96 protein-coding genes and 1 tRNA gene (2 of these 97 only partly in view) are annotated in these 115,343 nt (G+C 33.5%); 58 read left to right on the forward strand and 39 right to left on the reverse strand.

Features of this window, described 5'->3' with window-relative positions:
- On the forward strand, positions 1-775 hold the end of the coding sequence (locus DK508_RS14985; protein ID WP_109301603.1) for an efflux RND transporter permease subunit. 2,726 nt of this gene lie to the left of the window's left edge; only the last 775 of its 3,501 coding nucleotides appear in the window; the start codon falls outside the window, past its left edge; its stop codon occupies positions 773-775.
- A 122-nt stretch (positions 776-897) separates the two neighbouring features.
- Here the strand turns inward: DK508_RS14985 and DK508_RS14990 are convergent, their stop codons facing one another.
- Together DK508_RS14990 and DK508_RS14995 are read right to left on the reverse strand one after the other, a co-directional pair.
- On the reverse strand, positions 898-2,229 hold the full coding sequence (locus DK508_RS14990) for a RagB/SusD family nutrient uptake outer membrane protein (RefSeq protein ID WP_109301604.1): 1,332 nt from the start codon (positions 2,227-2,229) through the stop codon (positions 898-900).
- Between the two features lie 19 nt (positions 2,230-2,248).
- Positions 2,249-5,230, reverse strand: a complete 2,982-nt coding sequence (locus tag DK508_RS14995) for a SusC/RagA family TonB-linked outer membrane protein (protein ID WP_109301605.1) — start codon at positions 5,228-5,230, stop codon at positions 2,249-2,251.
- Positions 5,231-5,488: 258 nt separating this feature from the next.
- Here DK508_RS14995 and aspS point away from each other — a divergent pair, with 258 nt between their 5' ends.
- The 6 genes from aspS (at position 5,489) to DK508_RS15025 (ending at position 11,002) form a co-directional block, all read left to right on the forward strand.
- Positions 5,489-7,237 (forward strand): aspartate--tRNA ligase, encoded by a 1,749-nt coding sequence (aspS, locus tag DK508_RS15000; protein WP_109301606.1) that lies wholly within the window; start codon positions 5,489-5,491, stop codon positions 7,235-7,237.
- A gap of 44 nt (positions 7,238-7,281) precedes the next feature.
- Positions 7,282-7,827 (forward strand): hypothetical protein, encoded by a 546-nt coding sequence (locus DK508_RS15005; RefSeq protein ID WP_109301607.1) that lies wholly within the window; start codon positions 7,282-7,284, stop codon positions 7,825-7,827.
- On the forward strand, positions 7,799-8,638 hold the full coding sequence (locus tag DK508_RS15010) for a tetratricopeptide repeat protein (protein ID WP_109301608.1): 840 nt from the start codon (positions 7,799-7,801) through the stop codon (positions 8,636-8,638). Before DK508_RS15005 ends, DK508_RS15010 begins: the two co-directional genes overlap by 29 nt.
- 25 nt (positions 8,639-8,663) lie before the next feature.
- Positions 8,664-10,448, forward strand: a complete 1,785-nt coding sequence (locus DK508_RS15015) for a chloride channel protein (RefSeq protein WP_109301609.1) — start codon at positions 8,664-8,666, stop codon at positions 10,446-10,448.
- Positions 10,449-10,459: 11 nt separating this feature from the next.
- A complete protein-coding gene (locus tag DK508_RS15020; RefSeq protein ID WP_109301610.1) occupies positions 10,460-10,717 on the forward strand; it encodes a hypothetical protein in 258 nt (85 codons plus the stop codon).
- Positions 10,718-10,804: 87 nt separating this feature from the next.
- Positions 10,805-11,002, forward strand: a complete 198-nt coding sequence (locus DK508_RS15025; protein ID WP_109301611.1) for a cold-shock protein — start codon at positions 10,805-10,807, stop codon at positions 11,000-11,002.
- Positions 11,003-11,048: 46 nt separating this feature from the next.
- On the opposite strand, the gene DK508_RS15030 is transcribed toward DK508_RS15025, so the two are convergent.
- Together DK508_RS15030 and DK508_RS15035 are read right to left on the reverse strand one after the other, a co-directional pair.
- Positions 11,049-11,825 (reverse strand): carboxypeptidase-like regulatory domain-containing protein, encoded by a 777-nt coding sequence (locus tag DK508_RS15030; RefSeq protein ID WP_109301612.1) that lies wholly within the window; start codon positions 11,823-11,825, stop codon positions 11,049-11,051.
- Between the two features lie 133 nt (positions 11,826-11,958).
- Entirely contained in the window at positions 11,959-12,408 is a 450-nt protein-coding gene (locus DK508_RS15035; RefSeq protein ID WP_109301613.1) for a nucleoside deaminase, read from the reverse strand.
- Between the two features lie 99 nt (positions 12,409-12,507).
- Here DK508_RS15035 and DK508_RS15040 point away from each other — a divergent pair, with 99 nt between their 5' ends.
- The gene (locus DK508_RS15040; protein ID WP_109301614.1) at positions 12,508-14,283 is read left to right on the forward strand and encodes a 1-deoxy-D-xylulose-5-phosphate synthase; all 1,776 of its coding nucleotides are present in this window, start codon (positions 12,508-12,510) and stop codon (positions 14,281-14,283) included.
- Here the strand turns inward: DK508_RS15040 and DK508_RS15045 are convergent.
- Entirely contained in the window at positions 14,276-16,936 is a 2,661-nt protein-coding gene (locus tag DK508_RS15045; RefSeq protein ID WP_109301615.1) for a T9SS-dependent M36 family metallopeptidase, read from the reverse strand. The two genes, DK508_RS15040 and DK508_RS15045, sit on opposite strands and share 8 nt — an antisense overlap.
- 421 nt (positions 16,937-17,357) lie before the next feature.
- On the opposite strand from DK508_RS15045, the gene DK508_RS15050 reads away from it, so the two are divergent.
- Positions 17,358-17,801 (forward strand): lipocalin family protein, encoded by a 444-nt coding sequence (locus DK508_RS15050; protein ID WP_160114730.1) that lies wholly within the window; start codon positions 17,358-17,360, stop codon positions 17,799-17,801.
- Between the two features lie 53 nt (positions 17,802-17,854).
- On the opposite strand, the gene dgt is transcribed toward DK508_RS15050, so the two are convergent.
- The 4 genes from dgt to DK508_RS15070 all read right to left on the reverse strand — a co-directional run bounded on the left by dgt (position 17,855) and on the right by DK508_RS15070 (position 24,009).
- Complete coding sequence (dgt, locus tag DK508_RS15055) at positions 17,855-19,201, reverse strand: dGTP triphosphohydrolase (RefSeq protein ID WP_109301617.1); 1,347 nt, start codon at positions 19,199-19,201, stop codon at positions 17,855-17,857.
- Positions 19,202-19,281: 80 nt separating this feature from the next.
- Complete coding sequence (locus DK508_RS15060) at positions 19,282-21,756, reverse strand: ribonucleoside-diphosphate reductase subunit alpha (RefSeq protein WP_109301618.1); 2,475 nt, start codon at positions 21,754-21,756, stop codon at positions 19,282-19,284.
- 312 nt (positions 21,757-22,068) lie between these two features.
- A complete protein-coding gene (locus tag DK508_RS15065) occupies positions 22,069-23,046 on the reverse strand; it encodes a ribonucleotide-diphosphate reductase subunit beta (RefSeq protein WP_109301619.1) in 978 nt (325 codons plus the stop codon).
- 393 nt (positions 23,047-23,439) lie between these two features.
- On the reverse strand, positions 23,440-24,009 hold the full coding sequence (locus tag DK508_RS15070; protein ID WP_109301620.1) for a DUF3109 family protein: 570 nt from the start codon (positions 24,007-24,009) through the stop codon (positions 23,440-23,442).
- A gap of 114 nt (positions 24,010-24,123) precedes the next feature.
- Here DK508_RS15070 and DK508_RS15075 point away from each other — a divergent pair, with 114 nt between their 5' ends.
- Together DK508_RS15075 and DK508_RS15080 are read left to right on the forward strand one after the other, a co-directional pair.
- Complete coding sequence (locus tag DK508_RS15075; protein ID WP_109301621.1) at positions 24,124-24,696, forward strand: MarC family protein; 573 nt, start codon at positions 24,124-24,126, stop codon at positions 24,694-24,696.
- Positions 24,697-24,728: 32 nt separating this feature from the next.
- Entirely contained in the window at positions 24,729-24,929 is a 201-nt protein-coding gene (locus tag DK508_RS15080) for a hypothetical protein (RefSeq protein WP_109301622.1), read from the forward strand.
- 10 nt (positions 24,930-24,939) lie between these two features.
- Here DK508_RS15080 and DK508_RS15085 read toward each other — a convergent pair whose 3' ends face one another.
- From DK508_RS15085 to DK508_RS15100, 4 genes are all read right to left on the reverse strand, one after another.
- Positions 24,940-25,245 (reverse strand): hypothetical protein, encoded by a 306-nt coding sequence (locus DK508_RS15085; RefSeq protein WP_109301623.1) that lies wholly within the window; start codon positions 25,243-25,245, stop codon positions 24,940-24,942.
- A 16-nt stretch (positions 25,246-25,261) separates the two neighbouring features.
- The gene (locus DK508_RS15090; RefSeq protein WP_109301624.1) at positions 25,262-26,845 is read right to left on the reverse strand and encodes a S41 family peptidase; all 1,584 of its coding nucleotides are present in this window, start codon (positions 26,843-26,845) and stop codon (positions 25,262-25,264) included.
- Entirely contained in the window at positions 26,845-27,276 is a 432-nt protein-coding gene (locus tag DK508_RS15095; protein WP_109301625.1) for a dCMP deaminase family protein, read from the reverse strand. Before DK508_RS15095 ends, DK508_RS15090 begins: the two co-directional genes overlap by 1 nt.
- Positions 27,277-27,362: 86 nt before the next feature.
- Positions 27,363-27,944 carry a HupE/UreJ family protein gene (locus tag DK508_RS15100; protein WP_109301626.1) on the reverse strand — a complete coding sequence of 194 codons (582 nt, stop codon included), beginning with the start codon at positions 27,942-27,944 and terminating at the stop codon, positions 27,363-27,365.
- A 318-nt stretch (positions 27,945-28,262) separates the two neighbouring features.
- Here DK508_RS15100 and DK508_RS15105 point away from each other — a divergent pair, with 318 nt between their 5' ends.
- From DK508_RS15105 to DK508_RS15175, 15 genes are all read left to right on the forward strand, one after another.
- Complete coding sequence (locus DK508_RS15105) at positions 28,263-28,670, forward strand: prepilin-type N-terminal cleavage/methylation domain-containing protein (protein WP_109301627.1); 408 nt, start codon at positions 28,263-28,265, stop codon at positions 28,668-28,670.
- Position 28,671: 1 nt separating this feature from the next.
- Positions 28,672-29,154 carry a hypothetical protein gene (locus DK508_RS15110; RefSeq protein WP_109301628.1) on the forward strand — a complete coding sequence of 161 codons (483 nt, stop codon included), beginning with the start codon at positions 28,672-28,674 and terminating at the stop codon, positions 29,152-29,154.
- Entirely contained in the window at positions 29,154-30,566 is a 1,413-nt protein-coding gene (locus DK508_RS15115; RefSeq protein WP_109301629.1) for a GspE/PulE family protein, read from the forward strand. Before DK508_RS15110 ends, DK508_RS15115 begins: the two co-directional genes overlap by 1 nt.
- 33 nt (positions 30,567-30,599) lie before the next feature.
- A complete protein-coding gene (locus DK508_RS15120; protein ID WP_109302732.1) occupies positions 30,600-32,819 on the forward strand; it encodes a type II secretion system protein GspD in 2,220 nt (739 codons plus the stop codon).
- Complete coding sequence (locus DK508_RS15125) at positions 32,819-34,030, forward strand: hypothetical protein (RefSeq protein ID WP_109301630.1); 1,212 nt, start codon at positions 32,819-32,821, stop codon at positions 34,028-34,030. Before DK508_RS15120 ends, DK508_RS15125 begins: the two co-directional genes overlap by 1 nt.
- Entirely contained in the window at positions 34,014-34,532 is a 519-nt protein-coding gene (locus DK508_RS21375) for a hypothetical protein (protein ID WP_200831877.1), read from the forward strand. Before DK508_RS15125 ends, DK508_RS21375 begins: the two co-directional genes overlap by 17 nt.
- A 34-nt stretch (positions 34,533-34,566) precedes the next feature.
- Positions 34,567-35,301 (forward strand): hypothetical protein, encoded by a 735-nt coding sequence (locus tag DK508_RS15135; protein WP_160114731.1) that lies wholly within the window; start codon positions 34,567-34,569, stop codon positions 35,299-35,301.
- Between the two features lie 13 nt (positions 35,302-35,314).
- Positions 35,315-36,244 (forward strand): hypothetical protein, encoded by a 930-nt coding sequence (locus tag DK508_RS15140; protein WP_109301633.1) that lies wholly within the window; start codon positions 35,315-35,317, stop codon positions 36,242-36,244.
- A 5-nt stretch (positions 36,245-36,249) separates the two neighbouring features.
- The gene (locus DK508_RS15145; protein WP_109301634.1) at positions 36,250-36,711 is read left to right on the forward strand and encodes a hypothetical protein; all 462 of its coding nucleotides are present in this window, start codon (positions 36,250-36,252) and stop codon (positions 36,709-36,711) included.
- Positions 36,708-37,976 (forward strand): hypothetical protein, encoded by a 1,269-nt coding sequence (locus DK508_RS15150; RefSeq protein WP_109301635.1) that lies wholly within the window; start codon positions 36,708-36,710, stop codon positions 37,974-37,976. The genes DK508_RS15145 and DK508_RS15150 overlap by 4 nt, the downstream gene beginning before the upstream one ends.
- Positions 37,964-38,281, forward strand: a complete 318-nt coding sequence (locus DK508_RS15155) for a hypothetical protein (protein WP_109301636.1) — start codon at positions 37,964-37,966, stop codon at positions 38,279-38,281. The genes DK508_RS15150 and DK508_RS15155 overlap by 13 nt, the downstream gene beginning before the upstream one ends.
- On the forward strand, positions 38,274-38,738 hold the full coding sequence (locus DK508_RS15160) for a prepilin-type N-terminal cleavage/methylation domain-containing protein (protein ID WP_109301637.1): 465 nt from the start codon (positions 38,274-38,276) through the stop codon (positions 38,736-38,738). Before DK508_RS15155 ends, DK508_RS15160 begins: the two co-directional genes overlap by 8 nt.
- A 2-nt stretch (positions 38,739-38,740) precedes the next feature.
- Positions 38,741-39,871, forward strand: coding sequence for a type II secretion system F family protein (locus tag DK508_RS15165; RefSeq protein WP_109301638.1), 1,131 nt, complete (start codon positions 38,741-38,743; stop codon positions 39,869-39,871).
- A 146-nt stretch (positions 39,872-40,017) separates the two neighbouring features.
- On the forward strand, positions 40,018-40,404 hold the full coding sequence (locus DK508_RS15170) for a hypothetical protein (RefSeq protein WP_109301639.1): 387 nt from the start codon (positions 40,018-40,020) through the stop codon (positions 40,402-40,404).
- A gap of 52 nt (positions 40,405-40,456) precedes the next feature.
- Positions 40,457-40,999 carry a hypothetical protein gene (locus DK508_RS15175; protein WP_109301640.1) on the forward strand — a complete coding sequence of 181 codons (543 nt, stop codon included), beginning with the start codon at positions 40,457-40,459 and terminating at the stop codon, positions 40,997-40,999.
- A 140-nt stretch (positions 41,000-41,139) separates the two neighbouring features.
- On the opposite strand, the gene DK508_RS15180 is transcribed toward DK508_RS15175, so the two are convergent.
- The 6 genes from DK508_RS15180 to DK508_RS15205 all read right to left on the reverse strand — a co-directional run bounded on the left by DK508_RS15180 (position 41,140) and on the right by DK508_RS15205 (position 47,780).
- Complete coding sequence (locus tag DK508_RS15180; protein ID WP_109301641.1) at positions 41,140-42,513, reverse strand: cytochrome-c peroxidase; 1,374 nt, start codon at positions 42,511-42,513, stop codon at positions 41,140-41,142.
- Between the two features lie 128 nt (positions 42,514-42,641).
- On the reverse strand, positions 42,642-43,547 hold the full coding sequence (locus tag DK508_RS15185; RefSeq protein ID WP_109301642.1) for a hypothetical protein: 906 nt from the start codon (positions 43,545-43,547) through the stop codon (positions 42,642-42,644).
- Between the two features lie 186 nt (positions 43,548-43,733).
- Entirely contained in the window at positions 43,734-44,489 is a 756-nt protein-coding gene (locus tag DK508_RS15190; protein ID WP_160114732.1) for a DUF547 domain-containing protein, read from the reverse strand.
- Positions 44,490-45,079: 590 nt separating this feature from the next.
- On the reverse strand, positions 45,080-45,490 hold the full coding sequence (locus DK508_RS15195; protein WP_109301644.1) for a response regulator: 411 nt from the start codon (positions 45,488-45,490) through the stop codon (positions 45,080-45,082).
- The gene (locus DK508_RS15200; RefSeq protein WP_160114733.1) at positions 45,477-47,402 is read right to left on the reverse strand and encodes a PAS domain-containing sensor histidine kinase; all 1,926 of its coding nucleotides are present in this window, start codon (positions 47,400-47,402) and stop codon (positions 45,477-45,479) included. The genes DK508_RS15195 and DK508_RS15200 overlap by 14 nt, the downstream gene beginning before the upstream one ends.
- A 296-nt stretch (positions 47,403-47,698) precedes the next feature.
- A tRNA-Leu gene (locus DK508_RS15205) sits at positions 47,699-47,780 on the reverse strand.
- 156 nt (positions 47,781-47,936) lie between these two features.
- On the opposite strand from DK508_RS15205, the gene DK508_RS15210 reads away from it, so the two are divergent.
- The 5 genes from DK508_RS15210 (at position 47,937) to DK508_RS15230 (ending at position 52,589) form a co-directional block, all read left to right on the forward strand.
- Positions 47,937-48,878 carry a ribose-phosphate pyrophosphokinase gene (locus tag DK508_RS15210; protein WP_109301646.1) on the forward strand — a complete coding sequence of 314 codons (942 nt, stop codon included), beginning with the start codon at positions 47,937-47,939 and terminating at the stop codon, positions 48,876-48,878.
- Between the two features lie 23 nt (positions 48,879-48,901).
- On the forward strand, positions 48,902-49,537 hold the full coding sequence (locus DK508_RS15215) for a 50S ribosomal protein L25/general stress protein Ctc (protein WP_109301647.1): 636 nt from the start codon (positions 48,902-48,904) through the stop codon (positions 49,535-49,537).
- Between the two features lie 113 nt (positions 49,538-49,650).
- Positions 49,651-50,277, forward strand: a complete 627-nt coding sequence (pth, locus tag DK508_RS15220) for an aminoacyl-tRNA hydrolase (RefSeq protein WP_109301648.1) — start codon at positions 49,651-49,653, stop codon at positions 50,275-50,277.
- A 51-nt stretch (positions 50,278-50,328) separates the two neighbouring features.
- Positions 50,329-51,261, forward strand: a complete 933-nt coding sequence (locus DK508_RS15225; protein ID WP_109301649.1) for a bifunctional riboflavin kinase/FAD synthetase — start codon at positions 50,329-50,331, stop codon at positions 51,259-51,261.
- Positions 51,258-52,589, forward strand: a complete 1,332-nt coding sequence (locus DK508_RS15230; RefSeq protein ID WP_109301650.1) for an HTTM domain-containing protein — start codon at positions 51,258-51,260, stop codon at positions 52,587-52,589. Before DK508_RS15225 ends, DK508_RS15230 begins: the two co-directional genes overlap by 4 nt.
- A 25-nt stretch (positions 52,590-52,614) precedes the next feature.
- Here the strand turns inward: DK508_RS15230 and DK508_RS15235 are convergent, their stop codons facing one another.
- Complete coding sequence (locus tag DK508_RS15235; protein ID WP_109301651.1) at positions 52,615-53,202, reverse strand: M23 family metallopeptidase; 588 nt, start codon at positions 53,200-53,202, stop codon at positions 52,615-52,617.
- A gap of 333 nt (positions 53,203-53,535) precedes the next feature.
- Here DK508_RS15235 and DK508_RS15240 point away from each other — a divergent pair, with 333 nt between their 5' ends.
- Positions 53,536-55,677, forward strand: coding sequence for an Ig-like domain-containing protein (locus DK508_RS15240; RefSeq protein ID WP_109301652.1), 2,142 nt, complete (start codon positions 53,536-53,538; stop codon positions 55,675-55,677).
- 127 nt (positions 55,678-55,804) lie between these two features.
- Here the strand turns inward: DK508_RS15240 and DK508_RS15245 are convergent, their stop codons facing one another.
- Entirely contained in the window at positions 55,805-57,058 is a 1,254-nt protein-coding gene (locus tag DK508_RS15245; RefSeq protein WP_109301653.1) for a tRNA modification GTPase, read from the reverse strand.
- A 202-nt stretch (positions 57,059-57,260) separates the two neighbouring features.
- On the reverse strand, positions 57,261-57,443 hold the full coding sequence (locus DK508_RS15250) for a hypothetical protein (RefSeq protein WP_160114734.1): 183 nt from the start codon (positions 57,441-57,443) through the stop codon (positions 57,261-57,263).
- A 681-nt stretch (positions 57,444-58,124) separates the two neighbouring features.
- Between DK508_RS15250 and serS the strand changes: the two genes are divergently transcribed.
- The 8 genes from serS to DK508_RS15295 all read left to right on the forward strand — a co-directional run bounded on the left by serS (position 58,125) and on the right by DK508_RS15295 (position 65,946).
- A complete protein-coding gene (gene serS, locus DK508_RS15260; protein ID WP_109301656.1) occupies positions 58,125-59,396 on the forward strand; it encodes a serine--tRNA ligase in 1,272 nt (423 codons plus the stop codon).
- A 58-nt stretch (positions 59,397-59,454) separates the two neighbouring features.
- The gene (locus DK508_RS15265; RefSeq protein ID WP_109301657.1) at positions 59,455-61,242 is read left to right on the forward strand and encodes a tetratricopeptide repeat protein; all 1,788 of its coding nucleotides are present in this window, start codon (positions 59,455-59,457) and stop codon (positions 61,240-61,242) included.
- Positions 61,243-61,310: 68 nt separating this feature from the next.
- Entirely contained in the window at positions 61,311-61,622 is a 312-nt protein-coding gene (locus tag DK508_RS15270; RefSeq protein WP_109301658.1) for a DUF4286 family protein, read from the forward strand.
- The gene (rsmA, locus tag DK508_RS15275; RefSeq protein WP_109301659.1) at positions 61,615-62,478 is read left to right on the forward strand and encodes a 16S rRNA (adenine(1518)-N(6)/adenine(1519)-N(6))-dimethyltransferase RsmA; all 864 of its coding nucleotides are present in this window, start codon (positions 61,615-61,617) and stop codon (positions 62,476-62,478) included. The genes DK508_RS15270 and rsmA overlap by 8 nt, the downstream gene beginning before the upstream one ends.
- Positions 62,479-62,564: 86 nt before the next feature.
- Entirely contained in the window at positions 62,565-63,914 is a 1,350-nt protein-coding gene (gene mgtE / locus DK508_RS15280) for a magnesium transporter (RefSeq protein ID WP_109301660.1), read from the forward strand.
- Positions 63,915-63,998: 84 nt separating this feature from the next.
- Positions 63,999-64,394 carry a thioesterase family protein gene (locus DK508_RS15285; RefSeq protein ID WP_109301661.1) on the forward strand — a complete coding sequence of 132 codons (396 nt, stop codon included), beginning with the start codon at positions 63,999-64,001 and terminating at the stop codon, positions 64,392-64,394.
- 14 nt (positions 64,395-64,408) lie between these two features.
- Positions 64,409-64,774 (forward strand): cupin domain-containing protein, encoded by a 366-nt coding sequence (locus DK508_RS15290; protein WP_109301662.1) that lies wholly within the window; start codon positions 64,409-64,411, stop codon positions 64,772-64,774.
- A gap of 86 nt (positions 64,775-64,860) precedes the next feature.
- Positions 64,861-65,946 (forward strand): Gfo/Idh/MocA family protein, encoded by a 1,086-nt coding sequence (locus tag DK508_RS15295; RefSeq protein ID WP_109301663.1) that lies wholly within the window; start codon positions 64,861-64,863, stop codon positions 65,944-65,946.
- Positions 65,947-66,000: 54 nt separating this feature from the next.
- Here DK508_RS15295 and DK508_RS15300 read toward each other — a convergent pair whose 3' ends face one another.
- The 9 genes from DK508_RS15300 to DK508_RS15340 all read right to left on the reverse strand — a co-directional run bounded on the left by DK508_RS15300 (position 66,001) and on the right by DK508_RS15340 (position 91,501).
- Entirely contained in the window at positions 66,001-66,696 is a 696-nt protein-coding gene (locus tag DK508_RS15300) for a hypothetical protein (RefSeq protein WP_109301664.1), read from the reverse strand.
- Positions 66,693-72,998: an immunoglobulin-like domain-containing protein gene (locus tag DK508_RS15305; protein WP_160114735.1), complete on the reverse strand. Its 6,306-nt coding sequence runs from the start codon at positions 72,996-72,998 to the stop codon at positions 66,693-66,695. Before DK508_RS15305 ends, DK508_RS15300 begins: the two co-directional genes overlap by 4 nt.
- Before the next feature lie 259 nt (positions 72,999-73,257).
- Positions 73,258-75,888, reverse strand: a complete 2,631-nt coding sequence (locus DK508_RS15310; RefSeq protein ID WP_109301666.1) for a T9SS type A sorting domain-containing protein — start codon at positions 75,886-75,888, stop codon at positions 73,258-73,260.
- Positions 75,889-76,079: 191 nt separating this feature from the next.
- Entirely contained in the window at positions 76,080-76,700 is a 621-nt protein-coding gene (locus DK508_RS15315; RefSeq protein ID WP_109301667.1) for a hypothetical protein, read from the reverse strand.
- Between the two features lie 94 nt (positions 76,701-76,794).
- Complete coding sequence (locus DK508_RS15320; RefSeq protein ID WP_160114736.1) at positions 76,795-78,417, reverse strand: tetratricopeptide repeat protein; 1,623 nt, start codon at positions 78,415-78,417, stop codon at positions 76,795-76,797.
- Between the two features lie 210 nt (positions 78,418-78,627).
- Entirely contained in the window at positions 78,628-79,320 is a 693-nt protein-coding gene (locus DK508_RS15325; RefSeq protein ID WP_109301669.1) for a hypothetical protein, read from the reverse strand.
- Positions 79,321-79,333: 13 nt separating this feature from the next.
- Positions 79,334-85,960 carry an immunoglobulin-like domain-containing protein gene (locus DK508_RS15330; RefSeq protein ID WP_109301670.1) on the reverse strand — a complete coding sequence of 2,209 codons (6,627 nt, stop codon included), beginning with the start codon at positions 85,958-85,960 and terminating at the stop codon, positions 79,334-79,336.
- 182 nt (positions 85,961-86,142) lie between these two features.
- On the reverse strand, positions 86,143-89,664 hold the full coding sequence (locus DK508_RS15335) for a T9SS type A sorting domain-containing protein (RefSeq protein WP_109301671.1): 3,522 nt from the start codon (positions 89,662-89,664) through the stop codon (positions 86,143-86,145).
- 166 nt (positions 89,665-89,830) lie between these two features.
- On the reverse strand, positions 89,831-91,501 hold the full coding sequence (locus tag DK508_RS15340; protein ID WP_109301672.1) for a tetratricopeptide repeat protein: 1,671 nt from the start codon (positions 91,499-91,501) through the stop codon (positions 89,831-89,833).
- Positions 91,502-91,850: 349 nt separating this feature from the next.
- On the opposite strand from DK508_RS15340, the gene DK508_RS15345 reads away from it, so the two are divergent.
- The 10 genes from DK508_RS15345 (at position 91,851) to DK508_RS15390 (ending at position 97,022) form a co-directional block, all read left to right on the forward strand.
- Entirely contained in the window at positions 91,851-92,792 is a 942-nt protein-coding gene (locus DK508_RS15345) for a 2-hydroxyacid dehydrogenase (protein ID WP_109301673.1), read from the forward strand.
- Between the two features lie 9 nt (positions 92,793-92,801).
- On the forward strand, positions 92,802-93,218 hold the full coding sequence (locus DK508_RS21560; RefSeq protein WP_109301674.1) for a response regulator transcription factor: 417 nt from the start codon (positions 92,802-92,804) through the stop codon (positions 93,216-93,218).
- Between the two features lie 100 nt (positions 93,219-93,318).
- The gene (locus DK508_RS15355; protein WP_109301675.1) at positions 93,319-93,837 is read left to right on the forward strand and encodes a DUF4199 domain-containing protein; all 519 of its coding nucleotides are present in this window, start codon (positions 93,319-93,321) and stop codon (positions 93,835-93,837) included.
- A gap of 15 nt (positions 93,838-93,852) precedes the next feature.
- Complete coding sequence (locus DK508_RS15360) at positions 93,853-94,308, forward strand: DUF1801 domain-containing protein (protein ID WP_109301676.1); 456 nt, start codon at positions 93,853-93,855, stop codon at positions 94,306-94,308.
- A 6-nt stretch (positions 94,309-94,314) separates the two neighbouring features.
- Complete coding sequence (locus tag DK508_RS15365; RefSeq protein ID WP_109301677.1) at positions 94,315-94,701, forward strand: VOC family protein; 387 nt, start codon at positions 94,315-94,317, stop codon at positions 94,699-94,701.
- Between the two features lie 64 nt (positions 94,702-94,765).
- Positions 94,766-95,152, forward strand: a complete 387-nt coding sequence (locus DK508_RS15370) for a TM2 domain-containing protein (RefSeq protein ID WP_109301678.1) — start codon at positions 94,766-94,768, stop codon at positions 95,150-95,152.
- A gap of 79 nt (positions 95,153-95,231) precedes the next feature.
- Entirely contained in the window at positions 95,232-95,555 is a 324-nt protein-coding gene (locus DK508_RS15375; protein WP_109301679.1) for a helix-turn-helix transcriptional regulator, read from the forward strand.
- A 32-nt stretch (positions 95,556-95,587) separates the two neighbouring features.
- Positions 95,588-96,073: a DUF6428 family protein gene (locus DK508_RS15380; RefSeq protein ID WP_109301680.1), complete on the forward strand. Its 486-nt coding sequence runs from the start codon at positions 95,588-95,590 to the stop codon at positions 96,071-96,073.
- Between the two features lie 6 nt (positions 96,074-96,079).
- A complete protein-coding gene (locus DK508_RS15385) occupies positions 96,080-96,577 on the forward strand; it encodes a GNAT family N-acetyltransferase (protein ID WP_109301681.1) in 498 nt (165 codons plus the stop codon).
- Between the two features lie 19 nt (positions 96,578-96,596).
- Complete coding sequence (locus DK508_RS15390) at positions 96,597-97,022, forward strand: arsenate reductase ArsC (protein WP_109301682.1); 426 nt, start codon at positions 96,597-96,599, stop codon at positions 97,020-97,022.
- A 76-nt stretch (positions 97,023-97,098) separates the two neighbouring features.
- Here DK508_RS15390 and DK508_RS15395 read toward each other — a convergent pair whose 3' ends face one another.
- The 6 genes from DK508_RS15395 to DK508_RS15420 all read right to left on the reverse strand — a co-directional run bounded on the left by DK508_RS15395 (position 97,099) and on the right by DK508_RS15420 (position 103,953).
- Positions 97,099-97,914, reverse strand: coding sequence for a mechanosensitive ion channel family protein (locus tag DK508_RS15395; protein WP_109301683.1), 816 nt, complete (start codon positions 97,912-97,914; stop codon positions 97,099-97,101).
- A gap of 79 nt (positions 97,915-97,993) precedes the next feature.
- On the reverse strand, positions 97,994-99,208 hold the full coding sequence (locus tag DK508_RS15400) for a mechanosensitive ion channel family protein (protein WP_160114737.1): 1,215 nt from the start codon (positions 99,206-99,208) through the stop codon (positions 97,994-97,996).
- Positions 99,209-99,332: 124 nt separating this feature from the next.
- Positions 99,333-100,352: a carboxypeptidase-like regulatory domain-containing protein gene (locus DK508_RS15405; RefSeq protein WP_109301685.1), complete on the reverse strand. Its 1,020-nt coding sequence runs from the start codon at positions 100,350-100,352 to the stop codon at positions 99,333-99,335.
- Entirely contained in the window at positions 100,339-102,147 is a 1,809-nt protein-coding gene (locus tag DK508_RS15410) for a lysophospholipid acyltransferase family protein (RefSeq protein ID WP_109301686.1), read from the reverse strand. Before DK508_RS15410 ends, DK508_RS15405 begins: the two co-directional genes overlap by 14 nt.
- A gap of 53 nt (positions 102,148-102,200) precedes the next feature.
- Positions 102,201-103,454: an aspartate kinase gene (locus DK508_RS15415; protein ID WP_109301687.1), complete on the reverse strand. Its 1,254-nt coding sequence runs from the start codon at positions 103,452-103,454 to the stop codon at positions 102,201-102,203.
- Positions 103,455-103,473: 19 nt separating this feature from the next.
- On the reverse strand, positions 103,474-103,953 hold the full coding sequence (locus tag DK508_RS15420; protein WP_109301688.1) for a GNAT family N-acetyltransferase: 480 nt from the start codon (positions 103,951-103,953) through the stop codon (positions 103,474-103,476).
- Between the two features lie 213 nt (positions 103,954-104,166).
- On the opposite strand from DK508_RS15420, the gene fbp reads away from it, so the two are divergent.
- The 5 genes from fbp to DK508_RS15445 all read left to right on the forward strand — a co-directional run bounded on the left by fbp (position 104,167) and on the right by DK508_RS15445 (position 108,629).
- Complete coding sequence (gene fbp / locus DK508_RS15425) at positions 104,167-105,168, forward strand: class 1 fructose-bisphosphatase (RefSeq protein WP_109301689.1); 1,002 nt, start codon at positions 104,167-104,169, stop codon at positions 105,166-105,168.
- Between the two features lie 239 nt (positions 105,169-105,407).
- On the forward strand, positions 105,408-105,761 hold the full coding sequence (locus DK508_RS15430) for a fructose 1,6-bisphosphatase (protein WP_109302733.1): 354 nt from the start codon (positions 105,408-105,410) through the stop codon (positions 105,759-105,761).
- Positions 105,762-105,779: 18 nt separating this feature from the next.
- Positions 105,780-106,604 carry a cell envelope biogenesis protein OmpA gene (locus tag DK508_RS15435; RefSeq protein WP_109301690.1) on the forward strand — a complete coding sequence of 275 codons (825 nt, stop codon included), beginning with the start codon at positions 105,780-105,782 and terminating at the stop codon, positions 106,602-106,604.
- On the forward strand, positions 106,591-107,085 hold the full coding sequence (locus DK508_RS15440) for a Rab family GTPase (protein WP_109301691.1): 495 nt from the start codon (positions 106,591-106,593) through the stop codon (positions 107,083-107,085). Before DK508_RS15435 ends, DK508_RS15440 begins: the two co-directional genes overlap by 14 nt.
- Positions 107,086-107,090: 5 nt before the next feature.
- Positions 107,091-108,629 (forward strand): ATP-binding protein, encoded by a 1,539-nt coding sequence (locus tag DK508_RS15445; RefSeq protein WP_109301692.1) that lies wholly within the window; start codon positions 107,091-107,093, stop codon positions 108,627-108,629.
- 36 nt (positions 108,630-108,665) lie between these two features.
- Here DK508_RS15445 and DK508_RS15450 read toward each other — a convergent pair whose 3' ends face one another.
- Positions 108,666-109,097, reverse strand: a complete 432-nt coding sequence (locus DK508_RS15450; protein ID WP_109301693.1) for a fructose 1,6-bisphosphatase — start codon at positions 109,095-109,097, stop codon at positions 108,666-108,668.
- 503 nt (positions 109,098-109,600) lie between these two features.
- Positions 109,601-110,056, reverse strand: a complete 456-nt coding sequence (locus tag DK508_RS15455) for a hypothetical protein (protein WP_109301694.1) — start codon at positions 110,054-110,056, stop codon at positions 109,601-109,603.
- 263 nt (positions 110,057-110,319) lie between these two features.
- On the opposite strand from DK508_RS15455, the gene DK508_RS15460 reads away from it, so the two are divergent.
- The 3 genes from DK508_RS15460 to DK508_RS15470 all read left to right on the forward strand — a co-directional run.
- A complete protein-coding gene (locus tag DK508_RS15460) occupies positions 110,320-111,399 on the forward strand; it encodes an aminotransferase class V-fold PLP-dependent enzyme (RefSeq protein WP_235016419.1) in 1,080 nt (359 codons plus the stop codon).
- Positions 111,400-111,462: 63 nt separating this feature from the next.
- The gene (gene mfd / locus DK508_RS15465) at positions 111,463-114,810 is read left to right on the forward strand and encodes a transcription-repair coupling factor (protein ID WP_109301696.1); all 3,348 of its coding nucleotides are present in this window, start codon (positions 111,463-111,465) and stop codon (positions 114,808-114,810) included.
- A 249-nt stretch (positions 114,811-115,059) separates the two neighbouring features.
- A protein-coding gene (locus DK508_RS15470; RefSeq protein WP_109301697.1) for a hypothetical protein crosses the window boundary here: on the forward strand, positions 115,060-115,343 show its 5' portion. It continues 25 nt past the right edge of the window; 284 of the gene's 309 nt are visible here — the first part of the coding sequence; it begins with the start codon at positions 115,060-115,062; its stop codon lies off the right edge, out of view.

Here is a 115,343-nt window from a genome sequence, read left to right on the forward strand (position 1 = left end):
ACAACCTGGATTTACAGATGCGGGAGCAATTGTTTCTCAAATACAAACCGAAATGGCAAGTTTTCAAAAACTACCACGAGGTGTAAAAATTGATTATACAGGTCAAATTGAAGAACAAGGAAAACAAATGGCTTTCTTAATGGGTGCTTTTTTCACTGGATTAGGACTTATTATGTTAATTCTCGTTTTTCAGTTCAGCTCTATTTCTAAACCAACTATCATCATGATCGCTATCTTTTTGAGTTTTATAGGAGTATTTGGTGGTATTCTAGTTACTGGATCTTCTTTTGTTATTATGATGACTATGATGGGGATTATTTCACTAGCTGGTATTGTAGTAAACAATGGTGTGGTTCTTCTGGATTATACACAATTACTTATTGATCGTAAAAAAGCAGAGCTTAATATGCCCGAAAATAAGTTACTACCAAATGAAGAAGTAATGCAAATAATCATTAAAGGAGGGAAAGCTCGTTTAAGGCCTGTATTATTAACTGCAATTACAACAGTATTAGGATTAATACCTTTGGCAATTGGTTTTAACTTAGATTTCTTCTCTTTATTTAATACCGGTGATCCTAAAATATATTTGGGTGGAGATAATGTAATTTTCTGGGGACCATTAGCATGGACCGTAATTTACGGATTAATTATAGCTACGTTCCTAACACTTATTATTGTACCCTGCTTATTTTTTATAGTAAGTAAGTTTAAAGTGTGGTTAAAAAGAAAAAGAAACGCAAAGGCAGAAGTTGCTGTTCCAGCTACAGCCTAAGTGTAATACTATGTAAAATTGATAAAGAAAATGCCACACTCACGTGTGGCATTTTTAATTACTGTTAGTACCAAAAAAACGCCGCAAATTGCGGCGTTTCTATAATTTAAATACTTCTAGTATTACCTATTCTCATTTGCCGGAGTAGGAAATTGCTCAAAAGTAGCGTCTCCTGCTCTATCCAATGGTTCTAGATCACTTAATCTATTAAATCTTCTTAGATCAATCCATCTATGACCACCTTCAGCATACAAAGAGTATCTTCTCTGATTTAAAATTTCAGTAACTAATTCTGCTGGAGTAGTTCCTCCTGTATAAGCAGGTAAACCTGCAGCAGTTCTAATCACATCAATTGCAGCTACAGCCGCTGGTGGGTCAGTAATATGATTAGCTTCAGCAGAAAGTAAGATCAATTCTTCATTTCTCATAATTCCAACAGGAGCTATGTTACTGGTATAAATAAATACATCATGAGTACCTGTTAAACCATCCGAAGTCAATGAAGCATCTCTTAAAGTAGCTTTACCCAATCTTGTATCTCCTGCTTCTGCATCGGTTATAAATGATGGATGTGCTATTCTTGCATTTGCAACGGTAGAATTCTGCGCAAAAAACAAAGGATTAGCAATATCAGCACCTGTAAGAGAAAATGTAAAATACGCTCCCGTTGCAAGGCTTCCTCCCATATCCATAAAAGAGTTTCCTAACAATGTAATAACAGATGCATAATTACCTCTATATGCTTCAACCCTTGCTGCTAAACCATTAGTAAATGTCGCAAAATCCGCAGGAGTAATATCCTCTGCAGCATCAGCTTTTAAACCATCAAAACCTGCAGGTACAGTAAAAGGAAAAGCAGTACCTCCATTAGATAAATCTGTTGTTGCCGCAGTTAACATATCAAAAATAGCTGTTAATCCTTCATCAAAACTAACAAAAGGACCTAGGTTATCTGGATCATTAACATCTAAACGTATTCCATTTTGAAATTGCTGATTCAACACCATCAATAACTCATGTGCTTTGATCGTATTTGCAAAACCTCTGGTTGCCGCTTTCTCTGCTTCCGAAAAATCAGCTGACGAGTTTTCTAGCCCTGCTAAAATCAAGTTAATATCCTTAACTGTAGCATATCGAGCTGCAAAAGGACCTGTTGTATAAAACGTGTTATTATCTAATGTTCCTGTCAATAAATCTGCAGTCCATCTTGGGTCAGAACTCTGAAATCTCCAGTATTCACGACCAGCAACTGCATTTGCATCTATTTGAGTTCCTAATCTCCCTCTCATATCTGCAAGTGCTCCGGCCATTGTTTGTATTAATTCTGCTCTAGACAAATCTTCCGACGCCGAATCGGTAGTAGGTCCGTTTAAGTTTGTTGCATCTTCAATTTCGCAAGAAATTACTGCCAACGAAAACAAACCTAATATTAAAATATTCTTTAGTATCTTCATTTTCTTATAATTTTTTTATTTAAAAGTCAACAGCTAAGTGAAATAAATATCTCTTTGAAGAAGGGAATGGTGTTACCTCAACTCCTGTAGATAATCCATTAGAACCAAAATTTGAAACCTCTGGGTCATAACTATTATAATCAAAAACATTGATTAGATTATTTCCTGAAAATCCTACCTTAAGATTCGAAACATATTTTCCAAAAATCTGCTCACGTATCTTGCTTGATAAGTTGTAATATAAACCTATTTCTCTTAATCTAAGGTAAGATGCGTCTTCTACAAACGGAGTTGCATTTCCTGCTCTAAATGCTCCAATTCTAAAAGGACCATTTGCAGTTGCTCCAGCTGGATCTACATCAAAACCATCAAAATCAGGACTTGTTCCTCCAAAATCTGTTAATAGATTTGTTAAGTTAATATTATCACCTCCTTGTTTCCAATGCCATAAGAAAGATAAAGTAAAGTCTTTATAGTTTAGGTTATTACTCCATGTCATTTGAAAATCTGGTGCAGCATCTCCTAGAACTACTAAATTACCATTGGCATCATTACCAACAATTTGCGTAGCACTTTTTCCTTCTTCAATTCTAAAAGTTCCTAGACCAGCACCAAAACCTCCAAGGTTAAAAGCAGCAACATCTAGTTGTGTAATCTCTGAATCATTCGTAAAGAATATTAAATTAGTACTCCAATTAAAATTATCTTTCTCGATTACATTAGCGTTTAAAGAAATCTCTATACCTCTGTTCTCTAGGTTACCTGCATTTGCAAATCTAGTTCCAAAACCAGAAGATGGCTCTGCATTAGCTCTTAAAATAAGATCATCAACCGTTTTATTATAGTATGAAAATTCTAATCCAATTCTACTATCAAAGAAACTCGCATCAAAACCAATTTCAAATTCTTTTTGTCTTTCAGGAGTAATATTTGGATCTCCAAGAGTAAGTGGAACGATAATACCAACATTACCATCTATTAATGAATTCGTATATGCAGTAAACAGTGCTCCATTAGGTGCAAAGTTTCCGGCTTCACCATATGCAGCTCTCACCTTAAATTGATTCATTACAGGAACTTTCCAAAAATCAAAATTGTGTAAGTTTACAGCTGCTGATGCTTTTGGATAGTAAAATAACTCATTAGCATCTCCATTATTACTAGATTTATCACCTCTTACCCCAAGTGTTCCAATAATTTTATCTTGATAATTTAATTCTTCCTGAACAAAAAATCCTTGATCTTCTTGTTCTTGTCTAAACTGAGTAACACTTGTATTTGCTCCTTGATCTAAGTTTGTTTGAGAAGCAATCAAATCTGTAGTTGTAGTTCTTACTGTATTTCTAGAAAAAGTTTGTTTTGTAAGACCTCCTTGAGTAGTAAAACTAAGATCATTTGCCGTTGTATAATTATGAACTAAAAAAGCAGAGTAGTTAGCATCTTTATTTTCAGTTGTTCCTAACGCACTAAGACCATTCAAACCTCCATTAGAGGGTTTTTGAAATTGTAATGTTTCAGGAAAGATTGCTGTAGTTATTAATTCGTAGTAATCAACCCCACCTCTTAAAACTAATTTCAAATTAGAATTATCGTTCTCAAAAATCTTAACATCAAGAGAACTACCTATTATAAATCTATTTACATCTTCTCTATTGGTAATCAAATCTCTGGTTTGTAATGGATTTGAAGAACCAAATGGATTATCTGGATAATTACCATTAGCATCAGGAAATAACTGTGCCCATGGTGGTGTAGAAGAAAGTGCTACTCCAATAGTAGTACCTGTATTATCATTGTTAAAAAACCCTCTGTCTGATTGCGAATCAACATAATTCGTAGTCAAAGAAAGTTTAGCTCTTCTATCAAAGAAATCATGATCTAAGTTAAAACGGATTGATTTTCTATTATATCCTGTATTATCTACAATACCATCTTCTTCATTATTAGAAAAAGCAGCATAAAACAGTGTATTATCAGATCCACCAGAAATATTTACGCTCGTATTATTAATAAATCCTTTCTCTCCATAGATTTCATCTTCAAAATCTACAAGTGTTCCGTTATTTTGAGCAGCTGTAAATAAAGCTCCATTACCAGCACCTAATGCTTCAGCAGTGGCAGCAGTAAAGTTTCTTTGTCCTCTTGCTCTAAGAATAGTATTAAATCCTACATCTTGAGAAAAAGATATTTTTGTTTGTCCTCGTTTACCTTTTTTAGTTGTTATAATAACAACCCCTGCAGCAGCTCTCGCTCCATAAATTGCAGCAGCCGAAGCTCCTTTTAGAATCTCTACACTTTCAATATCATCTGGATTTATATCTGCGATCCTGTTAGAAGGATTATCCTGATTAGATGCATTACCACCCCCAGAAGCTCCAGATACTGCATTTAAACCTGCAGCCGAGATACTATTGTTATTTACATAAACACCATCTACTATATATAAAGGTTGTGAATTACCATTAATAGAAGTTACCCCTCTTAATTTAACAGCTATACCTCCACCTGGTGCTCCAGAACTTTTTGTAATTAAAGCTCCTGCAAACTTACCAGCTAAAGCTCCATCAAGTGTTTGTGGTGGCGTTAATCCAGCCAAATCTTCAGCAGAGACAGAAGCTACAGCATTGGCTGCATTACTTCTTTTTACAGAAGTTGCTAAACCTGTTACAACAACTTCTTCAAGTGCTTCAGATGATTCGGCTATTTCTATAGTGATATCTCCAGCGGCTTGCACGGTTACAGTTGTATCTGTAAATCCAAGTGCCGTAGCTCTAAGTGTTACTGGCACAGCACTAACGGTGATAGAGAAGTTACCATCTATATCTGTGGCTGTTCCGTTATTTGTCCCATCCTCGATAATATTAACAAATGCCCCAGGTTCCCCCGAACCCTGGATGACCACTTTACCAGTGATCGTCTCCTGTGCAAAAAGTATGACAGGAAAAAATAGCAGTAATAGTAGCAAAATTTTCATTTTGCCAAAATGAGTTTGTTTTTTCATAATGATTTGTTTAAATGTTTGGTTAAATCTATTAAAAGATATTTATAAAAAAATGTTAAAACTAACAATTGTTCGTACGAAATCTTTTAATCAGATATAAAATAAGCACTTAAACTATCAAAATATTAAATTATTAACATTTTCTGTTCTCCTGTTTATTATTTAACAATTTGTTTACACATGCATTTTCTTATGATCCGTACATAATTACCTTAAAACTTTCTTATTTTTGCAGCCTTATAATAAGATATCACTATTATGTATAGAAGTCACTCTTGCGGCGAATTACGTGCCACAGATATTAACAAAGAAATTACCCTTTCTGGTTGGGTTCAGAAAACGAGAGACAAAGGGTTTATGATATGGGTAGATCTAAGAGATCGCTATGGGATTACACAATTAATATTTGATGAGCAACGTACTCCAAAGGAAGTTGTGGAGAAGGCAAAAAACCTAGGTCGTGAATTTGTAATTCAGGTTACTGGAACGGTAATCGAACGTGAATCTAAAAACAAAAATATCCCTACAGGAGAAATTGAAATTTTAGTGAGCGAATTCAACATTCTTAACGAAGCCTTGGTTCCTCCATTTACTATAGAAGATGAAACCGATGGTGGTGAGGATATTCGAATGAAATACAGGTATCTCGATATACGTCGAAACCCTGTAAAGAACAGTTTGATGTTTAGACATCAAGTAGCGATGAAAGTTCGTAACTACTTATCGAAAGAAGATTTCGTTGAAGTAGAAACACCTTATTTGATTAAATCTACACCCGAAGGTGCTCGAGATTTTGTAGTTCCTTCTAGAATGAATGAAGGTCAATTTTATGCATTACCTCAATCTCCGCAAACATTTAAGCAACTGCTTATGGTTGGTGGAATGGATAAATATTTTCAAATCGTAAAATGTTTCAGAGATGAGGATCTTAGAGCAGATCGACAGCCAGAATTTACACAAATAGATTGTGAAATGGCTTTTGTTGAACAAGAAGATATACTTACTATTTTCGAAGGGTTAACACGTCATTTATTAAAGGAAATCAAAAATGTCGAAATTGCAGATTTCCCAAGAATGACTTATGCCGAAGCGATGAAAACTTATGGTAATGACAAACCAGATATTCGTTTTGGAATGAAATTTGGCGAACTCAATAGTGTAGCTCAACATAAAGATTTTAAAGTATTTAATGATGCCGAATTAGTAGTTGGTATAGCCGTTCCGGGAGGAGCTTCATATACCAGAAAAGAGATCGACAAACTTATTGATTGGGTAAGACGCCCACAAGTTGGTGCCTTAGGAATGGTATATGTAAAATGTAACGAAGATGGAACCTTTAAATCATCTGTAGATAAGTTTTACGATCAGGAAGATTTGGCAAATTGGGCAAAAACTACTGGAGCAAATGCTGGCGATTTAATTTGTGTATTATCAGGTCAAATCAATAAAGTGAGAGCACAACTAAGTGCATTACGTATGGAACTGGCAGAGCGACTTGGATTAAGAAATCCAGAAGAATTTGCTCCGTTATGGGTAGTTGACTTCCCATTATTAGAATGGGATGAAGACACCGAGCGTTACCACGCTATGCACCATCCTTTTACCTCACCAAAACCAGAAGACATTGCACTTTTAGATTCTAAACCAGGTGATGTCCGTGCCAACGCATATGACTTAGTATTAAATGGAAATGAAATAGGCGGAGGTTCTATTCGTATTCATGATAAAGAAACCCAAGCATTAATGTTTGATCATTTAGGCTTTACACCTGAAGAAGCCAAAGCACAATTTGGTTTTTTAATGGATGCTTTCCAATATGGGGCTCCTCCTCACGGAGGAATTGCTTTTGGATTTGATAGATTAGTTGCTATTCTTGGAGGCCAGGAAACTATTAGGGATTATATTGCTTTCCCAAAAAACAATAGTGGCCGTGATGTAATGATCGATGCTCCTGCAAATATCGATCAAGAACAGCTCAAAGAACTTAATATAAAACTTGATTTGTAATCATATTTATCCCGCTATTAAGCGGGATTTTTTACTTTTAGGCCATGAAAATACTGAAAGTAGTACTCATAATTTTTGTTTCAATAGCTCTGATTACCATAACCGTTGTTCTAGGGTATTATTATCTACATGTGGGAAAGCATACTATTAATACAGAAAAGTACCCGCACTACATTGGATATCTTGATCCGCAAAAAACTGTTTCAAGTACTAATTTTGAAATATGTAGTGAAGAGCGCATTTTTAAAACTCATCACGGAGCTCCCAAAATTGCTTATGCTATAAACAAAGGTGTTTTTAAAAACAACATATTATCAGCATATACAAACTCTCAATTTACAGATTCTGGTTATCTCAATTTTAGGTTTATCATAAATTGCAAAGGCGAACCTGGTCGATTTGAGGTTATCCAAATGGATCTTAACTTAGAGGAAACCAAATTACATAAAAAGTTAGTAGATCAATTTTTTGAGTTAACCGCTCAATCCCGTCACTGGAATATTTTTACGTATAAAGAAGAAGCTAGAGATTATTATATGTATGTATCTTATAAAATAGAAAATGGAGAGATCAGTGAAATACTTCCTTAGCATTTTAATTATCATCATCTCGTCTTGTAGTACTACAAAAACGAAAGAAGAACAAAAAGCTGAAGCTGATCGTATGATCAACGGAGGAACAATTCTTCTTACACCTAATTTTCAAGGTTCTCCAAAAATGATGACTTTTGTCGAAAAAGCGATCGCTATAGATCCGGAAAACTCTGATGCATGGAGAGAATTATCTATTCCATATTTAAAAAGAGGAATGCCCACAAAATGGAAACCTTTATTTGATAAGGCTGTAGCATTAGAGCCCGAAGAATGGCAAGGATGGCGAGGTTATTTATATCTATATTTCTACAGAAATTATAAAAAAGCAATAGAAGATTTTGATGCTACAGATATCTTAACTCCAAATTTTGATGACACACCGCAAGGACAAAGTGTGAACTACATGCGAGGTGTAGCATACCTTGGACTAGAAGAATACGCTGCATCAAGATCGTATTTTGACATATATATAAATGACCAAATCAAAACTTCAGGAGAAGACTACGCCGATGTAACTGCTTTTTTATATCGCGGTATTGGCTTTTATGCACAAAAGGATTACCAAAATGCCATGCACGATTTTCAAAAGGTCCTAAAATACTCTGGGGGTCATTATGCAGATGCACATTACTACCTCTCAAAATGTTTTCTTTGGCAAGAGAATAAAGTAAAAGCTTTAGAACATATACAAAAAGCAATAGACGATTTTAATAATGGATATTTTCATACTAGAGGATATGTAGAGGTATTGTATCAAATTTACATCCAAGATTTAGAAGAAGTCCAGAACCTAATAGAAAATAGTTAACTTTATAGTACCGAAGTAATTTTCTATGTCGTCCTCAAAAAAAACCTGGTTATATAAAATTCTTAAATGGCGTTATCGCAATATCTCTAATAAGAACTTTATATTGCTCTTGAGTATCCTTGTTGGTTTCGCCACAGGATTAATATCATTACTCTTAAAAAATCTTACTCACTTAATTCAAGTAGTTTTGCAAAGTGATATCATATCTTGGCAGACTTCGTTTTATTTTATTATACCAGTTATAGGTCTTTTAATCGTTTATATCTTCACTAAATATATCATCAAAAGAAATGTAAGATCTGCAATCCCATTAATCCTGCACTCCTTATCAAAGAAGAGCGGAATCATTAAACCTATACATGGTTACCTCCCTCTTATATTAGCGCCAATTACGGTAGGATTTGGAGGATCTGTAGGACTCTTAGGTCCGGCAATTGGATCTGGATCGACATTAAGTTCTGATATTTGTAATCTATTCAAAGTAAGTGATAAAACTCGGTTTTTATTGATTGGCTGTGCTGCCGCCGGAGCAATATCGTCTGTTTTTAAATCTCCTCTAGCAGGACTAGTTTTTGCCGTAGAAGTATTTAGTTTAGATCTAACGCTTACATCTCTATTACCTTTACTTTTTGCATCTGTTTCATCAATTATTACTTCGTATTTCTTTTTAGGAGACGAGGTTCTATTTCGATTCGATGTTCTCGAAAAATTTGACATCTACGATACTCCTTTTTATATTATTCTAGGAGTTGGTACCGCTGTTGCTTCAATTTATTTCACCAAAATGTATTTTGGTATTCTACATTTTTTTGATCGCTTTTCTAAGAAAATTTATCGATTATTAATTGGAGGACTTGCAATAGGGATCATGTTATATTTTATTCCGCCCCTTTATGGTGAAGGTTTAGGTTTTATTAATGACTTATTAAATGGAGATCATTATACCGCAATAGGAAAAACACCTTTTGACAGTATCACTGATAACATTTGGATTGTTATCGCTTTATTAACAGGAATTACAATTTTTAAAGCAGTGGCGATGACCGCTACTTTTGCAGCGGGAGGATCGGGAGGTATATTTATTCCTACTATGGTTATGGGTAGTTCTTTGGGTAATGTCGTATCCAAAGTGATTAACAATCTAGGGTTAGGATTTGAAGTTTCTGAAGCAAATTTCACCCTCCTTGGAATGGCGGGTCTTATTGCAGGAGTACTTCATGCTCCTCTCACATCTATATTCTTGATTGCCGAAATAACATCTAGTTATGAGTTATTCGTACCGTTAATGATTACCACATCAATTTCCTTTATAATCTCTAAAAATAGAATAGAACATAATATATACAATCGTGAACTTGCCGAACAAGGTAACCTAATTACTCATGACAAAGATCAAACGGTACTCACATTAATGAATTTAGAAGATTGTATTGAAACCAATTTCATTACAGTTAAACCCAACTTTACACTAAAACAATTACTAAGTGAAGCTGTTGCAAAGTCTAATCGAAATTTATTTCCAGTTACAGACGAAGATGATATCTTAGTAGGAATTGTTTCTTTAGATAACATAAGAGATATAATGTTTGACATTACATTATATCACAAAATAAAAGTGGATACATTAATGTCTCCATCATCAACAATAATTTTATATGAAGAAGACAATGCAAAAACGGTAATGAAAAAATTTCAAGATACTGGTGTTTGGAATCTTCCAGTAATCAAAAATGGTAAGTACTTTGGATTCATATCAAAATCAAAACTTCTTACCTCTTACCGTCAAAAGTTGATTAATTTTACTGGATAATATACTTTAATATGAAATACATTATTAGAATCCTTTTCATAACTGTAATTGCACTCGTTTGTATTGGGTATTACTTTAAAAATTCTGGAGATCATACCTCGGGCGATAAATTTGTAGGGGTAGGAATCTTAGTCGCATCATTTATTTTAATGCCTATTTTTATCTATCACAGATGGAAAAACAAAAAAGTAAAGGATTACATGCTAACCGATGAAAACCTTAGAAAAATGAGGGAGTACCAAGGAAAAAAAGAAAACAAACGGACATGATTATTTAAAATATTCACATTTTCATAACGAATCATAAAATATTTAAGATTAACTTTAGAACTCAATATTTATTTTATTTTTACTACAATGGAAGGAACAGTTAAATTTTTTAATGAATCAAAAGGTTACGGATTTATTACCAACGACGAAACAGGAAAAGACATCTTTGTTCACGCCACAGGAATTGATGGCGATGCATTAAACGAAGGTGACAAAGTAGAGTATCAGGAAGAAGAAGGACGAAATGGAGTTATCGCAGCAAATGTTCGCGTAATTCATGGATAAGATATAAAATACCCAGTTTCAATAGCGCTACATAGTAGCGCTATTTTTATTTTTTAATATCATATGTCTCAAAAAAAACATCTCTTTGTACTATCAAAAATTCAAGGATTTGTAGCTTATCATCAGATCTAAGTACAATAGCTGTCTCAGGTTGCTCATGTACAAAATCAATAAAGTTGTAGTATTCCGTTTCGGGAACTTCTAATTCATTAACAACAAACTTTTCTTCATAAAAGTCTGCTATCTTATAGTTAGCCGAAATCCATTTTCTTTTACCTCTAAAAGCCTCGCTAATTGCCTTACCTAAATCAGACAAATTGATCGTAGTTGCACTCGTTCCGTCTTCTAGTATTGTATTGGTTACTGGGGATTGAGCATCATTAAAACCAGAGACCCCCATTCGTTTCAACTCTGCAGCACTCCAAAATGGAAGATTCTCGGTATAGGTTGGTATATTTAAAATATCTTTTTCTAGTTTCCCTGTTAATGTATGCTGAGAAACGACAACCTCATCTAATGTATTTACGGATTGCTCTAATTTTATTTTAAAGGTTTCGTTTTCTAAATCAGATTCATCTACAACATGCTGTTTCAAAGCGTATTGAATGGAGGAAAAAATTATGGTATCACCTGGATTAGCTTTTATTCTGAAATTTCCAGAGTTATTGCTTATCGTACCCAATTGTAATGTTTGGTTAATAACATGTACATCATCTAGGGATAAAAGAGCATTGACCACAATTTTTCCTCGAAGTCTAGTATGATCTTGTGAATATCCAGCAAAGGCTAGACACACAATAAGTACGAAAGTAATTTTTTGCATCCTGCGTTTTTACAACTAAAAAGACTCTAATAACTTTTTGCAGTTGCAAAACTCTACTCAATTAAAGGCTAAGGAATGTACATTTTAACCAAATAAGGATTACAGTTTAAACTCTGGAAGTGTGTTTAAAAATTCAATTCAAATTTCGTTTTTCAATAAAAAACCGTTTCAATAATTCGCCACATTCTTCTTCTAATACACCTCCTATAATTTCGGTTTTTGGGTGCAACGTTGTTCCCATAACAGAACATCCTCTTTTTTCATCAACGGCACCATATACTATCCTACCTATTTGACTCCAATATAATGCTCCAGCACACATTTGACATGGCTCTAGGGTTACATACAGAGTGCACTCATTTAAGTATTTTCCTCCCAAAAAATTAGAAGCAGCAGTAATCGCCTGCATTTCTGCATGCGCCGTAACATCATTTAGCAATTCGGTAAGATTATGTGCTCGAGCAATAATACGGTTTGCAACTACAATAACAGCTCCAACAGGAACTTCATCCTTTTCATAAGCAACTTCGGCTTCCTGAAGTGCTTTTTTCATAAAATGCGCATCGTCTAAAGGGTCTAGCATAGTATAGAAATTTAATAGGTAAAACTAAATAAAAATTATTTGTATTTGTACTCGAACAAAAGATTATAAAGTACCAGTACAAAATATTACTTTTGTTGGATGTCAGAATCATTACTTTCAAATATAAAGTACCCATCAGATCTACGTACACTCTCCAAAGATCAATTACCGCTATTGGCAAAAGAATTACGTGATTTTGTAATTAATATTGTCGCTACTAAAGAGGGTCACCTTGGAGCGAGTTTGGGAGTAATAGAACTCACAATTGCATTACATTATATTTTTAACACACCAGATGATGCATTGGTATGGGATGTTGGCCACCAAGCTTATCCCCACAAAATTTTAACCGGAAGAAAAGATATATTTTATACCAATCGCCAATTAGGTGGAATTAGTGGTTTCCCTAAACGAAGTGAAAGCGATTATGACACATTTGGTGTAGGTCATAGCTCTACTTCGATTTCGGCTACCTTAGGTATGGCTATTGCATCAAAACTAAAGGGAGATCACACAAAACAACATATCGCAGTAATCGGAGATGCCTCGATTGCTAGTGGGATGGCTTTTGAAGGACTTAATCATGGGGGTGTCACAGATACAAACATGTTAGTTATCCTTAACGATAACGCCATCGGAATTGATCCAAGCGTGGGTGCATTAAAAGAATACCTAACCAAAGCAAAAGTAGGTGTAAAACCGAGGAACAACAATATCATCGAAGCATTAAACTTCGATTATTTTGGCCCTATTGACGGACATGATTTACCTAAATTACTTACAACATTAGAAGAGCTAAAAACGGTTCAAGGTCCAAAACTTCTTCATATTATTACCACCAAAGGAAAAGGGTTAAAACAAGCCGAAGAAAATCAAGTCACCTATCATGCTCCAGGCAAATTTGATGCTTCTACAGGAAATTTAATTCCGAAAAACGATGCAGGGCTCCCTCCAAAATTTCAAGATGTTTTTGGACATACCTTATTAGAGTTAGCCAGAGGAAATAAAAAAATTGTGGGAATTACTCCAGCAATGCCCACCGGTAGTTCTTTAAAGTATATGATGGAAGAAATGCCAGATCGAGCATTTGACGTGGGAATTGCAGAACAACATGCCGTAACATTAGCGGCAGGGATGGCAACCCAGGGCATGATTCCTTTTTGTGCAATATATTCTACCTTTTTACAGCGAGCATACGACCAAGTTATTCATGATGTTGCTCTACAAAATCTTCCGGTAATTTTTTGTATAGATAGAGCCGGCCTAGTAGGGCAAGATGGTGCTACCCATCATGGCGTATTTGATATCGCATATCTAAATTGTATCCCTAATATGATTATAGCGGCTCCGGCTAACGAAATTGAATTAAGAAACCTGTTATATACTGCATCTACGGGATTAGATAATCCTATTGCTATTCGCTACCCAAGAGGAAGAGGTCATATAACCAATTGGAAACAACCGATGACACCCGTAGAAATCGGGAAAGCAAATTGCCTTCAACAAGGAGAAGAAATTGCAATCATTTCTACAGGTACGATAGCATCAAATGTAATTGAAGCTATAGAAAACATTGATAAAAAAGTATCTCATTATCATTTCGGTTTCGTAAAACCTTTAGATTCAACCTTGTTGAAAGAAATATTAAAAACTCACAAAGTTATTTTCACCATCGAAGATGGCGTTAAATCTGGAGGTTTTGGTAGTTTAGTTATCAATTTTGCCAATCAACACAATTTTAAAAACAAAATCATCAATTTAGGTATTCCAGATCAATTTATTCATCACGGTACAGTAGACGAACTACAAGAGCTTTCTGGAATTTCTAAAAAGGCAATTGTCAAAACTATTCTAAAATATCAATCTATTACTTAATTGCAATTTTCGAAACAAATGTAGCTGATCCATCTTCGGCTTCGATTCTAAGAATATACAATCCAGCTCTAAGTGCAACATCTACAGGATGCACATCTTCTAGTAAAGCTTGTTCTTTATACACAAAGCGCCCATTTACATCGTATATACTAATTGTACTACTGCCTATACTTTGAGGTACTCTAATATTAAAAATACCATTTGATGGATTAGGTTCTATAATAAACATCCCGGTATTAATATCTGGTTCATCTACAGCATCGGTACAATTTAACTCTGATACTGGTGGTAAATCGAAAGCTTCAGTTTGATCTATTCTAGATTGATTATCTCCTTGATCTGCGCTCCACCCTACTCCACGTCTAGCAAAAATTTCCCAAATCAAACATGTATTCGCACCTTCATTAGCGATTTCATCAGCTCGTAAGATTCCTTCTCTTCCGTCAATAAATCCCGGGTTACACGTTTGTAATTTTAATCCATCAATAATCAATTGCATTGCCAAGTTATTTCCTCCAGTACCGTTATAAAGATCAGGATCAAAGCCATCTCGTTCTATAAGCGCCCAATTAAGATCCCATAAGATTGACGCCCATACAGATCCTACTCCGTGAGGTGCAGAAAAATTTGTTTCATCATTTGTATCTGCATAAGTAACTGGATTAACATTTAAATCTGTACTATAAGGAAAAGGTCTTATTCCGCCGCCTGTTACTGGTTCTCCAGTTGAAAAAGTACCAATACCTCTTGCATCGGCTCCAGTATCTCCAGATTCTATAGTCATCATTAAGGCAAACCAATCTGACCATCCTTCTCCCATTTGTTCCGTATCTTGAATACAATTACCATCATCATCAAATTCTACACATGCAATCAAGCAACTAGAATTATTCGCCCCGCCAGTCAAACGAGTAGAAATACCATGACCATATTCATGTATTATAATTCCGTTATCAAAAGAGCTATCATTTGCTAGTATATTTAAACCTGCATCAGACAATGTTATGTTTACAGTATTGGTAGCCATTTCTGTTATAATAGCCTCACCGTCATTCATACCTATCATCACAGCTGGTATATTTATTTGACCATTATCACCGCCCATAACTATTGGGTCTCCATCCTGATTATTAACTACTATTACCGCTATAGCACCTGCTTCTTGGCATCTAAATACTTTATCGTCAAAATTACATTCTCCTCGTCGCACCACAGCTATTTTTCCATCAATATCTACAGCATTAACAAGATCACTACAAGCATCACTTTCATTTGCGGCCGGATCGTCGTCTATTGCCAAAACTAAATCGGAAGTAATCCCATCAGGGACCTCGGGTGCATCTACATGACCAGGATCAAAATTATTATCAACTATACTATAAGAACCTGCAGCCGTTGTATTATTAACTACAAACACCTGAATATCTGGGCTTGCTTCTGGATTCCATAAAAACATTTGCATACGAGGATTAGCTCCATCGGGAGGGGTTGCAAAATTGGCATTATTAAACCCTGAACCATCTATAGCATCAGCAAATACTTCATCATTACTAAACCCTCCTCGTCCGTAATTATTAGATTGAAAATTTCCTGATGCCTCATTAAAACCATAATGATACCATACATCATGAATTACATTATTTGCGTAAAACAAATTAGTGATTGAAGCATCTTGATTATTAACTACAAGAGTGTTAGGGTCAAAAGAGTAATCGAATAAAAGATTGGCTCCCCCATCGGGTTGAGCACCAAATCCATTATTACCATTAATATCCTCTGAAGCTGTCACATTATTACCACTAGTAGTAGTTGACTCTGCTCCAGCAACTCCATTAGTGTCATGCCATCCAAATGGTGAAGCCAATTCATCTTCTTGACCAGATATTAGCTGTCTACCTCCATGATTAGGACTCTCTACCGAAGGAATCGGATAAACATTATACGTTGGATCCATAAAAGATGTCGAAACCTTTAATTCTGGTTTAAACAAAGAAAAACTCTTTACTTCTTTTTTATTGTGCCTATGATTATCAAAAGAGCAGTGCACCACCCAATCATTTTTACTCATTAGTTTGCCTGTAACTGCATCTACTCTTGCACTATACCAATGTTCTCCATCCTTAGTATGTATACTTAAATCCCAGCATAACACTAATTTATCTTCTTTTTGCTCAAATACTAATGCTACAGGAATATTATCCGCAGATATATTTCCTTTAGAAAGAAGAAAGGAATTTTTGGCTGTTTTCGTTTTATGAAGCACTTTGATATCACTTGCGATACCAACCCCTAAAGATACTGATGCTTTTTTTACAGCGTTTTCGGGCGAAATAGAAGTAGTTATGCCGCTAATTTTAGAAGATATATTATTTACAAAATTACCTGTAAAAGAAACAACTTCTCCATTCTTAACCGCAAAACTCCCTATCGCATTTTGTATAGCTATTCCTTTATATTCTTGGATAACATAGGTAGTGGTAGCTTGTAAACTTTTTGAGAATGATTCTCTTTGGATTTTTAACCCTACGAGGTCCTTGGAAGACATTCCTTCTTTTAACAAATACTCCTTTATCAACGCTAAGTTTGATGATTGAGCACTAATAGAACTCAAGCCAATACAGGCCAAAAAAAATACAACGTAAAATTGTCTCATAACTATACCAATATTTCCAAAACTAAGCCCCAAAAAGTTATAAATACAATTTTATCAATTGTGTAAGAGATATTTAAATATACAATAAAATCTATAACTTCTTAAATCTATGAGTTTTCAACAAATTCTATTTTCGCATCGAACGGATGGCGAATTAATATTATTTGTTAATACTTTATTAAATTTTCTCTTTAATGTCGTCGGATTTTTTTCTCTCTACTTTCAAAACAAATCAATTATTTTATCTATATGCAGTGATTTATCTATTTTTTTCGATTCTTTAAAAGGGAAAATCAAAAAACACAACCACACCAAATGAAAGAATATTCTTTCATTCCTAAATAAAAATTTAACATTATTTTGTTTACGCATGATAAAATTGTTATTTCGCGGACAATTAACCTATTATAATCAAATTATCATGAAAAAACTAAGCTTATTTATTTTCGTCATTGCGGCTACTTTAACCTCTTGCGGAAGCGACGATGACTCCCCCGGAACCACTGAAGCAAACTTAATCGGAAAATGGCAATGGACTGCTGCCTCTGAAGATGGTGTAGCCGAAACGCTTGATGAATGTGACTTACAAGATACTATTGAATTTCAAACAGGTGGAACTGCAGTGAGTATTTTCTTTAATTCTACTTCTACAAACGGTCAAATAACATGTAGTGATGCAGAAACAGAAAATATTACTTGGTCTTTATCCGGAGATCAACTTTCTCTTACTTATACAGAAGGTACAGTTTCAGAAACGGATACAGCCACAATTACTGTAAGTGGCACCACATTGACTGTTGAATACAGAGACGAAGAGACTCCCGGAGAGATTACTGTATATATAGAAACATATAGAAGGCTTTAATTTTTGTTATACCTTTTAAAATAATAAGAAAGCTACCAATTTGGTAGCTTTTTTTATTCGAGTCGTAATCCTCTGATTTTTTGAAATTTCAACAAGGCATTACCATCTGTAAGGCTAGCTACAAAATTACTGATACTGATTAGCCTACTATAAAGATCTTCATTTTGGTAATCAAAATACCCTCCCTCTGCACGTAAAATAAGCTTATCATAATTCGAACTTTTATTATCGTTAAAATTATCTGTAGCAACACAATATCTATCTAGTAATGTAGCCAAAATCTCATAACCTGCAATCTCCTTTTCTGTCACTTCTTGACTTTGATAAATTTTTGCAATACTTATTTTAATAATATCATCTATTTGAGCTTCGTATTTACTTTTGTCTATTAATGCTGTTTCAAAATCTCCAGATAATATAGCATCTTCATTCTCAATAAAGATGTTTGCGGCTTCGCCGATTAGGGTGTTAATAGCTAATGCCCTTAGGTAGCTTAATCGATCTGCTGTTGTAGCTAGTTGATTATATTTTGTAGTATTGATAGTATCTTTAACCAATTTGATCAAATATTCTAACGCATACTCCTCTTCAATTAACCCTAAATTAATACCGTCTTCAAAATCTATAATAGTATAACAAATATCATCTGCAGCCTCTACCAAAAAAGTTAGTGGATGACGACTATACGTAATTTCATTCTCAATCTTATTTTTTAACAGTCCAACCTCTTCTGCAACCTCTTTAAAAAAGTCTTTTTCATTCTGAAAGTATCCGTATTTTTTATGTGCAATATGAGTTGTTGGTTTTTTGGGTAAAGATTCTTTTGGGTATTTCATAAAAGCACCCAAAGTAGCATAAGAAAGTCTTAATCCGCCTTGGATACCTTCTCTTGACTCGGTTAAAATTTTAAACCCATTGGCATTCCCTTCAAAATCTATTAAATCTTGATACTGTTTGGGGGTAAGTTGCTTTTTATATCTATTACCACTTCCGGTTTTAAAATACTCTCCTATCGCTTTTTCTCCCGAATGTCCAAATGGGGGGTTACCAATATCATGTGCCAGTGCAGCTGCCGCTACAATTGCTCCAAAATCGTTAAATCGATATCCATGAATAGTGGCTAAATGTGGGTGTTTTTCTAAAATCTTCTTACCTACTATTCTACCCAAAGAACGTCCTACTACAGACACCTCTAAACTATGCGTTAATCTCGTATGAACAAAACTAGTTTTAGACAATGGAATCACTTGTGTCTTATCCTGCAAACTCCTAAACGCCGAAGAAAAAATGATTCGATCATAATCTACTTCAAAACCAAGTCTTGTTTCGTCTTGTTCTTTACGTAATCTTTTATTTGTATCACCTTGTCTTTTTAAAGACAGAAGTTGTTCCCAGTTCATCATATTTTAAAAAAGTTCGAATATCCAAAAAGGGAAGTATCCTAAGAAACTTCCCCTTTTTTCCCTATATAAATCTAGGTCTAAGACCCACACATTAAACAATCATCTCCTTCGCCTTCTTTAGATTGTGCAATAATTGCACGAAGTTCTTCTGGAGTAAGTGCTGTTCCTTCTGGAGTAACAGTCTCTTGAACTGGAGCAGGTGTTGGTTCCGTTTTGGCTGCTTGCGCTTCCATCACTTGTGCCGCCGCTACTGCTACCTTTTCTGGTTGCGGTGCTTCTTTTGCTTCAGTTTTTAGTGTAAACTTAATAGCATCTACCGCAGATTTTGTTCTTAGGTAATACATCCCTGTTTTTAATCCACTTTTCCATGCATAGAAATGCATTGATGTTAATTTTGCCATGGTCGCACCTTCCATAAATAAATTAAGCGATTGTGACTGATCGATAAAGTATCCTCTATGACGAGACATATCGATAATATCTTTCATACTTAATTCCCAAACGGTCTTATATAATTCTTTAAGATCCTGAGGAATAATATCAATATTTTGTATTGATCCGTTTGCACGCATAATTGCGTCCTTAAGAGTATCATCCCATAATCCTAACCTTACTAGATCTTCTAATAAGTGCTTGTTTACAACAATAAACTCACCAGATAGCACTCGTCTTGTATATATATTACTTGTATATGGTTCAAAAGCTTCATTGTTTCCTAAAATCTGAGAAGTAGACGCAGTTGGCATCGGTGCAACTAATAATGAGTTACGTACTCCGTTTTTAAGTACTTGTTTACGCAATTTGGCCCAATCCCAACGACCACTTAATTCTTCATCTTTAATCCCCCATAAGTTGTATTGAAATTCTCCATTTGAGATTGGAGATCCATCATAACTTTGATAAGCTCCATCTGCCTTAGCTTCCTCCATAGAAGCAGTAACTGCGGCAAAATACAGCGTTTCAAAAATCTCTTGGTTTAATTTCTTAGCTTCATCACTTGTAAAAGGTAGACGTAATTGAATAAACGCATCGGCCAATCCTTGTACTCCTAATCCAATTGGACGATGGCGCATATTAGAATTTTCGGCTTCTTTTACTGGATAATAGTTACGATCAATTACTTTATTCAAGTTTTTGGTTACTCGCTTCGTAATCCTAAAAAGTTCTTTATGATCAAATTCTCCATTTTTTACAAACATGGGTAATGCAATCGAAGCTAGATTACACACGGCTACCTCATCAGGACTAGTATATTCTAAAATTTCTGTACATAAGTTAGAAGAACGAATAGTACCTAAATTTTGTTGGTTTGATTTACGATTTGCTGCATCTTTATACAACATATATGGCGTACCGGTTTCGATCTGAGATTCTAAGATTTTCTCCCAAAGCTCTCGAGCTTTAATCGTTCTACGACCTTTTCCTGCTGCTTCAAAACGTAAATATTCTTTTTCAAACGCATCGCTATGAATATCAAATAATCCAGGGCATTCATTAGGACACATTAATGTCCATTCGGCATCATCCTGAACACGTTTCATGAATAAATCAGGGATCCACATTGCATAAAACAAATCACGTGCACGCATTTCTTCTTTACCGTGGTTTTTTCTAAGGTCCAAGAAATCAAAAATATCAGCATGCCATGGCTCTACATATATTGCAAATGATCCTTTACGTTTTCCTCCACCTTGATCTACATAACGCGCGGTATCATTATACACTTTTAACATGGGTACAATACCATTTGATGTTCCATTGGTTCCTGCGATATATGACCCTGTAGCACGGACATTATGAATAGATAATCCTATTCCTCCTGCAGATTGAGAAATCTTTGCAGTTTGTTTTAATGTATCATATATACCATCTATACTATCATCTTGCATTGTTAATAAAAAACAAGAAGACATTTGTGGTTTTGGAGTACCTGAATTAAATAATGTTGGTGTAGCGTGCGTAAAATATTTTTTAGACATTAATTCATATGTCTCTATAGCTGCATCCAAATCATTAAGATGAATCCCAATAGAAACCCTCATAAGCATGTGCTGTGGTCGTTCAGCAATCTTACCATTAATCTTAAGTAGATACGAACGTTCTAATGTTTTAAAACCAAAATAATCATAACCAAAATCACGATTATATATAATCGTAGAGTCTAGCTTTTCTTTATTTGCAATAATCACATCATACACTTCATCCGAAATCAGAGGAGCTTTCTTCTCTGTTCTTGGATTAACATACTCATACAAATCTGTGATTACTTCAGAAAATGTTTTCTTGGTGTTTTTATGTAAATTAGAAACAGAGATACGTGCTGCAAGTTTCGCATAATCAGGGTGTGTTATGGTCATTGTAGCAGCAATTTCGGCAGCCAAATTATCCAATTCACTTGTAGTTACCCCATCATACAATCCTTCTATCACCCTCATAGCTACCTTGACAGGATCAACTAGTGGATTAAGTCCATAACACAATTTTCTTACCCTCGCGGTAATCTTGTCAAACATAATTGGTTCTTTACGGCCATCTCTTTTTACTACATACATACTTCTTTTTGGTTTTTAAAACTTCCTTCTATTGAAGGAATTGATGTTAATTTGTGTTACTATGTTCTCAATCAAAAGTCAAAAAATTACAGCCACCTTACCCCCTATAGATAAGGTAATAAAAGCCTCTACTCAAAGAGCACTTTATTTATGAATGTAATCTAAATTATATGACTTTCGTCCCTTTTTGTTTTATTGTAAAAGTTCGTTCTTAATGAACCTTATCAAACTGAGCTAATCTGAATTAAACAGAAGAAACGTTTTTGATTAGCTCAGAATGAATATATTTTTATTTTGAAAGATTTTTAAGGATTAAAAATCGGCATCAAAACTTATTTTATTCTCTCCGGTATCGTTATTAAGCACTCCCGCTTTTTGATATTCTGAAACTCGTTTTTCAAAGAAATTTGTTTTCCCTTGCAATGAGATCATATCCATAAAATCAAATGGATTCGCAGTTCCATATTCTTTTTCACATTCTAATTCTACTAATAATCTATCTGTAACAAATTCTAGATATTGCGTCATGAGTTTCGAATTCATACCTATCAAACTAGCAGGAAGAGACTCTGTAATAAACTCTCTTTCTATATTTAAAGCATCTACGATAATTTCTTTAATTCTTTCTTTTGGCACTTTATTTACCAAATGCTTATTATGTAGATGAACCGCAAAATCACAATGCACTCCTTCATCTCTAGAAATTAACTCGTTAGAAAAAGTAAGTCCTGGCATTAATCCACGTTTCTTTAACCAAAATATTGAGCAAAATGCTCCCGAAAAGAAAATACCTTCTACGGCAGCAAAAGCAATCAATCGCTCTGCAAAAGAATCAGAATCGATCCACTTAAGTGCCCAATCCGCTTTTTTCTTTATGGCAGGAAAATTTTCGATAGCATTAAATAAGATATCTTTTTCTTTTTCATCTTTTACATATGTATCAATAAGTAAAGAATAGGTTTCAGAATGAATATTTTCCATCATGATCTGAAAACCATAGAAAAACTTAGCTTCACTATACTGTACTTCATTCACAAAATTTTCTGCTAGATTTTCATTTACAATTCCATCTGAAGCAGCAAAAAAAGCTAATATGTGTTTAATGAAATAACGTTCATCATTGTTAAGCTTAGTCGACCAATCAGTTATATCTTGATGTAAATCGATTTCTTCAGCCGTCCAAAAACTCGCTTCTGATTTTTTATACCACTCCCAAATATCATGGTGTTGAATAGGAAAAATCACAAATCGGTCTTTATTTTCTTGCAAAATTGGTTCTACGGCACTCATCTCGATTTTTTTAGCTGTTTTTTAAGAATATTTTCCTTTTTAAGGGTCTTACAAAGATCAAAAAATAGGCTAAAAGTTCTACTTAAAGTTAACAAACGTTTTCAACAAAGTTTTCAACACGAAGTGAATTCACCTAAAAACAGAGTGTTTCTTAAGTCATATTTAAAAACCTGTATATCAATGAATTAAATGGTTTCAAAAAAACAAAAAACTCTTGTCACTATTATTAAAAAACGCCTATTTTTCAGTTGCTAACCGTGTTTTTTAAACAAAAAATCAGGGAGTCTTAAAAACATCAAATTACGGCATTCCCGTAACGCCAAAAAAGTCATTTTTTTAACAAAAAAAAGAAGAGATTTGAACAAAAAAGTCCAAAAAGAAGAAATTAAGAGTTTACTTTTTTAAAGTTGCAGCGACTTTTTCAAGTTCGATATACCAATTTTTGCCAAATTTTCTAATCAAGGCTTCTTTTACAAACTTATAAATAGGAACCTGCAATTCTTTTCCTAGTGCGCATGCATCATCACAGATTTCCCATTTATGATAGTTCACCGCAGAAAATTCTGTGTAATTTTGAACTCTCACTGGATATAAATGACAAGAGATTGGTTTTTTCCAATCTATATCCCCTTGATTATATGCTTCCTCAATAGCACACATCGCAGTTCTTTTATTATCAAAAATTACATATGCACAATCTGCACCATCGATTAATGGAGTTTCTAACTCACCATTTTCTGTTTTAATATGTGTTCCTTGCTGCTCAATCGATGCTATACCCTCTTTGCGTAAGTATGGCTTAACAATAGGGTAAATTTCTTTAAGCTTAAGTGTTTCGGATTCTTCAAGAGGCGCCCCCGCTTCTCCATCAATACAACATGCGCCTTTACAGGCAGAGAGATTACAGACAAATTCTTTTTCTATAATATCTTCAGAAACGATCGTTTTTCCTAATTGAAACATACAGCAAAGATAATTTTTATGCGCAATAATTTTTACAGTTTATTCACCTTTTTATAATACCTTTATTAAATAAAGTCTATTTACATTTGTATAAATTTTTGAAACCATCATCACATGAATTTCGACCTTAAAGAAATATTAACCGCTAGTATGATCTTATTTGCGGTTATAGATATTATAGGAAGTATTCCTATAATTATTGATCTGCGAAAAAAAGTAGGACATATCCAAAGTGAAAAAGCCTCAATAGTCGCGGCCATTTTAATGATTCTTTTCTTATTTGTTGGTAAAGAAATTCTAAGTTTAATTGGTATAGATGTAAATTCATTTGCAGTGGCAGGTTCATTTATCATATTTTTCTTGGCCATAGAGATGATATTAGGAATTCAATTATACAAAGATGATGCTCCTGAGACTGCTGCAGTTGTACCATTAGCCTTTCCGTTAATTGCGGGAGCCGGAACAATGACTTCTATACTTTCTTTACGAGCAGAGTATCACACTATTAATATAGTTATCGCAATTGTAATCAATATTATTTTTGTGTATGCTGTATTAAAATCTTCGGCTAAAATTGAAAAAATAATAGGTAAGCAAGGGATAAATGTAGTTCGAAAGATTTTTGGGGTTATTTTGTTAGCTATCGCCGTTAAATTATTTGCTACCAATATCAAAGGCTTATTCTAACACGATAAATAAACAGTTATAAATTATATATTTTGAAGTACTTTATTTACATATTAATTGTTATTGCTACTGGCTTAATGATCTACAACGCAACACATTTAGACTTTAACAACCTTTTTACTGGAGATAGTAAAACAGCACTAATTGGTGTTTTTGCACCTGCCTGTGTTATTGTATTAATGTCAATACTACTAATATCTAGAAAGATTCAGGAAAAGAAAAAAGCAAGATAGGTTCTTTGTTTTAGAACAAGAAAAAACAGGCTATAATTACCGGAGGTATAGATATTACCATCATAATCATAAAAAAATTATGTAATTTCCTGAATAACAGCGCTCTTTTTAGTGATTTTTTAAGTTTCATATCATCAGAACTTGTCATATGTTCTCTGATTATATCTGCAGAAACGTAGGAGGTGTCTACCAAAATATCGTGTCTTAGAAAAATAGATGCGCTATTATCCAGCAACCTAAAAGCTACAGCTATAATAAAGAAAAAAAGCGGAGAACAGATTGCAATGGCAACCAAATATTCTTTTAACTCTGACATATATGGGCGTGTCTAATTACTCATTTTCTGACAAGGATAACACTTTTTTGATCATCGCATCATCTTTGTTTATAATTCTTTCAAAAGCATTTGTACCAAATAATTGTTGGGCCATAGTAGCTTTTAAATATTTCTTTAATTGTTCTAAGTAATTTTTCAGTTCTATCTCTACCCCAATTCTTCTGGCATATTTCATAAAACCTTCGGCAAATTCATCTGTAATTACAATCTCGTTTTCAAAATTCTCTTTGGATAAGTCATTATAAAACACTCTCTTCTTATCTAGTTCTTCAAATACGTATCGACCCATTCTCCCAGAACGCAACAAGTAATCTAACGTTTCCCCGACCCTTGTAGTATCTTTACTTACAAAAATATCTGGAATAATGCCACCACCACCGTATACTGTTTTACCTGCTGGGGTTTTAAATTTTAAAGAATCTGCTACTTGAATACTATCCGCACTAAGCATTTCTCCATTTTTATAGCGCTCTAAATATTCATTGAAATACTCTTTGTTTCCGTTTTCATAAGGCTTTTGAATAGATCTACCTGTAGGTGTATAATACCTAGAAATCGTTAATCGGACTGCACTACCATCTCCCAAAGCCATTTCTCTTTGCACCAAACCTTTCCCATACGACCGTCTTCCTACGATTGTACCTCTATCATTATCTTGAATGGCACCAGCAAAAATCTCACTTGCTGAAGCAGAGTTTTCATTAATTAACACATAAATCTTGCCTTCTTCAAAATCTCCTTTATTTGTTGCAAAATTATTTTCTATCGTTCCTTTTTTATTTTTGGTAAACATGATAAGCACATCATCTTTAAGGAATTCATCTGCCATTTTTAATGCAGGAGCTATAAACCCTCCTCCATTATCTCGAAGATCGACAACTAAACTTTGAGCTCCTTCATTCCTTAAAGAGTCTAAAGCTCTTTTAAATTCTTTAAAAGTAGTTTCGGCAAATCGATTTATTTTAATATACCCTAAATCATCATTAATTAGATAAGATGCATCAACACTTTTTAAAGGAACTCTGCCTCTTTTTACAACAACATCAAACACTCCTGTACCTTGGCGAAAAACTTTAAGTTGCACCTGGCTATTTAACTCACCTTTTAACTTATCTGCTAGTCTATCTCTTAATAAACTTTCACCAAACAAAGTATCGCTATCAGCCATCAAAATTCTATCACCAGCTTTTATCCCAGATTTCTCGCTAGGACCTCCTTTGATCGTATTTATTACGGATATAGTATCTCTAAAAGAATAGTAGGTAACTCCAATCCCAATAAAATCTCCTTGCATACTCTCGGTAATTCCCTCAAGTTCTTCTGGCGGGATATAGACTGAATGTGGGTCTAAATTTTCAAGAATACTATTAACCGTAACATCAACAATACTATCGGTATTGATTTCATCAACATATTCATAATCGATATAATCAATTAGGCGATTTAATTTTTCTTTTTTGGCATTAGAAGAAAACAACTTGGCAGAAGGGTTGCTAAAATTCAATTTACTACCTAAAAAGATTCCAGCTCCTACAGCTAATCCTAAAAACAAGGGTAAGTATTTTTTTGAATATCCCATTAATCGTCTAAATCCGTAATCTGTTCTATTTCTACTCCGGCTTTTTCAAGAAATTTAAGTCCAGAGTCATCTTTATATCCAACTTGATACACAATCCGTTTTATACCGGCCTGATGAATCAATTTACTACATTCTTTACATGGTGATAATGTTATATAGAGCGTTGCTCCTTTGCACGATTGTGTAGAAGATGCAACCTTAGAGATCGCATTAGCTTCTGCGTGTAATACATACCACTTTGTATATCCTTCTTCATCTTCACATGGATTTTCGAAACCCGTTGGAGTACCGTTAAATCCATCAGAGATGATCATTCTATCCTTAACAATAACCGCTCCAACTTTTTTTCTTTCACAATGTGATAATTTACCCCACTCTCTTGCTATTCGCAAGTAGGCTTTATCATATTTACGTTGCTTCTTTTTAGACATAGGGTAGAACGACTAATATTATCATAACAATCAAAGTACGAATATATTATTACCATGTGGCAAATACAACCCAAATACACACTTAATTACCATATTTTATTTGCAATAAGCATAGGGATAATCATTCCTATCACTATTGAAGATACAACCAGAACCCAATCTCGTTTCGAAAACCTTAAAACTGTTAGCGCTATAAAGCTAATTATAAACACAATTAAAACTACTAATATTTGAGCTACCTCTACCCCAAGTGAAAATCCCAGAATACTCAAAAACTTAGAGCCCGAGCCACGAGTCATATTGAAAAAACTAGAAAAACCAAGGCCGTGTATTATCCCAAAGATTAATGTAATGACATAAAGAACATTAATTCGATTACTAGAAGGTGTTTTATTTGCGGTTAATACATTAAATATACCAGTAACCAAAATAGTCACAAGAATCAAAAGTTCGACCAAATTTCTATTTACCGAAACCACATTATACGATGCTAAAAACATCGAAATAGTATGTCCTACAGTAAAAATGGTCACCAAGGTCAACACTCGCTTCCAATGACTAGCGTTATAGGCTAGGGTTAACAAAACAAAAAACAATATATGATCATATGCATTTAAATCGAGCACATGTTTAAAGGCTAGACGTATATTAAACCAAAATTCTGACATAACTATAGATTTTGAGGATTGGCTAATGTACAATATAATACGAAAATGAAGAAATCCTTAATTCAATAATCTAAAAGCAAAAAACATGCATATTTATATTTCAATATTGAGGGTATACATCTCACATTTTCAGGACTTAGTTGCAAATTCATCGATTTATACACATATTTTCAACCCTTTGAAAACGTTAAAAACAAAGGGTTTTTAAAGAAATCTCAAAATCTAGGGTAACATTTGTGTCAAAAACGCAACCTTTAGTAAACCAAAAAAGTATATTTTTGTCAACTGTCTCCTCCTAAACTTATTAAAACACTAGTTATGAATGCTAAGATCTATAGGCTCAATGCTTTTAATCTTCAGGAAATGTTATTGGTATTGGCTATAATAGGAATCCTATTATTGATTGCCCTACCTAATTTTTTGCCTTTAATAGCCCAAACAAAAGCACAAGAGGCAAAAATACAATTGAAGACCATAAGCAATATGGAAACTCAATATCGATATTTAAACTCCAAATATTCTGTTGATTTTAATGAAATAAATTATGAATCGCCTACAACAGTAAAAAATGGAGGCACTGCTAATTATGCCTATGAAATCATAGAAGCTTCAGTCTCCAATTTTAAGGCTAGAGCTACCGCCGTGGTAGATTTTGATGGTGATGGGGTTTTTAATGTATGGGAAATCGATGAAAAAGGAAGTCCTAAACAAATTGTAAAAGATTAATATGTTCATTTTTAAAGCACTTATCATACTTAATCTTGGGTGGATCGTTTATCAAGATCTTAAAAGTAGAGCTGTATACTGGTTTTTAATACCATCACTAATCGTGCAGCTAGGGTATTTGCATTACACAAACGTTCTTCAAACAAATTTCTTAAGTGCCATAATCATTAATATAGGGATCATTTTTGCCATCATTTCTATCCTATATCTCTACGCTATTTTAAAAATTAAGAAACCCTTTTTTAAAGAAGTTTTTGGCCTTGGCGATATGCTATTTTTCTTAGCTCTTGCGATTGCTTTCCCTACAATTACTTTTATTGTAGTTTTTGTTTTCTCTTTATTTTTTTCATTATTTCTGTGGTTAACTTTTAAAAACAAAAGCAAGTACCACACTTTACCCCTGGCAGGTTATATGGCTTTATTTTTAATACTAATTCTTATAGGAAACTGGTTAACAAATGCCGCTAATTTATATCTGATATAATGAGTAATGATACTTTTGACATACCCGTTGATCTAAAACAAATGATTACCTCTAATCAGGCATTTCATTATAGAGTAATCCCTGTACAAAGAGATGGAGATACTATTCATTTTAAAACTGACTCAAGTAGTATAAAAAGTTTGCAAAAAGAATTATCCATAATTCTTAATCAAAATATCATTCTGATTTCAGAAACATCTGATAATTTACAATCCTATCTAACTCTTAATTATCGTAAGGTAAATGCAAAACAAGAGCAATTGCATTATGAAGATAATTTTTTACAAAAGTTAATTGCTACCGCTAAAGATTTTGGGAGTAGTGATATCCATATGGAGCCTTACGAGAAATTTTGTAGAGTACGATTTAGATTAGACGGAAAACTAAAGGAAATGTACACCATTACCAAAAAGGAGTTTCCGCAATTGGTAAATCAAATCAAAATACAATCCGGACTGGATATCTCGCAAAAAAGATTGGCTCAGGATGGTCGAATCACTTTTAAAAATGGATCCGAAGAGTTTGATATAAGAGTATCTACAATGCCTACTTTATATGGAGAAAAAATTGTACTTCGATTATTAAACAGAGATACACAAGAAGTACAATTAGATGATCTAGGATTTACTGAAAAAGAATTAGAATTATACCGAGAAGCCGTTAGAAAACCTCAAGGTATTATTTTAATTTCTGGTCCTACGGGTTCTGGTAAAACTACCACCTTATACGCTACACTAAAAGAACTAAACAAAGAAGTCTCCAACATATTAACTATAGAGGATCCAATAGAATATACATTAGAAGGCGTAAACCAAGTACAATTACGAGAGGATATCGATTTTGATTTTCCGGCAGCACTTAGGGCTTTTTTACGTCAGGATCCAGATGTTATTATGGTAGGAGAAATACGTGACGATAAAACCGCAAATATGGCCATTAAAGCAGCTTTAACGGGGCATTTAGTATTATCTACTATTCATACTAATTCTGCCTGGGCTACTATTTCTAGACTTGTCGACATGAACGTTCCTTCCTTTTTATTGGCAAGCACATTAACAATGAGTATTGCACAACGACTGGTTCGAAAATTATGTCCTCATTGTAAGCAAGAAAAAGATTCGGAAATAGAAGATTTCCCTTTAGGGTTTGAAATCCCAGAAACATTAAAAAAGCATTACGTTGCCATTGGCTGCAATAACTGTTATCAAACAGGCTACCTAGGTCGAAAAGCAATTTATGAGATATTACCCATAACCAAAGAATTAGAAACAACAATAAGACATAACGAATTACAGATTGATAATTATATTGTCTCGCAAAATATTAAAACGCTAAAAAGCAACGCGATGCGTTTAGTCATCGAAGGACACACCTCTGTTGAAGAAGTATATGCATTACTAGCAAGTAATTAGAAAGTGAGGTCCATGAAAAACAATAAAAAACAAATGAAAAAAAATATACTATTTATTTATTTCATCATAGGTGTCGTAATGATTTCCTTTGCTCAGGATGGTATACAAACCCAACCCGATGAAAATACGCGGATAGCCACCATAGAAAATAAGCTACAATTGCTTAGTGTTGATATTCCTGCGTTATCTCAAAAAGTAAATGTCAATATTTCAAATACTAGTTTACTAAATTTTTTAAGAGCTATTTCTCAAGCGCATCAAGTAAATATTAATATCTCTGAAGAGTTAAACTCTATAAACATCATTAATGGGTTTAACAATGTATCTGTATTAGATTTATTAGTTTTTTTAGTTAAGGAATATCAATTAGATATTGATTTCACTGGTAATATATTATCCGTACGTAAATATATCCCTCCTACTCAACCTCCTATTGAAAAAGATATTATAGCCAAGTATGATGTTACTCTAGAAACTTTAACAACAGATTTTAACAATGACCCTTTACCAAAAGTAGTTAGAAAAATTACCGAAATATCGGGTAAAAACTTACTGTATGCACCTGAGCTGAACACCAAAAACATTACATTGTTTATCGCTGATGTCCCTATTGATCTTGCTTTGAGAAAATTGGCAGAAGCAAATAATCTAGACTTTAACAAAACCAGAGATGGGTTTTACGAATTTGAATCCATCGAGGGAACTGGAGATCCAAATAATCCCGGAAGACCAAGAAGAAATCGAAATAATTTCTACTATAAAGTTATTGATTCGATCAACAAAACAATATCGGTCGATCTTAAAAACACTCCTATCTCTGATGTAATATACAACATCACAGAAGATCTTAATTTGGATGTATTTACTGCTTCTCCTCTCGAAAATGCGGGTACTGTAACCGTAAAAGCCGACGCTATAAGTTTTGATAATTTATTAGTGAAAATTTTTGAAAGCAACTCTTCAAACCCAGCCCCAACAAATACAACAAATCGTAATAATCAAGGAAACAATAACAACTCTCAAAACTTTCAAAATAACACTCCTGTTGTTTCGAACAATTTTACATTCAAGAAAGAAGGAGAAGTATATTATTTTGGTACGGAGAATCAACTTTCGGTTAAAAAAATTGAGTTGGTACAGATGATGCATCGTTCGATAGCAATGTTGGGAGATGCTAATCCAGCCGGAGGTTTTGGTTTTGGTAGTGGTAATTTTGGAAATAACAATTTTGCCACTGGAGGAACAAATTATTTTGGAAGCAATGGCGCTAATGGAGGCATAAACCAAGGTAATGCTAATTCTAGAAATAGAATTGGCTCTAATAATGGACTGTCTAGAAACAATAACTCTCAAAATACTGACGCAGGTTCAATTTCAGATATATTTCCAGCTAGTATTACCGAAGGTTTGGATATTAAAATCGATACTGAATTAAACAGTTTTGTTGTTAGCGGATCTGGTATACGGGTAGAGAAATTCAAGAAGTTCGTAAAATACATTGACAAACCTGTTCCTTTAATACTTATTGAAGTCATGATTCTAGAAGTAAATAGAACAGCTACAGTAGAAACAGGTGTAGAATTTGGATTAGGTAAAGAGCCTGTAAATGACCAAGGAGTTGCATTTCCTAGTGCGAATATTACCTTGGGTGCGCAAACCGTAAATCGTATTATTGGTGGATTCGATGGTTTTGGATCTTTAAACTTGGGTAATGTAGTTCCTAATTTCTACCTAGATATAAAAGCTATGGAAACCAATGGGAATGTCAAAATCCTATCCACACCAAAATTAAGCACATTAAATGGGCATAAAGCCTATTTATCAAGTGGGCAAACTACATACTATGCCGTTACAAGTCAAAATATTTTTGGTTCTCAAAACCCTCAAACGTCAGAGATTGTAAACTATCAACCTATCGATGCCGAATTAGCATTAGAATTTAAACCATTTGTATCCGGAGACGGACAGATCACACTAGACATTCAGGTAATTCAATCTAATTTTAGTGGCGAACGTATTGCCGAAAACGCTCCACCAGATATCAACAGCAGAAGATTTTCTTCAATTATGCGTATGCAAGCAAATGATGTTGCAATTTTAGGAGGTATTGAGCAAAAAGTAAAAAATGACTCAGGATCAGGAGTTCCGTTATTAGCAAGAATTCCGATTATAAAATGGTTATTTAGTAAACGAGTACGGGAAGATTCTAAGAGAAAACTTAATGTTATTATTAAACCAACTGTTTTTTATTAATGTTTAGCAAGTTATCTTCATATAATCCCATCAGAAAAACTTTCTTGACTCTAGAACATACAGAGCAAGAAGGTAAGTTATTGGTTTTAGGACTAGAAATACAGCTTAGAAAAGATGAACTCGATATTACTCAAAGTTTTACTTCAGAGAAACTTGAGAATATCGTTGATTTTGCAAAAACAAACACCAACACTACTTTGGTAATTACAGATGAAAATGTACTTACAAAAGAGGTTCATCATATTGGTACTGACAATGAGATTTTATCCGAAGGGTTTCCTAATTTAAATCTCGACGACTTTTATTATCAAATTCTAAAAACAGCTACCAAATCCTTTATCGCTGTTTGTAGAAAGCAATATGTAGATGATATACTTAATGACTACAAAAGCAAACAAATTAATATTTCTGAGGTTTCTTTAGGAAACCTTAAGATGGCCGCATTGTTACCTTATATTCATGATCAAGACATTATAAGTAACACCTCAATAATTCGGGTCGAAAATGGAAATATTTTGACTATCGATCAAAAAGATGCTCATATAACAACGACATATGATATCGAAAACTTTTCGGTGGATAACACTCATAGTCTTCCGTTGGCAATAGTGCTACATTCGTTTGCTAGTCAAGTAAAGATTACGGGCAATATTGAGGAAAGAAATATCCAATTGCAAAGTGCATTAAAAGAAGCTAGTTTTTTTAAAAAAACATTGCAATATGGTATCGGTTTTTTATTGATAACCTTATTAATTAATTTCTTTGTTTTTAATGCTAAATATAAGAAATGGCAAGGACTACAAGAAGAAATCCATGTCTATACCACTCAAAACGAAAACATACAAGAACAACAAGTTATTATTAGCGCAAAAGAGGCTATTGTTAATAGCATCTTGACAACAGGGTTTTCAAAAAGTTCATTGTATATAGATCAAATTATACAATCGCAACCTACAACGGTAATACTTGATGCTTTGGTTTACCAACCTATTTCTAAAACAATACGTAATGATAAACCAATCCTTCTTAAAGAAAATTTGATTTCTGTAGCGGGTAACTCAATAGACAAAGCCGATTTTACAGCTTGGCTAAATACCATTGAAAAATTAGATTTTGTAGATGCAGTAACCATCATTAATTATGGTGTAGACAAAAAGAATACTTCGAATTTTGAAATAACTATTAATCTAAGTCATGACACAGCGAAATAAAAACATTTTTCTAGTTTCTGGATTAATAGCTACGCTATTTTTTGCGTATTACTTCGGATTTGCTAAAACATTTGCAGTAAGCAGTGAAGTGGCCAAATTAGAGGATAAAAAACAAGCCTATCAATCGGCACCAGCTCAGTTGGCCGTCCTGGCAAATAAAGAAAAACAGCTAGACGAGATTCTTAAAAAAAATAATGTAGAAGGAAATTCTTTACAAAACAACATTCTTAAAACCTTAAATACGTTATCCAATGATTCTGGTTTTAGCATTGTTGCTTTTGAAGAACCTCATGCCTTTACTGATGAAACTACTCAAAAAACAACAACGACCTATAATTTCACACTACAAGGAGATTATAAATCTTTGATTAATGTAGTTTATGCCTTAGAGCAAAAATATAGCTTTGGTAATGTCATCCAGGTAAAGTTTGAAAAAAAGAAGAACTTCAGAACCAGAGCTACATTTTTACAATGCACTGTTTTATTACAGCGATTGAATTAAAATTTAAATTAATGATGAAAAAAGTATTCACATAATGAATTATAAAAAATACAGTATACTACTATCTATCCTAATACTAGTAATTAGTTGTCATACGATCAAAGTGAATAAGTCTGCTATGCATACGGCTATTACTTCTCCCATAGCACTTGGTGTAATCGGCATACAATATGATAGGGTATTACATTCGGATTTTAAAGAAACCACTATTCCTAGTTATAAAAAAGGAATTAGAGTTGATGTGGCTACAGAAACGTTTAACGCATCTACATACAAAGCCTATTTGCAAAGTTCACAAAACAACAAACAAGGCATTACTTATATAGATTCTAACAAGACTAAGCCGATGTTTATTAAGTTAGATCTGATAGATCGAGTAACGATCTTATCAGAGTTGAAAGATCGAGCTAATGATCAGACGGTTCAATACTTGAAAAATCAAAAAAACGCAGGTATAGTCACATCCGTTTCTATTGGATTATCTGAACCAGTAATCCAAGAAATTTTAAATGCCGAAGCTGTATTTCTTATTAATAAACAATACAAGCAATATCAATTATCATTAGTTAAGAATGGTGCATCATACAAAACCATTGACTTTGCATCAACTACTGTTTTTGGCTATCAACTTTCCTATTTCTGTTGGGGTATGGATGACAAGCGAAAAATTGTCTTATCAGACATCGTAGAAGAAGCATCTTCTTGCCCAAAAAACACATATCGAGATGCCAGAAAGGCGAAAGAAAAAATGGATTATTTCAAGTTATAATCACTAAAAAATTATGAAAAAGCACATCGTATATAGTTTATTTTTAATCATTCCTTTCTTCGGATGCGAAGAAGCTTTTATAGAAAAAGATTTATCGGACGATACCATAGCTATTGTGGCTCCAAGAGATGGGTCCGAAATTGAAGATTCTTCGATAAACTTTAGTTGGGAAGGCGTAGATCAGGCAACTTCTTATCGTCTACAAATCGCAAGACCTAACTTTGAAAATGCAGCACAAATTGTAGAAGACACCACCGTGACTGCGACAAATTTTAATGTTAGTCTCACAAAAAATAGTTATGAATGGAGGGTTCGTGCTCAAAATTCTGGATCTACCACTGCATATGCTTTAGCTGGATTTAGTGTTATTGAACCCACAGATTTCTCTTCACGCCAAGTATTATTAGAATCTCCTGCGAATGATTTAATAACTAATGATGTAGCGATTACTTTAGAATGGCAGGTAGTCCCTGATGCAAATTCCTACAGAGTACAATTACTCGATGGATCTAATGCGGTAGTACAAGAAGAAACTCTTAACGGTACTTCTTTAGAACTTACTTTTCCTGAAGGAATAACCCAATGGCAAGTACGAGCAGAAAATGCTACTCAAAACACATTATACACCACGAGATCATTAACAATAGATACCATGGAACCTAATGTCCCTACAATTACAGCACCAGCAAATGATGCTACATTGACCGATATTGCTGTAAGTTTTACTTGGACTAGAGAGGCAGTTGCAGGCTCTGCAGAATTTGATAGTATTTATATCTATGAAGATGAAGCCTTAACACAATTAGCAACCAAAGATAGAGTAACATCACCATCAGAAATTACGTTAGAAGCTAGTAAAACATATTATTGGTTTTTAAAAGCTTTTGATGAGGGTTCTAATGAAAGTGAAGCTAGTACAACATCTAAATTCACCATAAACTAAGACCAATGTTAAAAGGCAAAAAAGGGTTATATATTTTACTACCTCTAGTAGTATTTATTTGGGGGGCAATTATTTATCAGGTAACAGATGCTTTTTCTGATGATGATCCTTTGGCTACCGATTCAACTGCCATAACATTTTCAAAAATTGAAGGAAAAGAGCGCGATCATTTTTTGATTAGTTCGGTTACTAGAGATCCTTTTTTAGGTACAATGTACAAACCTAAAAAAGAGCCTGTTAAAAAAATAACTCCTAGGGTCAAGAAACCCGAAGTTACCTGGCCATCTGTTACATATAAGGGTATGGTAACTGGTAATCCTGTGATTTATTTGATAGAAATAAATGGTACTGATCAATTAATGCAGCGTAATGAAGTTGTTTCTGACATTAAACTTATTAAAGCGTCATCCTCATGGGTACAATTACGATTCAAAGGAGAAGCCAAGCGATTTGAAATTTTAAATTGAAAGTAAGACACAAAATAAAAGCGCAAGCCATGCAATTTGCATTGCTTATTTCGGTAATTATTGCCTTGCTTTTAAGTGCTTTTTTATTACTAACTCATGTACAATCATTTTTTAAAATCAAATCAAATGAGTTACTAAATGCCACGGAGTTATCGAATCAACAAATTTTTAAATCCTTATCGGAATCGATTTCAAAAGACACATTAATTGTTCAAGAACATGCAAAAACGCAAAAAGTAATTGCTAGCTATTATGGAGCTTGGACAAAGGCATTTTCTGAAATTACTATCCACAATAGAAAAGTTTCAAAAACTGCTTTTGTAGGATCATCAAATGACAATACTACTCCCAACTTATATTTGGCCAATACCAATTCGCCATTAGTCGTAGTAGGAAACACAAGATTAGAAGGACGTAGTTATCTGCCCAAACAAGGAATCAAAGCAGGAAACATATCGGGTAATTATTATCAGGGATCTCGTTTACATTACGGGCAAACTATAGAAAGTGCAGAAACTTTACCAAAATTAAGTTCAGAATGGATTTCATACCTTGAGTCTATAACTAATGGGGCTCTAATAGATGACACACATAGTATTAGAGTAAACAAAGACATTAAATATAGTTTTTATAAACCTCATGTCATTATAAATGATCCATCAACTATCGTTTTGGGTGATGAAAAAATCATTGGTAACGTAATCATCCAATCAGGAACAAAAATAATAGTTAATGCACCTACTCGGTTAGAAAATGTATTACTCATTGCACCTCATATTGTTATTGCCAATAATGTTAAAGGAAGTATGCAACTTATTGCTACAAAAAAAATAGATATTGGTACAGGATGTTATTTCTCATACCCTTCGGCAGCATTACTTTTTGATAAAAGCAGACCCGCAAACAACACTCAAGGAAATAATCAATTGCGCAAAGATTTAAATTTTACAATTGATAAAAATACTGTAATTGAAGGTTCTGTGGTATATCTCACAAAGCATATCAATAAACAGAATAGAGTCAAAACTCATCTCAAAATCGAACCTAGCGTTGAAGTAATTGGAGAGGTGTATTGCCAAGGGAATATAGATTTTCAAGGAACGGTTCGAGGAGCGCTATACGCAAATCAGTTTATTGCAAATCAATCTGGATCCATTTATTTAAACCACATTTATAATGGCAAAATCCTAACAAATCCTATACCTAACTATGCCGGATTACCTTTTAATGATACCAAAAAAGCTATAGCAAAATGGTTATATTAAAAAGAATTCGTGGCGCTACATTAATCGAAACACTTACAGCTTCGGTTCTTATAATTATTGTATTCATGATTGCCAGTCTTAGTTTTAATAATATTTTTAATAATCATGTTAAACGGAATCAAAGCGCGATAGAAAATCGAATTAAAGAATTAGAATACCTAACTATACATCAAAAAATCAAATTACCGTATACTGAAGATTTTGCAGGATGGGATATCGAAGTAGTTAGTCATAAAAATACTGCATCATTAACGTATACTAAAGAAGGAAAAGAACTCATTAAAATACTGTATTTAAATGATTAATTACCATCAAAAAATAAAGGCATTTACCCTTACCGAGGTTATGGTGGTTATAGTCATATCTGCTATTGTAGTTGGCCTTGCTTTTTCGATTTTAGGAATTGTACAGCGCAACATGAGTAGTATAGAAGATAATTATGCCTACCAGTCTGAAATGCAATCTCTAGAAGTAGCCCTTACACTAGATTTTAACACCTACACTAGTGTTCAATGGAATGCAAGAGAAGAGATATTAAAATTATCCTCACCCCTCGGAGAGCGGCAATATATATTCTCGACAGATAGTATTACTACTGATATTGATAGCTATTTGATAAAAACTAAAAGTAAATTATTCTATTTTGAAGGAGAACAGGTAAATTCTGGAAGAATTGATGCCGTAAAGCTTACCTTTGATAAAACAACAGATCTACATCGTATTTTTGTGTTTAAACACAACGATCCAACTATTCATTTTTGAGTATGGGAATTAAAATTGCAGATACCAAAAAACAAAAGATAAAAGATAATTCTTTTGATATTTCTGAGATATTAACCAAAGAAATATCTCTATTTGGTAATGCTTTTAATAACAAAAAAAAGGAGCAATGGTATGCAGAGCTTAGTATATTATTAAAATCAGGTATTGATCTAAAAAGTGGATTAGAATTACTTTCTGAAACGCAAAAAAAAGAAAAAGATCGTGAATTAATGTCTTCCATGACATCACAATTAGTAAATGGAAGTTCTTTTTCAGAAATACTTAAAAACAATAAAAACTTCTCTGATTATGAATACTATGCTATCAAAATTGGAGAGCAAACAGGGCGACAGGCACAAATTACCCTTGAACTTAGCGAATTCTACAAACGTAAAAATGATTTAAAACGAGAGATCATTTCTGCGCTTACTTATCCTGTTATTGTTTTATGTACGGCTTTAATCGTTATATTTTTTATGTTACGATATGTTGTACCCATGTTTGTAGATATTTTCAAGCAAAACAAAGTAGAACTTCCTGGTATTACCAGAGGAATTATAGGTTTCTCAAATTTTGTAGAAGAGCATGGCGTAATACTATTAGGGATGTTTGCTATTTGCATTATAGCATTAATTTTTATCTCGAAAAAAGATTGGTATCGAAGAATCCTAGGTAAAACGCAACTTAAGATCCCGATTTTGGGGAACTATTTCAGGAAAATATATATGGCACAATTTACACAAGCACTTTCTCTCCTTACCTCTGCCAAAGTGCCTATGGTAGATAGCATTAATTTGGTAAAAAACATGATCAATTTTTATCCTCTTCAAGAAGGTTTGCGTAAAACTAATGACGCGGTTATCGCCGGTGATAAACTAAGTGCCTCCTTTTCAAAAAGCACTGTTTTTGATAAAAAAATGATCGCCATGGTTCGCGTAGCAGAAGAAACTAATCAAACAGAATTCATTTTTCAAAAACTAAATGAGCAATACAACCAACAGGTCAAACACCAATCTCAAGTAATTTCGAATGTACTCAACCCACTACTAACTATATTTGTAGGAATAATTGTAGGAGTTATTCTAATTGCAATGTATCTACCTATGTTTAGATTAAGTAGTGTGATCGGTTAGCGTTATATTAAGTTAAAAAAACCAAGAATTTAGGGGTATAATCCTTCGAAATAAAAAAATAAAATACTTACATTTACTCAACTTATCGTAAGCCCAAAGAGTGTAATTGGAATTTATTATTGTATCACTTAACATAAAAATAACCAATGAAAAGTATTAATACTAATACCATTCTTCAAATTGTAGCGCTTTTATTTTTGGTCATTATTGGCTATATGACTTTTAGTTCTGGATCTAAATGGGATATTATAAAATCAGAATTAGACAGAGCACGGGATGAGTTAAAAATCTCTAAAGAAACACTTGTAACAACAAAGAGTAATTTAGAAAATTCAAAAAGGGAGTTTCAGAAAATGAAAGCTCAAAAAGATCTTATTATCCATAAAAGGGATTCGCTAATCTTTGATTTCAAAAAGAAGAATGCCAAAGATTGGGAGGAATTACAGCGGATTAAAGATTCTATAAAGTTTATTAATGATAAACTAGCTAGAGACAGAGCTATTGTAGATGGCTTATTAGGTCTAAATAATTAACTCCTCGAGATAAGTTTATCGTACTACAATCAATATTACCAATTCACACATCATGAAAAAAATAATATTCTTTTTAATATTTGCTGTTTCGCTTTCCTACGGTCAGGATCTTGATTCGCTTAAAGTTATTGAAATACCTAGATCCTATGCAGATCGCGTTGGTAAACCTTTTCGAGTTGCGGAAGATAGTCTGTATCTGTTTCGAACTTCGGAAGTTTATTTGGTAAATGTAAAATCCTTTGAAGCACTTACCAATGTGTATTTAAGCACATTAGATCAAAATAAAATGACCAAAGATCTTATCGAAAAATATACTAAAACGCTAAGCCGAAATATAGATCTCGAACGTAAATTAAAAATCAATTTTAGAGCCTCGGACAGTTTGGATCTCGAGGTATATAAACGAACTCAAACCACATTAACCAACACACAAAGAGCACTCGACTATACTATAAATAGTCTAGAAAAAGCCTCTACTAGTTTAGAAATTGTAGATAAAAATGCAAAACGGCAACGAAGAAAAAGTGCCTTCGAGAAAATTCTTTTTGCCATTGGCGGCGTCGGTATTGGTGTGCTAGTGGGAGTATCTCTCTAGATATCTTCGTACAATCTTATGTTCCTTAAAAACAAACAGGCTACTTGAAAACAAGTAGCCTGCCTTAGAATAATCAATGGGACAAAACAAAGGACTTAAATTATTATATTATCCATTTACCTATTCACTTTTTGGTCATTTTAATCACATCCAAGATCGACTCTAGACGTAGTATCATTATTCGGAAAACAATTCCCAGAATTTACCGCCAAAGGCACATACCTAGATAAATTAGGATCCCGTAAGCCATTTTCAATAAATAATGTAAGATTATCAATCTCCTTTTTTGTTAGACTTATTGCTCCAAACTGAGGCGCTAAATTTTGTGTTGGCACTTCGGTACTTTGAGTTATTCCTTCATTTTTATACTCAATGACATCTTTAACAGAAGTAAATGTTCCTCCGTGCCCGAAGAAACCACTATCTATCAGGTTGTACAATGTAGGAGTTTTGAATTTATAATTATCCGAAGAAACTTGGGTAAACCCACCTCTTCCTTTTTTTACATTATCAAAACCTGCTTGATCAATTACTAATGCTGTTACAGAATCATCAAAATCTCCCATACCGAAAGCATAGAAATTTTTATCATTTAAAGCTGGTCCTGTATGGCATTCATAGCATCTTCCTTTACCAAAAAATACCATAGCTCCTCTTTTTTCTTCCTTAGAAAGAGCACTATATTCTCCTTTTAACCATCGCTGCCAAGGAGATTGATTAGGTAAAACAGTTCTTTCATAAGCTGCAATGGCAAGTGCCGCGGTTTGTGTTGTATATCTATCGGTTATAATGACATCGGGGAAAGCATTATCAAACATTTGTGTATACCCAAACGAGTTTACAAAATCACTATCGATCAATAACCTATGAACCCCTTGTCCTTTTATAGCTTGTATCTCAACTCCTTCAAATCCTAGAAAATTTTCTGGTATATTAGTCCAATTAGCTTCAGTACCTATATTGGTTCCTGAGCCACCAAATTGGCCATTCCAAAGCATCACATCTTGATAGGCAACGTTTAATATTGTAGGAGAGCGAATAGGTTGGATATCTACCGAATCTACAATGGCGTTTTGAGGAATTATTCTAGTGTTACCATTACCGCCAAAACCTACACCTACTTCTCCTATCCCTTGTCTTAAACCAGAACTAAACCCCGCTGCCGCATGATGGCAAGAAGCACAGGAATAAGCAAAGAGATTGGTAATTATTTTAGGATTACCCCCAGTTGCTGTTTCATGAAACAGCAGTTTTCCGAGGGCTATTTTTTCTACTGTAATTGGATTTAATGGATCTGTTGGAATATTAGCAAAATCATCGCTATCCGGAAGAGTGAAAAAATCAACTCCTATGCCATTCGACGCATTTTCTAAATCCTTGATTAGATTTTTATCTAAGCCATTTCCATTCTTAATCAAAATTGTATCTATCGAATTCTCACCTATAGTTATATAGTTATCCTTTTCGCAAGAAAATAGGACAAAAATTAATATTATAAAGTATTCTTTTTTCATTTAAGTAAGTTTTAATTAATCATTCTTAAGCCTAGCAAAGATTATGAATCAGAATTAGTGTAAGGTATTTTTCTCAGGTTGGGTATAATTCTAATTCACAATCTATTGCAGGCACTTAAAAAAAGTGGTTAGTTGGCTTTATATACTAGACCAATAGAAACCGTTGAGGCTCTATCATAATTTCTACCTTCCATATTTACACTATACCCAGAAGAAACTCCAAAATTATTCTTATAAACAGGTATATATAAATCTAAATATAGATTAGTGTAATCTACTTCTGTTTCGGGAAGCGCATTAGGTCCGCCGGCTGCTACAAACTCTTGAGAACCAATATCAAAACCACCTAAGGAGTTTTGAATACCTATTTTAGCATGCGCATAAAACCATTTATTATAATAGCCAAGTTTGGCACTATACATTGTAGCATTGGGCACCTCAAAATCAGAATTATCTCTTAAGCTATAAGCAGCTTGTAGTTCTACAAAAATATTTGATGGTGTAGCTAATTGAATAAAACCACAGCCTTCAAAAGCAGTTGCACCATTTCCTAATGAGAGTATCCCGGCTTCTTCATAACCTCCAATCGGTAAGGTCACCCCGGTTGCTCCTCCTATAGATACTTTTGAAGCATTATCGAATTGTTTTTCAATTATTTTGGCTTTAAAAAGTACACTTAAATCTTGTACTCCTTCAACTTGATCTGTATCTAATACTGGATCGAGAACTCCTTCTTCATTTCTGGTTGAGATATAGGGTATATTAACCGTTGTAGACAACCAATCTAGCACACCATATTCTCCATATATACTCACTATAGATGAAGAAATCTCTCCCATATTCATGGGGTTATTTTTTGCTAAGGTTTCTCCTCTATAAAAATTATCAAAGCTTTTATAAGAAAAAGACGTCGCCACTGTAAGTTCATTTTGTTTCGGAAAGAAACCATTTATAATAGTTTGTGCCGATAGTGACGAAATGGAAGTAAAACAAAGCACCCATATCATTTTTTTTGGATTAATTACATTGATCATAATAGATTAATTTTGGTTTTAAAAGTATTTACAATAGCATATAAGAATGGTGTATTAAACCATTTCATACGCAATAATTTATTGTGTTGTTTTAACAAAAATCTTTAGTGAAATTTAAGAGCTTTCCTCCACCCTTATGAAATGGAGGTATGATGAATACAATCGTATTCGAATCAAGAAACTTTTCTAGTTATTGCTAGTAATAGGAGTTTTTTTATGGTTTTTATTTAAACTCCAGTCATAGGTAATGTAGTTTTCTTCCTTTATTTTAAGGTTCCTATCTATTTTAACTTTTGCATATTGATTGATAAAGTCGATTACATCAATGTTATACGACGTAAAATCATCTTCGTACCATTTAAATATCTCCGAAACTCGAACAGTACTAGAATTAATCTGATTTCTTTGAGGATCATTAATAAACTCTCTAGTTCTTTCTTCTAGAGATTCATTAATGTTTGCACTAGTATACGCTCTATTCCATAATCTTGGCGAGGACATAGAACCGCAGTTTAATAAGAAATGAATCCTTGGATCTCCAAACTTTCTTAAGATACTATGTTCGATATCATCAAGGCTATAGCGTACATTTTGAGTTTTAAACGCTTTTCTTTTCCATGGATTTTCTATTTCATTTATAGAACCTATTGGGTATTCGTCGAGGATCATTTTCATCGCAGTGGCGTTGTATACATTAAGCCAATACGCCAATTTTTCTTCATGACTCCAATAGTCTTTTGGAGATATTTTCTGAAGATGTCTAAAATATGTATAGAAAACAGCTACATCGGTGGTTACACCTTCATAATCGACCATACCATCTTCTGTCACATTAAGAATCAAAATTTGATCCCAAGAAGAATGGTCTACATTTTCTTGACAATAAATAGTACTAAATAAAAAAAAGAATACAATAAAAGGGTTAGTTTTAAGAGATTTCATTGGATTAGTTATTTTGGGGTTAATATTTGTTAAAATCATTGTTAATGAAGTTAACATACGTAATTCAATATACAAATTATAAGACTAATTATTAATTAAAGTGTCATTTTAAGTTACAAAAACACTTAAATTATTATAATTTAGCATTAAATTGTAGTTTTTTTACTGTAAAACCATCAAATAATATCATTTATTTTTTATCGTTTTTAAAAAAATCAAGGTTAAACCGCACTAAATCAAAGGATTAAACTATAATTAAAATAAGTTTTACCTTAAGTTTATTACTGGATTTTTCTTCAAATCAAAAAAAAATTCTTATCACATCTTCGTCCTTTACATCAATATATAATCAAACCAATCTCACCAAAAAAATGATTAAATTATAAAAAATTTATACTATCAAAACACAAGTGTTTTTAGATCTTTTCGACGTAACTTTTCAAACCTTTTATAATTCTAGTTTATATGCCGGAGTTTATTTCCAAAAAAAATAGCTGTTTTAATCTTTGCCCTATCTAAAGGTAAAGATTAAAACAGCTACTATAAGCTGATAAAAAATCATCTTTTGTAAGCTTATTATTTGAGGATCACTACTCTTTAAAAGTGTTTTCAAAATCCTGTAAAATTTCTTTCATTTTTTTTACGGATATAGGTTTAACGATATAATCACTCACTCTTTCGTATGACTTAGCTCTTAAAACATCTTCAGGATCAACAGATGAAGAAACGATATAAATAATGATTTTTTTAGCGCAAGGTATTTTTATAAATTCCTCTAAAAACTGCCAACCATCTAATATAGGCATATTTAAATCTAACAAAATCACATCAGGTAATTGGCCATTTATAAGAATAATCTCCTTTAGATTATCCAAAGCTTCTTGACCATCATTAAAAACCAATATTCTGTCGCAAAAATTAGTCACTTTCATAACTTTTTTAATTCCATAAACAAAAATAGGGTCATCGTCTATGACACACGCAGTATCAATTCTTCTCATATTTCATAAATATTTTAAAAGTCGTTCCTTGATTCACTTTACTTTGCACTTCTATTTTACCTCCAATAGCTTCTACCTGATTTTTGGTAATAAACAACCCTATACCTCTCGAGTTTTCTATATTAGAGTGAAAAGTTTTATACATCCCAAATAGCTTTGATCTATATTTAGTCAAATCAATTCCTAATCCATTATCTTCAATTTCTAATACAATATACTCACTATTTTTTGTTGCCGTAAGTGTTATATGACTTTTTCTTTCTTTGGATCTATATTTAATTCCATTTGTAATAAAATTGAGGACTATACTATCTAAATATGCTGGGATTGCCAATACTTCAATATCGTCTTGCACAAAATTATTTACTTCTACTTCAGATTCGATTGTAATTGCCGATACACTCATGGTAACTTCGTCAATAACTTTTTTTAAGCCAACCGATACCAAGTTTTTATCCAAAGAAGTATTAATCAAGACCACTTCATTAAGATGAGAAATTGTTTCTGAAAGGTTCTTCGATGCTGTTTTAAACAGTTGTATAATTTCATGATTTTCGATCTCGGGGTTTTCTTGAATATATAAATCTAATAGCATTTCAAAGTTTCCTGAATGCGATTTCAAATTATGAGAAACGATATGGGCGAAATTTTTCAATCTTTCATTTTGATCTTCGGTCACTCTCAATAACGATTTTAACTCTTCCTCTTTTTTGATTTTTGTAATATCAGAAACATGTATTACGATACCTCCTATCTTATTTTCATTAGAGTACCAAGGTTGCAACTCCCATGTGAGCCATTGGATATCTCCATTTTCTTTTTGGATTTGTTCTTCATAATTTTTAAACACTTCTCCTTTTAAGCATTTTTGATATTTCGATCTCCAACTTTTACTTATTTGAGGAAGAATTTCATACTGCGATTTTCCAATAACTTTGGTATTCTTAATACCACAAACTTCGAACCATTTTTGAGATGCCGCCAGATAAGACATTTTATTATCAAACATGGCAATAGCACTAGGTGTTTGCTTTATAAAAAGTTTGTTTCGTTCTAAATCTTTTTTCTTTTTTGTTATTTCTTGATGAGATCCAACCATCCATTCTGGATTTCCTTCGGCATCCCAACTCACCACTTTACCTCTATCCAAAACCCATATCCATTCTCCATTTTTGTGTTTCATTTTAAATTCACACTCATAAAAAGGAGTATTATTAACAAAATGATCTTTTAGTAGTTTATTCGATTTTTCTTGATCTTCTACCGTCGAGTGTTTTACCCAAGTATCTAAAGCAATGGGTTCTAATTCGGCCAGTGTATATCCAATGATTTCAGCCCATTTTTGGTTCAATATCGTTTCCCCAGTTTTCACATTCCATTGCCAAGTCCCTAAGCCTGTACCTTCAATGATATGCATATAATTATCTATTTGTTGTTTTAAATCTTCCTCAGCTTTCTTAATTTTAGTAATATCTGTATGTGCACCAAGCATTTTTCTTGGTTTACCTTGGTCATCACGCAATATAATACCACGGCATTGAATCCAAACAGTATGCCCTTGTTTATGGCGATAACGAACTATTTGATCAAATGGATGCGAAGGATCTTCAGCATGTCTAGAGAAATTAGCATACACTTGTTGTAAATCTTCTTTAAATATAATGTCTTGCCACGAAGAAGCTTTGTGTGGCATTACACTGGGATCGTAACCTAATGTAGTCCAAAACTTAGAGTTCATCCATTCATTTTCTGGAATATTTAAATCCCAAAACCAAAGACCGTCTATTGCCGCTTCTTGTAGGAATTCAAAAATAGCACTGTCTTTTTTTACAAGATCGTATAGCTCTTTCTTTAAGTAATTCTCTTTACTATCTGGGGCTAAATCAACATCCACTTTTTTTTCACGTTTCATATTCATGTATTGCTTTTGTAAGAGAAAAAAATCTTAAAGAAGAGCCCATACTAAATTAGGGAATATTCCCTTAAGAGAAATACTCTAAAACCTCAATAATGATACGGATTAACAACGGTAAATTATTCAAAATCGAATAATGACGACAAAAGGCAGTTTTAATTTTTCTATGTAGTACTAAAATTGATTTTAATCTTACTCGAAGATTACAAACTATAAACCATTATTTTTATTCGAAGTATTCAAAAATGTCAAATAAAAAACCTCTACAAACAATTGTTTGTAGAGGTTTTTAGTACTCAAGGTGGGAATCGAACCCACACTCCCGAAAGAACTGGATTTTGAATCCAGCGCGTCTACCAATTCCGCCACTTGAGCATTTATGAATGAATTGGACGGCAAAATTAAAAAAATATTTATTCTCTGCTAGCAAATAAGTGATAAAATACGAGTCTTAGTTGAAATAAATTTTTAAATTTGCACCTTGTTTTTCGAAATTCAGTTTTAACTCATTACAATACAACAATTTACCCTATGTCGACCGCAGTTACAGAAGCAAAGTTTTTCGCGTGTAATCAAAGTACAATACTTGCAGAAAAAATAGTAGCAGCCTACGGGGCAAAATTAGGTAACGTAATTACCTCTACGTATAGTGACGGTGAGTTTCAACCATCTTTCGAAGAGTCTGTAAGAGGATCACGTGTATTTATTATTGGATCTACACATCCAAACTCTGATCATCTTATGGAAATGTTATTAATGTTGGATGCTGCCAAAAGAGCTTCAGCTAGACATATTACAGCTGTATTACCGTATTACGGTTGGGCTCGCCAGGACAGAAAAGACAAACCAAGAGTTCCTATAGCTGCAAAATTAATTGCAAAAATGTTGGAAACGGCTGGAGCAACAAGGATAATAACTATGGATCTGCATGCAGATCAGATTCAAGGGTTTTTTGAAAAACCCGTTGATCATTTGTTTGCCTCTACCATTTTCTTGCCATACTTACAATCACTAAATCTTAGTGATTTAACGATAGCTTCTCCGGATATGGGTGGTTCTAAAAGAGCCTATGCCTATTCTAAAGCATTAAAAAGCGATGTTGTTATCTGTTATAAACAACGAGCAAAGGCTAATGTAATTTCTCATATGGAATTAATTGGAGATGTAACCGGTAAAAATGTAGTGCTTGTAGATGACATGGTAGATACCGCAGGAACATTAACCAAAGCAGCAGATCTTATGATCGAAAGAGGTGCAAAAAGTGTTAGAGCAATCTGTACACACCCTATTCTTTCTGGAACTGCTTATGAAAAATTAGCAAATTCAAAATTAGAAGAATTGATCGTAACAGATTCTATTCCGTTACGACAAAAAAGTGATAAAATTAGAGTGGTAAGCTGTGCAGATTTATTTGCGGATGTTATGCATAGAGTGCATCACAACGAGTCTATCAGTTCTAAATTTATAATGTAAATTAATAATAAATAAATTTTAAAATGAAATCATTAACAATCAATGCATCTCAAAGAGAAAGCGTAGGCAAGAAAGCAACAAAAGCCTTACGTAATGCTGGACAGGTACCTTGTGTTATTTATGGTGGAGACACTATTGTACACTTTGCAGCGCCAGAAATTGCTTTTAAAAACTTAGTGTACACTCCAGACGTTCATACCGTGGTAATTGCGTTGGATAATGGCACAAAAATCAATGCAATCTTACAGGACATTCAATTTCATCCTGTAACAGACAAAATTATTCATATTGATTTTGTTGAGATTTTTGACAATAAACCAATCACTATGGAGATTCCTTTCAGAACAGTAGGAAGTTCTCGTGGTGTTCGTAATGGTGGTGTATTACGTTTTAACCTAAGACGTATCAAAGTAAAAGGTCTTGCTTCTAAATTACCAGACGTAATCGAAGGAGATATCACACAGCTTAAAATCGGAAACAAATTATCTGTTACTGATATCGCTAGTGATGATTTTACTATCCTACACCCAGAGAATACTGTAGTTTGTATGGTTAAAACTTCTCGTGTGGCTGTTGAAGAAGAAGAGGACGAAGAAGAAGAAGGAGCTGCAGCAACTGCTGAAGGTGAAGGAGCTGAAACTCCAGCTGCCGAAGCTTAAATCTTATAGATTTATAAAGTATAAAAAGCATTCTGATTCTATTTCAGGATGCTTTTTTTATTTTTACACAAATTGTGAGATCTCTATGACGTTCTCGCAAAAACAAAAATGATATGTTATCTTTCTTCAAAAAATTATTCTTAAAACGAGAAGAAGAAAATCAAGAAAATCCTATGAAAAAATTTCTGGTTACTGGTTTGGGTAATATAGGCCCTAAGTATCACGATACCCGACATAATATTGGTTTTAAAATTCTAGATGCATTAACCAAAGAGGAAGACCTTACATTCGAAACTAAAAAACTAGGAGATATAACTACATATAAATTTAAGGGAAGAACTCTAATTCTATTAAAGCCAAACACCTACATGAATCTTAGCGGTAAAGCAGTTCGTTATTGGTTAGAAAAAGAAAAGGTACCTTTAGAAAACCTATTAGTAATTACCGATGATATCAACCTTACTTTTGGAACAATACGTGTAAAAGCAAAAGGCAGTGCGGGCGGTCATAATGGACTAAAAGATATCGAAGCTCAATTAAACACATCGAAATATTCACGATTTAGATTTGGAGTTGGAGCAGAGTTTAGCAAAGGGAGACAAGTAGATTACGTACTTGGAGAATGGAATGCCGAAGAAGAAGCTGCTATGCCCGAACGATTAGAAAAGGGAATTGCCCTAATTAAATCCTTCGCAACAGCAGGTCTTACAAATACAATGAACACCTTTAACGGAAAATAAAGAAATGTATCCCAACATTTCCGTAATTTTATACTACAAAAACTTTACTTCTTGAAACTATATAATAGTGCCAACACATACGATAATAATACACCAACTGTAGTTACTATAGGCACTTTTGATGGTGTACACATTGGCCACAAAAAAATAATCGAACGACTTATAGAAAGTGCAAAAAGAAATGGTTTAAACTCGGTAGTTCTCACCTTCTTTCCTCACCCTAGAATGGTCTTACAACAAGATTCTAACATAAAACTCATTAATACGATTGATGAGCGGATTCAAATTCTCAAAAATACTGGTTTAGACAGTCTTGTTATTCATCCTTTTACAAAAGAATTTTCACGTCTTACTGCAGGAGAATATGTACAACAAATGCTTTTGGACTGCCTTAATATTAGACATGTAATTATTGGATATGACCATCGCTTTGGCCGTAATCGCAATTCTAATATCACAGATTTGGCTTCTTATGGAATCCAAAACGATTTTACAGTAGAAGAAATATCTAAACAAGACATTGATGATGTTGCTATTAGTTCTACCAAAATTCGCCAAGCATTATTAGAAGGTGATATTAGCAGAGCTAATATGTATTTGGGATACAACTTTATGCTTACAGGAAAAGTAATAAAAGGCAAAGAACTTGGGCGCAAGCTTAATTATCCTACCGCCAATTTACATATTGCCGAAGATTATAAGTTAATCCCGAAGAAAGGAGTGTATGTCGTGCAAGCAAAAATAGATAATAAATTGTACTTTGGAATGATGAATATAGGCACCAATCCAACTGTAAATGGCACACAACAAAGTATTGAGACACATTTTTTTGATGCTTCTTTTAATCTATACGACAAAAAAATACAAATCGAAATGCTTAAACGTATTAGAGATGAAAAAAAGTTTGACTCTGTAGATCAATTACAAGAGGCCATGCAAAATGATGAAGATTTTTCTCGAGAATACATAAATTCATTGGTATGATTAATCGTTGGTTATTCACACATATCGACAACAGTGCTCTTATTATTTTCAGGGTTTTCTTTGGTTTTCTAATTGCCGCAGAAGCTATCGGAGCCATCTTTACAGGATGGATAACCCGAACCCTAGTAGAACCAAAATTCACCTTCAATTTTATTGGTTTAGATTTTTTACAGCCGCTACCAGGTAATGGCATGTATTTCTATTTTGCCATAATGGGCATATTTGGTTTATTAGTTATGGTCGGTTTTAAGTATCGATGGAGTATGATTGCCTATACAATCATGTGGGCAGGAGTATATTTTATGCAAAAAGCTTCATATAACAATCATTACTATTTATTATTATTGCTTTGTATCATGATGAGTACATTACCAGCAGGTAATTACTTTTCTATAGATGTAAAACAAAATCCAGCGCTGAAAAAAGTATCAATGCCTCGGTGGTGTGTATTGGTCATAATAACACAATTATGGATCGTATATACCTATGCCTCGGTGGCAAAGTTTTACCCCGATTGGTTAGATTACACAGTTGCTAAAAACTTGATGGCAGGTAGGGCGCATTATCCTATTGTTGGCGATCTTTTACAAGGTCACTGGACTCATGTAAGTATTACATATTTTGGTATTTTATTTGACTTATTAATTGTACCGCTTCTTTTATGGAGAAAAACCAGACTAGCAGCTTTTTGTATCAGTATCTTCTTTCATTTATTTAATTCTATTGTTTTTCAAATTGGGATATTTCCTTATTTATCATTAGCCTTTACCGTGTTTTTCTTTTCGAAAGAACGTATTCATCGTATTTTCATGAAAAAGAAAGAGTTCTATAACGCCCACGAAATAATAATCCCATCGTACAAAAAAATACTAATTCCTATTGCCTTGGTTTGGTTCGTTATTCAAATCGCGTTACCATCACGTCATTGGCTTATCCCTGGAGATGTCTTATGGACAGAAGAAGGGCATAGAATGAGCTGGCGCATGATGCTTAGAGGTCGTTCTGGGACAACAAATTTTTATGTTCTGGACAAAAACGACCCTAATGCCAAACAAGAATATATCGACAAGAATACATATTTATCGCGAAAGCAACTTCGATTAGTTTCTGGCAAACCTGACGCCATGTGGCAGTTTGCGCAATACTTAAAAAAAGAAGCCGCTGCAGAAGGAAAGGATATTGCTGTATTTGTTAAAAGTCGTGTCTCTATAAATGGAAAAAAACGAAAAACGTTTATTGATCCAGAAGTGGATTTGGCAAGTACACCCTGGAACTATTTTGCAACTAATCCTTGGATTATAAAATACGCAGAAGAAAAAGAAGAATAGAACATAATTATTATTCCTTTTTTACTTATTTCCCTTCTCTTAACCATGTATCTGGATCTAGGTAGAACATTTTTCGATTACCCTGTATTACATTGGGATCACGCAACCACCAATACGGAAAAGGCGTAGTTATAGCATAATGCAAATGCGAAGGTGTGTTTATGGCATTACCTGTATTACCTACTGTACCTAATGAGGTGCCAGGTTTTACAGGTTGTAACGGAAACGCATCGATTTGATTAAGATGTGCATAATAATGAAATCGCCATTTTGGACCCAGTACCATAACGCTTTTACCTCCTTTTCCTCCTTCATAGGTGTAGCATACAATTCCGTATGTAGAAGATATTACATCAGTCCCTTTTTGTTTAAATATATCGATCCCCTTATGAGTGATTGAACTGCCCCAAGGATATGCCCAAAACGAATTATCATCCCAATCTGCAATAGTAGCACCTCTTACCGGGATAATCATTTTTTGGGGTAATGCAAAACCAATCACAATAATGATAAGAGGAACAAGTGTGAACTTTCTAGTTTGTCTATCTCTGTACAAACCACCCATAAAAGTAAACAATGAGACTAAAAAACGTTTCGTCGTATTCGTAATCATATGATCTAAATATACGAATAATCAACCTCTACTGTTCCAACACAAAAAGTAAGTTGTGCATTGGGGAATATTTTAAAACAGAAAATTTCACAAAGGCTTTTTTTTAGATTAATTTTTAGTAACATTGTATTCGATTAATATAGTCATATTAATCATGCTACCCACCCTATTTTAATTAAGTGTAAATCTAAACGTTTTACCAGAGTTTGATTGTTTGTTCAAAAACAAACAATAGGCTATTAGTTGCAAAAAATTAAGCTAATGAAACATAATTCTAGCAAAACATAAGAACACTTGTTTTTTATTAAATCAAATAACTAATATTAAAAAGCAATGAAAAAAAATCGTAATCGTATAGCCAGTGTTCTTTTTATAGTTCTACTAAGCATACTTAATTCTTGTGGTAGCGATGATGCATTACCACCAGATACCACTCCTCCTGCAAACATTACATTAACTCTTAATGATGTAGCTGGAGATGACAACACAGTAATTCGAATAAGCAATACAATTCAAGTTAAGGCAAATGCTAGTGATGATGTAGGCGTATTCAAAATCGAATTATTTATTGATAATCAAAAGATAGCTGAGGATACAACGGCTCCTTTTGAACTTACTGCAGATGTATCATCTTTTGAAACAGGAGAGCACATTTTAAAAGTTACTGCTTCAGATGCTGCTGGTAATACAGCTTCAAAAGAGAGTAATATATTTATTGATAATACAATGCCATCAATTACTAATCTTTCTATAGAAAACAATACTATACTTGGTGGTGATGAAAATACACTTACTTTTGATGTTACTGATGATGCAGGAATAAATACTGTAGCCGTACTTATTAACAGTGTTTCTATAGCCGAAATCACTAATGAAGACTACGAAGTAATTATAAAAACTAACGCATTAGAGGATGGAAATAATGAAATTAAGATCGTTGCTACGGATGACACAGGGAACGTTTCGACTGTTATTCAAAACTTTGTTGCGGATAATACTGGACCTCAAATTGAAGTGAGTAATCTAGTTGAAGATCAAATCATCGATAAAATTTTAAACTTTAAGCCTGAAATTACAGATATCCATTCTGAAGTTGTTTCTCTAGAAATTTTATTTAATGATCAGCAAATCAAACTTTTTGAAAATATCTCTAATTTTGATTTTGATTTTGATCCTGAAATATATAATGTTGGTCCAGGGGTCTTTAAATTTGTTGCTATTGACAATCTTGGTAACCAAACAGAGAAAATAATTACTTCAAAAGTTTTGAGGGCATTATTACGACTAGAACATCCAACTAATTTCATTAATCAATACACTAGTGAATTTTGGATTTTTGCATCTAATCCCGATGGAACTACAATTTCTGCACAGCAAATAGAGAGAGGAACAAATCAAACTGTTTTGTATGCTCCCGGAGAATTCAATACCTCAGATGAATTTATGATTACTTTTTATAGTCATGAGAATACGGTTGATAGCAGAACTTCTAGTAGAATTTCTACGATTCAAAACCTAACTAGAGTCCTACCAGAAACAATCACTATATCCGATTTAGATAGATCTGTAGGTGTGATATCTCAAGAATTTAATAATATAGGGTTCCCAGAATCCTCAATAGTTAGGACCGAGGGGAAAGATCATTTTGGAAATAAGTTAAGCCAGACATCTAGTTTTGAAATTACTCAAGGCGTTACTTTGGGTGATATTTATTGGTACTATTACGATTTTCCAGATGCCAATGGCGCTTCATATAAATATCTTAAAGTTAATACTCCATTAGCTAATGATTTTGTTTTGAAATTCTCTGATTTTGGGACGACCAATGTCGAATTTAAAACCTTAATTACAAATTCGAATAAAGATGTTCTTCTTAGAATCTTCGGTTTCGAAACTCAGGAAGATTTCAATAATAATGAGTTTCACGAAATTTATAGGAATTATAATATCAATAATTTTACAGGAAATCCTGTTGGATATCCTTTAATAAATTCTTTTAGTAAATATAGACACAGAATAAGTTTTGGTGATTATACTACTGAAAGAGAAGGCCCTCCTCTTGCTACATATGAACGACCAAACTGGACTATTGATTATAATCTTGTCAATAATAATTTGAACCTGACCAAAAGTGGAGACGGTCATACTCTAGGAAGAGCTTGGCTCAGAAATTCCAATACTATTCCGACCGAATATAGCTGGACATTGGTATACGATAGTCAAAAAACATCCGAAGTCATTTTACCCGATCTTCCTGAAGAATTGGCTCATCTAAATTTCTATAACTTCCTAAAATCTAACACTTTAGAAGTAAGTCAAGTAGAGCTGACTGCATATCAAGGTATATTATCATATGAAGAATATGTAAATCAAATAATACGATACAAAAAGAACTACTACCAGGAATCTGACTATGTGGATTCTATATACAAAACCAGTCTTGGGCAATTTTTACTTACCGATTTCTTTTTCTAGAGTTTTTCAAATTAAAATCTAAATAAAGACTTTTTGTATTAAGGTAACACTGAAATAAAAAGCATTTTTTAAACAAAAAAGCTTCCATAAATTGGAAGCTTTTTTATATACAGTTATACTAACCCATTTAGAGTATACTATACCCAAATACTATTGACGCCGAACTATAATCAGACGACCAAGAAGCAAAAGGACCTAGTAATTCTTTAGCAAAACCATACCTTGCTTGTACACTATATGTATTCTTATATTTATAGCCAAAGCCTAAAAAGAAATTATTTCCTGTTTGACCGCTTTCAATATCCAGATCCCTTCCCCGGTCGTCTTCAAAATCAATTCCGGAGTTAAGAGCAATATCGGTAATCACTAAGCCCCCATCTATGAATAATTTTGATTCTTGATTTAGAATAAAATAATGACGTATCCCGAAAGGGATTTCGATTGACGTATACTTTGCAGTTACATTAGTTTCAATTGTTAATAAGGATGATTGAAAATAATTAATAAATTTTTCAGACGTATACGATTGATATGTAGGTTCTAAAAGCACAGACCATTTTCCGTGATTAAATGGTAATATATATTCTAATTCTACCCCTAAACTTGCATTTGCTTTTGCTCCAAAATCAATATCTCTTAAATCATTTACGCTGTTATCTGTAGAAAATGAAGAAAGCCGTATTCCCGGTCTGATAGTTAAATTAAAAATATCTTTTTCAGGACTTTTTGTAGTCATCTCGAAATTAGGATCTATACATTTGTTATATATAATAAAATATTTCATCAAACTATTTCTTCGATATTCTGCTTTTTCTGCATCTTTTACGGTCATCTCATCACATCGCACATCAGTCCAGATTTGTTGTTTATAGTGGTTATTTGTGGATATCGCTTCTATATTACGGTTTTGATATCTCTCTATAGACTTATATTTCTTATACACCAATTGTTTAATTTCTCCTTGATTTACTTGGTAGAAAAGTCTTCTTAAATTTCCTTCTTCATAATGGTACAAATTAGCTTTTCCTTCGACCAATAATTTTAAAAACAAAGTTTCTTCCTTAAATACTGGATTCTTATCTCCTGAAAGTCGTTCTATTTGTTCTGATGATCTATCCATCTTCACAGTAGCCCTAACATATTTAGAAACACTTTCAATAGCAAACTCCTTCACCATACTTATTACTGTACTAAGTTCTTCACCATCAGCAGTTAGTTTATAGGTGAGTTTTGTTGGATTATCTTTCCAATCCAAGTTTTTAATCAGGCATTCAGTTTTTGCCCCAGCATTATTAATAAAATATCCTTTTTCAAAATTGATTTGGGCATACCCAGGTATACTTAAAATGGTAATTAATCCTATTATTACTTTTGTTTTCATTTAAAATTTTTGAATTTAATTTTTTAAACAGTTGCTGATTTTTATACAATATTAATATGTTTCAGTTTCACTTTTTGAAACTGATGAATAATATTATTAATAGGTTACCTGTATACCGATATTGTTACCTATCACTGTACAAAAAATAAACAGCCACCTACCCCTAGGTGACCGCTTATTTCACTCAACTATACCTTATAAATTAAATACAAACTTTTTCTTTAACCCAATGATCTCCTATGTGTGATTCAATTGTATAGCAGCATTTACCACCATGTTCCTCGGCTAAACAGGGTGTTCTAAACACTTCTCCAGCACCTCCTGAAATTTGTTTTTGTTGTACTTTGCTCAAAGCCCTTCCTAAGTTTAACATTGATTTCTTCATAGTATTAATGATTATTAGTAATAGATTAAAATCCTTGAACATTTTAATGACACTCAAGGTTTGTGTCAAAATATTTATGCAAAAAACAACTACATCGGTTACCAGTAAATTATTCTAATTCTGCTCTTGTTTTTGATTAAATTCTACTTACATATGCGTTATAATTATGAGTACAGATAAATTTTTTGGATAAACTGCAAACATTTTACTTTAAAATTACAAACTAGAGCTATCAAGTGATCTTTTAACTCAACCCAATGATTTGATTCTTAATTTATTTTCACCGACCTAATAGTTACAAATAAATAGCATGATTTGCCTTCTTACAAGAAGAAGAGGGTAACATTTATGAATATTACCCACTCAAAAAAGACCTACTAACAGCAATGAAAATAGTAGTTGAAAATTTTTACACCTCTATAACAATTGTAGTTTTATGGACCTAAAAAACGATCTTAACAAAGAATCTATATTCCATTCTTAGAATTTATAAGTACCAAGAAAATTATGATCTCTTCTTTGCTTATAAAATAAATGCAATTATCTCTTAATTTTAATCCTATAAAAACCACACTTTTATTTAAATTTGCTGCTTCATTGCGATAGGGATAGCAGTGACATCCCCTAAACTCGTTTTTAGGGATATAACGAATAGCCCGGCAATCGCCAAAAAAAGACATCATGTTATTAGTACCACAAATCATAGCTCATAAAGAGGAGTACATTAAAGCTCTAGCAAAACGTAATTTTGATGGCGCATCCGTTCTGGATAAAGTAGTTGAGCTGGATGAAGCTAGACGTGCTACTCAAGCAAAATTAGATAATACGCTTGCAGATTCTAATACATTTTCTAAAGAAATTGGAATGTTGTTCAAAAATGGAGAACAACAAAAAGCCAATCTATTAAAAGAAAAAACGGCACAACTCAAAGAAGTATCAAAAGAATTATCTACTACACTATCAGAAATACAACAAGAGCTTGTAGAGCTTTTATATACTATTCCTAACGTGCCTCATGACTCTGTACCTAATGGCCAAAGTGATGAGGATAATGAAGAGATATTTAAAGAAGGAGATATCCCAAAGCTCGAAGATGGTGCTTTACCGCATTGGGAACTTGCAAAAAAATACGATATCATTGATTTTGAATTGGGTGTAAAAATTACTGGTGCTGGTTTTCCGGTATATAAAGGAAAAGGTGCAAGATTACAACGTGCATTAATTAGTTATTTTCTAGATAAAAACACGGATGCAGGTTATAAAGAATACCAGGTACCACATTTGGTTAACGAAGCATCTGGATATGGTACTGGACAATTACCCGATAAAGAAGGTCAAATGTATCACGTTACTGGCGATGATCTTTATCTAATTCCAACTGCAGAAGTACCTGTGACCAATATGTTTAGAGGTGAACTTTTACAAGAAAAAGACCTTCCTATTTGTTGTACTGGATATACTCCTTGTTTTAGAAGAGAAGCTGGTTCATATGGAGCACATGTACGAGGATTAAACAGACTTCATCAATTTGATAAAGTTGAAATTGTACGTATTGAAAAACCAGAGAACTCTTATAAAGCTCTTGATGGTATGGTAACACACATAAAAGATATTCTTAGAGAACTCAAATTACCATATCGTGTTTTACGACTTTGCGGGGGTGATATTGGATTTACTTCTGCCCTAACTTACGATTTTGAAGTATTCTCTACTGCGCAAGATCGTTGGTTAGAAATTAGTTCTGTTTCTAATTTTGAATCGTATCAAGCTAATCGATTAAAACTTCGATTTAAAGATAGTAATGGTAAAAATCAGTTAGCACACACCCTTAACGGGAGTTCTTTGGCATTACCTAGAGTACTTGCCGGGATCTTAGAAAACTATCAAACTCCACAAGGAATCAAAATACCAGATGTATTAATCCCTTATTGCGGATTTGAATATATAGATTAAGGTATCCATAACATATAACTAAAGTGCATTTTGCTATATTTACAAAAAAACCTGCAAAATGCGCTTTGTCTTTTTCTTTATAGTTCTATTTCTAACTTTTTCGACTTTTGGACAGTCCGAACAGTTAGCAAAAAACTATATGCAGCAGGGGCAATATGAAAAAGCTTTATCCATCTATCAGAAATTATTTGCCAAAAACCCCAATAGAATTAATTATCTTCTAGGGTTAGTAGAATCTCACCAACAGTTAGAACATTTTGAAGAGGCCGAGAATATTCTTAAAACAAGAATATCTCAAGTACCTAATAACGCACAACTTTTGGTAGAATTAGGCCATCATTTTGATGTACAAGGAAAAACAGATCAGGCCAGAATATATTATGATAAAGCTATAGATTCCTACAACGATAATGATGTAAATCATGCTTATTCTCTAGCTCAAACTTTTGAAAAATATAGTCTTTTGGATGAAGCTGCTCTGATTTATGAAAAAGGAATGGAAGATAATCCAAGGGCAAATTTTAATGTGCAACTGGCCAAAATTTATGGAGAACAAGGTAATCTTGAAAAAATGTTTTCCAGCTACTTATCTTTATTAAAATTGCAACCCAATTATATTAACATTGTACAGCGCAATTTTAGCGATTATATTATTGAAGATCCTTCTAATGAAGCTAATGTTATTTTTAGAAAATTACTCATTAAAAAACTACAACAAAATCCCGACATCTTATATAACGAGATGTTAAGCTGGCTTTTTGTGCAACAAAAAGATTTCAAAAAAGCATTTGTACAAGAAAAAGCAATATACAAGCGTAAAGAAGAAGGTCCTCAAGGTATTATCGACCTAGCTAGAATAGCCATTTCTAAAAAAGATATCAAATCGGCGACCGAGATTCTTAATTATATTCTCGACACTCCTGCCTCTAAGGATATGAAACTTACTGCTCACAAAATAATTTTAAAAGCAAAAGTAGATAAAGGAGATAAAAAAGAATATAAAACTATTGTAGATCAATATAATACAGTGTTCGAAGAATACGGCAAATCTCGTACAACAATTGGTTTGCAAATAGATTATGCTCATTTTTTAGCTTTTAACCAGGATAATAAACGAGAAGCTATTAATTTTTTAAAAGATTTGGTAGATCGTGAACCCTTATCGAGATTTCAGTCCTCGAGAGTTAAAATGAAAATTGCAGATATTCTAGTGCTCGATCAAAAATTTAATCAAGCATTAATTTATTACACCCAAGTTCAAAATGCTTTAAAAAATAATTTCTTGGCGCAAGATGCGCGATTTAAAGTAGCAAAAACTAGTTATTATAAAGGTGATTTTTCATGGGCTCAAACTCAACTTGATGTTTTAAAATCATCTACTTCGCAACTTATTGCTAATGACGCTATGGAGTTAAGTCTTATTATTAGCGATAATTCATTAGAAGACTCTACACAAACGGCACTTAAAATATATGCCAAAGCAGATTTACTAGCTTTTCAGAACAAAAATCAAGAGGCCATTGCCATGTATGAAACTATTTTGACCGAACACAAAGGTGAAAAAATTGAAGATGAAGCTTTTTTAGGTCAAGCTAAATTATTCGAAAAAGAAAAGCAGTTTGAAAAAGCTAAAGTAAATTATCTCAAAATTATCGAATTTTATGGTAATGATATTTTGGTTGATGATGCTTATTATTGGTTGGCAGATCTTTATGTAAACGAATTAGGAGAACCTGAAAAGGCAAAAGAGTTATACGAAAAAATCATTTTTAATCATGCCGATAGTATTTACTTCGTAGAAGCAAGAAAAAAATACAGGACACTTAGAGGTGATGCTATAAATTAAATCTTTAGTAAGTTACGTGTCGCTCTCAAGTTTACTACCTTTGCCCTCTTAATATCTAGTGATCTTATATGTACATTTATAACGTAACGATAAATATAGAAGAAACGATTCAGGACGAATGGATCAATTGGATGCAAACCAAACATATTCCTGATATGTTAGCTACCGGAAAATTTAGTAAAGCACTCATGAGCAAAGTTATGGTTGAAGAAGACATGGGTGGAATTACATACTCTGTTCAATATACAACAAATAGTAAAGCAACTTTACAAAAATACTACGATGAAGATGCTACTCGTCTTAGAGCAGAAAGTAATCGTTTTGCTGGCAAATTTGTAGCTTTCAGGACCGAACTAGAAATCATGAGCGAACATGGGTAAACATAAAGCTTATAAAAAGAGTACTTCTGATTACGTTCAAAAAAATGAAAAAACGGCTGTAAAAGCTAAAAAGCACCTTGGACAACATTTTTTGAAAGATGAAAATGTTGCTAAAAAAATAGGTGATACACTCTCTCTTGAAGGATATAAAAATGTTATCGAAATAGGCCCTGGCATGGGTGTTCTTACAAAGTATATATTAGAAAAAGATTTGGATATTGTTGCTATGGATTTAGACAGTGAATCGATCGCATATTTGAACAATAATTTTCAATTAGAGCATAATGAAGCTTTACGAAAAAGTAAATCTTTTAAAGTTCTAGAAGCCGATTTTTTAAAGTTCGACTTAAGCACTTTGTTTACAGAAGAGCAGTTTGCCATTACTGGTAATTTTCCATATAACATATCATCGCAAATTGTTTTTAAAACTATTGAAAACAGGGATCGTATTCCTGAATTTACGGGCATGTTTCAAAAAGAAGTAGCTAAACGTATTTGCGAAAAAGAAGGAAGCAAAGCCTATGGTATTCTTTCAGTGCTCACTCAAGCTTTTTATAACGCTGAATATTTGTTTTCTGTTTCACCAGATGTATTTAACCCACCTCCCAAAGTAGATAGTGGCGTGTTACGACTGATTCGAAAAGAAAATTACACTTTGCCTTGTAAAGAAAAGTTATTTTTTACTGTGGTAAAAACTGCTTTTGGACAACGCCGAAAAACACTTCGAAATAGTTTAAAAACATTACAACTCACAGATGATATTAAAGTGTTGGAAATTTTAAACAAAAGACCCGAGCAATTATCGGTAGATCAATTTATCGATCTTACTTTACTTATTCAAAAATCACAATCGTAGATCATTTAACGCAGTGATAAAGCCCAATTAAATTCTTTGGTTATCTTTGTGAGCGTTTGTAAAATAGTCCACAAAACAATCAAGGTATGCAATTTCAGGTTACCGGCGAACTTATAGTACAGGTTAAGCATCTTATAGAAATAGAAGGTGACAACCAGTTGCGTGATATGCTCAATGAAATCCACTTTGCTGATGTCGCAGAAATTCTAGATGAACTTAATTTAACTGAAGCCACTTACCTAATTAAATTATTGGATAGTGAAAAGACTTCTGAAGCACTTATGGAGCTTGAAGAAGATTTTCGTGAACGTATTCTTGAAAACCTTTCGGTAAAAGAAATTGCCGAAGAGTTAGAAGAAATGGATACAGATGATGCAGCCGATGTCGTTTCTGAACTACCAGATGAACTAGCCGAAGAGGTAATTGCCGAAATTGAAGATGAGAAACACGCCGAAGATATTAAAGAACTCCTTGCGTATGACGAAGACACTGCAGGAGGTTTAATGGCAAAAGAATTGGTGCAGGTAAAAGAAACGTGGACCATCGCTGGCTGCGTACGTGAGATGCGCAGACAAGCGAAAAACGTTACTCGGGTTCATTCTATATATGTGGTAGACAAAGAAAATAAATTAAAAGGCCGATTATCTTTAAAGGACTTATTGACTGCACCTACCAAAGCGTATATTAGTGATGTTTATATTCCAAAAGTAGATTATGTAGAAGTTGATACAGAGGGTGAGGAAGTAGCACGTATTATGCAAAAATATGATCTCGAAGCCATTCCTGTAATAGATCATGACGGTGTTTTGGTTGGTCGAGTTACCATTGATGATATTGTAGATTTCATTAAAGATGAAGCAGAAAAAGATTATCAATTAGCAGCTGGTATTTCTCAAGATGTTGAGGCAGATGATAGTGTTTGGGAATTAACAAAAGCAAGATTACCATGGTTAATTTTGGGTCTATTTGGAGGACTTGGCAGTGTATTTATTATGGAAGGCTTTGAGGATGCTCTAGCCAAATACAAAGAATTATTTTTCTTTACACCCCTTATTGCAGCTATGGCAGGAAACGTAGGTGTACAGTCTTCGGCAATCATTGTGCAAGGTTTGGCTAATGATGTGGTAAAAGGAAGTCTTTTAAGTCGATTACTGAAAGAGGTAAGTTTGAGTCTTATAAGTGGAGTAACGCTTGGTGTTTTGGTTATTCTTTTTGGAATGATTACCAATATGGCAATGGATTTTAGTTTAACCATTGCATTATCTATGCTATGTGTCATAATTGTTGCTGCTCTTATCGGTACTTTTGTCCCTATTATTCTTAACAAAAGAGGTATTGATCCTGCTATTGCTACCGGCCCTTTTATTACTACAAGTAATGATATTTTTGGAATTTTCTTATTCTTCTATATCGCTAAAGTCATTTTAGGATTTTAGACAATAATCCTCGTTAGAAATATTCCTTTTTTTTAGAAGTAATACTTATTTTTAACCTACTATCTTTAATCTTCATTTGTATATATGAATTCTGAAATTTTCGAATATCAAATTACGGTTCCTAAATCTGCAATTGATGATATGAACCATGTAAATAATGTGGTGTATTTGCAATGGGTACAAGAAGTAGCCAAAAAGCATTGGGAATCCAAAACAAATGACTCTATCCGAAATACATATGTTTGGGTTGTACTTAACCATTATATCGAATATCACCAACCTGCTTTTGAGCATGACCAAATCATAGTAAAAACCTGGATTGATCACCATAAAGGAGCAAAAAGTGAAAGGCACACTAAAATCATTCATAAATCCACACAAAAAATCTTAGTCTCGGCAAAAACAATGTGGTGTTTACTGTATAAAGAAACGTTAAGACCTCTACGCATAACAGATGAAATAAGTAACTTGTTCGTTTAAAATTGGAAACTTTTATGGAAGCAATTAATATTAAAGACAAGCTATCTAAGTTTGATAAGCAATGGCACCCACATCGTATAGCTATGGTAGATGATAACCAAGTATATCTTGCCAAATTAAGTGGAGATTTTATCTGGCATAAGCATGATGATGAAGATGAATTGTTTCAAGTAATCAAAGGTACATTAATCATGAAATTTAGGGATAAAACTGTAGAAATTGCTGCTGGCGAATTGATCGTCGTTCCTAAAGGAGTAGAACATTGTCCATCTACCAAAAATGGTGAAGAAGTGCACGTGTTGCTTTTCGAAAAAGCAAGTACAAAACACACTGGTGAAGTAGAAAGTGATCGTACTGTTGCCAAATATATTGAACTATAACAGCAAGGTTACTATTTAACAAAGCGGCAACATAACTATACTTCAATAAGACGTATCTTAAGGCAATCACAGCAAAATCTTCAGATATGAAACTCAATAGAAGAAACTTTATAAAAAATAGTAGTCTTTTACTAGGCTATAGTTTGTTTCCGTATGCTGATTTATATCCTAATTACTCTCAAAAACAATTGGGCGTATGTTTGGTGGGATTGGGTCAATATAGTGCTACTGTACTAGCTCCTGCCTTACAATTCACAAAACATTGTAAATTAACTGGTATTGTTACTGGTAGTCCTCATAAAATACCCAAATGGCAAAAAAACTATCGTATCGCGGATAAAAATGTGTATAGCTACGATACGATGCATCGAATTGCAAATAATCCGGACATTGATGTAATTTATATTGTAGTTCCTACAGGATTACATGCAAAATATGCTATTGAAGCTGCAAACACAGGAAAACATGTTTGGTGTGAAAAACCTATGGCAAAAACCGAGTCTGAATGCCAATCTATTATTGCTGCTTGTGCCAAAAACAAGGTTAAATTATCTATAGGATATCGCATGCAACATGAACCTAATACCAAACAGGTAATTGCCTGGGCAAATACCAAACCTTATGGAAAAATTAATACCGTGAGAGCCGAAATAGGTTATAATGTTCGTAATCCAGCAAAAACCTGGAGATTGAATTCTAAATTAGGTGGAGGTACCATGTATGATTTGGGAGTTTATGCCCTCAATGCTGCTAGATATGCTACTGGCGAAGAACCTATCTCAGTATCCGCTACTCAAATGACTACACGCCCTAAAATATTTACAGAAACCGACGAAACCACACATTTTACTTTGGCATTTCCTTCTGGTGCAATAGCACATGGCAAAACCAGCGTAGGTATATCAATGCATGAATTGTATGTGGATTGTGAAAACGGATGGTATACATTAGCACCGTTTTCGATGTATGCTGGTGTGCAAGGTAAAACTAGTGACGGTAAACTCTTAAACACCTATATTAAAAGCCAGCAAGCCCAGCAAATGGATGACGATTCGTTGGCTATTCTAAATAATACACCCGTTATGGTTCCTGGCGAAGAGGGCATGAAGGATATTAAAATTGTAGAAGCAATTTATAAATCTGCTAAAACTGGTCAATTAATTAATCTTTAATAAAAAACCACGCAAAATAGCGTGGTTTATACATTATGATGTAAGATTCTTAAGTCACTCTGTTTTAAAATTCCATACCTGACCAATAGCAGCACTCTGTTGTGTGTCTTTGACCACTACTCGCCAATAATATACCGTACCAGGGGATACTGTAACATCTAATGTAGATACATTGATGTTATCAGAAAACAAGACTGGAGGATTGGTATCCCCTAAGTACAGGTCATACGATAGTGCATCGTCTTCACTATCTGTAGCATTCCAATCTAAAGTGATTGTCGAACCCGATATGCGTTCTCCTTGCATCGGGCTTATGAGTTGTGGTGCTGTGGGGATCGTATTAGTCTCCGCTTCGGGCTCTGTGAAAAAAGATTGTGTAGTGGAATATCCACTCTCATTACCCCCACTATCTCTTGCCTTTACACGCCAATAATACGTGATACCCTTTTCTAAGGTAAATGTTCTTTTGGTAGCCGTAGTGGTAGCTGTAAATACGACAACAGCAAAATTACTATCCGTCGCAATATCAATCACATAACTTACCGTATCCCCATCAATATCGATAACCGTATTCCAATCAAATTCTAAATTGAAATTAGTACATACCAAATTATTAGTCGGGAAAATCAAACCTGGGATGTCGGGAGTACCATTAGCAGAAAAAAAAGGATTACCTCCATTATCATCTCCACTACATGAAAACAATAATAGTATACCTACTACACCAATATATAGTTTCAAATTTCTCATTGTCTTACAATTTTAAAAGTTACTGGAGTACCTTGATTGATGGTTATAAAATAGATCCCTGTTGGTAATTCCTCAAACGGTAATGTGATCATCCCCGAAGTAAAATTATATATCTTTGAAGATATTCGGATTCCTACAGCAGTATGAATATCGATAACAACATCTTTCAATTCTATATTTGGTAATGTGATAATAACATCACCTCTGGTCGGGTTGGGTGCGATCCTAACCTCATCAAAAACATCTACTCGAGCAGATAATTTTCCTTCGCAATCCAAGCTAGAAAACACCTCTACAAGATCACCATGTACTACTGCCAAAGAGAAGTTATTTGTCGTATACTCTCCTATCTTTTCATTATTGATTAATACTGTATATGGAGCAGTTCCTGTAGTGATATCCACATCTACTCTTGTTTTTCCCGTATCGGCAGATACCATAGTTTGACCTGATAAACTTGTTGCCTCTTCAATAACAACCTCAAAACACTGTTCACAATTTGTAAAATCTGCTAATCCTATGCACACTGGATAAGTACCCGGAGGTAAATCACCCACCTCTAAAGATGATGTAAAACTGTAATCCTCTCCATTAATAGTGGTTTGATAATTCAAATCAGTTATCGTACTAATCGCAATAGAACCATTATCCTTGTTTACGCAGGTTTCACTAAAGCTTGTAATTGTAAAATTATTGGGTGGTAAATTCACCAGTGGGCAGTTATCAACCACATTCACCGTTCTGGTAACTTGAGTAGCGACATTTCCTGATGCATCTGTAGCATCGTAATATATCGTATAACTGCCTACTGCATCTACAAAATCAGTGTTATCGATAATGATATCACTTCCGTCATCCACAGTAGCTCCTAATTCTGTATAACCAGTTCCTAATTCGATCGTTTGTGGATTATCGCCTATCAAAGTAATCACCGGTGCAGTGGTATCTACAACATCTACTCTTCGCGTAACTTGGTCTGCCATATTACCTGAAGCATCGGTGGCATTATAGGTTACATTATAATCCCCAACTACATTTACATTTACCCCTGATGCATCGATCACAACAGCACTACCATCATCGGTAGTGGCGCCTAACTCGATATAACCAGATCCCAATTCAATTACTTGTGGATTAGCTCCATTTAAAGTAATTACGGGTGCGGTAATATCAGCAACTGTAACCGTTCTGGTTACTTCGGTAGCAGAAGCCATCCCTGAAGCATTGGTGGCATTATAGGTAATTGTGTAACTTCCGAGAGCATCTATAAAATCAGTAACATCAATGACCACATCACTACCATCATCGGTAGTGGCTCCTAGTTCTACATAACCTGTTCCTATACCTATTATTTGCGGGTTATCACCAAGTAAAGTAATCACAGGTGCTACATTTTCACAATTTAAGATATCCGTTATAGTAAAAGTACTTCCTGTAAGGTTAAGAGTAGTTTGACCATCTCCATCGGCTACATAACTATATAATCCACAAAAATTGGCAACCCCAGTTTCTACGATATTCAGTTGGTTTGCAACTGTTCTCAAACTAGTAAGATTTAATGACATCATAGCATTACCAGATATTGTAGATTGTTGGTATGAAGCCGTTCCGGTTTCGGTAGTTGCAGAAAGATTACGCAATCCATTAACATTAGTAAGTTGCACATTGCCTTCTATTAGAAAACGGCTAACAGAAGTAACTGCTTGTAGCGCATCAATATTAGTTAATAATCCATTATTTTCGATCGAAATAATTTCATTAATACCAGAAACAAATGCTAACCCATCCAAATTGCGTAATGAAGCATTATTTCTAATGTAGAGAAATACACCAGAAGTTGAAGCTACGTTATTTAACGCATCTAAACTTATTAGATTTGGATTATCATCAATAGATATAAAAGTTCCTAATGATGTTAAGCTAGCAAATAAAGAAAGATCCGTTAGATTAGTTTCCCATAAAGTAAAACCACCCACGGTTTGTAATACATCAAAATTAAACGTAGTAGTATTCTCTGCGCCATCAATTCTAAATGTTCTTCCAACACTTGTTAATAAAGGAAAGGATATTGTATTTATAGCTACGTCTCTTAAGGTAAAGAAATTCTCAATAGTAGTAAGGTTAGGAAAACTGATTGAAGTAGTGATTACTTCAGTGAAATTAACAGATCCCGGACCTGAACTATTGAAAGTATTGCTCCCTGTTAACGTAGTAACATTTGGGAATGTCAATGCATGCGTCAATGTTTGGCCGTTAATATATATTAATTCTGTAACTGTAAAATCAAGGACTGCGGTGATATCGGTTAATGCAATATTATCAGAAAAAGAAAGACTCGTAATTGGATTTGTAATTCCTGAAAGAGCAGAAATATCACTTAGCATATCATTACGAGATACATTGATACCCTCTGTTACCGTTGTTAAGTTTTCTAATCCGCTCAAATCTGTGATTGACTCATTATCAAATATGAGTAATTTACCATTAATGACTTCAATACCAGATAACCCCGATAAATCTGTAATATCATTGGTATTTCTGATGGTTAGATTTCCGTTTACTGTATTACACGTACCTAATAACGCAACAAAATGGTCAAATTCGGCTTGTGAAGCAATACTGGTACCATCAACCACACAAGCGGTACAAGTTGTACCAAATGAAGCTGTCGTATCTTTTTGCCAAGTAGATAGATACCCTGCTGTTTCATCATCGACTTCAATACATACTAAATCCGCATTTCCTGTTGCCGAGAATGTAGTAACATTTGCATTATTACCATTCTTGACAGAAAAGAATTGTAGTTGATTATTATTGGCCTGAATAGATGTTAAAACTGTATTCTGTTTCAGATCTAATCGGGTGAGTTGATTGTCGTTTACATTAAGGGTGGTTAACGCAGCAAAATCTTCGATACCTGTAAGATCTACAATGGTTTTGGTATTTAGATCCAGAGTAGTTACTCCTATAATATTAGCAGTTACTACAAAATTATCTAACACATCATCCAACATTAAGTCAATTAATGCTTGCTCAAAATTATCATCAGGAACATGCGTGAAGGGCACACATCCATCTGCATAGGCAGTACTACCATCTTTGAGCCAACCTCCATAGTTACCTGTACCGGCTGTAGCCGCTGCAGGATCATCAACTTCTATACAATTCAAATCTAAATTAGATCTAGTTCGAAGCCTGCTTATTTTTGTATTGTTTCCATTTTTTAAATTAAGAGAAGTTAGTTTGTTGTTTTCACATTCCAATCTAATAAGATTGATATTATCCGTTACATCTAAGCTAGTCAATTGGTTATCATCACACCATAAAAGTCTTAAGGCCGTATTGGCGCTAAGATCAATCCTTGTTAATTGATTCTCATCAACGTTCAAACTTTCTAATACTGTATTGGCACTTACTTCTATTGTTGAAAATAGATTATCCCTAATATTAACAAATTTTATTTTTGCATTATTACTTAAGTCTAAACTACTTAATTGGCAATCACGAGCATTTAAACTTAGTAATTCTGTATTGTTACTTACATTTAAACTGGTGAGCGCATTGTTTTCTGAAACGTTCAATACTGTAAGCCCTGTATTTGCGCTAAAATCTATAGTTGTAAATAGATTTTCACTAACTGTCAAATTAGATAATTGTGTAAGCCCAGTAAGATTAATACTGGTTAATTCTGTACGCCAAGCCTCTACTCTAGTTAGCAATGTATTCGCACTAAGATCTAATGTCCCTAATGGGTTGTCGCTACAGGCTAATTCTGTTAATGCCTTATTATTACTAAGATCAAGGTTTGTAATATCATTATTACTACAAGTTAATTTGGTTAACGATACAAAATCCTGAATCCCGGTAAGATCAACTATATTATCATAACGCACCCATAATTCTGTTAATCCTGCAATGTTTGCGGTTGGTACGTAATCATCCAAAGCACCAGAGTCGTATCCTAAAATGATTAATTCTTGTTCAAAATTATCATCGGGCACATAAGTCCTGCAAGATTCTGAATACGAAGCTGTAGCATCTTTATCCCAACTACCATAATTACCGGTTCCTGCATTTGCAGCTGTAACATCATCAACCTCGATACAACTTAGATTTGGGTTACCCGTAATAGTGACGTATCCCAAATTACTAGTATTCTCGCCATTTTTAGCATTAAGAAACGTAAGTTGGTTATTATTGGCCTCTAACTCCTCTAGCAAAGGGTTCGCACTCAAATCTAAAGTTGTAAGTACATTGTCATTAGCATATATATAAGCAAGAGCAGTATTGGCACTCAGATCAATATTGGCTATTTGATTAGACTCGAAGCCTAACTCTTCTAAAACAATATTTGCACTTACATCTAATGTAGCTAACTGATTATTGTAGCAATACAAATCTTCTAAAAGTGTATTTGCACTAAGATCCAAACTCGTTAATAGATTATCATCACAATTCAGGCTATCTAATAATGTATTGGTCGTTAAATTTAAGCCTGTTAATTGTGTATTATTAAGGGATAAATTTTCCAGTGCAGTATTTGCACTAAGATCTATGGTTCCTAATGGGCTATTGGAAATAGATATACTTGTTATCGCTGTATTCGAGCTTAGATCGATACTTGATAATGAACTACCATTGGCAATAGACAAACGAGTCATCACAGTATTGGCGCTAAGATTGATACTTGATAATTGAGTGTCTGAAACGAATAAATTAAGCAATTTTGTATTAGCATTAAGATCTAAATTGGTTAATTGAGAACCTGATAATTGTAAAATCTCTAATGCGGTATTCCCACTTAGATCTATACTGGTTAATGGATTTCCAAAACATGATAGTTGTATCAATGACGCGAAATCTTCGATCCCAGTAAGATCCATAATTCCTTTATTATACAACTGCCCGCCAGTACCCCCATTCATTCTTTCTACACCTGCAATATTGGCCGTAGGCACAAAATTATCTAAACCAGTTGTATCATATCCTGCATCTATCAATGCTTGTTCAAAATTATCATCGGGCACATAGGTAAGACACTGATCGGCATAGGCAGAAGTAGCACCATCTATTTGCCATCCTGCATAGTTTCCTAATCCGGCATATGCATCGGTAGCATTATCTACCTGAATACAACTTAGATTAGTGTTATTGGATGAATTAAACTCTACAAGATTGATGTTATTTCCGTTCTTAATGTTTAAAAAACTTAAATCATTATTATTAACTCTTAGACGACCTAATACGGGGTTGGTTGAAACACTAAGCTGAGTTAAATTGTTATTCTCTGCATAGAGAACTTCTAAAAGAAGAAACCCGTTTACATCAATATCGGTTAGATTATTATTACCGCAGACTAATTCATTTATTCCGGTAACACCACTTAGATTCAAACCTTCCAAATTATTGCCACTCACATCCAGATCACTAAAATTGGTATTGGTTCCCAAAACAAGATCTGAAGCATTGGTTAAATCATTTTGAGCAAGGTTTAAAATTTCAAGGCTGGTATTTGTGCTTACGTCTATACTAGTTATATCATTATTATTTGCATTTATGATTAGCAGATCCATATTATTACTAACATTCAAGCTTGTTAATTGATTATCATTAACAGACACTGTTTTTAAAGTAGTATTGGCACTAATATCCAAATTGGTTAATTGGTTATCATCCACTATTAATTCTTCTAGTAATGGAGATGCACTAACATCTATAGTAGTCAACGTGTTAGAACTTGCAACAAGTTTCTTAAGTTTTGTATTAGCACTAAGATTAAGATTAGAAATAGCATTATTGTTAATTGTTAGCTCTTCTATATTTTCAAAATCCTCAATACCTGTAAGATCTGTTATTGCATTATTAGAAACATCAATCGATGTAAGAAATTTTATATTTACTGTAGGTACTTGATTATCATTAGGTATATCATCATACGCACTCAATGCTGCTTCAAAATTATCATCTGGTATATTGGTACGTGGACAAGTAGTCGGATTATCTAATACTGTTAAAATTGCTGTACAGCTATCAATTCCCATAGAACTTGAAGCTGAAAATGTTATCGCTACTTTACCAGCATCTACCAAAGTACCAGGTGCTGGATTTTGACCTATTGAAAGAGGAAAAGGCGCTGGTTGAAATACTACAATTTGATCTGTTAAATCAGGAACAACTCCCTGACAATTATCTCCAGCTTGAATACTTACTGATGATGCACATGTAGTAATATACAATTGTGCATTTATTTTACCAATAAAAGAAAATAGCATTATGCTAAAAAGAAGTGGTCTTATTTTCATATTAAGGGGTTTATTAGAAATCATTGCAATGATAATCTATATGGTTGATTTTGAGATGTTCTTAGCGGTGTCAAAAGGTGTCATTTATAGTAATAAACCTAAAGTACGTAGCCCTACGTATATGAATTTGCGAAGTATATATGCTCGTCAATTCGAGTGATCCCGATAATAATCGGGATTGTATCGAGAACCTCTCTTTAACTATTACATCTTAATACATGTTCGTACCCCATGTACTCGATGTGACAATATGTTCTTTCTATTCAATAACCATCTTCTTGGTATCAACTTTTCGGCTTCCGATGTACAATGTATAGAAATATGTTCCCGTTGCTAATCCGTCACTATTAATATTTAACTCTCCATCACCATTTTCTTTTAAAGCAACGGTGGATACCACCTGTCCTGTTGAGTTGCTAAATACTACAGAAGCATTATTGATTCCATCTGGCAGATAATATTTAATAGTAGAGGTACCATTAAAAGGGTTCGGGATATTTTGATATAGAATTGGCAGATTTCCCTTATTAGCATTTCCCGAATCATCACAGGCACAACTTTCTACTGTTTCCATACGATTAATCAAATCATCGATCTGAGATTGCTGTGCATCAATTTCGGCCTGTCGAGCTATATTTTCATCTTGAAGAGGCGTTAATATAGCCGACAGATCTACAGTTACCGAATTCCCATTTTCGATAGCAATAGTTAACAAGTTATTATCTAATACAGCCGAAGTAAGGTTTTGACTATCAGTCCCCGCTCCATCTTGTAGTACAGAAAGATCAATAGTATTTCCTCTGGTAATACTTAAGTTTCCGTTTGTAAGACTCAATGTTTGTGTATCGGTATTGTCTAAATAAGCAGATAGATCAACTGTCGTTCCATCATTAGTAAGACTTAACGTATTACCAGACAATTCTAAATCCTGTGCATCGGTATTATCCAAATATCCTGCAAGATCAATCGTAGCTGTTGCACCAGAAAGACTTAAAGTATTGGTTACTAACGAAAGTTCTTGATTATCCGTATTATCTAAATACCCTGAAAGATCAATTGTTGCTGCGTTGCCTGAAATACCTAAAGTATTTGTTGTTAATGATAATTCTTGTGTATCGGTATTGTCCAAATAACCCGATAAATCAACAGTAGATGTATTTCCTGAAATATTCAACGTATTTGAGGATAGACTTAATGATTGTAAGTACCATCCTAAATCTACTTCTTTGAATTTTTCATTATCATTTTCTAGAGATAGCAATATTTTATTTCCACTGATCATGAGTGTATCAATTCTTTGTCTATCTGTATTATCTAAATATTTGGATAGATCTACAGTTTTTGTGGCTTCGGCATCATCTAGTAATGATAGTTCTAAATCATCACCGTTTAACTGAAACTCATCAATGGTTTGATCATCTGTATCAGTATCTGTTGTAGAATTCACCCATTGCGTGCCATTCCATAGAAAGATTGCAGATACATCGGTATCATAGACCATCATTCCTGCTTCTGTAGCTGCCAAAGGATTACCACTTGCTGCAGCAGTTTCCATAGCAATGCGTTGTACTGTGGTTACTCGATTCACCAAAAACCCTTTATCTATATCAGCTAGCTCTAACGAGGAATTTTGATTGGCTGCCAGGGTACCAATACCTACACTCATTCGATTGGTAGTAGTGTTTCCTCCCAGCGCCATCGTATTGCCTTGGGCAACATCTACATCATAACCGATAGCTGCGGCATAAGAACCTCCTGTACTACTCAATGCACCAATAGTGATTGATCCTTTATTACCTGTTGATTGAGCTTGATGACCAATGATTACCTGATCATCTCCAAATACCCTAACTGAATTCCCTAAAAAGATATTTCGTTGATTTCGATTATCTGAAGGTCCATTAACACCATTTCCTGCAAAATCAGCTTTCCAACCTATCCCTATATTATCAGACCCTTCTCTATTAGAACCTCCCGTAAGTACGCCCATGTAGGTATTTCTATTGGCATCATTTGTATTATTGGTTCTGTTGTTATCCCAACCTGTACCATAGCCGATAAACGTATTACCGTCTGCATACTGGTTATTTGCACCTGCCCCATATCCCAAAAACGTATTTGCAAAACCATCAATATTATCCAGACCAGCACCAGAACCTACAAAAGTATTGGCTTCACCTGTTGTATTTCGTTCTCCTACTGCTCCACCATATGTATCAAAACCATAATCAATTCCATTACCCAAAGTTGATGATGTGAAACTTTTAGTCTCTCCACCAACAAAAGTGTTGCCATTAGTTGTAGTTGTTCTTGCTCCAGCTCTACTTCCTACAAAACAATTGCCATCACCTGTAGTTAACTCATACCCCGCATCTTCACCAATGAGTAAATTATTTTGTCCATCTGTTAAATTAAACCCGGCTTCTTCTCCAATAATAGTATTATCAAACCCAGTGGTTAAACCAAACCCTGCTCTATGGCCTATAATCACATTATCAGAGTTTGTAGCATTTCTTGCCACATAATTCCCGATATATACATTATCAAAAGAACGTAGCGTTTGATCCGCTGTAAAATTTCCAATAACAATATTATCATTAACATTTGCATCTTCAAATAATGCTCCAGCCATACCACCTATAAGTACATTGGTATAAGCAGAGGTTAAGGAAGCACCTGCACCTGGACCAATAGAAAGATTCCAATCTCCTGTGGTCAATAAATCACCCGGTGTAAAAGTAACTAAGCCATCATAAGGAAACGGTGTACGATCCGTTCCGGATTGTGTAGGAGTAATAGCGGATCCAGTAGATTGGTTTCCAACCTGAGCAATACTATTATTGAAGGATACTAAAAATACTATTAAAACGTAAAGTAGTTGTTTTCTCATATTCTGGGGCTATTAAAAGGTTTAGAGTACAATGATAGCCAGTTTTTCCATTTTTAAGACAATTTTAACGGTGTCAAAAGGTGTCATTAATCTGTTTTTAATACAAATACGTAATGTTACGTATCAGATTCTGCAAAGTATCCTTTGGATTCCAGCGTAGGCTGGAATCTATAATTCAATTCTTAATCAATTCAAGTTAACTCTTGTATAAATTTTTCGAGTTCGATTTCTGAAGAGATACCTATCTTTTTACGAATACGCCGCCGCATAGATTTAACCGAATCAGATGATACATTACGAATAATCATGATCTCCTTGATCGAGAGATTTAATCGAAGTAAAGCACATACTTCTCGTTCTCCTTTGGTTAAATCTGGAAACAATTCCTGCAGTTTTTCATCAAAACTTGTATTGTTATAATCTATTTTTTCTTGTAGACCAGTCAGCTTATTTTCGGTATCGATCTGTAAGCGTAATTGAGCAATCAAAGAATTAAGAGACTGTCTTAACTCTGCCGCATCTGCGGCAGCAATTATATCATTCTTTAGCTTGGCCAACCATTCTTCTTTAAACGTTAGACGCATACTGTTATCTGCCATAAGATTCCTTACTTCATCTTCTTTTGCTTTAAGTTTCTTTGCTAAGATTGTTTTCTCATTTGTTATTTGGCTTATAATTGCTCGATTCCGAAAATAGCTCCGTACAAAATATAATAGTACAACAACACTGATAAGAATATATATTGAGAATACCCAGGAAGAGTTCAAAGGTATAGTGGTTAATAAAACATCAATGCTCGACAGATCGATCATGTTACTAGGGTATATTGTTAGGTTTACACAATATTACCCACAACCTTTGCTCCCGCCAAGAAAGTGGTGGTGTCAAAAGGTGTCATGTTTTTTTTTAAGCTAATTCTTGGATAAATTTTTCTAGCTCGATAGTCTGAGGAATATTCATTTTTTTACGGATACGACGACGCATAGATTTTACAGAATCTGATGATACACTGCGGATCGTCATAATCTCTTTAATAGAAAGGTTAAGTCTAAGTAGCGCACATACTTCTCGCTCTCCTGTAGTGAGGTCGGGATACAAACCTTTAAGCGTGGTATCAAAACTTTGATTTACGTAATCTATCTTTTCTTGTAAACCCGATAATTTACTTTCTGTTTCTATTTGTAATTTTAACTGTGTAGTTAAAGAGTTTAGAGCCTTTTTTATATGATCGGGTTCTGCTCCTATTACATAGGTTTTTATTTTACCAAGTAGTTCTTCTTTAAACGCCAAACGCATACTATTATCGGCAATCAAACGTTTAATATCGTTTTCTTTACCTTTAATTTCTTGATCTAATATCTTTTTTTCATTCTCATACGTTGCTTTGACAAGTTTGGAACGTTGCAGATAATTGCGACGGATCAAAAACGCAATGATAGCTCCAGCAATAATTGCGCCCAATAATAATACAAAATACAATCTCTTCTTTGACGATTCGGCTTCAGCCACCAATTCTACTTCTCGTTTTTCTTGAGTAAAAGCCAGACTATCTGCTTGTTTCTCTTTCTGAAATTCGTAATTCAGTTCCAGTGCTTGTATTTTTTTTTCGTTTTCTAGATTAAAAATAGAATCTGAGTATCTATTAAATTTTCGATAATCTTCATAGGCACTTTTAAAATTGCCCATTTTATTATGTACAAAACTTTTTCTTCGATAGGCTATGGATATTCGTTCTCTAAAATTTTCAGCTAATGCAATCTGCAAAGCAGAATCAGCATGTTTTAAGGATTTTGGCCACTCTTTTTTCCTTTTATATACCGAAGAAATGTTATAATGCGTTACACATGAGGAGAGTTTTTTTCCTAATCGTTTGCAACGTATAAGATTTTCAAACTGTATCTCCAATGCTTTATCATATTGATCAAGCTTTTGATATAACACCCCCATGTTATTATTTACTCTGTATACATTATTTTCATCTTCAATATTTCTAAATATCCTTTTGGCTGTTTGATAACATACCAGTGCAGAATCCAATTGTTTGTTTTGTCGATATGAAACCCCTAACATATTATATGCCGCTCCCAAACCAACAGAATCACGAGCTAATTGTTTTAGTGGAATAGCACTCTTGAAATGTTCAATGGCTTTTCTATGTTCTTTTTGATACCGATATACCATCGCCATATTGTGATAGACATCACCAATACCTGAAGAGTCATTTAATTGCTCATAATATTTCATTGCTTTTAGATGAAATGCAATAGCTTCGGGGTAATTGGCTTTACGCCGATTTACTACTCCCATTTGTACATAAATTGCCGCTTTTTGATCAAGTAGTTTTCCTGATTCATTATTATCTATTAGTAATAAGGCCTTTTTGAAATTTTGCTCTGCTCTATCAAAATCATGATCTAATTGATACACTCCCAAAGAAAATAATGCTTTAATTTTTGATGTATCTTCTAAGGCAGAGGTTAATGTAGATTTAAGATGAGTTAATGTAGCATCTCTCTCCTGAGAAATCATACTCATAGAAATCAAAAGAAAAAAACAAAGAAATATGGGGTATTTCATAATAAAACAAACTTACGAATAAAGTAAAAGATACTTATTATTTCCTTTTGTTTTGGTCTAAAGAAAAGTTCTTTACTCTAACCCAAAAAGAAAAGCCATTCAATTTTTTGAATAGCTCTTCTTCTTTTAAATTTTGCATTTACAATGCTTTACCTTAATGAATTACTCTGTTCTAAAATTCCATACCTGACCAATAGCAGCACTCTGCTGTGTGTCTTTGATCACTACTCGCCAATAATATACCGTACCAGGGGATACTGTAACATCGAATGTAGATACATTGATGTTATCAGAAAACAAGACTGGAGGATTGGTATCCCCTAAGTACAGGTCATACGATAGTGCATCGTCTTCACTATCTGTAGCATTCCAATCTAAAGTGATTGTCGAACCCGATATGCGTTCTCCTTGCATCGGGCTTATGAGTTGTGGTGCTGTGGGGATCGTATTAGTCCCCGCTTCGGGCTCTGTGAAAAAAGATTGTGTTGGTGAATAACTACTCGCATTATCTTCACTATCTATTGCACGTAACCTCCAGTAATAACGTATGCCCTTCTCTAATGTAAAAGCACTACTAGTACCTGCAGTGGTTACTGTAAATACAATATTATTAAAATCACTATCCCTAGCAATATCGATCACATAACGAACCGAATCTCCTTCGTTATCCATAACACCATTCCACGAAAACTCTAAATCAACACTCGTACAAATCAAATTGTTGATCGGAAATATCAAAGCAGGTACACCTGGTGCCTCATTGATCGTAATAAGTGATGGACGATTATCATCTCCACTACATGACGTTAGCAAACCTAAACCTACCAATGCTATATAAAATACTATCCGTTTCATCGTTGTTTGCTTTTTATTGTTTAACGATCTTAAAAGTTCCTCCTTCTGCTATCGACACCAAGTATATCCCTTGCGGTAAAGTAGCTGTCGGTAATAATACCACTTGACCAGAGTTCATATCATACATCCCTGAAGAAACCATCACACCTATCGAGTTGTATATTGCTATATTCATTACCGCAGATACACTATCAGGAACCGATAAGGTAATATCTCCCTTGGTTGGGTTTGGAGCTATTCTAAACTCATCAAACAAGTTGACCTTACTAGATAGTTTTCCTTCGCAATCCAAGCTAGAAAACACCTCTACAAGATCACCATGTACTACTGCCAAAGAGAAGTTATTTGTCGTATACTCTCCTACCTTTTCATTATTGATTAATACTGTATATGGAGCAGTACCTGTAGTGATATCCACATCTACTCTTGTTTTTCCCGTATCGACAGATACCATAGTTTGACCTGATAAACTTGCTGCCTCTTCAATAACAACCTCAAAACACTGTTCACAATTTGTAAAATCTGCCAATCCTATACACACTGGATAAGTGCCCGGAGGTAAATCACTGACCTCTAAAGATGATGTAAAACTGTAATTCTCTCCATTAATAGTGGTTTGATAATTCAAATCAGTTATCGTACTAATCGCAATGGAACCATTATCCTTGTTTACGCAGGTTTCACTAGAAGTTGTAATTGTAAAATTATTGGGTGGTAAATTCACTAGTGGGCAATTATCAACCACATTCACTGTTCTGGTAACTTGGGTGGCCACATTTCCTGAAGCATCAGTAGCATTATAATATATCGTATAACTACCTACCGCATCTACAAAATCTGTAGTATCAATCACAATTGCACTGCCATCATTGGTAATGGCTCCTAATTCTGTATATCCAGATCCCAATTCAATAACCTGTGGGTTATCACCTAATAAAGTAATTACAGGTGCTGTAGCATCTACTACATTAACCGTTCTGGTAACTTCTGTTGCCATATTTCCTGATGCGTCCTTAGCATTATAGGTTACTGTGTATTGCCCTAACTGATTAGTATTTATAGATGAAGCATCAATCACAACTACACTACCATCATCTGTATTTGCTCCTAATTCTGTATAAATATTCCCGATAACTATCTCTTGTGGATTAGCTCCTGTTAACGTAATCACTGGGGCAGTAGTATCTACTACATTTACTGTTCTAGTCACTTCTGTAGCCATATTACCAGATGCATCCGTAGCATTGTAGCGAATTGTATATGTACCTACTGCATCTACAAAATCAGCGCTATCAATTACTAGACCACTACCATCATCAGTAGTCGCTCCTTGTTCAGTATACCCTGATCCAAACTCTATTTCTTGTGGATCATCTCCTGTTAACGTAATTACAGGAGCAACACAATCTTCGCTAAAACTAGCAATATCATCCTTATCCCAACTGCTCAAATAGCTAGCAGATGCATCATCTACCTGAATACACGTTAAGTTAGGATTGTAAAGAACAAAAAAGTCTGTTATCAAATTATTATTACCATTTCGAACATCTAAAGATTCTAGTACGTTTTGATGAACTGCAAGTTCTTCTAATTGTATACACGATGTCACGTCTAATGTTGTTAGTAGATTTTTACCTGTACTAAGCTTTTTTATGTTGGGATTATTATTTACTAATAAACTGGTTAAAGCGTTAGATCTTAAGTTTACTTCTTCTAATGTAGTGTATGCAGATAAGTCTAAAGATGTAAAATCATTTTCAACGGCATCTAAAATTTTCAAATTGGCATTACTTCTTAAGTCTAATTCAGTTAAATCATTATAATCAATATTTAATGACTCTAATGCCCTAAACGCTTCTATTCCTGTAAGGTCTGCGATATTTTGACTTGCGATATTTAATGTAATAACCGTTTCTATTTTGGATGTTGCTACCTGGTTGTCGTTCGCAATTCCATTTCCCATACTTAAAGCATCTCCTATTGAAACTACATTACCATCTACATCGTGCGTTTCTAGATAATTTTCGAAATTTGTATCGGCTACGTAGGTCAAATCACAATACAATGCATAAGCAGCTGTTGCGTCTTTATGCCATATACCAGGATCATTAGCAGACAAAGTAACATCATCTACTTGAATACAGGTCAAATTTGGATTTCCTGTAGCATCAAGCGCTGTGAAATTTGTGTTATTCCCATTGGCTACATTTAAAGAAGTTAAAAGATTATTCGCGATTCTTACTTGTATGACACTCGGATATGATGATACATCTAAAGTTGTAAACTCGTTATCATTAAGCTGTAAAACTCGTAATATTGGATTGTTAGAAATATCCACGCTACTGATTCCTGTATTCGCAAGATCTAGCGTAGTTATATTAGCTAGTGTAGTTACATTTACATTTCCTAAATTAGGGTTAGCACTTAAAGAAGCTTTATCTAATAATATGTTATTAGTCAAGTCTAAACCTGTTAAGTTATTATTCTGTAAACCTAGCGTAGTTAATTTTGTATTTTTACTTAAATCAATATGGGTTAAGTTTGGGTTATTACGACATATCAAATACCACATATCTCTAAAATCTTCAATACCCGTCATATCTGCGACCTCATTGTTTTGAAATATGATTCCTTCAGAAACTTCTACTAATGCCGTATATACATAATCATCATTGGCAATTCCGTTACCATATCCATTGCTCTCTAAGAAAGCTTCAAAAATATCATCTGGCACATAAGTTAACCTACAATATTCCGCATAACTAGCAATAGTATCTTTTAACCAACCTACTAAAACAGGAGCTAATGGATCGTCAACTGATATACACGTTAAACTCGGATTTCCGGTAACATCAACGGTATCGAGATCATTATTATTTCCACTTTTTAAATTCAAATATTCTAATAAGCTATTCTTACAAGATAAATCATCTAGCGTATTTTGATTACTTAAATCCAAAGAAGAAAGTGGAGTAACATCACATACTAATCTACTTAAACGCGTATTATTATTTAAGTCGATCGTTGCAATACTCGTATTACTAAATGATAAATAAAACAAATTAGAAAGATGTGTCACATCTAAATTATTAATAGAATTCAGACCACACTCTAAATTTTCTAACAATGGATTGTTTTGAATATTTAATGAGGTTATGTTGCTGTTCTCACAATATAAAGAAGTTAAATTTGCTTGATGACTTACATCTATAGTTCCTAATCTATTATTAGTAACTGTTAAACTTGTTAGATCGTTATTACTTACATCTAAACTTGTTAATTCATTATCAGCTACATTTAAAAACTCTAAACTCGTGTTTGTAGTTATATCTATATTTATAAGACTATTATCTTGGACATCTAAACTTTCTAATACTGTTAACCCAGTAACATTAATACTCAACAAGCCTGTATTGAAAGCTATTACACTTTCTAACAATGTATTATTTGTTAAATCTAAACTTGTATTTGTTAATGTATTGTTGTCTATCCATAAACGAATTAAACTTGTAAAATCTTCCACTCCTGTAAAGTCTGCTATATTCTCTCCTCTTGGAGTTAAAAGTTGAATATTTTCAATCTTCTCAGTAGGAACTAAGTTATCATCAATAATACCATTCCCTAAACTATTGGTACTTCCTAAAGCAACAACTCCTCCAAACTCATTATGTGTTTCTAAATACGCTTCAAAATTATCATCAGGTATAGATGTAAATCGACAATAGATAGCAAAATTGGCTGTGGCATCTTTTACCCAAGTACTTAGATAGCTAGCAGATGGATCATCTACTTCAATACAAGTTAAATTAGGAGAATCATCTACTTCAAACTCTGTGATACTACTATTGTTTCCATTCTTTACATTCAAATAACTTAAATCATCATTCCTTCTTGCACTCAGTTCTAATAAATTGGTATTATTACTTACATCGATTGAAGTAAGATTAGTTTCATCTAGGTTCAAATCCTTAAGATTGGTAAGGTGACTTACATTTAAAGATGAAAGCGGGTTTCTTCCACAACTTAAATCTTCTAACAATAGATTATTTTCTAGGTTTAATTCGGTAAGTTGATTTAAAGAAGCGAGTATTCTGGTAAGGTTTACATTGGTACTAACATCTAAACTAGTTAACGTAGTTTCATGTATTTGTACATCTTCTAATAAAATATTAGCACTTATATCTAAGTCTGATAAAGTATTTGTTGTAAGTACTATTTTTTTTAAAGCAATATTGGTAGAAAAATCTATTGACGTTAAATTATTACGTGGTACTTCTACCTCTTCTAATATTGTTAACCCAGTAATATTAATACTTGTTAACCCCATATCTCCACATTGCAATATTTTTAAATTTACATTACTAGTTAAATCTAAGCTTGTATTTATCGTGTTATTAAAGCAAAATAGTTCTTCTAAACCTATGAAGTTTTCAAGACCTGTAAAGTCAGTAACTCCTAGTAAAGGAATAAATAATCTCGTTACATTTTCAATAGCACCTGTTCTCACATAATTATCATTTGCAACTCCATTACCCATACTTGTAGCATCTCCAAGAGCAACTATGTTCCTATCTGCATCATGCGTTTCTAAGTAATCTTCAAAATTATCATCAGGTACATACGTCCAATTACAATCCTCACCAAATGCAGTTGCACTATCTTTTTCCCAGCTGCTTAGGTAACTTGCTGAAGCATCATCAACTTGAATACATAAAAGATCGGAATTTCCTGTAGCATATAGTTCTATGCTATTGCTATTGTTTCCATTTTTAAGATTTAACGATGTTAATTGTCCATTTTGACATTCGATATACTCTATATCAGGGCTACTACTAAAATTTAATGAAGTAATAGCACTATTATTTGTGTATACCTCTTCTAGTTTTTCGTGATTACTTAGATTTAAAGTTGGAAACACCGTATTGTTTACTTCAATAATTTCAAGCTTTATATTGTTAGTTACATCTAATGCAGTTAACATTGGCGTATCTCCTATAGATAAGTCATCTAAATTTACAAGTGTACTTAAATCAATAACAGTAAATTGATTTTTACTAACACTTAATGTTTCCAACAACGTATTATTTACTAGGTTTAAAGTAACTATTGAATTATCTCCGCAATACAATCTAGTTAAATTCGTATTATTTGAAACATCTAGTGCGTTTAATGAGTTTTCTCTCATTCTAAGATCTACTAAAGCAATATTAGCACTTACATCTATACTATTGAAATCATTTTTATCTAGATTTAATGTATGTAATGCTACATTAGAACTAAGATCTATAGCCATTAAATTATTGTCTCCAGCCCTTAATATTTCCAAAGAAGTTAACCCTGAAATGTTGATGTTATTAAGTCCCATATCCGAACAGACAATTTCATCTAAATTTACATTTGCTGTCAAATCTAAGCTTCCAGAACTAATCGTATTATCAAAGGCTCGGAATTTTTCTAAAGTTATAAAACCTTCAATACCTGTAAAATCAGCAATTCCTTGGTTTGATATGTTTAAAAAGGTTATGTTTGAAATTTGCTCAGTTCCTACATAATCATCGTTTGCAACTCCATTCCCCATACTGGTAGGGTCACCAATGGCTACAACTGCACCTATTGAATTATGAGTTTCAAGGTAGGCCTCAAAATTATCATCAGGAACATAAGTTTGACTACAAGAAGTAGTATATATGGTTTGTACATCTTTTTTTGTAAAGTTTGCCACTGCATATGCAGGATCATCTACTGCAACGCAGGTAAGACTTGGGTTATTTGTAATATCAAAATCTCCATTATCTAAATTTGCATTATTTCCATTTCTAAGATTCAGATATGTTAATTGATTTGAATAACAAGCAAATTCTTCTAACAATGGGTTTTGCGAAACATCCAAACTTGTGAGTTGATTATATTCAGTATATAAATAGGTTAAAGCTGGGTTTTGAGAAATATCCAAACTGATAAGTTCATTCTCATACACATATAAGGTAATTAATTTAAGGTTTTGTGTGACATCCAAACTGGTGAGTTCATTCTCGACACAATCCAAGTCCTCCAAAAGAATGTTTTGTGATACATCCAAACTCCCTAATGGATTACTATAACAAGATAATTTTTTTAATGCTACATTATTTGTGGTATTTAAACTATTAAGCTGATTATTACTACAGTTCAAAGTTGTTAATACTGTATTTTGAGAAACATCTAAACTTTCTATTTCATTTCTACTACAACTTAAAGAAGTTAGCATCAAATTACCTGAAATGTCCAGGCTTTGGAGATTATTTCTACCTAAATTAATGGTTTGTATTACTGAATTTTGAGAAAGATCGATACTCATTAATGAGTTTTCAAAACATATGAAATTTTGTAAGGCAGCAAACCCTTCTATTCCAGTTGCATCAGAAATGGTTAATCTAGAAATATCTAAATCTGTTACACTTGCTATTCGAGAAGTATATACCTTATTATCATTTGCAATTCCATTTCCCATACTGGCAGCATCACCTACAGCAACTGTATTCCCGTTAGCGTCATGAGTTTCTAAATAATTTTCAAAATTATCATCTGGCACATTGGTTTCCTGCGCAATTGATACAATAGCAAATAAAGAGAAAAACGAAAAGAGTAATCTTTTTTTCATATAAGGGGCTTTTACGTTTATTAGCGATTTACGTCCACGAAAAAAGTGGTTCTTAAATCTTTTGCAATAGTACTTCAATTCTTTGATTTTAAGATAATTTTAACGGTGGCAAAAAGTGGCAAACCCTTGTTTTTACACTAATTTACGTAGGGTTACGTATATCATTTCTACCAAATCATCATCTATTCTATTACCATTTTTTTAGTATCAATTTTCCGGCTCCCTACATAAAGTGTATAGAAATAGGTTCCAGATGTTAATCCATCACTATTTATATTTAATTCTCTATCTCCGGTTTCTTTAAGGGCAACCGTGGATACCACTTGCCCTATAGCATTACTAAACACAATAGAAGCATTATTAATGCCTTGCGGTAAATAATATTTGATCGACGAAGTACTATTAAATGGGTTTGGAATGTTTTGATACAATATCGGGAGGTTTCCTTTATTCACATTTCCTGTATCCTCGCAAGCACAACTTTCTACAGTTTCTAATCTTGCTAATATATCAGTCATTTTGCTTTGCAGAGTTTCAATTTCATTCTGAGCATCTACCAATTCTGATTCTAAAGAAGAGACTACAGGTTCTAAATCTACAGTGACTGCTGTTCCATTTTCAATTTCAATAATTAAATTGGTTCCAGACAATCTTGCCGAAGTTAAATCCTGATTGTCGGTATTTACATATTCGGAAAGATCAACGGCATTTCCATTCGAAATATTCAATACGTTTGCCGATAAATCTAGTGTTTGACTATCGGTTCCTGTACCATCCTGTAACCCTGAAAGATCTATTGTATTTCCTCCAGTAATACTTAAATTTCCATTCGCTAGAGTTAACGTTTGCGCATCTGTATTATCCATATATCCAGAAAGATTCACGGTATCCGTTCCTCCAGATATACTTAATGTGTTTGCAGCTAACGCAAGCTCTTGATTATCGGTATTGTCTAAATATCCAGATAAATCTACTGAAGTGACATCATTTGTTAAACTAAGTGTGTTCGAAGACAAACTTAAATCCTGATTATCAGTATTATCTAAGTACCCAGAAAGATCCACAGTAGCTGAATTACCAGAAATACTTAACGTATTTGTAGCTAATGATATAGACTGAGCATCCGTATTGTCTAAATATCCGGATAAATCTACTACAGTAGCATCATTTGTTAAACTAAGCGTGTTGGAAGATAAATTTAAATCTTGATTATCCGTATTATCTAAGTAGCCTGCAAGATCTACTGTAGCAGCATTACCCGTAATACTCAAAGTGTTCGTTGCTAAGGATATTGCTTGTGTATCGGTATTATCCAAATATCCCGATAAATCTACAGTAGTAGCATCATTTGTTAAACTAAGCGTGTTAGAAGACAAATTTAAATCCTGATTATCGGTATTGTCTAAGTAGCCTGCAAGATCTACTGTAGAAGCATTACCAGAAATACTCAAAGTATTCGTTGCTAAGGATATAGACTGAGTATCTGTATTGTCTAAATATCCCGATAAATCTACAGTATCATTACCTCCCGAAATACTAAGTGTATTGGTATTTAGTGACAGTTCTTGATTATCTGTTTGTGTAGCCCAAGTTAAGCTTCCAGAACTATCAGTAACTAACACTTGATTAGCAGCCCCATCTACAATAGGAAACTCATATACTCCAGCAATATTTAAACTATTGGCAATCTGCATTTTTCCTTCTGTACTTATAGCTGCTACTGGAGCAGCATTATACGGTCCCCATGTCCAACCATTATTGGCAGATGTAGTCATAGAAGTTTTAATACTCACTCCTGTAACTGGGCCATAATCATAATTCGCGCTTCCTCCATACGAAATTTTATATCGGTCACGACCATTAAACTCTATTCCATTGGCTTCTCCAGCATCAAAACGAATCACATTATCCGCCATATTCAGTATGGTCGTTGCAGTATGATCACCTAAGTTATCTTTAATAGCACTATTCCACTCAGCACCATTCCAAAAATAAAGCGCTTTTTCATCGGTATCATAAACCATTAACCCTTCTTCGGTCTCACGAATACCTTTTGAAGAAGGATATTCTGGATACCTAGGTTCTAATCCTGTACGTTGTCCTGTAGTTAATCTTGGAAGAAATAACCCTTTATTACTTGATGTCAAATCCAGTATAGCATATGCATTAGGTGCATTCGTACCGATACCCACTCTTACCGGATTGGTAGCTCCTCCTAATATCATGGTATCATCTTCTGTTGCTTGGGCACCATTTCCTATAGCGATAGCGTTGTCTCCACTTACCAATGCGTTATACCCTATTGCAATATTATTAACAGCTTTGTCTTCTGGATAAGTACTACTAACTGCATCATTGGACTGTGCCCCCTCTCCAATAACAATAGCTCCCTGATTTTGTGCTATGGTATTACCTCCTATAGCTATTGCCTGATTTCCACTTACATTGGTTTGATAACCAATTCCAATAGACAAATCATCTGTCATACTGCTTTGCCTACCGATTAGTATAGAGTTATCTCCACCACCACTTATGGTGGCCTGATACCCTATACCAATCGCTGCGGTTGCATTAGCGATATCCACTTCTGCTCCTACCGCAATACCATATTGACCATCTACTCTGGTACTATATCCTACTAAGGTTACATCATTGTTTCCGGCATCTGCATTCGCACCCAAAAAAGTCGCTCTACTAGTATTGGTTCTATCACCTACTCTTGCATATTCATTTCCAGCAATATAAGGCCCAGATGAACCAAAACTGGCAAAAGAACCCATACCTACATTATCTTCTCCTTCTCTATTGCTTGATCCCGTAGCCACCCCTACATAGGTATTTCTATTAGCGTTTTCGTTATTGGTTCGATTATTATCCCACCCTGCATTGGCTCCTATAAACGTATTGAAATCTGCATGTTCTGTGGCAGCTCCTGCAGCAGTACCGATCATCGTATTGTAAATCCCTGTACCAATATCAACTGCCGATGAATCTCCAACGGCAGTATTGTGATGTCCTTCAGTAATACCATACAGTGATTCTTCTCCAATTCCTGTATTTTTATAACCTGTGCCTGGAGTTCCGGAAGAGGCCCCAAAAGAGTAACCATAACCTGCCAAATGTCCTACAAATGTATTTTCATAACCGGATGTCATTTTAAGACCTGCATCTTCACCGATAAATACATTTTCATATCCTGTGGTCAAGCTCTCTCCAGACTCTTCACCTACAAAAGTATTATCATAACCTGTGGTCATCGACAATCCTGATTCTGTTCCAATAGCTACATTATCACTACCTGCCGCCAATCTAGCTGCATATTTCCCGATAAAAACATTATCAAAAGCTCCAGTCATTTGATCACCAGCGAAAGCGCCAATCACTACATTATCACCATAATCATAAGAACCAGTAGCATCATAATCATACAACGCACCAGCCATAGCACCAATAAATACATTATGGCTAGCAGTAGTAATTGTTGATCCAGACCCAGGACCAATTAAAACATTCCAATCACCAGAAGTAATTGAAGATCCTGCTGTAAAAGTTACAGTCCCATCATAAGGAGTTGGTGTATGAGTAGTTGTTGATTGATTTGGTGTTGCAGCACCACCAGAAGAATAATTTTCGGTTTGTGCTGTAAGCTTTACGTAATTTCCAATACATAAAAAGAATACGAATACGAGTAGTTTTATTTTCATATAACGGGGCTTTTGGGTTTATTAGCTGTTCAAAGTGATCAAAAATCACCTTCTTGAAACTGGTGGCAAAATAAACACAGAAACCTCTTTTAAGAAAATTTTAACGGTGGCAAAAAGTGGCAGACCCCAGATTTAAGGTTAATTTACGTAGGGCTACGTATGTGATTTAACTGATATTTTGAATGAATTTTTCAAGTTCCTCTCCCGAAGAAAGTTCTAGTTTTTTTCGTATTCGATAACGTGTAGATTTTACCGAATCTAATGACGCATTACGAACAGTCATAATTTCTTTTATTGACAGGTTAAGCCTTAGCAAAGCACACATTTCACGTTCTGTTTTGGTAAGTGATGGGTATAATTCACGTAGTTTTGCATCAAACCCTTTATTTACTTCCTCGATTTTTGATTGCAATCCCGATAGTTTTCCCTCGGTTTTGATTTGCATTTGTAGTTCTGAAGTTAAGGAATTTATGGCTTCTTTTACTTTTTCAGAGGCCTCAGGTGCTATTTCATTTTTTAATTGATCTAATAATTCTTGCTTAAACTCCAAACGCATACTATTATCCGCAATTAATCGCTTAGTGTCTTCTTCGTTAACTTTTATCTTTGCATCCAACAATTCTTTTTGTGCCTGTTCTTTTTCAAGTTTCTCAGCTAAGATTTTAGATCTACTTTTATAATTTTTACGTATAAGTAAAGCTATTACTATACCACCTACAGCGGTAACCACAAAAAGGATTCTATACCACCTTTTTTCCGAAGCTTCAGCTTGTGCAAGCATCTTCACTTCTTTTTTTTCTTGTACAAAAGCAATACTATCTGCAAATTTTTCTTGTTTAAATTTATGATTTAACTCTAGTTCCTGTATTCGCTTTATATTATCAATATTGTAAATAGAATCTGAATGCCTATTAAAGATTCTATAATCAAAATATGCTTGTTTATAATTACCCATAAGGTGAAAAAGAAAGCTTTTTCGAAGATAAGCTCTGGCAATACGATCTCTAAATCCTTCTTTCTTTGCAATAATTAAAGAAGAATCTGCGTATTTTAATGATTTTTCTAATTTTTCTTGCCTCTTATAAATCGTAGAAACATTATAATACGCCGTACATAATGAAAATCTTTTCTCAAATTTTTTGGCATAATTAATATTTTCTATACCCAAACGAAGTGCTTCGTTGTAATTTCCATTTTCTCTGTAAAGGGCAACCATATTATTGTTTACGCGTTGTACATCATCCACACTATTTATCGAAGTAAATAATTTCTTTGCTTTATCATAACATATTAATGCCGAATCTAACCGTTTACTTTGTCGATATGAAACCCCCATCATATTATATCCTGCCGCTATACCATGAGTATCCTTAAAATTTTCTTTAATCCTTATCGATTCTTTATAATAATCAATTGCCTTATTATGTGTTTTTTGAGATCTATATAACATGCCCATATTATGATATACATCAGAAATGTGCCATGTATCCTTTTGATCCTCATAAATATCTATGGCTTTCAAATAATACTCTAATGATTCTGGATAATCGGCCTCTCTTCTCTTGATCACACCTTTTATTACATAGGCTTTTGCCAATTGTTGTAAACTTAAGCTATCTCTTTTTGTTCCTATTAATAGTAGTGTTTGATCAATTATATCTTCAGAGTTACTAAAATCTTGGTCATATTGAAATTCGGCCAATTCTAGCATCGCTTTTATCTTACCGGCTTGCGTTTGCGCTAATTTTATTTCTTCTTGCAAACGAACTAAAGTAATATCAACATCTTGAGAGAAAATACGAATAGAAAGTAAAAAAACAAATAAGGGGTATTTCATAATCAATAAAGTTAGTGATAATTCTACTATAGAATAATAAACTATTACTCAAAGATAAAACCGCTCTTCTTAAATTTAAGAAGAGCGGCCATCGTAAACAAATCGACTATGGCCTTTTACCATAGTGAGCTATATAGATTGTAATTTCTTGTTATTTAATTATCATATGGATTGAGATAAATGTAAATCGGAAAAGCAAAATGTATTAATAAATTAACATTGCAAATCTAGATATACTCTTTAATGTATAGTATTAGTAGCCCTACTTAATTTTGGATTGCCAATTTGAGATTTTTTTAATATAATATCACGGTTTAATACTTAATTTTGAACATTAATACTTTTTTTCATGAATATTCTTCACCTAGATACTAATCACCCACTCTTATTAAAACAACTACAAGATTTAAGTTTTAACAATGACCAAGATTATACTTCGACAAAGGAACAAGTCGAATCTAAAATTGAAAGCTATGAAGGAATTGTAATTCGTAGTCGTTTTGCTATTGACAAAACTTTTTTGGATAAAGCCAAAAAATTAAAATTTATAGGTCGAGTTGGTGCAGGCTTGGAGAATATTGATATTGAACATGCCCAAAAATTAGGCATTAAATTGTTTAATGCTCCCGAAGGAAATCGTAATGCTGTTGGAGAACATGCATTGGGGATGATTTTATCTTTGTTCAATAAATTAAATCAAGGAGACCAAAGTGTACGAGAAGGAAAATGGTTGCGAGAGGCACACCGCGGAATAGAGCTCGATGGCAAAACTGTGGGTATTATTGGCTACGGAAATATGGGCAGAGCTTTTGCTCGTAAATTACGCGGTTTTAATGTTGAAATCATCTGTTACGATATCCTAGATGATGTAGAAAATAGCGATGCGACACAGGTAAAATTACAAGAGCTTTTTGAGAAAACCGATGTTTTAAGTTTACACACTCCTCAAACTGCCAAAACAATTGGGATGATCAATTCTAAATTTATCAACTCCTTTAAAAAACCGTTTTGGTTAATTAATACAGCTAGAGGTAAAAGTGTTATCACTGCAGACTTAGTAGATGCCTTAAAAAATGGAAAGATTTTGGGTGCTGGATTGGATGTTTTAGAATATGAAAAATCTTCCTTCGAAAATCTATTTACTTCAAAAACAGATATGCCACAGGATTTGCAAGAACTTCTTAACATGGATAATGTGATCGTAAGCCCTCATGTTGCAGGTTGGACAGTAGAATCTAAAGAAAAACTAGCCCAAACAATTGTAGATAAAATTAAAGCTGATTTTTCCTAAATTTATACGGTGAGGAAAACTGTACTAATATTTGGAGCATTAGTTTTGGCATTACTAATTCTTTTTCAGCTAAGCAAATATAGTGTGCTTACAGGTAATACTGCAATAGAAACAGTAATTGCAATAATAGCCATTGTCTTTTTTGTTGTAGGAGTTCTTATCAACAAAAAAGTATTACATAAACAACAGAATTCTAATCAAGAAATAGATCATAAAAAAATAAAAGATCTAGGATTAAGCAAACGCGAATATGAAGTTTTATGTGAAATAGCTTTTGGGTTATCCAACAAAGAAATTGCTAATAAATTATTTGTCTCAGAAAGCACTATAAAAACCCATGTATCTAATGTATTGGTAAAATTGGATGCCAAAAGACGAACGCAGGCTATACAAATTGCAAAAAACCTCCAAATCATACCTCAATAAGCCCAAATCATACTAAAGTCGAATACAATTCATACTTTAGTATGAGTACTAAATAGGGCTGTACACCTAATTTTGAATAAAACATTTAATATTTTCAATTATGAAAAATACAGTTACACGATATGGTATATATAGTGCCATAACCATTTGTTCATTATCGCTATTAGGATGGTTTCTGGGAAATAATCTAGATTATTCTATCCAAGAAGTTATTGGATACACAGGAATGGTGGTTGCACTACTTTTCGTATTCTTTGGAATCAAACATTATAGGGATAAAGAAAATAATGGGGTTGTTTCTTTTGGTAAAGCACTTTTAATAGGAGTTTTAATCTCACTTATTGCAGCATTGGCGTTTGGTATTCTTGATGTGATTTATGTTAAATATATCGCTCCTGATTTTATGGCAGAGTATTATGCGCATCATGTCGAGCAATTAAGAAATACACTTACGGAAGCCGAATTTAAAATCGAATTCGAAAAATTAGAAGCGCAAAAAGAATTATTTTCAAATATATTTATGAGTTTTTTTCTAATGTTTGCCACAGTATTAATTATTGGATTTATAATTTCTTTACTTTCTGCATTAATACTACAACGTAAACCCACTATACAATAATCAAAATAAACAATCATGCAATACAAAGCCAATACACCAGATGAATATATAGATGCTATACCCGAAGAAAGAAGAGCCGTAATGAGTTCTTTAAGAAAAGTAATCAAAGCCAATATACCTAAAGGATTCTCTGAAGAAATAAATTATGGTATGATAGGATATGTAGTACCTCACAGCCTTTATCCAGGTGGATATCATTGCGATCCTAAGCTACCATTACCTTTTATGAATATTGCTTCTCAAAAGAATTTTATTGCCGTATATCATAGTGGTATTTATGCAGATAAAGATCTTATGGATTGGTTTGTAGGCGAATATCCAAAGCATGTTAAAACCAAATTAGATATGGGCAAAAGTTGTATTCGTTTTAAGAAAATAGATCAAATTCCCTTAGAATTGATCGGAGAATTGGCATCGAAAATGACAACGCAAGAATGGATCAATATATATGAAGCGAACAGAAAAAAATAAAAATCAATGAAAAATAGAGTTACAGGCTTAGGTGGTTTTTTCTTTAAAACTAAAGATCCAAAAGCTATAAAAGAATGGTATGGAACACATCTTGGACTACCGGTAGATGATTACGGATGTACTTTTTGGTGGAAAGATGCAGCAGGAAATGATTGCTCTACGCAATGGAGCCCCTTTAAAGAAGATACCTCCTACTTTGATCCGAGCAATAAAGAATTCATGATGAATTTTAGGGTCGAAAACTTAGTAGAATTACTTGATGTGTTAAAAAAAGAAGGGGTTACTGTAGTAGGAGAAATTGAAGAATATGAATATGGTAAATTTGGTTGGATCATAGATCCCGAAGGCAACAAAATAGAACTTTGGGAACCTGTGGATAAAGCTTTTTTATAATCGAATAAATTTTAGACTGTTTTTTTTCGTATTTTTCTACCAATAATCAAATTAATTAAACAACATGAGTGAAGAAAACAACAATCTAGGGGATGACCTGAAAAAAGGAGCCGAAGAGGCTGCTGAGACTGTAAAGGATACTGCTAAAGAATTTGCTGAAGAGGCAAAAGAAGTTTTTAGTTCTCAAGAAAACAAAAAGGTTCTTGCAGGTATTCTGGCCATTGTGCTTGGAAGTTTAGGCGTTCACAAATTTATTTTAGGGTATCAAAAGGAAGGTTTTATTCTTTTGGGATTCTCACTAATAGCATATGCTTTATCTTGTTTCGTAATTGGGGTTTTCTTTGTATGGATCCCTGGTCTTATAGGATTAATAGAGGGCATTATCTACCTAACTAAATCTGATGACGAATTCTACCAAACGTATCAAGTGGGCAAAAAACCTTGGTTCTAGTATAAAAAAAGCCAGAAAATTTACTTCTGGCTTTTTTAATTAATCTTATTATCGTAATATTGCGATATATAAATATTAAATGGGAATTACAAAAACACAAATATTCGATAAGAGACAAAATGAACTCGCCCAATTATTTAAAATTTTGGGGCATCCAGCTCGCATCGCAATTTTACAACATATTAGCACACAAAACTCCTGTATCTGTAATGATCTTGTTGAAGAAATAGGATTGGCTCAAGCCACTATTTCACAACACCTTAAAGAATTAAAAAGTATTGGATTGTTAAAAGGAGAAATTGAAGGTAAAAGTATGTGTTATTGCATCGATCTTGATCGGTGGAACGAATTACAAGAGTTTTTAAATTCCTTTTTTAATACTACAAAGCATAATTGTTGTTAAACCAAAAAAGATTTTACTAAATATCAAAACATATGAATACGTCAGAATTTATAACCTTATTAGCCGAGCATCAAGACAAACCATTATTATTTGAATATGCTCCTGGTATGCTAGTAGGAACTAATTATCATATCACCGAAGTAAAACATATAACCGTTGAATCCGTGGATTGCGGCGCAGGAATGGATTCTTGGAAAGAAACTATAATTCAATTATGGGAAAGCCCCTCTGAACTAGGCAAATCTGATTATATGAGTGCCTACAAAGCATTAGGAATCCTTAGAAAAGTAGGTACCATGAAATCGTATGAAATGGATGCTGTTGTTAAAATAGAATATGGCAATGCTATGTTTCATGCTGCACAATTACACGTTAGTGGTTTCCTGGTTAAGGAAGGACAGCTTGTGGTTACATTAAATGTACAACCGACAGATTGTAAGTCTAAAGAAGCTTGTGGAGTTCCTGAAACCGAAACTGCTAACGCTAACGCATGTGCTCCCGGTAGTGGTTGTTGTTAAAACAAAATGAATAGTAACATCCAAATAGAACATTTTTCCAAATCCGATTGGTACGAGATTTCGACTATATATCAAGAAGGAATTGCAACCGGTATTGCTACTTTCGAAACTAAAGTGCCCTCTTGGGAAACATGGGATGCCACTCATACAGTCTCTTGTAGATTAAAAGCTATTGTTAATCAAGAAATAGCCGGTTGGGCTGCATTATCCCCTACCTCAAAAAGAGAAGTATACAAGGGCGTCGCCGAAGTTAGCATTTATATAACAACAAAGTTTAGAAATTTAGGTATCGGAACCCTACTTTTGTCTGCATTGATTAAAGAAAGTGAATCGGCTGGATTCTGGACTTTACAGGCAGGCATTTTTAGTCAGAATAAAGCGAGTATCGTATTGCATAAATCCTTAGGATTTAGAGAAATAGGATTTAGAGAAAAAATTGGAAAGTTAAATAATATCTGGTATGATAATACCATTTTAGAACGACGAAGTAAAAAAATAACATAACCACATAAACACCACACATATGAACATTTTAGTATTATGCACCGGGAATTCTTGCAGGAGTCAAATGGCAGAAGGCTATTTAAAACATTTCGCAAAAAATCACGCTGCTATTTATAGTGCTGGAGTAGAAACTCATGGAGTAAACCCCAGAGCAATTGCCATTATGAAAGAAGATGGAATCGATATTTCTAATCATACCTCTAACAATTTAGACGAATATCTTGATATCGAATTCGATTACATTCTTACGGTTTGTGACAATGCAAAAGAAAGATGTCCATTTTTTCCTGGTAAGGCAGAACGATTACATTTTAATTTTTTCGACCCATCAAAAATTGAAGGTACAGAAGAAGAATTGCATGCGGCATTCTCTAAAACAAGAAATCAAATAAAAGAATATTGCAACAATTTTGTAGATACACATGTCCACACCAAAGTTTCTTAGACATACTTTTCATTGTACTTAAAAAACAAAAGACCTCTATAAATTATAGAGGTCTTTTTTATATGTATTTACTTTCTTAAGCGTCCTTATGAATCTCAACAGAATGTGGGTAAGGAATTTCAATACCTTCTCTATCAAGGGCAAGTTTGCAATTTTCTAATGAAGCAAAATAAACATCCCAATAATCGCCTGGTTTACAAAATGGTCGTACCGCGAAGTCTACAGAACTTTCACCCAAAGCTTCAACATTAACTGAAGGTGCAGGATCTTTAAGTACTTTCGGATTGCTAGTTAATACTTCTAAAAGTACAGATTTGGCTTTTTTAATGTCCTCGCCATACCCAACACCTATGGTCATATCAACTCTAATCAACCCCTCTGCAGTATAATTTATAATGTTTCCATTAGCCATTGTACCATTAGGCACTATAGCTAATTTGTTTTGAGGAGTAGTCAACTTAGTAGTAAATATTTCAATTTCTTTTACCACACCCAAAACTCCTTGTGCCTCGATCAAATCTCCTATTTTGTAGGGTTTAAATATCATAATAAGAACTCCCCCAGCAAAATTAGCTAATGATCCTTGCAAAGCCATACCTATAGCCAAACCTGCAGCGGCAATAACCGCAGCAAAGGTAGTTACATCAACACCCAATCTAGAAATCACCAAAATGATAAGAAATATCTTTAGTGCCCAGGAAACCAGATTTAATAAAAACTTTTGTAAAGAATCTTCATATTTGCTTTTAGAAAACACCTTAGTAAGTGCTTTAATTGCTCGTTTGATGATCCATGAACCAATGATATATATTAAAATTGCAGTAATCAATTTTGGTCCAAATTCTTTGGCTAATTCAATACCATAATTTACCCATTCTTGTGCTTTTTCCATTTGCGTGATTTTTTATTTTTAGTATTTATAATTAAAGTTAAATATTAGTATTCTTTAGAATACAGAAAGATAATATTTATTATCCTTTTTTCTCTATTTTAAATCCAGAGGTAACATAATTTTCGGGTATGTTTTCTGGAGGCACTGTTAATACATTCCCATCTCTTACTGCATGATAATGGGGTGATAAAATTTCGATACCTGCATTATGCAATTCATTCTTCAAATTCTCATGTAACATCGAATAAATTAGAGATGATTTCTCAGGGGTTTTGGTATATGCGTTAATCTCATAATTAACATAAAAATCATCCAAGCTTTTTATTAAAACAAAAGGTACAGGATCAGATATAACAAATTCGGTTTTTTTAGCGCCATTTATCAATGCTTTTACTACCTCATTACTAGCAACATCATACCCTATGGTTACCGAACTATGAAGGATAATACCTATATCCTGTGCGTGTCTACTAAAATTGACAATATGATTTCCTAAAATTGACGAATTAGGAATCGTAATGTCCAGGTTCTTCATCGTTCTAATTCTCGTAACTAATAAACTTCTTTCGGTTATATCACCAACGGTTTCTCCTATTTCTACCCTATCCCCTACTTTAAATGGCCGCATATACGTAATTACTACACCAGCCACAATATTAGATATTGCCGATGTTGATCCTAGCGAAAAAAGAATTCCAAAAAATATTGAAACCCCTTTAAAAGCGGGAGAATCAGAACCTGGTATGTAAGGAAAAACTATAATTAATGCAAAAGCAATAATTACTACCCTCAATAAGTTAAATGTAGGTCGCGCCCAATCTGCATGAAAACCATCTAATCGAACTGCTTCTCTTTCTAACTCAGTAGTAACATATTTTAAAAATCTCAATAAATATTTTGTCACAAAAAAGATAACAATGATAAAAAACAAATTAGGAATAAAACCTACAAAACCATTGTACAGAAACAATAATGGTTTTTTAATATAGTCTATAACAATATCTGCATATTTCTTGGTTTGAGGGACCAAACTAAAAAGAAATGGAAGGTATATGATTAAAAAAGTAATAACAATCGATATCTTCAATAATCGCAGTAAAAAAGAAAGAATATGCCTTTCTCTCCTTGGAGTTATAAATCTAAAGAACTGAGCGAATTTTGTATTACTAAAGAAAATATTATTCTCCAGTTTACCAATCTTGCTCTGTAGCCACTTAAAAAGTCTCTTGAGAAGAAAAATGAAGATAATAATACCTACTATAGCAATAGCAAAATAAATATACTGTACTACCACTATTATCTATATTTAGAATACTAAATACGGATATCTATCCAAGATAATTGGAATTGAGTTTTTAAAAAAAATATACTATTTCGATAAACTGCAAAAAAAAACTATAATTGGTAGTATTGATCTATTACAAACCATAATCTAAGGGTAATAAGCGAGCAATTTTTTGCTCAGCCATATATCCGTTAAACACTATTTTATCAGGGTGAGAAAAATTACCTAAACCATCAATAACGAAAAATTCTTTGGTATTAATCATTATGTCAGTTTTCAACTTTTTACGATATAATACTGTTGTTTTATTTACCAAAGGATATATCTCTGCAAAACCATTTCGTTTTTGGATTTTCAAAAGCTCTGATACCGATGTTTTAAACCCTTTATAATATAACTCGAACTTATTCTCGGCAAGTGTATTGGTGGCCAACGAACGCATAAAGTGGGCTGTAGATCCTTTAAATACTTTATTTCGTTTTCTTTGATACCTTTTATTTTTTGAGTTAAACTCTGTAAAAAAACTAGTTCCAGCAAAATAAACTGAATTAACCCAACCCGTGGTAGAGAACTTAACCTCAAAATCCACCAAATTATATAAAATCTCATATCCTAAATGATCATTTTTAATTTGAATTGGCACACTCGAACTGGCATATAAACTACGATCATTGGCATTGTAATATAGTCTTATATCTTTTTCATTTAAAATTGCACACGTTCTTTGAGCTTCTTTATTACCTATGAAATGAGTTCTAAAATAGTTTAGTTTTTTCTCTCGACTCCAATCATCATTTTGTATAAAAACGGCCTCAAGTTCTTCTAATTTCTTTTCGAGATAAATAATTAAACCTTTCTCTTTATTTAGAGATGATGCTCCTAGGTAAATAGTTTCATAGCCAAGATAAGACACAACTATTTGAAAGTTTTTACCTATTTCAGAATCTAAAGAAAATTTTCCTGAAGTATTCGTTATAGTACCTTTAGTAGTACCATCGATATAAATTACAACCCCTTCCAAAGGTTTTTTGGATACCGCATCAAATACAGCACCACTAACTACTATCGATTGAGACATTAAAACATAAGGAAAAGTAACAAAAAGGAGTAGTAGTTTTATTCTAGAGTATATAAAATCGTTACTTATCTCCATTTTTAAAATACTTTTGTTCTAATTCGGCCTGTAACTCTTCCATGACAGGCTTCACCGTACTATCTGGTAAATCTGCTATTCGTATATACATCAGCCCATCTACAGCATTATTAAATAGAGGATCTACATTAAATGCAACTACCTTGGCGTTTTGCTTAATGTATTTTTTCATTAATACAGGAATTCGAAGGCTTCCGGGCTCTACCTCATCAATAATTTTATCAAATTTATTGAGATCACTCTTGCTTTCATCAAAAACAAAATCTTTATCTGCATCCTTTAGTTTAACCTTAAATTCTTTTTTAGGTCTTACATATTGAGCCACATAGGGATCATAATAATGTGATCTCATAAACTCAATCATCAAAGATTTAGAGAAATTACTAAACTTGTTACTAATACTTACTCCTCCGATAAGATATTTATGTTCTGGAAAACGTAAGGTGCAATGTACAATACCTTTCCATAACAAAAATAGTGGCATAGGTCTTTGCTGATATTCTTTAATGATAAACGCTCTACCCATTTCTATAGATTGGCTCATCATTTTATGCAGTTCGGGTTCGAATCTAAATAGGTCTTGTAGATAAAATCCATCAATCCCCAAGTTCGCATATATTTTCGAGCCCATTCCCATACGATATGCTCCAACAAGCCTTTTGGCTTCATTATCCCACAAAAACATATGATGATAATAATCATCAAACTTATCAAGATCTATAGAATTATTAGTTCCTTCCCCTATTTCTCTAAAAGTAATTTCTCGAAGTCTTCCAATTTCATTTAAAATATTGGGAATATCTATTTTTTGAGCTAGAAAAACTTCGTAATTTTTACTAGTCAATAATCTTTTATCGTTATTACGACAAAAATCTAATTCAGACTGTATAACTTGCGCACTACCTTCTCCAGCTATTTCTTTAGGGGATTTAGGAATTTTTAAATTTCTAGGAATAGATTCGCGTAATGTTTTCTTCTCAAAAGGATTTGCCAACATATACGTTTTGGTTCGTAAAAAACTTGTAAAATCCTCTAACTTGGTATGCTCCTGCTGATCTTTAACTGAAATGGGGTTACCAATTCGTACCTTAATCACTCTTTTTTCCTGAGAAAAGAGTTCACTAGGTAATTTAGCAGTTCGTAACACACCACTTATCGCAGAAAGGCGATAAAAAAGTGTACTATTGCGCGCATGAAAATATATTGGGATTACAGGAACTTTTGCTTTTTGAACCAATCTCATTATACTAGGTTCCCAATGTTTATCAACATAGTTTTTACCTTCTTTAATCGTAGAGACTTCTCCTGCTGGAAAAATACCAAGAGGATACCCTTCTTGAAGATGTAAAATAGCATTTTTAATACCCGTAAGACTGGACTTAGCTTCTTTTCTGTCCTCAAAGGGATTAACAGGCATTACAAAGGGTTGCAGAGGCTTAAAATTGTGCAATAAAAAATTTCCTATAATTTTATAATCAGAACGATGTTCTAACATTAATTTAAGCAATAATCCTCCATCAAGACCTCCTAATGGATGATTTGATAAAGTAATAAAAGCACCATCTTTTGGTAATCGTTTTAAATCTTCAACCGGAATTTCATAAGTAACTCCATACAAATCCAAGGTAGTACTTATATATTCTAACCCTTCTAAGTGACTAAGTTTATCGTATTGACGATTAATTTTCGATATTCTGGTTATTTTTAAGAGTAACCATCCAATAAAGGTACCTATAAAACCAAGTTTATCTAATTTGAGCCCTGAGGCTAATTCTCTTGCTGTGACTATAGGCATTAAATACAATTTGCGCTAACTGCAAATATAGCAAAATCCATGAATTGATCATCCTAGTCTTTGGCAACCATTTGATAAGTCTCTCGTGTAATTTGTTTTAACAAAATTTCTTTGTTTTTTTCTAGAGATACAATCGAATTATCCGTAAAATGTCTTATGGTAAACAAAGAAACACCTGTATTATAAGTAACTTTAAACTTAGCTTTCAATGTTTTAAGAAGTTTTTCGAAATGATCAAATTTATCATCCAGGCACACCGAAAAACTAATCGCCGAATTTTGGATGAGATCTACCTTAATGTGATATTTATGAAATAATTTAAAAATATCGCTAATATTTTCCTCAACAATAAATGAAAAATCTAAGGACGAGAGGGATACCAAAACTTGATTTTTCTTTACAATATAACATGGCATATATGGATCGAGCGGTTGTCCTTTTTTCACCGTTGTACCCTCAGTTTCTGGATATAAAAAAGATTTCACATAAAGTGGAATTTCTTTTCGTTGCAAAGGCTGTATGGTTTTAGGATGTATTACCGAAGCTCCGTAAAAGGCAAGCTCTATAGCTTCTTCGTAAGAAACATGGGATAATAATTTAGTGTTTTCAAAAACTCGCGGATCACCATTAAGCACTCCGGGTACATCTTTCCAGATACTTACACTATTTGCTCCCAGACAATAAGCAAAAATACCAGCGGTATAATCACTTCCTTCTCGACCTAATGTGGTTGTGAAATTATTTTGATCAGATGCAATAAACCCTTGTGTTACGCTAAGTATATTTTTGTTTACATTATCCAAAATAATTTGTTGTGTACGTGTCCAATCCACTTGGGCATCGCGATATGAGTTATTTGTTTTAATCATTTCGCGTGCATCCAGCCACTCATTATTAAGTCCAGTAGCATTTAAATATTCGCTTATGATAACTGTAGAGATCAGCTCACCATAACTCACTACTTGATCATAGATATAATCGTATTGTTTAGATTTATTCCTAACCAAAGTTGTTTCCAGGTCGTTAAATAAGTTTTCTGTTTTTTGATAAACAGGATGCTGTTTGGCATCGAAAAGAGACATTATAATTTCAAAATGATACTCTTTTAAGTTTTGTATTAATTCTTTTTGCTTAGGATCTTGAGCGAGATATGAGTCCACTATTTTTTCTAAAGCGTTCGTAGTTTTTCCCATAGCAGAAACAACTACTAATAAATTAGAGTATCCGGTTACTCGAAGTACTTTAGCTACATTTTTTACGGCAGCAGCATTTTTTACTGATGCTCCCCCAAACTTAAAAACTCTCATTTATGATTATTTCCTAAAATTATAGATTAGCAATAAATGTATTCACTCCTTCTTGATCCATTTGTACTAGATACCAATCTTTGAGCAATTTTGCACCACTTTTCTCATAAAAATCAATCGCATTTTTGTTCCAATCTAGAACTACCCACTCTACTCTACGAACTCCTTTTGATTGTCCATATTTTAAAACTTCTGTATATAATGCCCTACCTAGACCGGTACCTCTCATCGATTCTTTTACAATAAGATCTTCTAAGTGCAACGAACGTCCTTTCCATGTCGAAAAACGAAAATATACTAGAGCAATTCCCACGATTTGTTGATCAACCTCTGCTACAAAACAGTGAAAAAGTGGATTGTTACCAAAACCTTCGCGGATTAAATCTTCGGTTGTTACCTCTACCGCATCTGGTTCATTTTCAAAAGTGGCAAGTTCCTGAATTAAATCAAGCACCTGATCCATATCCTGTGCAATTGCATCTCTAATTATATAGCCCATCTTATAAAAGTTTATCAAAACTAAAAAATAAGTATTAGAAACGGAGTAATTTTTTGAGCTTATCGTTCAACTCTAATATTATAATAGAAAATCTATAAGAATTAGATTTTTATTTTTTTCATAATTCGAAAGACATTTCATAATTTAAACCTGCGAAAACGATATAGTTATCTAAAAAATAATACTTTTGCAGCAATCTAAATTTCACCATAAATGACAAGAAAAAATCAAACTTTAGGAGAATTTATTATCGAAAATCAAAATGATTTTCCGTACGCTAGTGGTGAGTTATCTCGTTTGATTAACTCTATTAGATTGGCTGCAAAAATGGTGAACCATGAGGTAAACAAAGCTGGATTAGTGGATATTACTGGTGCCATGGGAGAGACAAATATTCAGGGCGAAGATCAACAAAAGTTAGATGTATTAGCTAACGAAACATTTATAAATACTTTAACCAATCGTGAGATAGTTTGTGGTATTGCTTCAGAAGAAAATGATGAATTTATTACGATTAAAGGTCAAAAAAATGATCATCGTAATAATTACGTAGTACTCATGGATCCTTTGGATGGCAGCTCTAATATTGATGTAAATGTATCTGTAGGAACTATTTTCTCTATTTATCGTAGAGTTACACCAACAGGTACTCCTGTAACTTTAGAAGATTTTTTACAACCAGGTAATTTACAAGTAGCGGCAGGATACATTATTTATGGTACTTCTACAATGCTGGTATATACAACAGGTCATGGAGTTAATGGATTTACTCTTAATCCTGCTCTTGGAACGTATTACTTATCGCATCCAAATATGAGATTCCCCGATGATGGAAATATATATTCTGTTAATGAAGGTAATTATATTCATTTCCCACAGGGAATCAAGGATTATATAAAGTTTTGCCAAGAAGAAAAAGAAGATCGACCGTACACCTCTAGATATATTGGCTCTTTGGTAAGTGATATCCACCGTAACATGATTAAAGGTGGGGTTTACTTATATCCAAGTACTTCAAAATCCCCTAACGGCAAACTTCGTTTACTATACGAATGCAATCCAATGGCTTTCATTGCAGAGCAAGCAGGAGGAAAAGCTAGTGATGGTTTTAGAAGAATTATGGATATAAAACCCTCAGAACTTCATGAACGTACCCCTTTTGTTTGTGGAAGTAAAAATATGGTAGATAAGGTAGAATCTTTTATGAAAGATTGATTAAGTGAGAGATACCTGCAAAAATAGCACAAACGCTATGTAATCAATATTAATTGTATATTTATACCATCCCCGTAATACTGTACTCTAGATTTTGAGATTCATATTTCCTATATCTTGTGCAAAAAGAGGAGTTCAGGTCTCTGTAAAATTAACATTATCGAGTGTTAGACCTTGTTTTTAACGTATTTATGTTAATTTTACAAAAAGCTAAAGAAAAACAAATAAACAGACCCAAAATGGCCAAGGAAAATAAAGCTGTTAAAGAAGAAGTTGTAAATGATCCTTCTTCAAAAATTGAAGCAATCAAAAACCTTATTTTTGGAGAAAATATTGCTGCTTATAATTCTGAATTTGAACAGGTAAAAAACGATATTGCTTCTAAAAAGAAAGAATTAGAAGACTTCATCGATGATTCCCGCAAAGAACTACATCAAGCTATTGACAATCTTAGTACTGATATTAATATTCGTATTACAGAACTAGAAGATAACCTTGCTGATAAAGCAGATACGCTAGATGCGAAAAAAGTAGACAAGAAAACCCTAGGTGATCTTCTTATTGCTATGGGTGAAAAAATCAACCAAAAGTAATCCAATCTATCCAAAATTATGGAAGAGCAGGATAAACTCAAACTTCTTAAACAACTTCTTCTTAGCGAAGAAAAGGAGTTTGCCGATTCCATAGCTCAAAAAGTCGAAGAACTCAATAAAATAGTTCATCAAAAACAAGAGCTCTCTCATAAGGTAGATCCTATTATAGATGATAAATTAGAGCAATTTGTAGAAGAAATACCTAAAACTCTCGGCCCTACAATTACTCAAGCATTAAAAGAAGAAATTAAAAACTCCCAGGATGCAGTAGTAGAAGCTTTATTCCCGATCATTGGTAAAATGATTAAGAAATATATTGCTCATGAAATGAAACTGCTGAGTGAAAATATCAGTAGGCAAACCAAAAATGCTTTTTCCTTTAAAAATTGGTTTCGTAAAACGAAAGCCAAAGCGCAAGGAATTACAGAAGGAGATCTGGCGCTTACCGATTATGCCAAACCAAGACTGATTCAAATGTTTGTGATCGAGAAAGATTCTGGATTATTAATAACTGATTATAGCCCATTATCCGATGGCACTATTGATAAAGATATGGTTGCCGGAATGCTTACCGCTATAAAGAGTTTTGTTGAAGATGCTTTTCAAGGCGGAGATCAAAATCTAGAACTAATCGAATATGAATTATATACTATACATATTCAAAATTTTTATTCTTATTACATTGCAGCCGTAGTTTCGGGTGCATATTCTATGATGTTCAAAGAAGTATTAGAAGATCAAATTCTAGACTTTGCACAACAACATATTTCTACTAAAGATTTAGAAAATAGTACCCTTTTTACTAAAAAACTTAAAAAATATTTTGCAGATGAAATTGTCTAAAAAAGTAGTGCTTTTAGGACACTTTGGTGTAGGAAAAACGTCCCTGTTTAGACGTTTTGTCGATAACGAATTTTCAGAAGAATACAAGGTTACACTTGGCGTACAAATCAAAAAGAAAGTTGTAGAACTTCCTGACGGCAGGGAGTTATCTATGATTATTTGGGATACCGAAGGACACTCAGATAGTGTAGAAGATACTAGGAAATCGTACCTGTTAGGTTCGCATGCTTTTATCTATGTATTTGACATTACTCGTGAAGAAACCTATAAAAACTTAAATGAAGAGTTAGAATATTTACAAAAAAATTATACTAAGGTTGCCGCCAAAGTAATAGGAAATAAACTCGATCTGGTAAATGAAAAAGAAACCACTGCTTATTTAGAAGCGCAAAACATTCCTTTTGATTGTTTAACCAGTGCAAAAACGAATAAAAATGTACAAGATTTCTTTTCGGATTTGGCTAAAGAAATAACATCCTAAGGATTATGAAAAATTATCACGAGCCTTTACAATTTCACCAAAAAACACAGGTAACTTCGGTTTCTTTTGAAGGTTTGATTATAGATACAGACGCATCACTTTTTGATTGGAAAAAAGGAGATTCGATTTATGACATCCATCCTTTTTTCGAAATCCTAAGCAGCTTTATCGAAGACCATAACGGTGGTTCTGAATCATATAATTTTCCTTGTATTCATTTTGAACATGGAGACGATGAGCGTATTTGTGATGTCTCCATTCAAATAGATAAAGACATCAGTATTATTCTTTTCGATTATACCCTAAAGTATAGTGATCTTAATCTCATAGCTCAACAAAAAAACGAATCAATTTTATTAAGCAAAGAGCTTGAATTAAAAAATAAATATCTACAAGAAAAAGAGGCTTTTAAAAATAGTTTTATTGCTAATATCAATCATGAAATTAGAACACCGCTTACTAGCATACTTGGTTTTGTTGAAGTATTAGAAAAAACAAATCTCTCTTTTGAACAAGAGGAACTTACCCGAATCATTAAACGAGAAAGCAAACATCTTAATTCGCTTATTGATGATATGATCGATATCTCAAAAATTGAATCTGGTACTTTAAAAGTAGTAGAAGAACGATTTTCTTTTCATACGCTTATCAAAGGGTTCGAAGAATCTTACACTAAAATTTCTGAAGAAAAAGGTCTTGTTTTTGAAACTAAAATAGACGACAATATACAAGAATATGTCATTGGTGATAGAACCAGAGTATATCAGGTTTTAAATAATTTACTAAACAATGCTTTTAAATTTACTGAAGAAGGAAGTGTTACTTTTTCGATTTCTAAAAATTATCAGCGTACTAATAAATTAAATCTTAATTTTAAGATTGAAGATTCTGGATTTGGAATTCTTGAAGAAAATATCCCTCATCTTTTTGAGCGTTTTACACGATTTAATCATGATAAACAAATATCTGGCACAGGTTTAGGTCTTGCTATTGTAAAAGATCTGGTAGATTTACTTAATGGAGAAATTAAAGTAAGTAGCACACCTGATAAAGGAACTGCATTTAATATCAAACTCCCCTTTAAGTTTGAAGTTACAAAGAACACTACTCAAGAACGAAAAAAGAAAAAATATACACTTCCTAAAACTAAAAGAAAATTTAGGATATTAGTGGTAGAAGATGAAGAAATTACTCAATTTTTGATCATGAAAATTTTGATTTCGAAAGGTACTTTTTTTGTAGATATTGCACTCAATAGTGAAGAAGCTATTAGTTATATAGAGAGACGAACATATGACTTGGTGTTAATGGATCTATCACTCTCTAAAACTGATGGTTTTCAAACCACGCATATGATTAGGAAAAATTATGGTGATCCCTATATTTCTGAAGTACCGATTATCGGCTTTTCGGGTAAGGCAAGTGAAACTGCCCGAGATAAGTGTTTACGATCGGGCATGGATGATTTTATCGCCAAACCTTTTGAACAAGAAGAACTACTTTACAAAATCACAAAGCAGATTGCAAAAAAGGCTGCCGATTAGGCAGCCTTTTTACATATGATTAAAACAGATAATTTACTATCTATTCATATTTTTAATTTCCTCAGCAAAAGTATCGTTATCTGCTCCTTGATCTACTAGGATTAATGCTTTATCAACAACATATTTTGCGTTTTCTGAGCTAAAACCTAAACCTATACTCAGTTTTTCTAGTAATACTACTTGATCATCTCCTTTAATATGATCTGCATATACCATTCTTGATAAATCATATAAACGCTCTAATCTTCTATCATAACTAGTTGGAGGATTAATAGGATGTGTACCATAATCCTTCAAAATTTCTTTATAATCATTTTCAGAGATATCTAGGTTACGAGCTAATCTATCCAAAAAGGCTTTTTCTTCGTCTGTAATTATCCCATCACTCATAGCTACTCTCACGATTGCTGCGAAATGGTCCTGATTTCGTTTCTGGAAACCACTATCAAATAAATCAGATATTGACATCATGTACTTTTTCTTTAATTTGCCGCAAATATAACTAAACTCTTGTCCTTTTAAAATATATCATTCTCCTTTTTTTATTCTCCAGTAAATCATACGATTTTACATCTGTGTTTTTACCTTAATATAGCTATATCTTGTTCACTAATAACAAGGTACTCTCAATCTCATATTATCCAGTTACCGCAATCATCTATATTGTTTTGAACAGGTATTTTCTAGGTATAATAGCTATAGAAACTTTGAAATGATGTATTATTTTAAATTTAATCAAATTACTGGTAGGGATAAGTAGCCTTTGCGCGTTATATATAAAAAGCATGTTATGAAATTTACAAAGAGATTTTTTAAACTACATATACGATACATTATCAATTTTATAAAAGAACTTCCTGCATCATCGTCTAGTGCAATACATAGGTAGGTATATAATAGAATTAGTTAATTGCAGGAGTAAAGCAAGGTGAATATTCACCTTGCTTTTTTTTAGTAATTCTTTCTTTTTATTAAATTTCATCGCAGGGTATGGTATTGATCATCGCTAATGGTACTTGCTGTTTTCCTAAAGCAGGAATAACAATAGTATTCAGCCCATATGTAAAATCTAACGAAATATCTCCATTACATCTTTTTTTATTACTATCTGCATCCCACTCTATACTTACATAATAAATAACTGCTCCAACATTACCCAGTGGCTCTATAAGAAGCTCCGGATTTTTGGGTATTTCAATTTTTGAAGTAAAAGGAATTGAATTAGATGCTTCTACTTGTCGTGCTATTAAAGTTGCAGGAACATCGGCAAACCTATTATCTATGCCATAAATCTCTATTGTAAATTCTGGATTGATAATCTCTAACGCTTCTGTAGCTGTAAATTCTAATAATATAGCACTAGTATCATCATCATTACTACAGGACCACAAACAAAAAATAGTTAACACAAAAAATACAGGTTTCATAATATCAATGTTTATTTTAAAGAAGATGCACAATTATAATATTGGTTGTGCGGTGATATGTTATTTAATCATTATCCCATATCCTTTTTATTTATGTCATACTACAGCGTTATATACTTTATAATTATGATAGTTTTAACCAACACCTTTTTTGCCGATTATATCCTTATCCCTATTTTGTGCTTCAGTAAATAACACCTATGCAACATCAAAAACATCTATTCGATCTCCCCAAAAATTCTACTTACCTTAATTGTGCATACATGTCGCCACAACTGAAATCGGTGACCGAAATTGGTTTAAAAAGTGTTTCTAGAAAAGCAAGGCCTAATGAAATTCTTCCTGAAGATTTTTTTGCAGAAAGAGAAATTTTAAAGCAGCGATTTGCAACCTTGATAAGTGCGCCTGATCATCACAATACTGCCATCATACCATCTGTATCGTATGGCATAGCAAATGCCGCTCGTAATACTCCAATCAAAAAAGGAGATGAGATTCTTTTGGTCGATGAACAATTTCCTAGTAATGTATATATATGGCAAGAAGTAGCTCAACAAAAAGGAGCCTCTATAAAAATCATCAAACCCCTTACAAATTTTGAACAACGAGGTAAGCAATGGAATGAAAATATTTTAAATGCCATCTCCGAAAAAACTGCCGTCGTGGCCATGGCTCATGTACATTGGGCAGATGGCAGCTTATTTGATTTAAAAGCGATACGACAAAAAACAAAAAATAATAATGCCTTTTTGATTATTGATGGCACACAGAGTATTGGAGCATTCCCTTTTTCTATACAAGATATTCAACCTGATGCATTAGTATGTGGTGGATACAAATGGATGTTAGGCCCATATGCTATAGGAATGGCGTATTACAGTGATGTATTTAACAATGGTACACCTATAGAACATAATTGGATGAATCGGCACAACAGCGAGGATTTTAATAATCTCACGCAATATGAAGATCGCTACCAACCAAAAGCTGCACGATATTCTGTAGGTGAATCCAGTAATTTTGTGTTAACACCTATGCTTATTCGATCTATCGAGCAATTAATAGAATGGACACCCGTTGGCATACAAGAATATTGTCAAAAAATAACGCAAAACACTGTAAATCAACTTCGTTCACTAGGGTGTTTAATTGAAGATGATGCCCATAGAGCACATCATCTTTTGGGAATCTATTTGCCAGATCAGATTAACCTTGAACAGTTAAAAACAAGATTGAAAGAAAAAAACATAACTGTTTCTTTTCGCGGAAATGCCATACGAGTCTCTCCTCATCTATATAATATTGAAGAAGATTTCGATTTGTTTTTAGAGCAATTTAAGTAGAAAGTGAAGTTCCTTTTGTACGGAATTAAGATAGCACCTATATTTGCCAAAAAATCCTGCTAAGTGAGTGCAACTTTAATCTCGCAAATTGTCGAAAAGTCTCTGCAACAGCAGAAACTAGAAAAAGCTATTGCCCAATTTCAAGCAAAAACACATCTTCAAGGTGGTATAGGGTCAGCGTTATCCTTTATTATATCAAATGCATTTAAAAATGTAGAAATACCATTTCTATGTGTTTTTAATGATAAAGAAGAAGCTGCATATTACCTAAACGACCTAGAGCAATTACTAGGCGACAAAAATGTACTTTTTTATCCTGGTAGTTATCGACGACCGTATCAAATTGAAGAAACCGATAATGCAAATGTATTACTACGGGCAGAAGTACTAAATCGGATTAATTCGAGAAAAAAACCGGCGTTAATTATTACCTACCCAGATGCATTGTTTGAGAAAGTAGTTACCCGAAAAGAATTAGAGAAGAATACGCTAAAGATTTCTATTAATGATACGCTCTCTTTGGATTTTGTAAACGAGGTACTATTCGAATATCAGTTTCAACGAGTAGATTTTGTAACAGAACCAGGAGAATTTTCGGTTCGTGGTGGGATTGTTGATGTATTTTCATTTAGCAACGACGAACCTTATCGTATTGAGTTTTTTGGAGATGAAGTAGACAGCATCAGAACCTTTGATGTCGAAACACAACTATCCACCGATCAAATTAAAAAGATCACCATTATCCCTAATGTCGAAAACAAAGCTCTCCAGGAAACTAGAGAAAGTTTTTTAAATTATATTTCCAAAAAAACAATAGTTTTCACAAAAGATATTGATTTATTATCTGCCCGGATTGACAAAAATTTCGAAAAGGCCAAAGAGGCTTTCCTTACACTTTCTGAAGATATTAAACACAGCACTCCCGAAGAGCTTTTTGCCACTTCGGCACTGATTAAAAAGCAATTATTAGATTTCACCTTAGTAGAAATCAGCAATCGACCTCTTACCAAAGCCGATTATGCTATCAAATTTGACACCAAACCTCAACCATCGTTTAATAAGCAATTTGATTTGCTTATTCAAAATCTAAACGAAAATCATGAGGAAGGATATAAGAATTATATTTTTTGTGTAAGCGAACAACAGGCAAAACGTTTTCATGATATTTTTGACGATGCCGATCTTGATGTAAAACAATATGAAACCATAGTTTTTTCGGCTTTTCAAGGATTCATAGATCACAATCAAAAATTGGTTTGTTATACCGATCATCAGATTTTTGAACGTTATCATAAATTCAATCTCAAAAACGGATATGCCAAAAAGCAGGCAATTACGCTCAAAGAGTTAACCAATCTAGAAGTAGGTGACTACGTTACTCACATAGATCATGGAATAGGCAAATTTGGAGGGTTGCAAAAGATCGACGTTGAGGGTAAAAAACAAGAAGCTATCAAGTTGATCTATGGAGAACGTGATGTATTATATCTTAGCATTCATTCTCTTCATAAAATCTCCAAATTTAATGGCAAAGATGGCAAAGCTCCGCAAATCTATAAGTTAGGGTCAAAAGCTTGGAAAACTTTAAAACAAAAAACCAAAGCTCGTGTAAAACACATCGCTTTTAATCTTATACAATTATACGCCAAACGAAAATTACAGAAAGGATTTCAATATGCCCCAGACAGTTATTTGCAGCACGAACTAGAAGCTTCTTTTATCTATGAAGACACTCCAGATCAAAGTACTGCTACAGAAGCTGTAAAAGCAGATATGGAAAGTGAACGACCCATGGATCGTTTAATTTGTGGAGATGTTGGTTTTGGTAAGACTGAGGTTGCTATTCGAGCTGCATTTAAAGCTGTAGATAACGGAAAACAAGTGGCAATACTAGTTCCTACAACGATTCTGGCATTTCAGCATGCAAAAACATTTCGAGAGCGTCTACAAGATTTTCCGGTAACTGTAGATTACGTCAATCGTTTTAGAACAGCAAAACAAAAAAGAGAAACACTAGAAGATTTAGAAAAAGGAAGAGTTGATATTATTATAGGCACCCATCAATTAGTCAATAAAAATGTGAAATTTAAGGATTTAGGGCTACTGGTTATTGATGAAGAGCAAAAATTTGGAGTTTCTGTAAAAGACAAGCTGAAAACAATAAAAGAAAACGTAGATACATTAACTTTAACTGCTACTCCCATACCAAGAACACTTCAATTTAGCTTAATGGCGGCTAGGGATTTATCTACCATTACCACACCACCACCAAATCGTTATCCTATCGAAACAAACGTGATACGATTTAGCGAAGAAACAATACGAGATGCCGTAAGTTATGAGATACAGCGTGGTGGACAAGTGTTTTTTATTCATAATAGAATAGAAAATATTAAAGAAGTAGCAGGTATGGTACAGCGATTAGTCCCCGATGCTAAAGTTGGCGTAGGCCACGGACAAATGGAAGGCAAAAAATTAGAAAGCTTAATGCTTTCATTTATGAATGGAGAATTTGATGTGTTAATATCCACTACTATTGTAGAGAGTGGCCTAGATGTTCCTAATGCAAATACCATTTTTATTAATAATGCCAATAATTTTGGCCTTTCTGATCTACACCAAATGCGCGGTCGTGTTGGACGAAGCAATAAAAAAGCATTTTGTTATTTTATCACACCGCCTTACTCTGCAATGACCGAGGATGCTCGAAAACGAATTACTGCTTTAGAACAATTCTCAGAATTAGGTAGCGGTTTTAATATTGCAATGAAAGATCTAGAAATTAGAGGAGCTGGAGATTTACTTGGCGGTGAACAAAGCGGATTTATTAATGAAATAGGATTTGACACCTATCAAAAAATCCTAAATGAAGCTATTGAAGAACTAAAAGAAAATGAGTTTGCTGAGCTTTATGAAGATCAATCAAAAGAAAAAACATTCTTAAAAGACACTCAGATTGACACCGATTTTGAGCTCTTATTCCCAGATGATTATATCAACAACATAACCGAACGTTTGAATTTGTACACCGAACTTAACGCTATCAAAGATGAAACAGAGTTACAAGGGTATGAAAAAAGGCTTACGGATCGTTTTGGAGAGTTACCAAATCCAGCTATTGATTTATTAAATTCGGTTAGAATTAAATGGATCGCAACAAGTCTAGGAATTGAAAAAATTATTCTAAAACAAAATAAACTTATTGGATATTTCATCAGTGATCAACAGTCTGCTTTTTATCAAAGTGAAGGCTTTTCGAGTCTACTAAAGTTCGTGCAGCAAAATAGTTCTATTTGCAAAATGAAAGAAAAAAACACCCGAAATGGTTTAAGGTTATTGCTTACTTTCGAAAACATTGATTCGATAGACAAAGCACTGCAAGCACTACAACCTATGAAATATTCAAACTAATGAACTAAAGGCACCTTGATTAAGGTAAGGCAAGTCATTAATGAGGTTAATGTCATTTTAATATGGAAAAAGATAATTTTTCTATTAAAATCTTAGGAGCACAGCTCGTTTTTTGCTATAATTACACTTCGTCGATACAAAAACGCATTTCAACGATAGTTTTGTTGTGTTTTACCTTTAAATCTTAATTGATGGTATATATATATTTAATTTCAATCTTATATTATAACAATAAGACCAACAGTTATTATGGATAAAAGAGAGGAATTTAGTTTTTTGAAAGGAACTTGGAAACAATTAAACCATAAAGTGAATCAATTAATTGACAATTTAAATGATAATAAACTTTATGCTATAAATTATTCTAATTTAAAAAGAAGGTTTATTGAAGAAATAGAAAATTATAAAAATAATCCCGAACTAATTGATATAGAAGAGTTTTCAATGAACTATTCTTTTGGTTACCATGCATTCAACAATATCGATGACTTACTCAGTAAAGAAGCAATGTTTATCGAAGTTAAAAGCTATCT

Origin of the sequence: Aquimarina sp. AU474, assembly GCF_900312815.1 — a bacterium.
Lineage (GTDB): Bacteria > Bacteroidota > Bacteroidia > Flavobacteriales > Flavobacteriaceae > Aquimarina.

Excerpts from the sequence above, each read along its gene's own strand:
- DK508_RS14990 (WP_109301604.1), bottom strand. The coding sequence starts at position 2,229 with ATGAAGATACTAAAGAATATTTTAATATTAGGTTTGTTTTCGTTGGCA.
- DK508_RS14995 (WP_109301605.1), bottom strand. The coding sequence starts at position 5,230 with ATGAAAAAACAAACTCATTTTGGCAAAATGAAAATTTTGCTACTATTA.
- aspS (WP_109301606.1), top strand. The coding sequence starts at position 5,489 with ATGTATAGAAGTCACTCTTGCGGCGAATTACGTGCCACAGATATTAAC.
- DK508_RS15005 (WP_109301607.1), top strand. The coding sequence starts at position 7,282 with ATGAAAATACTGAAAGTAGTACTCATAATTTTTGTTTCAATAGCTCTG.
- DK508_RS15010 (WP_109301608.1), top strand. The coding sequence starts at position 7,799 with ATGGAGAGATCAGTGAAATACTTCCTTAGCATTTTAATTATCATCATC.
- DK508_RS15015 (WP_109301609.1), top strand. The coding sequence starts at position 8,664 with ATGTCGTCCTCAAAAAAAACCTGGTTATATAAAATTCTTAAATGGCGT.
- DK508_RS15020 (WP_109301610.1), top strand. The coding sequence starts at position 10,460 with ATGAAATACATTATTAGAATCCTTTTCATAACTGTAATTGCACTCGTT.
- DK508_RS15025 (WP_109301611.1), top strand. The coding sequence starts at position 10,805 with ATGGAAGGAACAGTTAAATTTTTTAATGAATCAAAAGGTTACGGATTT.
- DK508_RS15030 (WP_109301612.1), bottom strand. The coding sequence starts at position 11,825 with ATGCAAAAAATTACTTTCGTACTTATTGTGTGTCTAGCCTTTGCTGGA.
- DK508_RS15035 (WP_109301613.1), bottom strand. The coding sequence starts at position 12,408 with ATGCTAGACCCTTTAGACGATGCGCATTTTATGAAAAAAGCACTTCAG.
- DK508_RS15040 (WP_109301614.1), top strand. The coding sequence starts at position 12,508 with ATGTCAGAATCATTACTTTCAAATATAAAGTACCCATCAGATCTACGT.
- DK508_RS15045 (WP_109301615.1), bottom strand. The coding sequence starts at position 16,936 with ATGAGACAATTTTACGTTGTATTTTTTTTGGCCTGTATTGGCTTGAGT.
- DK508_RS15050 (WP_160114730.1), top strand. The coding sequence starts at position 17,358 with ATGAAAAAACTAAGCTTATTTATTTTCGTCATTGCGGCTACTTTAACC.
- dgt (WP_109301617.1), bottom strand. The coding sequence starts at position 19,201 with ATGAACTGGGAACAACTTCTGTCTTTAAAAAGACAAGGTGATACAAAT.
- DK508_RS15060 (WP_109301618.1), bottom strand. The coding sequence starts at position 21,756 with ATGTATGTAGTAAAAAGAGATGGCCGTAAAGAACCAATTATGTTTGAC.
- DK508_RS15065 (WP_109301619.1), bottom strand. The coding sequence starts at position 23,046 with ATGAGTGCCGTAGAACCAATTTTGCAAGAAAATAAAGACCGATTTGTG.
- DK508_RS15070 (WP_109301620.1), bottom strand. The coding sequence starts at position 24,009 with ATGTTTCAATTAGGAAAAACGATCGTTTCTGAAGATATTATAGAAAAA.
- DK508_RS15075 (WP_109301621.1), top strand. The coding sequence starts at position 24,124 with ATGAATTTCGACCTTAAAGAAATATTAACCGCTAGTATGATCTTATTT.
- DK508_RS15085 (WP_109301623.1), bottom strand. The coding sequence starts at position 25,245 with ATGTCAGAGTTAAAAGAATATTTGGTTGCCATTGCAATCTGTTCTCCG.
- DK508_RS15090 (WP_109301624.1), bottom strand. The coding sequence starts at position 26,845 with ATGGGATATTCAAAAAAATACTTACCCTTGTTTTTAGGATTAGCTGTA.
- DK508_RS15095 (WP_109301625.1), bottom strand. The coding sequence starts at position 27,276 with ATGTCTAAAAAGAAGCAACGTAAATATGATAAAGCCTACTTGCGAATA.
- DK508_RS15100 (WP_109301626.1), bottom strand. The coding sequence starts at position 27,944 with ATGTCAGAATTTTGGTTTAATATACGTCTAGCCTTTAAACATGTGCTC.
- DK508_RS15105 (WP_109301627.1), top strand. The coding sequence starts at position 28,263 with ATGAATGCTAAGATCTATAGGCTCAATGCTTTTAATCTTCAGGAAATG.
- DK508_RS15110 (WP_109301628.1), top strand. The coding sequence starts at position 28,672 with ATGTTCATTTTTAAAGCACTTATCATACTTAATCTTGGGTGGATCGTT.
- DK508_RS15115 (WP_109301629.1), top strand. The coding sequence starts at position 29,154 with ATGAGTAATGATACTTTTGACATACCCGTTGATCTAAAACAAATGATT.
- DK508_RS15120 (WP_109302732.1), top strand. The coding sequence starts at position 30,600 with ATGAAAAAAAATATACTATTTATTTATTTCATCATAGGTGTCGTAATG.
- DK508_RS15125 (WP_109301630.1), top strand. The coding sequence starts at position 32,819 with ATGTTTAGCAAGTTATCTTCATATAATCCCATCAGAAAAACTTTCTTG.
- DK508_RS21375 (WP_200831877.1), top strand. The coding sequence starts at position 34,014 with ATGACACAGCGAAATAAAAACATTTTTCTAGTTTCTGGATTAATAGCT.
- DK508_RS15135 (WP_160114731.1), top strand. The coding sequence starts at position 34,567 with ATGAATTATAAAAAATACAGTATACTACTATCTATCCTAATACTAGTA.
- DK508_RS15140 (WP_109301633.1), top strand. The coding sequence starts at position 35,315 with ATGAAAAAGCACATCGTATATAGTTTATTTTTAATCATTCCTTTCTTC.
- DK508_RS15145 (WP_109301634.1), top strand. The coding sequence starts at position 36,250 with ATGTTAAAAGGCAAAAAAGGGTTATATATTTTACTACCTCTAGTAGTA.
- DK508_RS15155 (WP_109301636.1), top strand. The coding sequence starts at position 37,964 with ATGGTTATATTAAAAAGAATTCGTGGCGCTACATTAATCGAAACACTT.
- DK508_RS15160 (WP_109301637.1), top strand. The coding sequence starts at position 38,274 with ATGATTAATTACCATCAAAAAATAAAGGCATTTACCCTTACCGAGGTT.
- DK508_RS15165 (WP_109301638.1), top strand. The coding sequence starts at position 38,741 with ATGGGAATTAAAATTGCAGATACCAAAAAACAAAAGATAAAAGATAAT.
- DK508_RS15170 (WP_109301639.1), top strand. The coding sequence starts at position 40,018 with ATGAAAAGTATTAATACTAATACCATTCTTCAAATTGTAGCGCTTTTA.
- DK508_RS15175 (WP_109301640.1), top strand. The coding sequence starts at position 40,457 with ATGAAAAAAATAATATTCTTTTTAATATTTGCTGTTTCGCTTTCCTAC.
- DK508_RS15180 (WP_109301641.1), bottom strand. The coding sequence starts at position 42,513 with ATGAAAAAAGAATACTTTATAATATTAATTTTTGTCCTATTTTCTTGC.
- DK508_RS15185 (WP_109301642.1), bottom strand. The coding sequence starts at position 43,547 with ATGATCAATGTAATTAATCCAAAAAAAATGATATGGGTGCTTTGTTTT.
- DK508_RS15190 (WP_160114732.1), bottom strand. The coding sequence starts at position 44,489 with ATGAAATCTCTTAAAACTAACCCTTTTATTGTATTCTTTTTTTTATTT.
- DK508_RS15195 (WP_109301644.1), bottom strand. The coding sequence starts at position 45,490 with ATGAGAAGAATTGATACTGCGTGTGTCATAGACGATGACCCTATTTTT.
- DK508_RS15200 (WP_160114733.1), bottom strand. The coding sequence starts at position 47,402 with ATGAAACGTGAAAAAAAAGTGGATGTTGATTTAGCCCCAGATAGTAAA.
- DK508_RS15210 (WP_109301646.1), top strand. The coding sequence starts at position 47,937 with ATGTCGACCGCAGTTACAGAAGCAAAGTTTTTCGCGTGTAATCAAAGT.
- DK508_RS15215 (WP_109301647.1), top strand. The coding sequence starts at position 48,902 with ATGAAATCATTAACAATCAATGCATCTCAAAGAGAAAGCGTAGGCAAG.
- pth (WP_109301648.1), top strand. The coding sequence starts at position 49,651 with ATGTTATCTTTCTTCAAAAAATTATTCTTAAAACGAGAAGAAGAAAAT.
- DK508_RS15230 (WP_109301650.1), top strand. The coding sequence starts at position 51,258 with ATGATTAATCGTTGGTTATTCACACATATCGACAACAGTGCTCTTATT.
- DK508_RS15235 (WP_109301651.1), bottom strand. The coding sequence starts at position 53,202 with ATGATTACGAATACGACGAAACGTTTTTTAGTCTCATTGTTTACTTTT.
- DK508_RS15240 (WP_109301652.1), top strand. The coding sequence starts at position 53,536 with ATGAAAAAAAATCGTAATCGTATAGCCAGTGTTCTTTTTATAGTTCTA.
- DK508_RS15245 (WP_109301653.1), bottom strand. The coding sequence starts at position 57,058 with ATGAAAACAAAAGTAATAATAGGATTAATTACCATTTTAAGTATACCT.
- DK508_RS15250 (WP_160114734.1), bottom strand. The coding sequence starts at position 57,443 with ATGAAGAAATCAATGTTAAACTTAGGAAGGGCTTTGAGCAAAGTACAA.
- serS (WP_109301656.1), top strand. The coding sequence starts at position 58,125 with ATGTTATTAGTACCACAAATCATAGCTCATAAAGAGGAGTACATTAAA.
- DK508_RS15265 (WP_109301657.1), top strand. The coding sequence starts at position 59,455 with ATGCGCTTTGTCTTTTTCTTTATAGTTCTATTTCTAACTTTTTCGACT.
- DK508_RS15270 (WP_109301658.1), top strand. The coding sequence starts at position 61,311 with ATGTACATTTATAACGTAACGATAAATATAGAAGAAACGATTCAGGAC.
- rsmA (WP_109301659.1), top strand. The coding sequence starts at position 61,615 with ATGGGTAAACATAAAGCTTATAAAAAGAGTACTTCTGATTACGTTCAA.
- mgtE (WP_109301660.1), top strand. The coding sequence starts at position 62,565 with ATGCAATTTCAGGTTACCGGCGAACTTATAGTACAGGTTAAGCATCTT.
- DK508_RS15285 (WP_109301661.1), top strand. The coding sequence starts at position 63,999 with ATGAATTCTGAAATTTTCGAATATCAAATTACGGTTCCTAAATCTGCA.
- DK508_RS15290 (WP_109301662.1), top strand. The coding sequence starts at position 64,409 with ATGGAAGCAATTAATATTAAAGACAAGCTATCTAAGTTTGATAAGCAA.
- DK508_RS15295 (WP_109301663.1), top strand. The coding sequence starts at position 64,861 with ATGAAACTCAATAGAAGAAACTTTATAAAAAATAGTAGTCTTTTACTA.
- DK508_RS15300 (WP_109301664.1), bottom strand. The coding sequence starts at position 66,696 with ATGAGAAATTTGAAACTATATATTGGTGTAGTAGGTATACTATTATTG.
- DK508_RS15305 (WP_160114735.1), bottom strand. The coding sequence starts at position 72,998 with ATGAAAATAAGACCACTTCTTTTTAGCATAATGCTATTTTCTTTTATT.
- DK508_RS15310 (WP_109301666.1), bottom strand. The coding sequence starts at position 75,888 with ATGAGAAAACAACTACTTTACGTTTTAATAGTATTTTTAGTATCCTTC.
- DK508_RS15315 (WP_109301667.1), bottom strand. The coding sequence starts at position 76,700 with ATGATCGATCTGTCGAGCATTGATGTTTTATTAACCACTATACCTTTG.
- DK508_RS15320 (WP_160114736.1), bottom strand. The coding sequence starts at position 78,417 with ATGATTTCTCAGGAGAGAGATGCTACATTAACTCATCTTAAATCTACA.
- DK508_RS15325 (WP_109301669.1), bottom strand. The coding sequence starts at position 79,320 with ATGAAACGGATAGTATTTTATATAGCATTGGTAGGTTTAGGTTTGCTA.
- DK508_RS15330 (WP_109301670.1), bottom strand. The coding sequence starts at position 85,960 with ATGAAAAAAAGATTACTCTTTTCGTTTTTCTCTTTATTTGCTATTGTA.
- DK508_RS15335 (WP_109301671.1), bottom strand. The coding sequence starts at position 89,664 with ATGAAAATAAAACTACTCGTATTCGTATTCTTTTTATGTATTGGAAAT.
- DK508_RS15340 (WP_109301672.1), bottom strand. The coding sequence starts at position 91,501 with ATGAAATACCCCTTATTTGTTTTTTTACTTTCTATTCGTATTTTCTCT.
- DK508_RS15345 (WP_109301673.1), top strand. The coding sequence starts at position 91,851 with ATGAATATTCTTCACCTAGATACTAATCACCCACTCTTATTAAAACAA.
- DK508_RS15355 (WP_109301675.1), top strand. The coding sequence starts at position 93,319 with ATGAAAAATACAGTTACACGATATGGTATATATAGTGCCATAACCATT.
- DK508_RS15360 (WP_109301676.1), top strand. The coding sequence starts at position 93,853 with ATGCAATACAAAGCCAATACACCAGATGAATATATAGATGCTATACCC.
- DK508_RS15365 (WP_109301677.1), top strand. The coding sequence starts at position 94,315 with ATGAAAAATAGAGTTACAGGCTTAGGTGGTTTTTTCTTTAAAACTAAA.
- DK508_RS15370 (WP_109301678.1), top strand. The coding sequence starts at position 94,766 with ATGAGTGAAGAAAACAACAATCTAGGGGATGACCTGAAAAAAGGAGCC.
- DK508_RS15375 (WP_109301679.1), top strand. The coding sequence starts at position 95,232 with ATGGGAATTACAAAAACACAAATATTCGATAAGAGACAAAATGAACTC.
- DK508_RS15380 (WP_109301680.1), top strand. The coding sequence starts at position 95,588 with ATGAATACGTCAGAATTTATAACCTTATTAGCCGAGCATCAAGACAAA.
- DK508_RS15385 (WP_109301681.1), top strand. The coding sequence starts at position 96,080 with ATGAATAGTAACATCCAAATAGAACATTTTTCCAAATCCGATTGGTAC.
- DK508_RS15390 (WP_109301682.1), top strand. The coding sequence starts at position 96,597 with ATGAACATTTTAGTATTATGCACCGGGAATTCTTGCAGGAGTCAAATG.
- DK508_RS15395 (WP_109301683.1), bottom strand. The coding sequence starts at position 97,914 with ATGGAAAAAGCACAAGAATGGGTAAATTATGGTATTGAATTAGCCAAA.
- DK508_RS15405 (WP_109301685.1), bottom strand. The coding sequence starts at position 100,352 with ATGGAGATAAGTAACGATTTTATATACTCTAGAATAAAACTACTACTC.
- DK508_RS15410 (WP_109301686.1), bottom strand. The coding sequence starts at position 102,147 with ATGCCTATAGTCACAGCAAGAGAATTAGCCTCAGGGCTCAAATTAGAT.
- DK508_RS15415 (WP_109301687.1), bottom strand. The coding sequence starts at position 103,454 with ATGAGAGTTTTTAAGTTTGGGGGAGCATCAGTAAAAAATGCTGCTGCC.
- DK508_RS15420 (WP_109301688.1), bottom strand. The coding sequence starts at position 103,953 with ATGGGCTATATAATTAGAGATGCAATTGCACAGGATATGGATCAGGTG.
- fbp (WP_109301689.1), top strand. The coding sequence starts at position 104,167 with ATGACAAGAAAAAATCAAACTTTAGGAGAATTTATTATCGAAAATCAA.
- DK508_RS15430 (WP_109302733.1), top strand. The coding sequence starts at position 105,408 with ATGGCCAAGGAAAATAAAGCTGTTAAAGAAGAAGTTGTAAATGATCCT.
- DK508_RS15435 (WP_109301690.1), top strand. The coding sequence starts at position 105,780 with ATGGAAGAGCAGGATAAACTCAAACTTCTTAAACAACTTCTTCTTAGC.
- DK508_RS15440 (WP_109301691.1), top strand. The coding sequence starts at position 106,591 with ATGAAATTGTCTAAAAAAGTAGTGCTTTTAGGACACTTTGGTGTAGGA.
- DK508_RS15445 (WP_109301692.1), top strand. The coding sequence starts at position 107,091 with ATGAAAAATTATCACGAGCCTTTACAATTTCACCAAAAAACACAGGTA.
- DK508_RS15450 (WP_109301693.1), bottom strand. The coding sequence starts at position 109,097 with ATGTCAATATCTGATTTATTTGATAGTGGTTTCCAGAAACGAAATCAG.
- DK508_RS15455 (WP_109301694.1), bottom strand. The coding sequence starts at position 110,056 with ATGAAACCTGTATTTTTTGTGTTAACTATTTTTTGTTTGTGGTCCTGT.
- DK508_RS15460 (WP_235016419.1), top strand. The coding sequence starts at position 110,320 with ATGTCGCCACAACTGAAATCGGTGACCGAAATTGGTTTAAAAAGTGTT.